Annotated in this window: 110 protein-coding genes, 2 tRNA genes and 1 pseudogene (2 of these 113 running past the window's edge); 57 read left to right on the top strand and 56 right to left on the bottom strand. The window is 33.6% G+C overall.

The annotated features are described in order from the left end of the window. The 4 genes and pseudogenes from P8625_RS13535 to P8625_RS13520 all read left to right on the top strand — a co-directional run. Positions 1–384 carry the 3' portion of a DUF2480 family protein gene (locus P8625_RS13535; RefSeq protein WP_279650976.1) on the top strand. 126 nt of this gene lie to the left of the window's left edge, so only the last 384 of its 510 coding nucleotides appear in the window; its start codon lies beyond the left edge, outside the window; its stop codon occupies positions 382–384. Positions 385–420: 36 nt separating this feature from the next. Continuing rightward, on the top strand, positions 421–1,371 hold the full coding sequence (locus tag P8625_RS13530) for a DUF3078 domain-containing protein (RefSeq protein ID WP_279650975.1): 951 nt from the start codon (positions 421–423) through the stop codon (positions 1,369–1,371). A 77-nt stretch (positions 1,372–1,448) separates the two neighbouring features. Then, positions 1,449–2,287, top strand: a pseudogene (locus P8625_RS13525) (DUF3078 domain-containing protein). Positions 2,288–2,370: 83 nt separating this feature from the next. Next, positions 2,371–3,453 carry a CNNM domain-containing protein gene (locus tag P8625_RS13520; RefSeq protein ID WP_279650974.1) on the top strand — a complete coding sequence of 361 codons (1,083 nt, stop codon included), beginning with the start codon at positions 2,371–2,373 and terminating at the stop codon, positions 3,451–3,453. A 117-nt stretch (positions 3,454–3,570) separates the two neighbouring features. Here P8625_RS13520 and clpX read toward each other — a convergent pair whose 3' ends face one another. The 4 genes from clpX to P8625_RS13500 all read right to left on the bottom strand — a co-directional run bounded on the left by clpX (position 3,571) and on the right by P8625_RS13500 (position 7,495). Continuing rightward, complete coding sequence (clpX, locus tag P8625_RS13515; RefSeq protein ID WP_279650973.1) at positions 3,571–4,809, bottom strand: ATP-dependent Clp protease ATP-binding subunit ClpX; 1,239 nt, start codon at positions 4,807–4,809, stop codon at positions 3,571–3,573. A 90-nt stretch (positions 4,810–4,899) separates the two neighbouring features. Next, the gene (clpP, locus tag P8625_RS13510) at positions 4,900–5,559 is read right to left on the bottom strand and encodes an ATP-dependent Clp endopeptidase proteolytic subunit ClpP (RefSeq protein ID WP_279650972.1); all 660 of its coding nucleotides are present in this window, start codon (positions 5,557–5,559) and stop codon (positions 4,900–4,902) included. A gap of 133 nt (positions 5,560–5,692) precedes the next feature. Beyond that, positions 5,693–7,015: a trigger factor gene (gene tig, locus P8625_RS13505; protein ID WP_279650971.1), complete on the bottom strand. Its 1,323-nt coding sequence runs from the start codon at positions 7,013–7,015 to the stop codon at positions 5,693–5,695. 132 nt (positions 7,016–7,147) lie between these two features. Further along, the gene (locus tag P8625_RS13500; protein WP_279650970.1) at positions 7,148–7,495 is read right to left on the bottom strand and encodes a phage holin family protein; all 348 of its coding nucleotides are present in this window, start codon (positions 7,493–7,495) and stop codon (positions 7,148–7,150) included. A gap of 355 nt (positions 7,496–7,850) precedes the next feature. Between P8625_RS13500 and P8625_RS13495 the strand changes: the two genes are divergently transcribed. Together P8625_RS13495 and P8625_RS13490 are read left to right on the top strand one after the other, a co-directional pair. Beyond that, a complete protein-coding gene (locus tag P8625_RS13495; protein ID WP_279650969.1) occupies positions 7,851–8,258 on the top strand; it encodes a hypothetical protein in 408 nt (135 codons plus the stop codon). 65 nt (positions 8,259–8,323) lie between these two features. After that, entirely contained in the window at positions 8,324–8,770 is a 447-nt protein-coding gene (locus tag P8625_RS13490) for a TlpA family protein disulfide reductase (protein ID WP_279650968.1), read from the top strand. Positions 8,771–8,795: 25 nt separating this feature from the next. Here P8625_RS13490 and P8625_RS13485 read toward each other — a convergent pair whose 3' ends face one another. Next, positions 8,796–9,167 (bottom strand): hypothetical protein, encoded by a 372-nt coding sequence (locus tag P8625_RS13485; protein ID WP_279650967.1) that lies wholly within the window; start codon positions 9,165–9,167, stop codon positions 8,796–8,798. 146 nt (positions 9,168–9,313) lie between these two features. Here P8625_RS13485 and P8625_RS13480 point away from each other — a divergent pair, with 146 nt between their 5' ends. Further along, positions 9,314–9,571 carry a hypothetical protein gene (locus P8625_RS13480; protein WP_279650966.1) on the top strand — a complete coding sequence of 86 codons (258 nt, stop codon included), beginning with the start codon at positions 9,314–9,316 and terminating at the stop codon, positions 9,569–9,571. A 50-nt stretch (positions 9,572–9,621) separates the two neighbouring features. Here the strand turns inward: P8625_RS13480 and P8625_RS13475 are convergent, their stop codons facing one another. Both P8625_RS13475 and P8625_RS13470 read right to left on the bottom strand, forming a co-directional pair. Beyond that, positions 9,622–10,407 carry an alpha/beta fold hydrolase gene (locus P8625_RS13475; RefSeq protein ID WP_279650965.1) on the bottom strand — a complete coding sequence of 262 codons (786 nt, stop codon included), beginning with the start codon at positions 10,405–10,407 and terminating at the stop codon, positions 9,622–9,624. A gap of 2 nt (positions 10,408–10,409) precedes the next feature. After that, positions 10,410–11,123, bottom strand: coding sequence for a pyridoxine 5'-phosphate synthase (locus P8625_RS13470; RefSeq protein ID WP_279650964.1), 714 nt, complete (start codon positions 11,121–11,123; stop codon positions 10,410–10,412). A gap of 59 nt (positions 11,124–11,182) precedes the next feature. On the opposite strand from P8625_RS13470, the gene P8625_RS13465 reads away from it, so the two are divergent. The 8 genes from P8625_RS13465 (at position 11,183) to murI (ending at position 19,124) form a co-directional block, all read left to right on the top strand. After that, positions 11,183–11,842, top strand: coding sequence for a CBS domain-containing protein (locus P8625_RS13465; RefSeq protein ID WP_279650963.1), 660 nt, complete (start codon positions 11,183–11,185; stop codon positions 11,840–11,842). A 31-nt stretch (positions 11,843–11,873) separates the two neighbouring features. Beyond that, the gene (locus P8625_RS13460; RefSeq protein ID WP_279650962.1) at positions 11,874–12,770 is read left to right on the top strand and encodes an NAD kinase; all 897 of its coding nucleotides are present in this window, start codon (positions 11,874–11,876) and stop codon (positions 12,768–12,770) included. 95 nt (positions 12,771–12,865) lie between these two features. Next, a complete protein-coding gene (gene porG / locus P8625_RS13455) occupies positions 12,866–13,555 on the top strand; it encodes a type IX secretion system protein PorG (protein ID WP_279650961.1) in 690 nt (229 codons plus the stop codon). Positions 13,556–13,557: 2 nt separating this feature from the next. Then, positions 13,558–14,310, top strand: coding sequence for an isoprenyl transferase (locus tag P8625_RS13450; RefSeq protein ID WP_279650960.1), 753 nt, complete (start codon positions 13,558–13,560; stop codon positions 14,308–14,310). After that, positions 14,303–16,846 carry an outer membrane protein assembly factor BamA gene (gene bamA / locus P8625_RS13445; RefSeq protein ID WP_279650959.1) on the top strand — a complete coding sequence of 848 codons (2,544 nt, stop codon included), beginning with the start codon at positions 14,303–14,305 and terminating at the stop codon, positions 16,844–16,846. The genes P8625_RS13450 and bamA overlap by 8 nt, the downstream gene beginning before the upstream one ends. A gap of 61 nt (positions 16,847–16,907) precedes the next feature. After that, positions 16,908–17,711 (top strand): OmpH family outer membrane protein, encoded by an 804-nt coding sequence (locus P8625_RS13440; protein WP_279650958.1) that lies wholly within the window; start codon positions 16,908–16,910, stop codon positions 17,709–17,711. 37 nt (positions 17,712–17,748) lie between these two features. Next, a complete protein-coding gene (locus tag P8625_RS13435; protein WP_279650957.1) occupies positions 17,749–18,258 on the top strand; it encodes an OmpH family outer membrane protein in 510 nt (169 codons plus the stop codon). 71 nt (positions 18,259–18,329) lie between these two features. Then, positions 18,330–19,124, top strand: coding sequence for a glutamate racemase (murI, locus tag P8625_RS13430; protein WP_279650956.1), 795 nt, complete (start codon positions 18,330–18,332; stop codon positions 19,122–19,124). Between the two features lie 56 nt (positions 19,125–19,180). On the opposite strand, the gene P8625_RS13425 is transcribed toward murI, so the two are convergent. Together P8625_RS13425 and P8625_RS13420 are read right to left on the bottom strand one after the other, a co-directional pair. Further along, entirely contained in the window at positions 19,181–20,161 is a 981-nt protein-coding gene (locus P8625_RS13425) for a PorP/SprF family type IX secretion system membrane protein (RefSeq protein ID WP_279650955.1), read from the bottom strand. Between the two features lie 100 nt (positions 20,162–20,261). After that, positions 20,262–21,110, bottom strand: coding sequence for an AraC family transcriptional regulator (locus P8625_RS13420; RefSeq protein ID WP_279650954.1), 849 nt, complete (start codon positions 21,108–21,110; stop codon positions 20,262–20,264). Positions 21,111–21,265: 155 nt separating this feature from the next. Here P8625_RS13420 and P8625_RS13415 point away from each other — a divergent pair, with 155 nt between their 5' ends. From P8625_RS13415 to P8625_RS13395, 5 genes are all read left to right on the top strand, one after another. Next, the gene (locus P8625_RS13415; protein WP_279650953.1) at positions 21,266–22,192 is read left to right on the top strand and encodes a dihydrodipicolinate synthase family protein; all 927 of its coding nucleotides are present in this window, start codon (positions 21,266–21,268) and stop codon (positions 22,190–22,192) included. Between the two features lie 144 nt (positions 22,193–22,336). Further along, positions 22,337–23,923 carry an aldehyde dehydrogenase (NADP(+)) gene (locus tag P8625_RS13410; protein ID WP_279650952.1) on the top strand — a complete coding sequence of 529 codons (1,587 nt, stop codon included), beginning with the start codon at positions 22,337–22,339 and terminating at the stop codon, positions 23,921–23,923. A 160-nt stretch (positions 23,924–24,083) separates the two neighbouring features. After that, positions 24,084–25,091 (top strand): 4-hydroxyproline epimerase, encoded by a 1,008-nt coding sequence (locus P8625_RS13405; RefSeq protein ID WP_279650951.1) that lies wholly within the window; start codon positions 24,084–24,086, stop codon positions 25,089–25,091. A 168-nt stretch (positions 25,092–25,259) separates the two neighbouring features. Continuing rightward, complete coding sequence (locus tag P8625_RS13400) at positions 25,260–25,622, top strand: four helix bundle protein (protein WP_279650950.1); 363 nt, start codon at positions 25,260–25,262, stop codon at positions 25,620–25,622. Between the two features lie 199 nt (positions 25,623–25,821). Next, positions 25,822–27,066: an NAD(P)/FAD-dependent oxidoreductase gene (locus P8625_RS13395; RefSeq protein ID WP_279650949.1), complete on the top strand. Its 1,245-nt coding sequence runs from the start codon at positions 25,822–25,824 to the stop codon at positions 27,064–27,066. A gap of 21 nt (positions 27,067–27,087) precedes the next feature. On the opposite strand, the gene P8625_RS13390 is transcribed toward P8625_RS13395, so the two are convergent. The 11 genes from P8625_RS13390 to P8625_RS13340 form a co-directional block, all read right to left on the bottom strand. After that, positions 27,088–28,194 (bottom strand): alanine racemase, encoded by a 1,107-nt coding sequence (locus P8625_RS13390; RefSeq protein ID WP_279650948.1) that lies wholly within the window; start codon positions 28,192–28,194, stop codon positions 27,088–27,090. A gap of 2 nt (positions 28,195–28,196) precedes the next feature. Beyond that, positions 28,197–29,132: an alanine racemase gene (gene alr / locus P8625_RS13385; protein WP_279650947.1), complete on the bottom strand. Its 936-nt coding sequence runs from the start codon at positions 29,130–29,132 to the stop codon at positions 28,197–28,199. Further along, positions 29,114–29,350 (bottom strand): alanine racemase, encoded by a 237-nt coding sequence (locus tag P8625_RS13380; protein ID WP_279650946.1) that lies wholly within the window; start codon positions 29,348–29,350, stop codon positions 29,114–29,116. Before P8625_RS13380 ends, alr begins: the two co-directional genes overlap by 19 nt. Continuing rightward, positions 29,351–30,487, bottom strand: coding sequence for an amidohydrolase (locus P8625_RS13375; protein ID WP_279650945.1), 1,137 nt, complete (start codon positions 30,485–30,487; stop codon positions 29,351–29,353). Then, positions 30,475–31,908, bottom strand: a complete 1,434-nt coding sequence (locus tag P8625_RS13370; protein ID WP_279650944.1) for a sodium:solute symporter family protein — start codon at positions 31,906–31,908, stop codon at positions 30,475–30,477. The genes P8625_RS13375 and P8625_RS13370 overlap by 13 nt, the downstream gene beginning before the upstream one ends. Positions 31,909–31,911: 3 nt before the next feature. Then, positions 31,912–32,106, bottom strand: coding sequence for a 30S ribosomal protein S21 (gene rpsU, locus P8625_RS13365; protein ID WP_279650943.1), 195 nt, complete (start codon positions 32,104–32,106; stop codon positions 31,912–31,914). A gap of 55 nt (positions 32,107–32,161) precedes the next feature. Beyond that, complete coding sequence (locus P8625_RS13360) at positions 32,162–33,025, bottom strand: sigma-70 family RNA polymerase sigma factor (protein WP_279650942.1); 864 nt, start codon at positions 33,023–33,025, stop codon at positions 32,162–32,164. Position 33,026: 1 nt separating this feature from the next. Then, positions 33,027–33,464 carry a GNAT family N-acetyltransferase gene (locus tag P8625_RS13355; RefSeq protein ID WP_279650941.1) on the bottom strand — a complete coding sequence of 146 codons (438 nt, stop codon included), beginning with the start codon at positions 33,462–33,464 and terminating at the stop codon, positions 33,027–33,029. Between the two features lie 581 nt (positions 33,465–34,045). Beyond that, complete coding sequence (locus tag P8625_RS13350; RefSeq protein WP_279650940.1) at positions 34,046–36,043, bottom strand: protein-disulfide reductase DsbD family protein; 1,998 nt, start codon at positions 36,041–36,043, stop codon at positions 34,046–34,048. A gap of 20 nt (positions 36,044–36,063) precedes the next feature. After that, positions 36,064–36,510: a protein-disulfide reductase DsbD domain-containing protein gene (locus P8625_RS13345; protein WP_279650939.1), complete on the bottom strand. Its 447-nt coding sequence runs from the start codon at positions 36,508–36,510 to the stop codon at positions 36,064–36,066. Positions 36,511–36,746: 236 nt separating this feature from the next. Then, positions 36,747–37,538: a patatin-like phospholipase family protein gene (locus tag P8625_RS13340; protein WP_279650938.1), complete on the bottom strand. Its 792-nt coding sequence runs from the start codon at positions 37,536–37,538 to the stop codon at positions 36,747–36,749. Between the two features lie 123 nt (positions 37,539–37,661). On the opposite strand from P8625_RS13340, the gene P8625_RS13335 reads away from it, so the two are divergent. The 3 genes from P8625_RS13335 to cls all read left to right on the top strand — a co-directional run bounded on the left by P8625_RS13335 (position 37,662) and on the right by cls (position 40,059). Then, on the top strand, positions 37,662–38,234 hold the full coding sequence (locus P8625_RS13335; protein ID WP_279650937.1) for an HdeD family acid-resistance protein: 573 nt from the start codon (positions 37,662–37,664) through the stop codon (positions 38,232–38,234). A gap of 383 nt (positions 38,235–38,617) precedes the next feature. Continuing rightward, entirely contained in the window at positions 38,618–38,851 is a 234-nt protein-coding gene (locus P8625_RS13330; protein ID WP_279650936.1) for a PLDc N-terminal domain-containing protein, read from the top strand. Then, on the top strand, positions 38,824–40,059 hold the full coding sequence (gene cls, locus P8625_RS13325; RefSeq protein ID WP_322790523.1) for a cardiolipin synthase: 1,236 nt from the start codon (positions 38,824–38,826) through the stop codon (positions 40,057–40,059). Before P8625_RS13330 ends, cls begins: the two co-directional genes overlap by 28 nt. 713 nt (positions 40,060–40,772) lie before the next feature. Here cls and P8625_RS13320 read toward each other — a convergent pair. Then, positions 40,773–41,693: a TlpA family protein disulfide reductase gene (locus P8625_RS13320; RefSeq protein WP_279650935.1), complete on the bottom strand. Its 921-nt coding sequence runs from the start codon at positions 41,691–41,693 to the stop codon at positions 40,773–40,775. 67 nt (positions 41,694–41,760) lie between these two features. Continuing rightward, positions 41,761–42,810 (bottom strand): branched-chain amino acid aminotransferase, encoded by a 1,050-nt coding sequence (locus P8625_RS13315; RefSeq protein ID WP_279650934.1) that lies wholly within the window; start codon positions 42,808–42,810, stop codon positions 41,761–41,763. Positions 42,811–42,924: 114 nt separating this feature from the next. Between P8625_RS13315 and P8625_RS13310 the strand changes: the two genes are divergently transcribed. Genes P8625_RS13310 through P8625_RS13290 form a run of 5 tightly spaced genes read left to right on the top strand, consistent with a single transcriptional unit; the run spans position 42,925 to position 45,395 of the window. Beyond that, positions 42,925–43,419: a DUF4920 domain-containing protein gene (locus P8625_RS13310; protein WP_279650933.1), complete on the top strand. Its 495-nt coding sequence runs from the start codon at positions 42,925–42,927 to the stop codon at positions 43,417–43,419. Further along, positions 43,419–43,838, top strand: coding sequence for a hypothetical protein (locus tag P8625_RS13305; protein ID WP_279650932.1), 420 nt, complete (start codon positions 43,419–43,421; stop codon positions 43,836–43,838). Before P8625_RS13310 ends, P8625_RS13305 begins: the two co-directional genes overlap by 1 nt. Positions 43,839–43,845: 7 nt before the next feature. Continuing rightward, the gene (gene mnmD, locus P8625_RS13300) at positions 43,846–44,511 is read left to right on the top strand and encodes a tRNA (5-methylaminomethyl-2-thiouridine)(34)-methyltransferase MnmD (protein ID WP_279652964.1); all 666 of its coding nucleotides are present in this window, start codon (positions 43,846–43,848) and stop codon (positions 44,509–44,511) included. Positions 44,512–44,543: 32 nt separating this feature from the next. Beyond that, positions 44,544–44,675: a hypothetical protein gene (locus P8625_RS13295; RefSeq protein ID WP_279650931.1), complete on the top strand. Its 132-nt coding sequence runs from the start codon at positions 44,544–44,546 to the stop codon at positions 44,673–44,675. Then, positions 44,676–45,395 (top strand): tRNA1(Val) (adenine(37)-N6)-methyltransferase, encoded by a 720-nt coding sequence (locus P8625_RS13290; protein WP_279650930.1) that lies wholly within the window; start codon positions 44,676–44,678, stop codon positions 45,393–45,395. Positions 45,396–45,410: 15 nt separating this feature from the next. Here the strand turns inward: P8625_RS13290 and P8625_RS13285 are convergent, their stop codons facing one another. The 3 genes from P8625_RS13285 to P8625_RS13275 form a co-directional block, all read right to left on the bottom strand. Then, positions 45,411–46,259 (bottom strand): alpha/beta fold hydrolase, encoded by an 849-nt coding sequence (locus tag P8625_RS13285; protein WP_279650929.1) that lies wholly within the window; start codon positions 46,257–46,259, stop codon positions 45,411–45,413. 298 nt (positions 46,260–46,557) lie between these two features. Continuing rightward, on the bottom strand, positions 46,558–47,661 hold the full coding sequence (locus P8625_RS13280; RefSeq protein ID WP_279650928.1) for a hypothetical protein: 1,104 nt from the start codon (positions 47,659–47,661) through the stop codon (positions 46,558–46,560). A gap of 102 nt (positions 47,662–47,763) precedes the next feature. After that, positions 47,764–49,134, bottom strand: coding sequence for a saccharopine dehydrogenase family protein (locus P8625_RS13275; RefSeq protein WP_279650927.1), 1,371 nt, complete (start codon positions 49,132–49,134; stop codon positions 47,764–47,766). A gap of 78 nt (positions 49,135–49,212) precedes the next feature. On the opposite strand from P8625_RS13275, the gene P8625_RS13270 reads away from it, so the two are divergent. The 3 genes from P8625_RS13270 to ade all read left to right on the top strand — a co-directional run bounded on the left by P8625_RS13270 (position 49,213) and on the right by ade (position 52,996). Then, the gene (locus P8625_RS13270; protein ID WP_279650926.1) at positions 49,213–49,593 is read left to right on the top strand and encodes a DUF423 domain-containing protein; all 381 of its coding nucleotides are present in this window, start codon (positions 49,213–49,215) and stop codon (positions 49,591–49,593) included. An 86-nt stretch (positions 49,594–49,679) separates the two neighbouring features. Continuing rightward, on the top strand, positions 49,680–51,293 hold the full coding sequence (gene pckA / locus P8625_RS13265) for a phosphoenolpyruvate carboxykinase (ATP) (protein ID WP_279650925.1): 1,614 nt from the start codon (positions 49,680–49,682) through the stop codon (positions 51,291–51,293). Positions 51,294–51,373: 80 nt separating this feature from the next. Then, positions 51,374–52,996 carry an adenine deaminase gene (gene ade, locus P8625_RS13260; protein ID WP_279650924.1) on the top strand — a complete coding sequence of 541 codons (1,623 nt, stop codon included), beginning with the start codon at positions 51,374–51,376 and terminating at the stop codon, positions 52,994–52,996. Between the two features lie 238 nt (positions 52,997–53,234). On the opposite strand, the gene P8625_RS13255 is transcribed toward ade, so the two are convergent. Next, the gene (locus P8625_RS13255; RefSeq protein WP_279650923.1) at positions 53,235–53,978 is read right to left on the bottom strand and encodes a Bax inhibitor-1/YccA family protein; all 744 of its coding nucleotides are present in this window, start codon (positions 53,976–53,978) and stop codon (positions 53,235–53,237) included. Positions 53,979–54,024: 46 nt separating this feature from the next. Between P8625_RS13255 and ruvC the strand changes: the two genes are divergently transcribed. The 5 genes from ruvC (at position 54,025) to P8625_RS13230 (ending at position 60,378) form a co-directional block, all read left to right on the top strand. Then, a complete protein-coding gene (gene ruvC / locus P8625_RS13250) occupies positions 54,025–54,579 on the top strand; it encodes a crossover junction endodeoxyribonuclease RuvC (protein WP_279650922.1) in 555 nt (184 codons plus the stop codon). 1,398 nt (positions 54,580–55,977) lie between these two features. After that, entirely contained in the window at positions 55,978–58,176 is a 2,199-nt protein-coding gene (locus P8625_RS13245; RefSeq protein ID WP_279650921.1) for an AAA family ATPase, read from the top strand. 170 nt (positions 58,177–58,346) lie between these two features. Then, on the top strand, positions 58,347–58,745 hold the full coding sequence (locus tag P8625_RS13240) for a cytidine deaminase family protein (protein WP_279650920.1): 399 nt from the start codon (positions 58,347–58,349) through the stop codon (positions 58,743–58,745). 10 nt (positions 58,746–58,755) lie between these two features. Further along, entirely contained in the window at positions 58,756–59,238 is a 483-nt protein-coding gene (locus P8625_RS13235) for a hypothetical protein (protein ID WP_279650919.1), read from the top strand. A 207-nt stretch (positions 59,239–59,445) separates the two neighbouring features. Then, on the top strand, positions 59,446–60,378 hold the full coding sequence (locus P8625_RS13230; protein WP_279650918.1) for a hypothetical protein: 933 nt from the start codon (positions 59,446–59,448) through the stop codon (positions 60,376–60,378). Between the two features lie 71 nt (positions 60,379–60,449). On the opposite strand, the gene P8625_RS13225 is transcribed toward P8625_RS13230, so the two are convergent. The 4 genes from P8625_RS13225 to P8625_RS13210 form a co-directional block, all read right to left on the bottom strand. After that, positions 60,450–60,815: a hypothetical protein gene (locus P8625_RS13225; RefSeq protein ID WP_279650917.1), complete on the bottom strand. Its 366-nt coding sequence runs from the start codon at positions 60,813–60,815 to the stop codon at positions 60,450–60,452. A 146-nt stretch (positions 60,816–60,961) separates the two neighbouring features. Then, positions 60,962–61,846 (bottom strand): IS982 family transposase, encoded by an 885-nt coding sequence (locus P8625_RS13220; RefSeq protein WP_279650916.1) that lies wholly within the window; start codon positions 61,844–61,846, stop codon positions 60,962–60,964. A gap of 167 nt (positions 61,847–62,013) precedes the next feature. Next, positions 62,014–62,868, bottom strand: a complete 855-nt coding sequence (locus P8625_RS13215; protein WP_322790515.1) for an IS3 family transposase — start codon at positions 62,866–62,868, stop codon at positions 62,014–62,016. A 41-nt stretch (positions 62,869–62,909) separates the two neighbouring features. Further along, a complete protein-coding gene (locus P8625_RS13210) occupies positions 62,910–63,221 on the bottom strand; it encodes a transposase (RefSeq protein ID WP_279650915.1) in 312 nt (103 codons plus the stop codon). 123 nt (positions 63,222–63,344) lie between these two features. Here P8625_RS13210 and P8625_RS13205 point away from each other — a divergent pair, with 123 nt between their 5' ends. The 4 genes from P8625_RS13205 to P8625_RS13190 all read left to right on the top strand — a co-directional run bounded on the left by P8625_RS13205 (position 63,345) and on the right by P8625_RS13190 (position 67,230). Beyond that, positions 63,345–64,046, top strand: a complete 702-nt coding sequence (locus tag P8625_RS13205) for a hypothetical protein (protein WP_279650914.1) — start codon at positions 63,345–63,347, stop codon at positions 64,044–64,046. A gap of 149 nt (positions 64,047–64,195) precedes the next feature. Then, a complete protein-coding gene (locus P8625_RS13200) occupies positions 64,196–64,981 on the top strand; it encodes a hypothetical protein (RefSeq protein WP_279650913.1) in 786 nt (261 codons plus the stop codon). 694 nt (positions 64,982–65,675) lie between these two features. Next, positions 65,676–66,809, top strand: a complete 1,134-nt coding sequence (locus P8625_RS13195; protein ID WP_279650912.1) for an FAD-dependent monooxygenase — start codon at positions 65,676–65,678, stop codon at positions 66,807–66,809. Continuing rightward, a complete protein-coding gene (locus tag P8625_RS13190; RefSeq protein ID WP_279650911.1) occupies positions 66,778–67,230 on the top strand; it encodes a DUF3995 domain-containing protein in 453 nt (150 codons plus the stop codon). Before P8625_RS13195 ends, P8625_RS13190 begins: the two co-directional genes overlap by 32 nt. A 98-nt stretch (positions 67,231–67,328) precedes the next feature. Here P8625_RS13190 and arfB read toward each other — a convergent pair whose 3' ends face one another. The 5 genes from arfB to P8625_RS13165 all read right to left on the bottom strand — a co-directional run bounded on the left by arfB (position 67,329) and on the right by P8625_RS13165 (position 71,100). Beyond that, positions 67,329–67,742 (bottom strand): alternative ribosome rescue aminoacyl-tRNA hydrolase ArfB, encoded by a 414-nt coding sequence (gene arfB / locus P8625_RS13185; protein ID WP_279650910.1) that lies wholly within the window; start codon positions 67,740–67,742, stop codon positions 67,329–67,331. Between the two features lie 1,080 nt (positions 67,743–68,822). Continuing rightward, positions 68,823–69,476 carry an ATP-binding protein gene (locus P8625_RS13180; protein WP_279650909.1) on the bottom strand — a complete coding sequence of 218 codons (654 nt, stop codon included), beginning with the start codon at positions 69,474–69,476 and terminating at the stop codon, positions 68,823–68,825. Continuing rightward, positions 69,437–70,069 (bottom strand): nicotinamide riboside transporter PnuC, encoded by a 633-nt coding sequence (pnuC, locus tag P8625_RS13175; RefSeq protein WP_279650908.1) that lies wholly within the window; start codon positions 70,067–70,069, stop codon positions 69,437–69,439. Before pnuC ends, P8625_RS13180 begins: the two co-directional genes overlap by 40 nt. Further along, entirely contained in the window at positions 70,053–70,313 is a 261-nt protein-coding gene (locus P8625_RS13170; RefSeq protein ID WP_279650907.1) for a hypothetical protein, read from the bottom strand. The genes pnuC and P8625_RS13170 overlap by 17 nt, the downstream gene beginning before the upstream one ends. Positions 70,314–70,473: 160 nt before the next feature. Further along, on the bottom strand, positions 70,474–71,100 hold the full coding sequence (locus P8625_RS13165; RefSeq protein WP_279650906.1) for a 4'-phosphopantetheinyl transferase family protein: 627 nt from the start codon (positions 71,098–71,100) through the stop codon (positions 70,474–70,476). 63 nt (positions 71,101–71,163) lie between these two features. Here P8625_RS13165 and ahcY point away from each other — a divergent pair, with 63 nt between their 5' ends. Beyond that, positions 71,164–72,480 (top strand): adenosylhomocysteinase, encoded by a 1,317-nt coding sequence (gene ahcY / locus P8625_RS13160; RefSeq protein ID WP_279650905.1) that lies wholly within the window; start codon positions 71,164–71,166, stop codon positions 72,478–72,480. Positions 72,481–72,612: 132 nt separating this feature from the next. Here ahcY and gldC read toward each other — a convergent pair whose 3' ends face one another. Continuing rightward, positions 72,613–72,951: a gliding motility protein GldC gene (gene gldC, locus P8625_RS13155; RefSeq protein WP_279650904.1), complete on the bottom strand. Its 339-nt coding sequence runs from the start codon at positions 72,949–72,951 to the stop codon at positions 72,613–72,615. After that, positions 72,951–73,910, bottom strand: a complete 960-nt coding sequence (gldB, locus tag P8625_RS13150; RefSeq protein ID WP_279650903.1) for a gliding motility lipoprotein GldB — start codon at positions 73,908–73,910, stop codon at positions 72,951–72,953. The genes gldC and gldB overlap by 1 nt, the downstream gene beginning before the upstream one ends. A gap of 92 nt (positions 73,911–74,002) precedes the next feature. Between gldB and nadE the strand changes: the two genes are divergently transcribed. Beyond that, a complete protein-coding gene (nadE, locus tag P8625_RS13145; protein WP_279650902.1) occupies positions 74,003–74,791 on the top strand; it encodes an NAD(+) synthase in 789 nt (262 codons plus the stop codon). A gap of 216 nt (positions 74,792–75,007) precedes the next feature. On the opposite strand, the gene dnaG is transcribed toward nadE, so the two are convergent. After that, a complete protein-coding gene (dnaG, locus tag P8625_RS13140; RefSeq protein ID WP_279650901.1) occupies positions 75,008–77,014 on the bottom strand; it encodes a DNA primase in 2,007 nt (668 codons plus the stop codon). Positions 77,015–77,145: 131 nt separating this feature from the next. Between dnaG and P8625_RS13135 the strand changes: the two genes are divergently transcribed. Continuing rightward, positions 77,146–78,042, top strand: coding sequence for a leucine-rich repeat domain-containing protein (locus tag P8625_RS13135; RefSeq protein ID WP_279650900.1), 897 nt, complete (start codon positions 77,146–77,148; stop codon positions 78,040–78,042). Positions 78,043–78,167: 125 nt separating this feature from the next. Here the strand turns inward: P8625_RS13135 and P8625_RS13130 are convergent, their stop codons facing one another. The 5 genes from P8625_RS13130 to P8625_RS13110 all read right to left on the bottom strand — a co-directional run bounded on the left by P8625_RS13130 (position 78,168) and on the right by P8625_RS13110 (position 82,537). After that, the gene (locus tag P8625_RS13130) at positions 78,168–78,866 is read right to left on the bottom strand and encodes an energy transducer TonB (RefSeq protein ID WP_279650899.1); all 699 of its coding nucleotides are present in this window, start codon (positions 78,864–78,866) and stop codon (positions 78,168–78,170) included. Between the two features lie 378 nt (positions 78,867–79,244). Beyond that, on the bottom strand, positions 79,245–80,444 hold the full coding sequence (gene hflX, locus P8625_RS13125) for a GTPase HflX (protein WP_279650898.1): 1,200 nt from the start codon (positions 80,442–80,444) through the stop codon (positions 79,245–79,247). A 283-nt stretch (positions 80,445–80,727) separates the two neighbouring features. After that, complete coding sequence (locus P8625_RS13120; RefSeq protein ID WP_279650897.1) at positions 80,728–81,114, bottom strand: nucleoside triphosphate pyrophosphohydrolase family protein; 387 nt, start codon at positions 81,112–81,114, stop codon at positions 80,728–80,730. A gap of 11 nt (positions 81,115–81,125) precedes the next feature. Then, entirely contained in the window at positions 81,126–81,806 is a 681-nt protein-coding gene (locus P8625_RS13115; protein ID WP_279650896.1) for an HAD family hydrolase, read from the bottom strand. Continuing rightward, a complete protein-coding gene (locus P8625_RS13110) occupies positions 81,806–82,537 on the bottom strand; it encodes an SDR family NAD(P)-dependent oxidoreductase (RefSeq protein WP_279650895.1) in 732 nt (243 codons plus the stop codon). Before P8625_RS13110 ends, P8625_RS13115 begins: the two co-directional genes overlap by 1 nt. 39 nt (positions 82,538–82,576) lie before the next feature. Here P8625_RS13110 and P8625_RS13105 point away from each other — a divergent pair, with 39 nt between their 5' ends. Further along, positions 82,577–82,789 carry a hypothetical protein gene (locus P8625_RS13105; protein WP_279650894.1) on the top strand — a complete coding sequence of 71 codons (213 nt, stop codon included), beginning with the start codon at positions 82,577–82,579 and terminating at the stop codon, positions 82,787–82,789. A gap of 168 nt (positions 82,790–82,957) precedes the next feature. Here the strand turns inward: P8625_RS13105 and P8625_RS13100 are convergent, their stop codons facing one another. From P8625_RS13100 to P8625_RS13090, 3 genes are read right to left on the bottom strand one after another with little or no spacing between them, the layout of a single operon-like run. Next, a complete protein-coding gene (locus tag P8625_RS13100; protein WP_279650893.1) occupies positions 82,958–84,991 on the bottom strand; it encodes a dipeptidyl-peptidase 3 family protein in 2,034 nt (677 codons plus the stop codon). A gap of 47 nt (positions 84,992–85,038) precedes the next feature. Further along, positions 85,039–85,599, bottom strand: a complete 561-nt coding sequence (locus P8625_RS13095; protein ID WP_279650892.1) for a DNA-3-methyladenine glycosylase I — start codon at positions 85,597–85,599, stop codon at positions 85,039–85,041. Between the two features lie 2 nt (positions 85,600–85,601). Further along, a complete protein-coding gene (locus tag P8625_RS13090; RefSeq protein WP_279650891.1) occupies positions 85,602–86,945 on the bottom strand; it encodes a M24 family metallopeptidase in 1,344 nt (447 codons plus the stop codon). A gap of 100 nt (positions 86,946–87,045) precedes the next feature. Here P8625_RS13090 and P8625_RS13085 point away from each other — a divergent pair, with 100 nt between their 5' ends. From P8625_RS13085 to P8625_RS13075, 3 genes are all read left to right on the top strand, one after another. Continuing rightward, positions 87,046–87,477 carry a DUF6146 family protein gene (locus P8625_RS13085; protein WP_279650890.1) on the top strand — a complete coding sequence of 144 codons (432 nt, stop codon included), beginning with the start codon at positions 87,046–87,048 and terminating at the stop codon, positions 87,475–87,477. Between the two features lie 64 nt (positions 87,478–87,541). Then, on the top strand, positions 87,542–89,287 hold the full coding sequence (gene sppA, locus P8625_RS13080; protein WP_279650889.1) for a signal peptide peptidase SppA: 1,746 nt from the start codon (positions 87,542–87,544) through the stop codon (positions 89,285–89,287). 31 nt (positions 89,288–89,318) lie between these two features. Continuing rightward, entirely contained in the window at positions 89,319–90,851 is a 1,533-nt protein-coding gene (locus P8625_RS13075) for a hypothetical protein (protein WP_279650888.1), read from the top strand. 106 nt (positions 90,852–90,957) lie between these two features. Here P8625_RS13075 and P8625_RS13070 read toward each other — a convergent pair whose 3' ends face one another. Together P8625_RS13070 and metK are read right to left on the bottom strand one after the other, a co-directional pair. Next, positions 90,958–91,722, bottom strand: a complete 765-nt coding sequence (locus P8625_RS13070; RefSeq protein WP_279650887.1) for a hypothetical protein — start codon at positions 91,720–91,722, stop codon at positions 90,958–90,960. Between the two features lie 255 nt (positions 91,723–91,977). Next, the gene (metK, locus tag P8625_RS13065; RefSeq protein ID WP_279650886.1) at positions 91,978–93,231 is read right to left on the bottom strand and encodes a methionine adenosyltransferase; all 1,254 of its coding nucleotides are present in this window, start codon (positions 93,229–93,231) and stop codon (positions 91,978–91,980) included. A 318-nt stretch (positions 93,232–93,549) separates the two neighbouring features. Here metK and trxA point away from each other — a divergent pair, with 318 nt between their 5' ends. The 10 genes from trxA (at position 93,550) to dtd (ending at position 101,248) form a co-directional block, all read left to right on the top strand. Further along, complete coding sequence (gene trxA, locus P8625_RS13060) at positions 93,550–93,867, top strand: thioredoxin (RefSeq protein WP_028892415.1); 318 nt, start codon at positions 93,550–93,552, stop codon at positions 93,865–93,867. Between the two features lie 72 nt (positions 93,868–93,939). After that, positions 93,940–94,860, top strand: coding sequence for a DUF58 domain-containing protein (locus P8625_RS13055; protein ID WP_279650885.1), 921 nt, complete (start codon positions 93,940–93,942; stop codon positions 94,858–94,860). Positions 94,861–94,915: 55 nt separating this feature from the next. Further along, positions 94,916–94,989, top strand: a tRNA-Asp gene (locus P8625_RS13050). A gap of 42 nt (positions 94,990–95,031) precedes the next feature. Continuing rightward, a tRNA-Asp gene (locus P8625_RS13045) sits at positions 95,032–95,105 on the top strand. 557 nt (positions 95,106–95,662) lie between these two features. Continuing rightward, positions 95,663–96,487: a prephenate dehydratase gene (locus tag P8625_RS13040; protein WP_279650884.1), complete on the top strand. Its 825-nt coding sequence runs from the start codon at positions 95,663–95,665 to the stop codon at positions 96,485–96,487. Next, positions 96,484–97,626 carry a pyridoxal phosphate-dependent aminotransferase gene (locus P8625_RS13035; protein WP_279650883.1) on the top strand — a complete coding sequence of 381 codons (1,143 nt, stop codon included), beginning with the start codon at positions 96,484–96,486 and terminating at the stop codon, positions 97,624–97,626. Before P8625_RS13040 ends, P8625_RS13035 begins: the two co-directional genes overlap by 4 nt. Positions 97,627–97,766: 140 nt before the next feature. Further along, complete coding sequence (locus P8625_RS13030; RefSeq protein WP_279650882.1) at positions 97,767–98,630, top strand: prephenate dehydrogenase; 864 nt, start codon at positions 97,767–97,769, stop codon at positions 98,628–98,630. Between the two features lie 11 nt (positions 98,631–98,641). Further along, the gene (locus P8625_RS13025) at positions 98,642–99,724 is read left to right on the top strand and encodes a bifunctional 3-deoxy-7-phosphoheptulonate synthase/chorismate mutase type II (protein WP_279650881.1); all 1,083 of its coding nucleotides are present in this window, start codon (positions 98,642–98,644) and stop codon (positions 99,722–99,724) included. A gap of 65 nt (positions 99,725–99,789) precedes the next feature. After that, the gene (gene rsgA / locus P8625_RS13020; protein WP_279650880.1) at positions 99,790–100,731 is read left to right on the top strand and encodes a ribosome small subunit-dependent GTPase A; all 942 of its coding nucleotides are present in this window, start codon (positions 99,790–99,792) and stop codon (positions 100,729–100,731) included. Between the two features lie 64 nt (positions 100,732–100,795). Next, positions 100,796–101,248: a D-aminoacyl-tRNA deacylase gene (gene dtd / locus P8625_RS13015; protein WP_279650879.1), complete on the top strand. Its 453-nt coding sequence runs from the start codon at positions 100,796–100,798 to the stop codon at positions 101,246–101,248. A 155-nt stretch (positions 101,249–101,403) separates the two neighbouring features. Here the strand turns inward: dtd and P8625_RS13010 are convergent, their stop codons facing one another. The 8 genes from P8625_RS13010 to P8625_RS12975 all read right to left on the bottom strand — a co-directional run. Then, positions 101,404–101,574, bottom strand: a complete 171-nt coding sequence (locus tag P8625_RS13010; protein ID WP_279650878.1) for a hypothetical protein — start codon at positions 101,572–101,574, stop codon at positions 101,404–101,406. Between the two features lie 271 nt (positions 101,575–101,845). Next, a complete protein-coding gene (locus P8625_RS13005; RefSeq protein WP_279650877.1) occupies positions 101,846–104,437 on the bottom strand; it encodes a T9SS type A sorting domain-containing protein in 2,592 nt (863 codons plus the stop codon). A gap of 2 nt (positions 104,438–104,439) precedes the next feature. After that, a complete protein-coding gene (locus P8625_RS13000) occupies positions 104,440–104,790 on the bottom strand; it encodes a hypothetical protein (protein ID WP_279650876.1) in 351 nt (116 codons plus the stop codon). A gap of 371 nt (positions 104,791–105,161) precedes the next feature. Further along, positions 105,162–106,979, bottom strand: a complete 1,818-nt coding sequence (locus tag P8625_RS12995; RefSeq protein ID WP_279650875.1) for a sulfatase family protein — start codon at positions 106,977–106,979, stop codon at positions 105,162–105,164. Between the two features lie 106 nt (positions 106,980–107,085). Then, positions 107,086–108,675: a RagB/SusD family nutrient uptake outer membrane protein gene (locus tag P8625_RS12990; RefSeq protein WP_279650874.1), complete on the bottom strand. Its 1,590-nt coding sequence runs from the start codon at positions 108,673–108,675 to the stop codon at positions 107,086–107,088. Between the two features lie 10 nt (positions 108,676–108,685). Beyond that, positions 108,686–111,895: a SusC/RagA family TonB-linked outer membrane protein gene (locus P8625_RS12985; RefSeq protein ID WP_279650873.1), complete on the bottom strand. Its 3,210-nt coding sequence runs from the start codon at positions 111,893–111,895 to the stop codon at positions 108,686–108,688. A gap of 11 nt (positions 111,896–111,906) precedes the next feature. Beyond that, the gene (locus tag P8625_RS12980) at positions 111,907–114,393 is read right to left on the bottom strand and encodes a T9SS type A sorting domain-containing protein (protein ID WP_279650872.1); all 2,487 of its coding nucleotides are present in this window, start codon (positions 114,391–114,393) and stop codon (positions 111,907–111,909) included. 32 nt (positions 114,394–114,425) lie between these two features. Next, a protein-coding gene (locus tag P8625_RS12975; RefSeq protein WP_279650871.1) for a hypothetical protein crosses the window boundary here: on the bottom strand, positions 114,426–115,343 show its 3' portion. The gene runs 279 nt beyond the window's last position; 918 of the gene's 1,197 nt are visible here — the last part of the coding sequence; its start codon lies off the right edge, out of view; it ends in the stop codon at positions 114,426–114,428.

The following is a 115,343-nucleotide window of genomic DNA, read 5'->3' as shown; positions in this document are numbered from 1 at the left end:
CTTCGTGAAAAAGACTTTAGAGCATCTGCTGAAGAACACGACTGGTCGCAATATCAAAACTGTTATGTTTCTTTAACTTGTTCTGCTGATGCTATTATACCTTCTTGGGCGTATCTTTTATTGGCTACGAAACTCACTCCCTTCGCAAAAAAGGTGATGGTTGGTGATTTGGTGTTGTTAGAGACCTTAGTATATCAAGAGGTTATCAAACAACTTGACCTTACTGAGTATGAAGATAAACCCGTAATTATCAAAGGGTGTAGTAATAAACCCATTCCCCCATCTGCATATACCCTATTAATAGAAAAAATTAAACCTATCGCTAAAACCATTATGTTTGGTGAGGCTTGTTCAACCGTACCTCTTTATAAGAGAAAGAAATAACTAAATTCATAGAAATTACCCAATTTATAATTCCCCATGAAAAGGCTATTTTCAATCCTGCTCTTACTTTGTTCTTTTACGATATCTTCTCAAAAACCTCAAAAGGAAAGAGTATATAAAACGACCTTAACCAATGCCCCCTTAGATAAAAATTTTACGACTCCCGTATTCAGAGGTGTGGTATCTGCCGAAATTTTGATTAAAAAGAATCCTCCAAAAAAATGGACGGTTATTGGTAAATACACCTTTCTTTTTAATCAGTCAACATTTTCTAATTGGTCTGCCGGTGGAAACAACACCGTTGCAGGCAACATGACACTCGATTATGATTTTAACTACAAAAAGAAGAGATGGAACTGGGATAACAAAATTATTTCTGCCTATGGCTTGAGTTATGTTGACGAGCAAGGGATACGAAAAACAGAAGACCGTTTTGAATTTAACTCTTTATTGGGGTTAAAAACATCTAAACTGTGGTTTTTTTCCTTTTTTAGCAACTTTAAAACACAGTATTCAAGAGGATATGACTACAAAAAAGAGCCCAAATTGGCAGTCTCTGATTTCTTTTCTCCTGCCTATTGGAGTTTCGGACCAGGGATGCTATGGAAACGAAATGATAATGCCAGAATAAATATAGCTCCTGCCACCGCTCGTTACACTTTTGTTTCTGATGAGTTTTCAGGAAAATATGGGGTAGCAGAAGGTAAGAACTCCATCTTTGCTTTAGGTTTTAATCTCTCTGCTTATTTTAAAAGCGAAATAATGGAAGATGTAACCATGGAAAGTATTGTAGCGATATACTCTGATTACTTTAACAAACCACAAAATATTGATATTGATTATCAGCTAAACTTCTTTGTTAGAATCAATAAAAACTTATCTACCAACCTTAGTTTGCATACTATTATTGACGATGATGCTTCAAGTAAAATTCAGTTTAAAGAAGTGTTTGGTTTGGGCTTAAATTATATTTTTCATAAAACGTGACTTTTGCGCAATAAAATTGTCTAAACCCTACATAAAGCGTACTTTCGCTGCCCTAAAATTAATTTAAAATTATTACAATGAAAAAATTATTAGCACTTGCTGTTTTATTTGGAACTTTGACAGCCAATGCACAAGAAGAAAAAAAGAGGAAGTTAAAGAAGGTTGGAAAAAAAGTGGTACTGTTTCTTTTTTATTCAACCAATCTGCTTTTAACAATTGGTTAGCTGGTGGTACAAACAATATTTCTGGTACTCTTGGCTTAAATTATGATTTTAATTATGCTAAAGGGGATTGGAATTGGGATAATAAATTAATTGCTTCTTATGGTTTAACTAAATTAAGAGGACAAGAATTACAAAAAACAGACGATCGTTTAGAACTGAATTCTTTAGCAGGTAAAAAAGCAAGTGGATACTGGTATTATTCAGCATTTTTCAACTTTAAAACGCAACTATCTTCAACCTATGTTCAAGATGTGCAAACTTCTCACTTCTTTTCTCCAGCCTATTTCCAATTAGGTCCTGGTATGTTATGGAAGAAGAGTGATAATTTAAAAGTAAATATTGCTCCTGCAACTTCTAAATTAATATATGTAGATAAAGATTTAACAACTTTTGGTCCAGCTTTTGGCGTGCAGCAAGGCGAAACGACTCGTTATGAATTAGGGGCTGCTGTGAATGCCTACTACAAATTGAATGTAATGAAAAATGTATCTGTAGAAAACATTTTAAATCTTTACAGTAATTATTTAGAAGACTTTCAAAATGTAGATATTGATTATACCGTTAATGTGGTTATGAAAGTGAACGAATACTTATCTGCCAACCTTTCTATGCAAGCAATTTACGACGACAATGCTTTTGAAGGTTTTCAAACAAGAGAAGTATTTGGTTTGGGTATAAACTATGGATTGTAAAAAACTCAATATTGTGATAAAACCTCAAGAACATATCTTGGGGTTTTCTTTTTTATGTATTTTAGCCTAAAATTTTTAACCAAATGACATTATTAATTGTTTACGCCGCCTTATCTATCTTTTTTTCTTTTTTATGCTCTATTCTAGAAGCTGTTTTGTTAAGTGTTACGCCTACTTTTATAAATGTAAAAAAGAAAGAAGAGAAAGCTTATGCTAACGATCTTGAAACCTTAAAAAAAGATGTAGACAAACCTTTAATTGCAATTTTAACTGTAAATACTATTGCACATACGGTTGGTGCCATCTTGGTTGGTGCGCAAGCAAAAAAAATATTTAATGATGAAGGAAATGGTGTTTTTATCGTTTCTGCTGTCATGACAATTTTGATTTTAGTTGCTTCTGAAATCATCCCTAAAACCATTGGAGCTACCTATTGGAGATCTCTAGCAGCTTTTACCACCAAAGCTTTAAATGTACTGATATTCATTTGTAAATACACAGGTATTATTTGGGTGCTTCAGTTATTTACAAAATTATTTGGCAAAGGGGCACATGGTGAAAGTGTTTTAAGTAGAGAAGATTTTTCTGCCATGACAGATATTGCAGAGCAAGAAGGTGTTTTTCAAGAAAGCGAAGGTACGGTAATTCGAAATATGCTTAATTTTAAAGAAGTTCAAGCCAAGCATATTATGACACCGCGTACGGTTCTTACTACTGCTGATGAAAACCAAAGCATTGAATCTTTCTTTAACGAAAACAGACCTTTACGCTTTTCAAGAATTCCTGTATATTCTGAAAACCCCGATAATATTACGGGCTATGTTTTAAAAGACCAACTTTTGCTTTCTTTGGTAGATAACAAAGGAAACGAGCCTTTAAAAACCATTAAAAGAGATATTATCATCGCCAATAGAGAATTATCGATTCCTAATTTATTTGAAAAATTAATAGAGCAAAGAGAGCATTTAGCCTTAGTTGTTGATGAGTACGGAGCCGTAAGTGGCTTGGTTACTCAAGAAGATGTTATAGAAACGCTTTTGGGATATGAAATTATGGACGAAAGCGACAACGTTGCCAACCTACAAAGTTTAGCAAGAAAAAGCTGGGAACAGCGTGCTAAAAGGCTAGGGATTATTAATGATTCTGAAACGGAAACAACCGAATAAAACTTTTATAACGCTAACGAGTACATAAAAAATATCGAGGATTTTAACTTTATAAAGTTAAAATCCTCGATATTTTTTTGTGCCTTACTTTGTAAGCAACAAACTACTTTACATTTGCTAAGAAGCTGCTTTTAATTTTTTTAAGGCTGATTTTGTTAGTTTTGCTTCTGCGTATTCTTTTGTTACTTTAAACTCTTTTTCTTCTGAGCTTGGCATTTCAAACATGGCATCTGTTAAAATAGCTTCACACAAAGAACGCAATCCACGAGCTCCTAATTTATATTCTACCGCTTTACTCACAATAAACTGCAAAGCCTCCTCTGTCATCGAAAACTCAACATCATCCATCGCAAAGAGTTTGGTGTATTGCTTTATTATAGAATTTTTAGGCTCCGTTAAAATAGCTCTCAACGTTTTTTCATCTAACGGATTCATATAACTCAACACAGGCAAGCGACCTATAATTTCTGGAATTAAACCAAAAGATTTTAAATCTAACGGAGTAATGTACTGCAATAAATTATCGTGATCGACTTTATCTTCTTCTACCGAAGCACTATACCCAACTGCTTGCATATTTAAACGCTTGCTTATAATTCTATCGATACCAGAAAATGCCCCTCCTGCTATAAATAAAATATCTTTGGTATTTACCTCAATAAACTTTTGTTCTGGATGCTTCCTTCCTCCTTTTGGAGCCACGTTTACCACAGCTCCTTCCAACAGCTTTAACAATGCTTGTTGCACTCCTTCTCCAGAAACATCTCGAGTAATTGACGGATTATCTCCTTTGCGTGCTATCTTGTCTATTTCATCAATAAATACAATACCTCTTTCTGCTTTTTCAACATCATAATCGGCTGCTTGCAACAAACGGCTTAAAATACTTTCTACGTCTTCTCCAACATAACCTGCTTGGGTTAATACAGTAGCATCTACAATAGAAAATGGTACGTTTAACATTTTGGCGATGGTACGAGCAACCAAGGTTTTTCCGGTTCCTGTTTCTCCAACTAAAATAATGTTTGATTTTTCAATCTCTACCTCATCTTCATCATCTCTGGTTTGCAACAATCTTTTATAGTGATTGTATACTGCTACAGACATGGCTCTTTTGGTTTGATCTTGCCCGATGATGTATTCATCTAAAAAATCTTTAATTTCTTTCGGCTTCTTTAACGTAAGATCTTTTGATAAATCACTTGTTCTAGCTTCAGCTATTTCCTCTTCTACAATTCCATGAGCTTGCTCAATACATTTATCGCATATATGTGCATCTAAACCTGCGATTAACAAATCGGTTTCTGGTTTTTTACGCCCACAAAAGGAACATTGTAAATTTTCTTCTTTCGACATTATCTTAGGCTTTGGGCTTTAAGCTTTAGGCATTATGCAAGCACTTTAATGTAGGGCTTATAGCATGTGGCTTGTTGCTTAACGCAAAAATTATTTTCTAATTAAAATTTCGTCTACCATTCCGTAAGCTTTTGCTTCTTCGGCTTTCATCCAGTAATCTCTATCAGAATCTTTGTTTACTTTTTCTATGGTTTGACCTGAATGCTTGGCGATAATTTCGTACAACTCATCTTTCAATTTTAAGATTTCACGAGCTGTAATTTCAATATCCGATGCTTGTCCTTGTGCTCCACCTAATGGTTGGTGAATCATAATGCGAGAGTGTGGCAATGCTGAACGCTTTCCTTTTTCTCCTGCACACATTAATACGGCTCCCATAGAAGCTGCCATACCTGTACAAATGGTAGCTACATCTGGTTTAATAAATTGCATGGTATCGTAAATACCTAAACCTGCATACACTCCACCTCCTGGTGAGTTGATATAGATTGAAATATCTTTAGTAGCATCTACACTTTCTAAGAATAACAATTGCGCTTGAATTACATTCGCAACTTGGTCGTTAATTCCTGTACCTAAAAAAATGATTCTATCCATCATTAAACGAGAGAAAACATCCATTTGAGTAATGTTCATTTGGCGTTCTTCCATAATGTATGGAGTTAAGCTACTGGTTATTTTTCCTAGGTAGTTGCTATTTATTCCGTGGTGTTTTGTTGCGTATTTTTCGAACTCTTTTCCGTAATCCATTTTTAAAATGTTTTTTGGTTTATAAAAGATGTAAATATAAGAACTATTTCGTTAGTATGTTTGTTAGAATTCATGGCTAAAAAAACCTGAATGTACATTCAGGTTTTTTGGTATAAATTTTAGCAATTGCTTATTACTTGTATACTTCTTTGATAAAATCTTCGTAAGAAACTTCTTTTGTATCAAAACTCATGTTCTCTTTATAAAAAGCTAATAATTTTTGAGAAATTAGTTGCTCTTGTAAACGACGTGCTTCGTCTTGATTTTGTAAGATTCTTCCTGCGATATCATCTAATTCTTTTTCTTCTGGATTCATATTACCAAATTGTGCCATTTGCGCTCTAATAAATCCTTTAGCATAATCTACTAACTCTGCATAGTCTAATTTAATATCGTTATCCTTCATAATCTTTCCTTCGATTAATTGGTAACGTAATCCTTTTTCAGACTTGTTGTATTCTTCGATTGCTTCTTCAGTAGATAATTCTTTTTCTCCTGCAGTTTGCAACCACTTTTGTAAGAATTCAGCTGGTAAATCGAACTTCGTATTATCTACTAAGTTTTCGGTAATTGCGTTTAGCAATTGTTGGTCTGCTTGTTGTTGGAATTGTCTTTCTGCGTCTTCTTTAATTTTGTCTTTTAATTCAGTCACAGTTTTTACACTTCCGTCAGCAAATAACTTATCGAATAATTCTTGATCTAACTCTGCTGGTTCTATTTCAGTAATTTCTTCAATGGTAAATGTTACAGGAATGTCTAGGTCGTGAACTTCGTCGTGAGACACGCCTAAAGCTCCTTGTAACTTGTGCTCGTCTTCGAATAAGTCTTTAGTTTCTAATTCTAAAACGTCTCCTACTTTGGCTCCTACAAACATTTCTACATTTGCTTTTCCTTTGATATCTTTTACAGAAATAGTAGATTTTTTGTTGATTTCTTTCTCTTCGTTTACAAAAGTACCTGTTACATTCGTTTCTTCTGTAACTTCGTCTTTGGCAGACATTTTACCGTAACGAGATTGAATGTTTTCAATTTCTTTTTCGATTAACTCGTCGGTAGCAACAATGTTATATTGTGTTACTTTGTTCTCTGGTTGTAAGTTTACCTCAAATTCAGGAGCTAATCCTAATTCAAATTCAAAAGAGAACTTGTCAGCATCCCAATTGAAATCTTCTTGAACTCTTGGTAATGGATTACCTAAGATATCTAACTTTTCTTCAACTAAGAATTTATTTAACGATTCTTGTAAAAGCTTGTTTACTTCATCGATCATTACTGATTTTCCGTATTGCTTTTTTACCATTCCCATTGGTACATGACCTTTTCTAAATCCAGGAATGTTAGCCGTTTTACGGTAATCGTTTAATACTTTTGTTACTTTATCTTGATAATCTTCTGCAACAATATCAACTTTTACAACTGCATTTAATGCATCTACGTTTTCTTTTGTTATATTCATCTTAAAAATCTGTTTCTTAAAAAAATCGGGTGCAAAATTACTACTTTATTTATTGATAACCAAGACTTTTAGCAATAAGAATAGCATCTTTTTCACCTTCATTACTTTCTAGTTTTTAATGTTTTAGGGCGCTTATTCGTCTCCTTCTTTTAATAGTGAAAAGAGTAGCGATCTGAAAACTGACAGCAATACACTAAATAAAAGTGCTGTAAAAAAACCGCTTACCGCAAATCCTGACACCAATTTATCTGCCAGTAATATGATAACTGCATTAATTACAAAAAGGAACAACCCTAGCGTAATAATGGTGGCTGGTAGTGTAAAAAACACTAATAACGGACGCACAATTAGGTTTAACAACGCAATAACTACTGCTACAATTACTGCAGTAGTATAGCCAGACACGGTTACTCCTGGTAAAATTTTTGCCAATACAATTACTGCCAATGCTGTTAATAATATCTTTAAAAATGTTCTCATTTTTCTTTCTTTTATTTGGTTGGTTACGAATTATAAAATTACTCTTTTTTTCGCTAAAACTATGAATTCGTAACACTACGTAGACATTACCACAACCATACCAAAAACGGCAACCTGCTGTTTTGGCAGGTTTAAAAACGTTGTTTTAGTTTTGAATAAATATATTATAGATTTGGTAATCGTAAATTGTCATGTATTATAACAGAAAACTATATTTAAAAACCAAAAATAAGTACCCGCCGCATTGCAACCTTTATAAAAGTTTCCCGTTTCATCAAAATGGAGTTGATGTATTTACAAAGCATACTAACAAAAATCTATTACTTTTGTGGTAGTGATGCGCATTTAGGAATTTATGGAAAAATTAACAAGTATTGAAACAAAAAGAGACTATCTATTCGCAATAATTGCATGTGCATTGTTATTTATTACCACCAAAGAAGCAATTCCTGTATTCGTATATTCTTTTTTTGCACTTTTGTTTGCTTTTTATTTTTTACCTATTCGGCTGGCTTTCAATCTCAAAAAAGATATACCAACCAACGAGATGGTAATCTTAATTATAAATAGTGTACTTTTTTCTACTGTATTGGCTTTTTCGATACTTCAACTATATATTCCTGAAAGTAGTTTTGTAAAAATTGCTATTTTAGTTATTGGAATCATCAACTTTTTCATCATAGTTTATGGTTATTTTAAATTCAATAGACTTTTATTTTTAAACTTTATCTTTGAGTTCATTATAGCGCTAATGCATTTATAAAAACAAAAACCAAGGATTATTCATTCTAACCATTTCTATTTTCTTCAATCAACAAAATTCAATACGTGATAAACAACATTATAACCTCTATAAAAGTCACCGATTTTCATCAAAATGAAGTGGATATTCTTACAAAGTATGCTAACAAGATTCTATTATTATTGTTTTACAACAATGCTTGCTTGGGCTGTACTGGTAGAGCTATTCCGCTAGCGTATCAATTCAAGCAAACTTATCAAGACATTGAGGTTATTGGTATTCATAGTAACTTTAACAGCAACACTGTTTCTAAAGAGGATATTCTAAGTATTTTTACTGTTAACGAGCTTCCGTTTCCTATTTATATAGACAACGACCACAAAATGTATGATTTTTTTCAGTCGGAAGGAACGCCGCAATGGGTATTGCTTACCCCCAAAGGCGAAGTGTATCGCTCAATCTTCGGCTCGCAAGAGAATGCCCAAAACAGATTGTACTATGCTTTGGAAAGTTTAACTCAAAATAATGGTTAAATTTTTAAAGTAAATTATTGAATACTTATTTTTTTAAGACTTCTGATACTTTAACGGCTATTACTTCTTGCACTTCCTCGTCTTCTTGTAACAGGTGTAGCAAATTGTCTTTTATACGACTGTCGATATCTGATATATCGTACACCAACGGTGGTTCACCACTTATAGCCAACGACATTTCTCCTTTACCAGTGAGTAGCCATGTTGGATTTATTTCTGGAAAGGAATTTAGAATTTTGTTTAATACATTACTTTTAAAAGACGATTTTCTTCTAATTGCTGTACCGATAGAATTGTTAGACACCTGAATAATCTCTTCAAAAGACCTGATATTAAGTCTTTTGTAGTTAATTATCTCTTCTACCCTTTTATATGTTTCATCTACAAAATCGCCCATTCAAAAATAACTTTTTTCTAAAATTTATTAAATTTTGTTTTCTTTTTTAGTTTTTTGTTTGTATCTTTACTTCGTAATAAGTACAGGATACGTACAAATATAAATTAAAAAGCGCTATTAATTCCTAAAAAACAATTTGAGTTTTTATGATAACTGCTATACAACGAGAAGAATTAGAAAAAATCAAACCTCCAAAGTACCGTGAGAAGGTAAAAAAACACCTATTACAAAATGGCCATCATTTTTCTTTAGAAACCATACAAAAAGTATATTCTGGCAAGAGAAATAACTTAGCTATTGAAAAAGCTATTGTAGAGGTATTTCATAGTTACATGAAAAACCAACAGGCTCTTTGCGAGAATATTAACAATTTAATGAACGAAATTAACGATAACATCTCTTAACACATGTTGTTTTTCGCCGGGGGGCGACTATACTAAACGAGGGTAAGGAATTAACATCCTCCCTCGTTTATTGTTAAAAAAAAAACCGCTTCTTTGTAAAAATCTTTTGGGTTTTCAGCATGCAACCAATGCCCTGCTCTAATTATCGTTTTGATTTCGGCATTCGGAAAATGTGCTTGAATTAAGGGTTCATCTTCTTCAGAAATATATCTTGAATTGGCTCCGCGCAAAAACAAGGTGTCTCCTTCAAAAACGGTAAAAGGTGGTAGTGCAACACCTACTTCACTATTATTTTCTGTTAACGATGGTAAGTTGAAACGAAATGCCAATTCATCCTTTGTTTTTCTGTATACGTTTTTTGCTAAAAATTGACGTATTCCTTTTTCTGGAATTAGCTCTGCTAGTTTTTTATCGATTAACGTACGTGAGGTTTGTACCGAAAAATCTACAGCGTTTAAGGCCGCTAGAATTTCGTGGTGATGCGGTGGGTACTCTCTTGGTGATATATCGGCTACCAATAGTTTACGGACCAATTCAGAATGTTTAGTAGCAAACAACATGGCTGTTTTACCTCCCATGGAGTGCCCTAGCAAATCAACTTTGGTTAAATTGTGGTGTTGTATATAATTGTGCAAATCGCTAACCAACAACTCATAATCAAAGGCATCTGCATGAAAGCTTCTTCCATGGTTTCGCTGGTCTATTAAATGCACTTCAAAACCGTCTTCAGCAAATTTGTTTGCATGCGACTTCCAATTATCACCCATGCCAAAGTATCCATGCAAAATAAGCAACGGTTGTCCTTCACCCACTATTTTTGAATGTAATACCTCCATAATTATTGCAAACGGTGTAAATACATATTTATCACATTTTCTAAGCCTAAATACAAACTTTCAGAAATTAATGCATGCCCGATAGACACCTCGGCTAAATGAGGAACCTGTTGTTTAAAAAATTGAATATTATCTAAACTTAAATCATGCCCTGCGTTTACTCCCAATCCTAATTCATTTGCCAAAATAGCAGCTTCGGCATACGGTTTTACCGCCTCTTTGTTTCCTTTTTCGTATTGTGTAGCAAATTCTTCGGTATACAATTCAATTCTATCCGTTCCTGTTTTTGTAGCAGCTTCAATCAGTTTTAAATCAGCATCAATAAAAATAGAAGTTCGAATTCCTGCGTTTTTAAATTCGGCAATTACTTCTTGCAAATACGATTGGTGTGTTAGCGTATCCCAACCAGCATTTGAGGTAATTTGATCAACACTATCAGGCACCAAGGTTACTTGCGTTGGTTTAATTTCTAATACCATTTGCTTGAATTTAGCTATCGGATTTCCTTCGATATTGTACTCGGTATTTACAATGGACTTTAAATCATAGGCGTCTTGATACCGAATATGACGTTCATCGGGTCTTGGGTGAATGGTAATTCCTTCTGCACCGAATTCTTGTATATCGGTTGCTACTTGCAGTAAATTAGGCACATTTCCTCCTCTAGAATTACGAAGTGTTGCTATTTTATTAATATTAACGCTTAACTTTGTCATATTGTAAAATTAGACCGCAAAGGTAACGCATTCCAACATTTTAAACTATATTCGTACTGATGAAAATCAATGATTTTATATTAAAAGAAATAAAAGCGTTAACGCTAAACAGCACGGTTAGAAGCGCTCAGAATCTGTGCAAAGACTTACCTATAACTCATATACCTGTTGTAGAAAACAATAAATTAATAGGCTGTTTGCCAGAAAGTGATATTCAAACAATTGAAAATAAAAATCGTACACTTAGTGAGTACTCTTACTTGTTAGACCACTTTTACACAGATGAGAACGCTACATTGCTTGATTTAATAGCATTATTTGCCGATAATGACTCAAACTTAATTCCTGTTCTTAACAAAGAAATGCAGTACGTTGGGTATTATGAATTGTGTGATATTTTAGATGCCTTTGCCAACAGTCCTTTTTTACATAACGAAAGTGATACGTTGATTATTGATAGGAATAAAACCGATTATTCTATGAGCCAAGTAGCACAAATAGTTGAAACCAATAACGGTAAATTATTAGGCGCTTACATTTCTTCTGAAAATATGAATAGCGTTGAAGTGACACTTAAAATTGTTTCTGAAGAAGTTAATGAAATTATTCAAACATTTCGCAGGTATGGTTACAATGTGATTACGCAACACGAAGATGATTTTTATTTAGAAGAATTAAAAGATAGAGCTGCTTATTTAAGAAGGTACTTAGATATGTAATTTTTTCAACAACTAAAACCAGTATTTACACGTGAAAAAAGTCGCTATTTACGGACAAGCTTATACGATGCGAGCAGAAAAAGAAGTAAAAATTCTTTTAACTGTATTAGAAAAGCACAATATTGTTGTTTTCTTCGAACAGCAATTTTACAATTTATTTGTAGAAAACAATTCGCTTCATAAAAAATACCCCACCTTTTCGCATTACAACGATTTATCAGATACGTTTGATTTACTATTTACCATAGGTGGAGATGGCACCATTTTAAGAGCTGTTACTTACATTCGCAACTTAAATATTCCTATTATGGGAATAAACACAGGGCGTTTGGGTTTCTTAGCTACCATTCAAAAAGATCAAATTAAAGAGGCAGTTAATTTAATGCTTGAAAAAGAATACACTATTCAAGAGCGTTCTTTGTTGCAAATAGAAACATCACCTGCTACCAAAGATTTTTCTGAATTAAATTTCGCTCTTAACGAGGTAACCATAGCCAGAAGAAATACCACCTCGATGATAGGTATTAAAACTTATTTAAACAACGAATATTTGACCAACTATTGGGCTGACGGACTGATAATAGCTACTCCAACGGGCTCTACAGGATATTCACTTAGTTGTGATGGCCCTGTAATTTTACCCGATTCGAAGAGTTTTGTAATCACTCCTATAGCACCACATAACTTAAATGCCAGACCGATGGTGATACCTGATAATACAGACATTCACCTTGAAGTGAGTGCTCGTGAGAAAGACTTTTTAATTTCTTTAGATTCTCGTATCGCCACAGTTTCTTTAGAAACGAAAATAAAAATTCAAAAAGCACCATTTAGTATAAAAACTATTGTTCCAAAAAATCAATCTTACTTAAATACTTTACGAGGAAAACTTTTATGGGGAGAAGATACACGAAACGAATCGTTATAATTACAATAAATCTCTAAAAAAAAAGTTAATCAAAAAGACAGATTATTAACTTTTTAAAGCAAATTCAATTCCCTATATTTGCACGCTATTTCACAATGAGAGAATTTATTTTATTAATATTAGTAACTTGTGCTGTAATACCTTTACAATCACAAACACACGAAGTCGGTTTTTTTGCTGGAGGATCGAATTATGTAGGAGATATAGGTAGCACCAATTACATCTATCCAAATAAGATAGCTGGAGGTTTAGTGTATAAATACAACTTAAACCCTCGAATTGCTTTACGAGGCACCTATACATTCATCCCTGTTTCTGGTAATGATAAAAATGCCGACAACCCTTATCGTAAAAATAGGCCTGGCGGACAATTTAGCTTTTCTAATACTATACACGAATTTGCCGCCGGTGTCGAATTTAATTTCTTTCATTATAACATTAACGATTACACGAGTACATTTACCCCCTATATCTTAGCTGAATTTGCAGCTTTTAATTACAGAAGTCCAGAACCTTCTGCCTCTAGCAACAACATACTGTTAAAAAGTACATTTTCGTACACTTTACCTGTAGGAGTAGGAATTAAAGGAAGATTAGCTGATAATTTCGCAATAGCTTTTGAAACAGGTGTACGATTTACATTGGTAGACGATATTGACTTTACAACAGACAAAATAGACTCATTAAACTTTGGAGGTAATGGAAATGATTGGTATGTATTTACTGGTATTTCTTTGGTGTACACCTTTGGAAGACCTCCTTGTTTTGGTGGTATAGCAGAATAAATATGAACGAAAAACTACAACGCATTAACTTACAAAATATACCAAACCATATAGCCATTATTATGGATGGTAATGGTAGGTGGGCAAAGAGTAAAGGGATGCAACGTGTTTTTGGTCATCGAAATGCATTAACAGCCATTAGAGAAACTGCCGATACAGCCTCAGAATTGGGTGTGAAATTTTTAACACTTTATGCATTTTCTACTGAGAATTGGAGTCGCCCAAAACTTGAAGTAGACGCTTTAATGAGTTTATTAGTAACTAGCTTAAAAAAAGAACTCCCAGAATTTCAACGCAAAAATGTAAAAATAAATGCTATTGGTAGTATAGATAGTTTGCCTAACAATGCCCAAAAAGTATTAAATAGTGTTATCGACGCAACTAAAAACAACACCAATTTCACATTAACCTTTGCTTTAAGTTACGGTTCTAGAGAAGAAATTGTTAACGCAATCAAAAACATATCAAAAAAAGTTGTTAATAAAGAAATAGAAATTGAAAAAATCAACGATAAAATTATAAATAATCATTTATATACGTTTAATTTGCCCGATGTTGATTTATTAATACGCACAAGTGGAGAACAAAGAATAAGCAATTATCTACTTTGGCAAATAGCATACGCTGAATTATATTTTGATGATGTATTGTGGCCAGATTTTAGAAAACAACATCTTTACGATGCAATAATCGATTATCAAAACAGAGAGAGAAGATTTGGAAAAACCAGTGAACAGATTGAGACCAATGAATAAATATTCGTATTTACTAGTATATTTTATCGCCGTTTTTTCGGTGAGTACGCAAGCACAAAACACAATTCCTAAAGACAGTACTACCACTAATATTATTTCTTATGAAAAAGGAAAAGAATATATTTTAGGAGGTATAACAATAACTGGTTTACAAAAATTTAGTGAACAAACAGTAAGAGTATATACTGGCTTGGCACAAGGACAACCTGTAAAACTACCAGGAGACAAACTTACAAGTGCTATTAAAAAACTATACGAAAGCAAACAGTTTAGTGAAGTAGACGTATACTTATCTAAACGCGATGGAGAAACAGTATATCTACAGTTCGATGTTACCGAATTACCGCAGTTAACTGATGTTACTATCTCGGGGGTAAAAAAATCTCAAGTCAAAGAAATTAAAAAAGAAACCGAATTAAAAAAAGGTGTAATGGTTACCGACAACCTTATCGTAACTACACGTAACTATATTCAGAAAAAATATACTGATAAAGGTTTCTTAAAAACAAAAGTTTCATTAGATACCAAAAAAGACACTTCTGATGTAAACACAGTTAGCATGTCTATTTTTATAGATAGAGGTGAACGTATAAAAATTAAAGAAATTAACTTTACTGGAAACGAAGCAATGTCTGACGCTACCTTAAGAGGCGCCATGAAAAATACCAAACGTAAGGTTTTTGGTCGTTTCTGGAAAACTTCAAAATACATTTTAAACGATTATAAAGAAGACTTAAATAGTATTCTTGAAAAATATAGCGAGAACGGATACCGAGATGCCAGAATTTTATCTGACAAGGTAGTTTGGAACGATGACAATACAATTAATCTTGAAATCAAAGTAGAAGAAGGTCGCCAATACCGTTTCGATGAAATTCTTTTTATTGGAAACAAAAGGTATACAGACGAACAGTTAAGCAACATGTTGCGAATTGAGAAAGGTGATATTTACAACGGAAAAGTTTTAAAAGAACGAATTTCTGGTGATGGAACCCCATCTTCACAAGATATCCAAACATTATATCACAACAATGGGTACCTATTTTCTCAAATAAACGCTGTAGAAACTAAAGTAGAAAATGACTCTATTACCGTTGAAGTTCGTATTAGAGAAGATGATCCTGCTACGATTAAAAAAGTATCTGTCGCTGGAAACGATAAAACAAACGATCATGTAATTTACAGAGAGTTACGCGTAAAACCTGGCGACTTGTTTAGTCGTGAAAATATTATACGATCGATTCGTGAAATCGGACAGTTAGGTTTCTTCGATGCGAATGTAACTCCTGATGTTAAACCTAATTATCAAGATAAAACAGCAGATATTGAATTTTCTGTGGTTGAAAAGGGCGGAAGCCAAATTGAATTACAAGGTGGTTATGGTGGTGGATCTTTTATTGGTACCTTAGGACTTTCTTTTAATAATTTTTCTATCAGAAACCTCTTTAATAAAGAAGCCTACAAACCATTGCCAATGGGAGATGGACAAAGTTTATCTCTACGACTTCAAGCAAGTAGAACATTCAACACCTATAGCTTTTCGTTTAGCGAGCCATGGCTAGGAGGTAAAACACCACAATCATTGTCTTTTTCTGTATACCTATCAAATCAATACCGTTTTGATTTTACAACCAATGAGGTAAATAAAAACGAAAGTTTGGGTATTATTGGAGCTACAATCGGTCTAGGAAAGCGTTTAAAATGGCCTGATGACTATTTTACCCTTGCACAAAGCATTAGTTTTCAAAGAATTGAATTACAAAATTATGGGTATCGTGTAGGTTCATCTAATGACATTCTTAGTGAAGGAGATTTGAACAACTTAGCTTACACCGTATCATTTAGTCGTAACTCTGCAGGTCCTAGTTTAATTTTTCCAACCTATGGTTCTGAATTTACCTTAAGAGCAAAAGCTACTTTTCCGTACTCGTTAGTAAACGGAAAAGACTACACTGAACCTGACAACCTAACTCCAGACGAAAGACAAGATTATTTAGCCGAAAAATACAAATGGTTAGAATACTACAAAATCGCGGCAAAAGGAAAGTGGTATACCTCACTCGCTAATAAATTAGTTTTAATGTCTAATTTTGAAATGGGTTATTTAGGAAAATATAATGACAAACTTGGATTAACCCCTGTAGAAAGGTATTTTGTTGGGGGTGATGGTATCGCACAAGGACAATTAGACGGACGAGAAATTGTTGGTTTAAGAGGATATGAAAACAACCGAATATCATCAATCGATGGAGGGGCTATCTATAACAAGTTCCAGTTAGAGTTACGCTATTCTATTACCGATAAACCTTCTGCTTCTATTTATACATTAGGATTTTTAGAAGCGGGTAATTCTTATGACAATTTTAGCGATTTTAATCCGTTTAAATTAAAACGTTCTGCTGGGTTAGGTGTTCGCATATTTATGCCTGCATTTGGATTGCTAGGTATTGATTTCGCACATGGTTTCGATCCGTTACCAGGATTCACCGAAAAATCTGGTTGGCAAACGCATTTTATAATTGGAAGACAGTTCTAAAATCATTCATTTATCATAGGTTTCGGTTTTGGCACGGTTTTTTCTAAATACATTATACAAGATGAAAAAAAATATTTTATCGATCGTTCTTTTACTTTTAGCCAGTATCGCTGTTGCCCAAAAAAACCAACGTATTGCATACATTGACATGGAGTATATTCTTCAGAATATTCCCGCATATATGGATGCACAAAATTCTCTAGATTCAAAAGTTGAAAGATGGAAAACGAAACTAGATAAGGAAGCTCGTGCAATAGAAGTTTTAAAAACAGATTTAGCTAATGAAAAAGCTATTTTAACAAAAGAACTCATAGAAGAGCGCGAAGAAGATATTAATATAAAGCAAGAATCTCTTAGAAGATTAGAGTCTCTATATTTTGGTCCGAATGGCGATATGTACAATCTGAGAAAGCAGTTAGTAAAACCTGTACAAGATCAAGTTTACAACGCTGTACAAACTATTGCTTCTAGAAAAAAATATGATTTCGTTTTCGATAAATCGAGCGACTTGGTTATGTTGTATTCCAACAAAAAACACGATATTAGCGACCTCGTTGTACAAATGATTAATATCGACCAAAAGAAGCAAGCTAAAAAGGATAAAATTAATGCTAAAAAAGAATTACTTAAAGACGACAATTTAAGTGAAGCTCGAAAAGAAAAAATTGCCAAGAAAAATGAATTGAAGGATAAGAAAGAGGCAGATAGGCTTGCTAAAATTAAACAAATTGAAGAAAAAAGAAAACAACGTTTAAAAGAAAGAGCCGAAAAAAGAAAACTGTTGCAAGAGAAAAGAGAAGCACTGTTAAAGGCGCAACAAGAAGCTAGAAAGAAAAAAGAAGAAGACACAAGTAAGGACAAATAAATCAAGAATAAAGAACATTAAATTAAATTAAACAAAGATGAAACATTTAAAAACGTTATTATTAGTTGCAATTTTTACGATTGGATTAGGTGGTGTGGCAAATGCACAAAAAACTGCACATATTAACACTGATAAATTATTAGCTGAAATGCCTGCTACAAAAGCTATGAAAGCAGAATTAGAAAAGCTTAATAAAACCTACCGTGACGATATTGAGACTATGTACAAAAAACTAGAGGCTAAAATGAAAAAATATGAAGCTGAAGGTAAAAGTCAAACACAAGAAGTAAACCAAAAAAGAGCTATCGAAGTTCAACAAGACAGACAAAAGATAGCGCAAGCTGAGCAAACTGCTGGTCAAGAAATGCAAAAGAAGTATCAAGAAAAAACCATTCCTATTTTGCAAAAAGCAGAAGAAGCTATTAAAGCTGTAGCTGCTGAAAAAGGAATTATTTATGTACTTGATGCTGCTCCTGGTAAAGGTCTAATCGTTTACGACAAAGGAGAAGATATTTACGATGCAGTAAGAGCTAAATTAGGCTTCTAAGAATAATATTAATATATTTTATATCGAAATCCTGCTGTTTAAACAGCAGGATTTTTATTTTTGTTTTCTGTATGAAAATTAACCTAAAACAACCTATTGGTATTTTTGACTCTGGAATTGGAGGCACTTCTATTTGGAAAGAAATTCACCATCTACTACCCAATGAAAATACTATTTATTTATCTGATAGTAAAAATGCGCCCTACGGTCAAAAAACAACACAAGAAATAGTTAATTTATCTATTAAAAATACTGAGCTACTGATTAAAAAAGGAGCTAAAATCATTGTTGTTGCTTGTAATACAGCAACGACAAATGCTATTCAATATCTAAGAAATGAATACACGATTCCTTTTATAGGAATTGAACCAGCTATTAAACCTGCTTCTTTAAACACTAAAACAGGAAAAGTTGGTATACTTGCCACAAAAGGCACTTTAAATAGCGCATTATTTGAAAAAACAGCCTCTAGTTTAAGTGATGAGATTACGATTATAGAACAAGTTGGAGAAGGTCTGGTTGAATTAATAGAAGATGGAAAAATGTATTCTGATGAAATGACTTCTCTCTTACATAAATACCTAACTCCTATGCTAGAGAAAAAATGCGACTATATTGTTTTAGGCTGTACACACTATCCTTACTTACTTCCTCAAATACAGAAAATAGCAGGAAAAAATATAACAATTATCGATTCTGGTGAAGCTGTAGCCAGACAGGTGAAAAATGTTTTATCAAATCAAAACCTACTTAATAATAGTTCTGAAAGAGCTAACACTACCTTCTATATAAATAAAGAAACCACTGTTTTAAAAGCTATGCTGAAAGAGTATGAGAACAGCAAGATTAGCTTCTTAGATTTTTAATAATAAATTCATTCTCATTATCTGTGTAATACGTTTACAAAGGCAATGCCATCGTATTAATAGGTAAAACTTCCGTTGATATTAGGACAAGCAGCCGCTCTTCTTTTTGTACAAAACAAATTTATTCCTAAAGATAATTGATGAAAACCTCCGTTTGAAAAAACAATATCGCCAGTTTGCTGTGTATAGGTATAAGCAAACATCCAGTTTTTATAATTAACCCCAACTATGGGTGTTATATATTGAGCTTCTCCAAATACATTTCCATCAAAACTTCTTCTATACGATAATGCTGCCCATAATTGCGTTTCACTCAAGGTTTTGTACACTTTAAAGTTCACATCTGCAATCTTTTCTGCCGTTTGTTCCTTGTACTGAAACATAAATGAGGGCTCAAACTGTAGTTTTTCTCTGTCTCCAAAAAAATAACCTCCTCCCAATATATAATTTCTTAGATTGAAAGATTCAAAATTTTGATTTAAGTTATTTTTTGCTGACAAGAATACGTTTTTCACGGTAAAGTATGAAGACAATCCATTTTTATGATACGCCATACCAAAATCGGCATTGAAATAAAAATCACTTTCAATAACCTGACTTACGGCAGGATCGTTTACAAATGTTCTTTGATCTCTTTCATTCTGAACAACAGAAAAAGACAATCCAAAAGATAATTGATTAAAAAGGTTTTCGTTCCCCATATCAATATGGTATGCATAGGTACCCTGAATACCTTTTTGAGAATGATACCCGTTTTTATCGTTAAAAAGTATAACACCAAGCCCTGTATTACTGTACTCATCTAATTTTGCATGAAAACTTGCTGTTTGTAAAGCAGGGGCATCATCGACCCCTAACCATTGTTGGCGAGCTGTTAACCGTATTTTTCCACAATCGCCAATACCAGCCGCTGCAGGGTGTAACAAATATACATTGTCAGACAAATAATCGGCATAAATTGGTAATGTTTCTTGTGCAATACTCTTAGTACTGATTAACAATACTAAAAGTAACGAATATGTAATTCTTTTTCTCATTAAAGCTCATTGGATAATAATAGCTGTCAAATATAATCAACTGTTTTTAAAAAAATACGACAATCTTTTGTTTTCTTACAATACTAAAACAAGTTAAGTGCTAAAAACCCGAATTTATTCTGTATTCTGATGGTTTTATCAATTTATTTTTTTTAAAACTTCTATTGAAATTAGACAAGTTATTGAATCCGCATTTATATGCTATTTCACTGATTGTAAGAGAATTATTTGAAACTAATAATTTACAGGCGTTTTCGATTCGTAATTCATTTAAAAAAGTAAAATAGGTTTTATTGGTTCGTTGTTTAAAATACCTGCAAAAGGCATTAGGAGTCATGTTTGCCTTTTCAGCAATTTCATGTAAATTGATATTTTTATCAAAATTATTCATTGTAAAATCCATGATAGTACGCATTCTATCCCCCTCATTATCTGTATATCTTTTTGGGTAAACAAAACTCGCAAGTGCTTCTGTTTTTGAGTTTATTACAATCTTTAAAACTTGAAGTAAGCCTATAAATCGGTTCAGGTTGGTAGATTTTTGCAATCCTAAAAAAATCTTCATTACTTCTCTTCTATTTTCAACAAGTTTAAATCCTGATACTGACTTTTCAAAAAAAGGAAGCAATTCTTTAAAATCATCTAACAAAAAAAAATCTTTTCCAAAAGAATGCTTCGTAAAAAATAATGAAATCATAAACGATTCTTTAATAATAGAAGCATCACTTTTAAAAACATGTGGCAAGTAACTTCCTATTACCAAAACATCACCGGATGCATACTTGGTAATCGTATCACCAACAATCAGTGTACCTTCTCCTTTAACGATTACACACACCTGTATTTCTTCATGCTGATGAAATTTATCGTAAAAATAATCTTCTTTATCTTCTTGATAAATCAATCCAATATTTTGGGTTTTAGGTATTTTAAACGGTAAAACTTTCATTCAAAAAACTACTGTTAGTATTCAAAAGTATGCAAATACTACTAATTCAATGCATTAAAAACACAATTTAAGATAATATAGTATTAGCATAGGGTAATTTGAAATAAAACTCAATACTTCCTTCATGATAACTTTGTAACAAAAAAAAGAGTACGATGCGTATAAATTGGAAAGGCGTAATGCCAGCAGTAACAACAAAGTTTACAAATAATGATACTTTAGACTTGAATATGTTTGAAGTAAATATAAAAGCACAGCTCGATGCTGGTGTTCATGGAATTGTACTAGGCGGTACTTTAGGGGAAGCCAGTACCTTGTCTGATGAAGAAAAAAGAATATTGACAAGAACTGCTGTCGACCTTGTAGAGAATCAAGTTCCCGTATTAATTAACATTGCTGAACAAACGACTAAAGGTGCTATTGAAGCAGCCCAAAAAGCCGAAGAAGACGGAGCGAAAGGGTTGATGATGCTTCCTCCTATGCGCTATAAATCTTGTGATAGAGAAACTGTTGAATACTTCAAAGCAGTAGCAAATAATACCTCACTTCCGATTATGGTATACAACAATCCTGTTGATTATAAAATTGAGGTTACGTTAGATATGTTTGAAGAATTGTTAACCTGTGATAATATCGAAGCTGTTAAAGAATCAACTCGAGACATTTCTAACGTAACGCGGATTAAAAACCGTTTCGGAAATCGTTTAAAAATAATGACGGGTGTCGATACCTTAGCCTTAGAAAGCTTGTTAATGGGAGCAGATGGTTGGATAGCTGGTTTAGTTTGTGCTTTTCCGAAAGAAACAGTAGCCATTTATGAATTGCAAAAAGCAGGACGTATACAGGAAGCCTTAGAAATTTATCGTTGGTTTTTACCGTTGCTTGAATTAGATATAAACCCTAAATTAGTACAAAACATTAAACTAGCCGAAGTCGCTACAGGTATTGGTACCGAAAATGTTCGAGCACCAAGGCTACCCTTAGTTGGTGAAGAGCGCAAACAGGTTTTAAACATAATAGAAATAGGTTTAAAAAACAGACCGATACTACCCGATTATAAATCGCTATCATTAACCCATTGAAATAATGAAACAGTAACAAAGTAAAGTTTTTGACTAAACAATTAACCCATTAACTCATTTTCTCATTAACTCATTAACCCATTAACTCATTACACCATTAACTCATTTTCTCATTAACCAATTAACTCATTTAGCCATTCAAATATGATTACAGGAAAAAACTATATAGGAAATCAATTAATCGCATCAGGAAATACAAGGTATACCACCTTCAACCCTCAATCACATCAGGAAAATGAGCATGTGTTTACCGAGGCAACTCCAGAAGAAATAAATAAAGCCGTCGATTTAGCTTCAAAAGCTTTTAAAGAATACAGAACCATTTCTGGCAAAAGAAAAGCTGCGTTTTTAAATACCATTGCTGATGAAATTTTAGCCTTAGATGATGAATTGATACAAATCTATTGTACAGAATCTGGATTACCTGAAGGTCGTGCAAAAGGAGAACGAGGAAGAACCGTATTTCAACTACGCTCTTTCGCTGATTTAGTTGAAGAAGGCTCTTGGGTAGAAGCTATGATTGACACTGCAATTCCCGATAGAGAACCAAACCCAAAATCAGACCTACGCAAAATGAATATACCATTAGGTCCTGTAGTTGTTTTTGGGGCGAGTAACTTCCCTCTTGCCTATTCAACCGCAGGCGGAGATACGGCTGCTGCTTTCGCCGCTGGTTGCCCTGTAATCGTAAAATCGCACCCCATGCATGCGGGCACAGGTGAACTCATTGCTTCGGCAATTATAAAAGCCGCAGAAAAAACAGGCATGCCCAACGGTGTTTTTTCTAACTTAAATTCTGGTGGTATTGAAGTCGGACAACAATTGGTGGCACATCCAAAAGTAAAAGCAGTTGGTTTTACAGGTAGCATTCGTGGTGGTAGAGCTTTGTTAGATTTGGCTGCTAAACGCGAAGAGCCCATTCCTGTATTTGCAGAAATGGGAAGCATCAACCCAGTGATTATGCTTCCAAAAGCATTAGAAAACAGGGCAGAAAGTTTGGCTGCTACCTATGCCAACTCCATCACCTTAGGTACGGGACAATTTTGCACCAATCCTGGGCTAATTTTAGGACTGAAAGGAGAAAGCTTAACAAATTTTATCAATTCATTAGCTCATAAAATCGTAGAAATCAATCCTACTTGTATGCTGCACCCAAACATTATAGGAGCTTATGAGCGTAATAAAAACAAAGCTATTGCTCAAGAAGGATTAACGGTAGTTGCTAGCTATAAAGAAAACACACCACCTAATTATGCTTCACAAATAGTTACAACGGTTGAAGGAAAAACATTTTTAGAGAATCCAACCTTACATCAAGAAGTTTTTGGCCCCTACTCTATCGTAGTTCAATGCGAAAACGAACAACAATTAGAAAAAATTGTTTTAAATTTAGAGGGTCAACTAACTGGAACAGTGATTTCTGATGCTAATGAAGTAGCAAACTACTCAAATATTGTTGCTGCTTTACAAAATAGAGTAGGAAGAATTATTTTCAACGGAGTACCTACTGGGGTAGAAGTTTGCCCATCAATGGTACATGGAGGGCCTTATCCTGCCTCAACAGATAGTAGGTTTACAGCTGTTGGAATTAATTCTATTCAACGTTGGGTACGTCCTTTTTGTTATCAAGATTGGCCAAACCATATATTACCAGATGAACTAAAAAACGAAAACCCATCAGAAATTTTACGTTCTATTAACGGTGTATTAACAAAAAAACAGATTAAATAATAAAATTTAATGTTTTCTTTAGAAACTCTGAAATCAAAAACTTACTTTTGGGGCATCTAAAGAAATTGAAATAAAGCCAGCTTTGTTTTTGATTAATAGAAAATTTTTTGAAGGGTTTTTTCTACTAAATAATTCAAGCTGGCGATTCAATTTGGTTAAGATGAAAAAAACTTTTTTTTGCATTGATGCACATACTTGTGGTAACCCTGTAAGAGTTGTTGCAGGCGGAGGTCCGAATTTATCAGGAGCGAGTATGAGTGAAAAACGCCAGCATTTTTTAAAAGAATACGATTGGATTCGCAAAGGACTCATGTTTGAACCTCGTGGACACGATATGATGAGTGGCTCTATCTTATTTCCTCCTCACAACCCTGAAAATGATGTTGCTGTTTTATTTATTGAAACTTCTGGATGTTTACCCATGTGTGGTCATGGAACCATCGGAACAATAACCATCGCCATTGAAGAAGGATTGGTAAGTCCTAAATTTCCGGGAAAAATTAAAATGGAAACACCTGCAGGATTGGTTGAAATTGAATACCAACAAACTGGTAAAAAAGTAGATTGGGTTCGACTAACGAATGTAAAAAGTTATCTAGCTGCCGAAGATTTAACAATAGAATGCCCCGAATTAGGTGAAATTACTTTTGATGTTGCCTACGGCGGAAACTATTATGCTATTGTTGACCCTCAAAAAAACTTTTCGGGAATCCATAATTTTACCGCTTCTAAAATTATTCAATACTCTCAAATTGTTCGAAATCGAATCAATGAAAAATATCCAAATATGTTTATTCATCCCGAAAACGATACGATTAGAGATGTAACGCATATCTTATGGACAGGCAACCCTATCGACCCAACTTCCTCAGGAAGAAATGCTGTTTTTTATGGTAATAAAGCGATTGATAGAAGTCCGTGCGGCACAGGAACCTCAGCGCGTTTAGCGCAATTATATGCCAAAGGAAAACTACAACTTGGTGAAGAATTTATTCATGAAAGTTTTATTGGAAGTAAGTTTATAGGTCGAGTAGTGAAAGAAACTACTTTAAACGGAAAACAAGCCATTATTCCGAGCATAGAAGGTTGGGCTAAAGTATACGGATATAACACCATTATAATTGATGATGAAGATGACCCGTATGCACATGGTTTTCAAGTTATTTAAGGCTAGCAATGAAATGGATTAATGAGATAATGGGGAATGTTTCAATGAATTAATGATTCAATGAGGAAATGATTCAATGAGGGAGTTGATGAAGTGATTTTTTATAAGCGAATGAATTAATTTATTCCATTATATCCTTAAATTAGGGAAAAATTAATTAAAACTGTTGTGAATAAATCGGAATTTATAGAAAGTGTTAAAAGTAGAACAAAACAATTAGCTGTGAATATTATTTTACTTTACAATCAAATTCAAAAAACTGATGCTACAAGAATAATAGGAAAGCAATTAATTCGCTCAGTAACTTCTACTGCTGCAAACTATAGGGCTGCATGTATTGCTCGCTCTCAAAGAGAGTTCTTTGCAAAAATGTCTATCGTATTAGAAGAAGCAGATGAAACATTATTTTGGCTAGAATTACTAAAAGACACAAAACTAGCTTCTGATGAACAATTAAAACCTTTGATGAAAGAATCCTTAGAAATTGTTAAGATTGTTTCTAAAGCACGGAAAAATTCAGGAAGTAGTTAATCTACTAGTAAGTAAATCACTTATTAACACATTAAATCATTGAAGAATTAAAACATTAAAAAAATGAAACAGCAAATAGTTAACTCATTATCTCATTAACCCATTAAAACATTAAATCAGTAAGTCATTGAAAAATTAAAACATTAAAACATTGAATCAGTAAATCATTAATCCATTATCTCATTAACCCATTAACTCATTGAAAAACTGTATTATCATTGGCGGTGGAATCATAGGTTTATCTACTGCATATTATCTTCAAAAAGAAGGACACCAAGTAACGGTAGTTGAAAAATCAGATTTTTCATCGGGAGCTTCGTATGTCAATGCGGGAATTATTACTCCTAGTCATATTATTTCCTTAGCTGCTCCTGGAATGATTAGCAAAGGGCTCAAATGGATGCTCAGTTCTACCAGTCCGTTAGCTATCAAACCTCGTTTAGATTATGATTTCTTTCAATGGGCTTGGTTATTTAAAAAATCAGCAACCCACCAAAAAGTGGCAGCGGCTATTCCTGTTATTAAAAACTTTAATGTGTTCAGTAAAGAACTATACGAAGAGATCAAAGCTTCAAAAGATTTTGATTTTCATTACCAGCATAAAGGATTGATGATGTATTATAAAACTGATAAAATGGGGGAAGAGGAATGGAATATCGGAAAACTTGGTATACAAGAAGGATTGAAGGTTGAACTTTTAACTGCCCAAGAAACTCAAAAACTAGAACCCCATATTTCATTGAATATCAAAGGAGCTGTATATTACCATTCTGATGCGCACATGACTCCGAACGAATATATGCAACAATTGAAGTTGTATTTAGAAGAACACAACGTTACATTTTTATCTGATGAAGAAGTGTTAGACTTTCATATTTCTACCAATAAAGTGGTATCAATTACAACTAAAAACAGCACGATTATTGGTGATGAGTTTATTTTAACTACTGGATCTTGGACACAAAAACTAGCTAAAAAATTAGGAATTACGATTCCTGTTCAGGCAGGTAAAGGATATCGAATGAACGTAAAAAGTAAAACGGGTATTAGCATACCAGCTATTTTAACCGAGGCGAAGGTTGCCGTTACTCCGATGAATGGATTTACACGTTTTGGTGGTATGATGGAAATTGCTGGTATCAATCAAAAAATCAATAAAAAAAGAGTAGATGCCATTGTAAATGCTAGTAAAAGTTATTACAACGGATTAAGCATCAATGAAAACGAAATAAACAATGTTGAAACTGGCTTACGCCCATGCTCTCCTGATGGATTACCATACATTGGCAGACTATCAAAGATTAAAAATGTAACCGTAGCAACTGGACATGCTATGATGGGATGGAGTTTAGGCCCTGCTACGGGTAAATTGGTTTCTGAAATTATTTCTGATAAAAAAACGAGTTTACCTATGACTCCTTTTAATGTAGAACGTTTTAATTAGTGTTTGAAATTTTAAGAAGTTCTACTCTTTTTCTACGTAAATTTTGTCAATAAACTTAGAACTTAACAGTCTGGCAACACCCATATAACTCAGTCTGAATTTCACCTTATCTCCTACTTTGTATTTCGTTTCTCCCAACTCATTTTTATTAAGTCCCACATCAATTACTAACATATCTGAAGTTATCCCGACAAAAGATATTTCTTTATCTTCTACATCAATATCGTTCTTATCTACATCGAGTAAACCAAAGTCTAAAATCGCTTTATAAGAGGTTTCTTGTATATCGCTTTCGTCATAGTTAGAGGTATGTCCTATACTCGCTTCACTAATAATACCATCGGGCACTACTTTTTTCTTTTCTAGCTCTATTACATTTGCATAAAACTCAAAGGTTTCGGTATGTAAATCTTGAAATTGTTTGTTTTCAAGAGGACTGATTCCAAAAAAAGCCGCCTCTCCAATTCTAAAATGATTGATATCTTTAGGAGCAACACCATTTTCTACCAGCGGAAGTGTAATCGATGTACCTCCTGAAACATATTTTAAATCCTTATTAAATTTTGCTGATATCAGTTCTTTGTACAACGATAATTGCAACAACTTATCGTACGTAGGCTCTACCCCATACATACAGCCTAAGTTTGAACCAATACCTATTACTTCGATATTCGATAAATTGAATACTTTTTCATAAAAACCTAAAATATCATCTCTTTTTATCCCTTCTCTTAACTCCCCCATTTCAATCATAATAATGATTTCATGAACTTTTCCTATCTTCTTTGCTGCTTCATTTAACGATTCTATGGTAGTCAAAGAGCTGTTTAAAGAAATATCAGCATATTCTACCACATCATCGGCATACATCTTGGCAGGAGGTTTTATATAAATAGTTCGTAAATCTGGATTTACTTCTCTTAAATTGCGTAAGCTTGTTAAGCGAGAATCTCCTATGGAGTTTATTTTTTGGGTTACATCTGGAGTTAAAATTGTTTTTAAAAATGTTTTATCTCCTGAAAAAACCTTTGTTACCAAACTCCACTCTATGTGGTTCTTTTCAAAAAAAGCGCTTAACTTTTTTATGTTATTCTTTATCCTTTCAGAATAGATGATTAATTCTGCCATAGTTATTTTGTTATAATTCTTGGTAAATTTTCGGGAAGTCGTGTTAATAATTCGTAGTTGATAATTTGTATCGAATCGTTGAATGAAGAAACTGTAATTTCTACATCTCCTTGGCGTCCTATTAACACCACCTCATCTCCTTTTTCAACAGTATTGGCATGGGTAATATCTACCGCCATCATGTTCATATTAATAGTTCCTATTATTTTATGTCGTTGCCCTCTTATTAAAACCTTTCCTGTATTGCTTAATGAACGACTGTACCCTGAGGAATACCCAACAGGAATAATGGCTATTTTGGTTTCTTGATTGGTAAAGTACGAGGTACCATAACCAATAAATTGCCCCGCTTTTACAGTTTTAACATCCATTATTTGTGTTTTCCAAGAAATAATTCTTTCTAATGGACTTTCTACTATTTTTTCTTTCGTTAAATAGTGCACTAGTATTTCTTTTGTTGGAAAAAAGCCAAATTGTAAAATACCTACACGCACGAGATCTAACCTTGTTTTTGGGTATCGAATAGTCGCTGCTGAACTTGCTAAATGATAGATGGGTTGAAACAAATCGAGTGCTGTTACTTCTTTTCTTATGCTTTTAAATTTTTTCTTCTGATTCGTTATTCTCTTATAGTTTGAAATACTTTCTGCTCCTGCTAAATGAGAACAAACTCCTTTTATGTTAATAAACTCTTTATATTTTTCTACAGATTTAAAAACCTTTAGTGCTTCTTTAGGAACAAATCCTGTTCTATTCATTCCTGTTTCAACTTCTATATGAATTTTTGCCTTCTTTTTTACTTTTTGTGCTGCTTTAATGGTTTTTTGCAGTCTGTTTTCTTCAAAAACATAAAACTCTATTTCATTTTCTATTGCCCACGGCAATTGGCTGTTTTCTATCATCCCCATAATCATAATCGTTACATCATGGTAAGGCAAGATTTTTTTACCTCAAAAGCCTCATTGGCATCAGAAACACTAAAATGCCTTACCCCGTATTTATAGGCTAATGCACAGTACGTTTTAATTCCATGCCCATACGCATTCCCTTTTACTACAGATGAAAAAATGGTGTTCTCTCCAATTACATCTCGTATAAAGCGAATGTTGTTTTTTATAGCCGATTCAGATAATTCTATGTATGAAGTATGCGTCATTTATTCTTGAACTTCTTTTAAAATGTTGTAAAATAGTTGTGCTCCTGTTAGGGTTATGTCATCAGGAAAATCATAATCTGGATTGTGCAATGCGGGGGTGTTTTTTCCTGCTCCTAGCCCAAACATGGCTCCTTTGTATTTTTGCGTGAACAATCCAAAATCTTCTCCCCATTTAAAAGGAATGTTTATTTTATTGATTGATAATTTTAGTTGTGTCGCTGCAGCTTCTATGTATTCAACAGCTTTGGTATTGTTTTTATTGGCATAAAACTCTTCAAACCAAGAAGCGGTAACACGCAGCTTTTCTTTTGTTTCGAGTGACTGTAGTAAACTTTTTAGTGTTGCTTGCTTTTCTTCCATTAAACGGGTACTCCAACTTCTTAAAGTAAGATGTACTTCTCCATATCCAGCGGAAACTCCATAGGCTTTTTCTCCCATGGTAATATGTATCGGGGTCGCCAAGAAAAAATCAGCACTTTCTGGTATATTGTTAGTTTCTTGTTTTATAAAGTAAAGAATTTCGGCAATTGCATTGGCTGGGTTGTATCCTTTTTCTGGTTCTGCCGCATGTGCCGTTTTTCCTTCTAAAATAATAGCTACGCTTTTTACATTGCTTGTAAATTCATTTTCTTTTACAACGATTTCTCGTTTGGTAAACCCTGGTAAATTGTGCAAGGCGAAAACATAATCTATGTGCAGTTTTTTAAAATAAGGGTCTTTTAAAACTGATTGGGCACCGCTTCCGTTTTCTTCTGAAGGTTGAAAAAGCAATACTACTTTTCCGTTAGGCAAAGGGTTTTCTGTGAGTAGTTTTGCCACTCCGAGTAAAATAGTTGTATGCCCGTCGTGTCCGCATTTATGAGAGACACCTTCGTTTACAGATGCATGCTCAAAAGTATTCACTTCTTGAATAGGCAGAGCATCAATATCTGCTCGTAACATAACCGTTTTCCCCTTTTTATTTCCATTAAAGATTGCTAATAGTCCTGTTTTAGCCACAGTTACTAGCTCACAAGTAGTATGTTTCTCTAAAAAAGCTTGTATTCTTTTTTGGGTTTCATATTCTTCTTCAGAAACTTCAGGATACTTGTGTAGTTCTTTTCGAATATGCTCTAAAATACCTGCTAGGTTTTCCATACTTTGGGGGAATTTGTTGCTTGAATTATAGCGAAAACAGTGGCTGACACAGTAATTCCGAAGAAGTTCGCATCCAGTCCATAAGGCAGTTTAACTTCAAAGATGATTAATAGTAAGGTGGTAAGTCCTCCGAAAATCATCGCATTAAAAGCGGCGATTGGCGATGGTTTTCTCAGTAATAATGTTCCTAAAACAGGAACTAATAATCCTGATACCATAAACGCATACGAATACAACATTAATTCTAATACATTGTGCATTTTAGTAGCCAATACAATTGCTAAACCTCCTATGATAAAAGTGATGAATTGTGATTTTTTTATACTGATACTCTTTTTAAAATATCCGAAAATATCGGTTGTTAAATTGCCTGATGCTGCCATTAAACAACTATCTGCGGTTGACATAATTGCTGAAAAATAAGCCGACATCATTAATCCCATAAGACCTACTGGCAAAATACTTCTTAACAACAACGGAAGTCCTAATTCAGCATCTAAATTGGTACCTGGGGCATATCCTATACTGGTGAACATTCCTTGTTCGTAAGCCACCCTAGAAAAGAGTCCTAACGCAACGCCCATAAACGCCATGATAGGATACTCAAACAACCCAGCTATTTTCCATGCTTTTTGAGCTGTTTTTTCGTCTTTACAAGCATAAATTCGTTGGTATAGTGTCATTCCTACAAACCAAATGGGCACAATGGTAATTATCCAGTTAAACATATCAATAAATGAAATATTTGTTAGGGATAAAAAACTGGACGGTACCATTTCTTTAATGCCACTCCAGCCTCCAACTTCTATATAACCTATAGGAATTCCGATACCTATGAGCCCTACCATGAGGATAATCCATTGAATAGTATCGGTATAAATTACGGCTTTGATGCCGCCAATAACAGTATATACTACGGCAATAACTCCCATAATGAGTACTGCATTTGTGATGGATATGGATGGAAATGTAGCCGAGGCTAATTTGGCACCTGCTAAAATTTGTGAACTGGTAAAGCCTATGTAACCTATGAGCGAGATGATTCCTGCCATTAGCGCTACTTTCGCATTGTAGTGAAAAGCTAGCGACTCTGGAAAGGTTAAAAAGTGATGTTTTTTTGCAATAGGATAGACTTTTGGGATTAAAAAAACGGCGCTTATCCAAGCACCTAACAATCCTGTAAAAAGCATCCAACTTCCAGAAAGCCCCATTAAAAAACCGAGTCCTCCTAAACCGATGGAGAAACCTCCTCCGACATCTGTTGCAACAACCGACAGCCCTATATGTCCGGCAGACATATTTCTTCCTCCTACATAATAGTCGTCTTTTGATTTATTTTTATTCATGAAGTACACTCCTACTCCAAGCATAAAAACTAGATACAGTATAAAAATTAGTAGATCTACAAAGTGTATATCCATGTTTTATTTTTCCTGCTCCAATAAAAACTGCTGTTTGTACTGGGCTTTTTTTAACTGTTCTCTTCTGCTAACAGAGGGTTTTTTATATTCTTTTCTCTCTCTTATTTCTTGTAATACTTTGGTGTTTCTATATTTTCTTTTATATCGTTTTAATGCTCTGTCGATATTTTCACCTTCTTTTACTTGAATGATTAACATGATTATATCTTTTTAATATTATTATTGCTATGCTGAATCTAGAACAACGTAGAAATTATCCTAAATAGGTTTTCAATACTTTTGTTCTTGATTTTTGTTTTAATCTTCGTATTCCTTTTTCTTTTATTTGACGTACGCGCTCTCTTGTTAAATCGAAAGCCTCACCAATTTCTGTTAGACTCATAGGACGGTAGTTTTCTAGACCATAAAATAATTTTATGATGTCTGATTCTCTCGGAGATAGTGTTTCTAAACTTCTGCTAATTTCTAATTGTAAAGATTCTTGCATTAAGTCTTTATCTGGTTTTGGTGCTTCTGAAGCTCTCATAACATCGTATAAGTTTGATGTTTCTCCTTCTTTTAAAGGGGCATCCATAGAAACGTGTCTTCCTGAGTTCTTCATGGATTGTTTTACATCTGAAACTGTCATATCTAACACCTTGGCAATTTCTTCTGGTGTAGGCATGCGCTCGTTACTCTGTTCGAGTTTAGAAACTGCTTTCTTTATCTTACTAATGCTTCCTATTTTGTTAAGTGGCAAGCGAACTACACGAGATTGTTCTGCCAATGCTTGTAAAATAGACTGGCGTATCCACCAAACAGCGTACGATATAAACTTGAATCCACGTGTTTCATCAAAACGTCTTGCCGCTTTTACTAAACCTATGTTTCCTTCATTAATTAAATCAGATAATCGCAATCCTTGGTTCTGATATTGTTTTGCAACAGAAACCACAAATCGTAAATTGGCATTTACCAAAGTTTCTAGCGCTCTTTGATCTCCTGCTTTGATTTTTTGAGCTAATTCTACCTCTTCATCTGCAGTAATTAAGTCAATTTTACCTATTTCTTGTAAGTATTTTTCAATAGATTTTGATTCTCTATTGGTAACTTGTTTTGTAATTTTTAACTGTCTCATATTATCTCTTTAATCTCATTTCTAAATACGGCGTGGTAAATCCTAGTTTTTCATAAAGAAACCTAGCTGGATTGTCTTTTTCTACGTGCAAAGCAATATCTCCTTTACAGTTTTCAATAGCATGTGTCATTATTTTCCTTCCAATTCCTTTTCCTCTGTAATCGCTGTGAGTGGCTATGTACACTAAAATATTTTCTGGTATGTACTCATCCATACCTGTTTTATTTATGACTACTGCTCCTACAATTTCATTTTTATCTTCAATCGTAAAAACATAACCTCCTAATCCTGTTCGCTCTTTCGCTGCATAGTTTAGTGCTTTGCGAATTGCTGTTTTTTCATCTCCATACTTTTCAAGATGTGTATATAAAAAATTAGTTACTCTTTCTATTTCTAGAGGTGTTATACGATTAAATGCATCGTAAGTGTTTATGGTCATAATTTTTATTTTAAAGGGAAATAGGTCTATACTTTATTCATTTAATAATGAGAAAATCAACACGCATACATACAAAACCTATTCTTTAGTATTTGTTTTTTAATAAAGTCAACTACCGTGACTTTAAGATTGAACCTGTAAGCAGAAAAACAATTTAAGAGCTACTTTGAAAACAAATAGCGTTTATATATGTTTTAAAACATAAGGGGGTAGATTCTCAAAAAAAGAGAAATCTTCATAAATTAGAATCCTGGAGGGATAAATTTGTCCGATTGGTTACGGAACACAAGGTAGTTGAATGTAAAAACTCGTTGATTTTTTTTCTCGTGTGTAGTATCTACCATATCGTGCAAAGGTACGCATTTTAAAAATAATTTCAAAATCTCCTTGTAAAAGAACCCTTTATACAATTTGTGGTTTATTATTTCGCATTTTTGTCTGTTATTTCGAACTGACAGTACACGTAAAAATTATTCGTAAATTTTATTACACTATTTTTTTGAATTTTAGTACGATATAATTCAAAAAAAAGCACCTCAGTTTTTTTTCTGAAGTGCTTTTTCTGCGTATTATAATTTTGATTACTTTTTAAAATCAGTGATTCCTTTTTCAAGCCAGTTGTAGTATTCATCTACATTGGGTGTGTACGCTATAGGGTCTATTATATTCGATTCATCATGATTCATTAACACATAAAATGGTTGTGAATTGGCTTTATATTTAATGGTTTGTAATTCACTCCATTTTTGACCGATATATTTTAGTTTTTTTCCTGGGTTTAATTTAGACTCAACCACCTCATCTTCTTTCAACGGGCGTTTATCATCTACATATAAAGAAATTAAGACCACTTTGTTTTTTAACACGTCTAAAACTTTTGGTTGTACCCAAACGTTTTGCTCCATTTTTCTACAGTTTACACAAGCGTGTCCTGTAAAATCTAATAGCACTGGCTTTCCTACTTTTTTAGCATAGGCCAATCCTTTCTCATAATCATGAAACGACATAATATCGTGCGGAGGCATTAGATGTGCTCCTTCTGGCAAGCTCTGATGTGCATTCTCTTGGCTCCCTGAACTTATGACTGCTTGTTTTGTAAACCCTACTCCATAAGGCGATTCACTGTAATGTTGTGGTGGTGGAAATGCACTGATAAGATTTAACGGTGCTCCCCAGAGTCCTGGAACCATATAAATAGTGAACGACAGTACGATTAATCCTAAGCTCAATCTTCCTACAGATATATGACTCATTGGGCTATCGTGTGGTAATTGTATTTTTCCGAAGAGATAAAATGCCAAAGCCCCGAAAATAGCAATCCAGATGGCGATAAACACTTCTCTTTCTAACAAGTGTAGTTGTAATACTAAATCGGCATTTGATAAAAACTTAAAGGCTAAGGCCAGCTCTAAAAATCCTAATACCACTTTTACAGTATTTAACCATCCTCCTGATTTTGGTAATGAATTTAACCATCCGGGGAAGGCTGCAAACAGTGCAAATGGCAACGCAATTGCTAACGAGAATCCTAACATTCCTACAATGGGTGCGATTCCTCCTTTTGAAGCTGCTTCAACTAATAAAGTTCCCACAATAGGACCTGTACATGAAAAGGATACTATTGCCAATGCCAATGCCATAAAAAAGATTCCTATTAATCCTCCTCTATCTGCTTGTGAATCTACTTTAGTTGCCCATGAACTTGGCAATGTTATTTCGAACGCCCCTAAAAAAGATACGGCAAAAATTACTAAGATTAAAAAGAATGCTATATTAAACCATACGTTGGTTGACAATGCATTCAAAGCATCGGCTCCGAATACTGCGGTTACCAAAGATCCTAGTAATACGTAGATTATTACAATGCAAAGTCCGTAAATTATGGCATTTCTTATTCCTTGTGATTTACTTTTACTCTGCTTGGTGAAAAAACTTACCGTCATTGGTATCATCGGGAATACACAGGGTGTTAACAAAGCTGCAAACCCTGATAAGAAAGCGATGAAGAAAATTCCAAAAAGACCTTTCTTTTCTTCTTTCTTAGGATCTTTTGAAGTAGCTGTATCGGCTATTGTTGTTTCTTTTGTTTTATCAGTAGCAACAGTAGTTTTTACGGCTTTCGATATGTCGAAGATTAAGTCTACCTCTTTGGGTGGCAAGCACATTTCATCGGTACAAGCAATAAACTCTACAAATGCATTGAGTTGCGTTATGTTGGCATCAATGAGTTCTATTTCTTGTTTGAAAACTGCTTTTTGGGAAAAGGATTTAATATTCATTCCGTTTTCACCAAAGAGGGTCGTGAATTTTACTTTTCCTTTAGGCTCTGTAGTATTTCCTATAATTTTAATTTTACCTCCTTCATCATCATAAGTAAAAGTGGTGGGTATGGGGCCCCCTTTAGGAACTTCTTGCGCATACAAATGCCAACTATCCTGAATAGTTGCCGTACTGACTAAATAGTAATTCGTTTCAGAAATTTTCTCTACACTTGTGTGCCACATTATAGGGTTATGAATCTGACCAACAGCTTTAAACCCAAGAATAAAAGAGAATAAAAATAATAGTAGTTTTTTCATTATGTTTAGAAAAAATAGGATTAGTTTACGTTAAAGGTCAACGCTACTTCTTTGGGTGGCAAACAATTTTCTCCTGTACACACCATGTATTCTACACTTCCGTTTACTGTAAACTTTTCTGTAGTTTTTAAGCGTATTCTTTGGGTAAAAGAGGCTTTGGTGTCAAAGTATTTAATTTTCATTTCAAACACGGGGTCATCTACAACATGACCTTCTTCTTCTTTGGTGTTTCCTTTTTTTAAGTATCTTGAATCTCCTTCAAAAGTAAATAGCGTTGGAATTGGTCCTCCTTCTGGAATTTCTTGAGAATATAAATGCCAGTCGTTTTGTAAGGTTGCAGTCGCTATTAACTCTGCTTCATTATCAGATATTTTTTTTACTGAGGTACTCCATTTTACGGGGTTGTGTACTTGGGCAAATGAAGCACTTCCAACAGCTAAAAATAAAAGTAAAAATATATTTTTCATTTTTATTTGGTTACATTATTATTAAATCCGTAAATGTAATGCCTTTATTAGCTAAAAAACAAAAATTCAAAAAAGTTTAACAAAAAAACCACAGAAGTTTATATGTTTCTATGGTTTTATTACAATGTGTTATCTTTTTGTAGTTGGTAATAACAGCTTAAATTATTTGACTATTCAAAAATTGAAAATCAATCTAAAATAAAGGGCATCCTTTTATTTACTCACTTTTACAGATTCTATTCATTCTTTTCTAACCCTTTTTTAATTTCAGGTGCCAAACGCAAACCGTATTCATAACCAAGATGGTATATCTCTTCCATTTTACTTACGGTAAAAGTACCATAATTTTGCAGTTCAGGTGGGTTAATCATCCATGTACATTGATCAAGTTTTCTTATAGAGTCGTATCTATTGGAAATTCTATAGGCTCTATCTGCCACATCTAAAGAGGTAGTAAACCTGTCTTTAGTGATGTTTTTTAATGGACTTAAGTACACCCCTATAATTTTTTCAGCTTTTCCTGAAAGTGTTTCTACAGGGAAATTATTAATAATTCCACCATCTGAATAAAGAGAATCATTTACCTCAACAGGAGCAAACATAAAAGGGAAAGCACAAGATGCTAGGATAGGTCGAAACATAGGTCCTGAATTAAAAACTTCAGAAAATCCAGTAACAAGATTGGTAGCTACTATTTGTAAATCGACTTCTAAGTCTTCAAAATTCTTATCTTTAAAATAAGGTTCAAACCCACTTAATAATCTTTCAATATCCATCATCCCTGCTTTTGACCAAGAAAAAGCACCTATTTTAAAAAAACGATACGACTTAACTAAATCGATAATTTCATCGCAAGAATAGCCACATGCATAAAAAGCAGCAGCTAACGCACCTGCACTTGTTCCTGCAATACAACTGGGTTTAATTTCATATTCTTCCATAGCTTTTAAAACCCCTATGTGTGCCGCCCCTTTTACCCCTCCACCAGCGAGAACCATTCCTAACGTATGTTTTTTTTTAGTTTCCATTAATTTTTATCTAATTAGTTGTGTATGAATATATTTTTGAAATACGGGTAGAAATTTACAAAAAATTATAATTCTATTTTTTTTAGTACTTTTAGCATAATTAACACTAAACTTTTAAAAATTATGGAATCAAATTTCTTAAAATCAGTAAGAAAGAGTATTAAATATTGGTATTTACCTTTGATTATTGGTATTCTATTCATTTTGACTGGATTTTATACTTTCGTAGCACCACAAGATTCATACTTAGCTTTGGCAATTATTTTTAGTGCCTCTTTTTTAGCTTCTGGAATTTTAGAAATCATCTTTGCTGTTTCCAATCGTGATGAGTTGGATCATTGGGGGTGGAATTTATTTGCAGGAATAGTAACTGCAATTATTGGTTTTTTATTACTAGTTAATCCTCAGGTTACCATGATTACATTGCCCTTGTACGTAGGATTTACGATTCTGATTGCTTCATTTACAGCCGTAGGTGCTGCCATGAACTTAAAAAATTACGGTGTATTAGACTGGGGAAACCTAATGGTTATTGGTGTACTGGGAATTTTATTCTCTTTCTTCCTAATTTTTAATCCTCTCTTTGCTGGGATGACAATCGTAGTATGGACTGGATTGGCTTTTTTAGCTATTGGAGGTTTTTATGTTTATGTATCAATAAGACTAAAAAAATTAAAAAACAACTTAACTGAATAAGAATATAGCATCTTTTAAAAAGTGGACTAGTACTTCAAAGAAAAATAACTACTTAAGTATTAGTTTACTTTTTTTAAACTACACCAGATTTCTGTGTTATTAAAATCGAGTAAAACAGAAAAGAAACAAGACTAGGTATTCTTGTAATTTAATTTCAAGTATCTTGTTTGTTTGAATGGTTTCACTCATAGCGCCTTTTGATTTGGTCATTGCCTTATCATTTTTATGCTTTTTATACAATTACGAATTACCTATTTTTAGGTTGTTACAAGTAAGTCGTATTTTGTATGTGCAATAGTTGGTCGTAAATGGGCTATTACTTGAAAAAAGCAATAGCATAATACGTTTTTTTAAATGCAAATTAACCTTTTAATAATTATACATTGATCCTACTCACTATTCTTTATTCCATTTTTATTTTACTAGTATGTATTAAAATTTTATACGATACCGATACTCCTAGTAAAGTTGTCGCTTATTTGTTTTTAATCATTTTCTTTCCTGTAATTGGGGTTATTTTCTACTTAACATTAGGTGTAAATTATAGAAAACAAAAACTGTACAAAAAAAGCTTTCTAGTAATTCTGAAATCTTTCATGAAATTGAAGAAAAAGTAGCTGCAATTTCTAATGAAACGTTGCTACAGAAAAAAGACGATTTAAAGCATTTTATGCCCTTAGCTAAAATGATTAGCTGGAACAACACCTTAAATACCTATAACAATACAACGAGTTTATTTATAAACGGAGAAGAAAAGTTTCCTGAAGTACTTAAAAGTATTTCTAAAGCAAAGCATCATATACATTTGCAATATTACATTTATGAAAATGATACCATCGGTACGCAAATTGGCGATCTTTTAATACAAAAAGCACAAGAAGGAGTTGAAGTAAGGGTAATTTATGACGATTTAGGAAGTAAAAAACTCCAATCTAAATTTTTAAAACGTCTGAAAGATGCTGGTGTTAAAGTTGCTCCGTTTTTTAAAATAAAATTTCTAGTTCTGGCAAATAGGGTAAATTACCGAAATCATAGAAAAATTATTGTTATTGACGGACTTGAAGGGTATGTGGGAGGTATTAATGTGTCTGACAAATACATTAACAATGGCAAACACAGTCTTTACTGGAGAGATACTCATGTTAAAATTGTAGGAGCTGCCGTAATGAACTTACAATATATCTTTTTAACAGATTGGAACTTCTGTGCTAAAAAATCTGTTCCACTCTCTGATGTTTATTTTCCAATACAACAGGCTGCTAGCAAGAATTTTGGCTCTCACCTTGTACAAATAACAGCTAGCGGACCCGACTCAGATTACCAAGACATTATGTACTCTTTAATAAGTGCTATTACCCTTTCTAAAAAAGAAATTTGTTTAACAACCCCTTATTTTATTCCTGAGAAGTCATTTACAGATGCTCTTAAAATTGCTAAAATGAGCGGTGTTGACGTCAAAATATTAGTTCCGGGAATTTCCGATTCAGTTTTGGTAAACATCACCTCTAACTCATATTACGAAGACCTTTTAAAGGCTGGAATCAAAATTTACAAATATCAAAAAGGTTTTGTGCATGCTAAAACCATGGTATGTGATGACTTGATTGCCATGGTTGGAACCGCAAATTTAGATCAGAGGAGTTTTGACTTGAATTTTGAAGTAAATGCTTTAATTTACGATGCTGAGTTTGCTAAAAAACTACGAATAGAATTTTATAAAGACCTAGAACATGCCGATGAGTTGGATTTAGAAACATGGTTAAAAAGACCTTTTTACACTACGTTCGCAGAACGTATTATGCGACTTGTTTCTCCTTTAATGTAACTCAACTCGCTAATAAATTATCCTACAAAAGAGTATTGAATGAACTTTGTTGAGTAAACCCTGATAAACAAAATATAGTTGGGTTACTGAAAAACTTATACGATTTACGAATAATTTTTTAGTGCACTGTCAGTTCTAGACAACAGACAAAAAAATTGTCAAGCAAATGTAATGACAGCTATAGAATTATTTTTTTAAAGGCAAATTACTTTAATTAACGAGAATACAATAAAGCACCTCGTCCTAAGCAGACAAGCCAAAAACAACACCACAAGAACCGTTAAAAATTAAAATCTGTTTGAGTGATAACGAATTATTTTGATTTAGGTTCGAGGATGATTATTATTGAGTGCAGACTGGTTAGGGCTAGATTTTTTGTCTTTTTTATACTGAGCGTAGCCGAAGGAGTTTCATCAATGGAAAAAGAAAAACATCTTAGAAAAAGAGTATGCTATGTAAAATCTAAGTCGTTAAAAAAAGAGGTCAATGGTAGTGGTTTTTAAGAATGATAATGAATTAAAAATTGTACTTCGGCAGCACTGAGAGATATCATATCACTTCTCGATACAAAATTATTTCCATTTCATTCAACTCATTTTACTCGAAGAGACATAGGCGAAAATGCGAAATAATAAACCATAAATCGTATTACCCCTTAAACAAATAAAAAGCTCCTCAATGAGGAGCCTAGAGTACATTTTGTTTTACATATTTTATTTACCCATTATTCTTTCAAGTTCAGATGTTAGTGTTTTAACATTACTAACCATTTTCATGATAACACCATTAGCATCAACGATTAAATGCGTGGGATATTGTTTTACTTTTAATTTTTTAGCCATATAATCCTTTTGTTCAGGAATGGTGGGGTATTTAAATTCTTTGGTTTTTAAGAAGTTAACCAATTCATCTTTTTTATCAAAAGCCAAACTAACAAATTCAATTTTATCGTCTTTGTACTTATCTACCAACTCATTTAACTCAGGAAACTCTTCAACACATACTTTACAAGTAATAAACCAACATTTAATAACTAACAATTTTCCTTTTGTATCCTCTTTATTGTGTGCCTTGCCCTGTAAGTCGACAAAATCATAATCAGGAAGCCTTTTACCCTCCATTTTAAAATATTGATGAGCTATTGCAGCTTTGCTAACAATGGACTTTTTAATTTTCTCATCGGTAGAGTCGTCAATACTCATTAGTTGATAGTGTATTTTTCCTTTTTTTTCAGACTTAACAGGAATATAAGCACCAGTGCGAAGCAAGGTTAAAAAGATACCTTTGTCCATTGAAGAGCCTTTGTCATCTATAGGAACAAAAGTTGACATTAAATCAATATTTTCTTTTGTGTAAGTATTCCAAGTGTCAAAATCTTCTTGAAGATCTTCTATGTTAACAGAATTTAAACTCATTGACACTTTTTCAGTAGACACCTCTTCCTCTTCACTTACGTTTTCTTTAGAAGATGCTTCATCTGACGGAGTTGTTTTTACCACTTTTTCAGGAGTAGTTACTTCACTACTTTCTGTAGTATCTTCAGCCGAAATAGAATTGTAATAACTATTTAGACCAAAAAACGAAATAGCAAATCCAATTGCTATTGATACTAAAGCTAGTAAAATATTTCTCATTTTTGCTTTGATTTTATTGTTAACATACCGTAACTCTGTACTAAGATAGCTCTTTTTTACGAAATGATTAAATCTTTATTCTCCAGTTATGTTTGTCTTCTATTTTGTTGTATTGAATGTTAAGTAGTTTTTCTTTAAAAAATGAAGCGTAAGGGTTATCTATTTCTGGTAATTCAAAAGCCTCATTTTGATGCTTAAAACCTTTTATAGGGTTGATAGTAGCAGCAGTACCTGAACCAAAAATTTCTTTTAATTCTCCTTGCTTTGCAGCTTCTTTTATTTCGGCAACAGATACTTTTTTTACTTCAATCTCTATATTGTAATCTTTAGCAAGCTGAATTATAGATTTACGAGTAACACCATCTAAAATACGATCATTGGTTGGTGCCGTTACAAGTTTATCTCCTATTCTAAAAAAGATGTTCATGGTACCTGCTTCTTCAAGATATTCATGCGTATTTGCGTCTGTCCAAATAATTTGCTGATACCCTTCTTTATGCGCTAAACTAGTAGGATAAAATTGTGCAGCGTAGTTACCTGCTGCTTTCGCAAAACCTACGCCTCCATCGGCAGAACGACTATACTTTTCAGCAAAAATAACTCTAACTTCATCAGCGTAATATGATTGAGCAGGCGAACAAATAATAATAAACTTATATTCTTCGGCAGGAGAAGCGGCAATTGCGGCTTCAGAGGCAATAATAAACGGACGAATGTATAATGAATTTCCTATTCCTTTTTTAATCCAAGTCTTATCTATTTCAAGAAGCTTTTTTAAGCCTTCAAAAAACACATTTTCGGGTACTGCGGGCATTGCTAAACGAGCACCAGATTTGTTAATTCTGTGAAAATTTTCATCTGGACGAAATAAAAAAACATCGCCATCATCGTCTTTATAAGCTTTCATTCCTTCAAAAACAGCTTGTCCATAGTGAAAAACTCTAGCCGACGGCTCAAAAGATAAAGGCCCATAAGGCATAATTTTAGGTGTTTGCCATTTACCATTTGCAAAATCACAAACCAACATATGGTCAGTAAAAGTGCGACCAAAGGCTAAATTGTTAAAATCTACGGTGTCTATTTTCGACTTCTGTATAGGTTCAATATCAATATTCATTGTGTTGTTGTTTAATGCCACGAAGATACAAAAACTGTATGTTATAATTAAGTTGAAAGGCTTAGCCTGAACAAATATGATTATCTTTGTTTTTTATAATTTAATTTTTTTAAAATGCATAAATTAGTAATAGCGCTGTTGTTAACAAGTATGGTTTTTATTTCTTGTAAAAAAGGAGAGCAAACAACTAGTGAAGCAACCAAAACAGCATATCAAACATTCGGAGCATCGATAAGTGCTAACGAAGCATTAACAGCAAATGAAATGCTTGCCAAATTTCAAAATTTATCTTTAGGAGACACCATAAATGTAAAATTTGCTTCAACAATAAATGAAGTATGTAAGAAAAAGGGATGTTGGATGAAGTTAGATTTAGGAGAAGAACAAGAATCAATGGTGCGTTTTAAAGATTATGGTTTTTTTATGCCTTTAAATGCAGACAGTAAGGAAGTAATTGTAAATGGTAAAGCGTATGTAACAGAAATTTCTGTAGATGAACTACAACATTATGCTAAAGATGCAGGTAAATCAGAAGCGGAAATAGCAAAAATTACAGAACCTAAATATACCTATGCCTTTGAAGCAGATGGCGTATTAATGAAGAAATAATGAAACCATTTATTGTTGTATTGTTAATGTGTTTGGTACTTTTTTCTTGTAAAGAAGAACAAAAAGAACCCAAACAAGAACTTGTAATGTATCAATCTTCAGAAATGGCAGCTTTAATGAATGCCATGTACGAAGGGAACATGACAATTAAAAATAAGATTTTAGAAGGAGAATCAATAGGAAACTTTCCTGAAACCTATCTGAATATTCACAATGCGGTTTTAACCGACCCGGCTGATAGAAATGCAAGCTTTGACGCTTTTTCAAAACTGTATATTCAAAATATGCAACAAGTATATTCTGGTTCAAAAGATTCTTTAAAACAAAATTTTAATCAAGCAATAAATAGTTGTATTGCCTGTCATAAAACTACTTGTACTGGATCCATACCGAGAATTAAAAAATTATTGATTAAATAATTGAATTATAAAACGAGAAATTATCATAACGTCCGATGGCTCTACCACCATTCATTTACCAGAATGGAATGAACAATACCATTCTAAGCATGGTGCCATACAAGAAGCCTATCATGTATTTATTAAGAATGGACTAAAACATACAGATGCTAAAAAGGTATCGATTTTAGAAATTGGTTTCGGTACAGGGCTCAATTGCTTTATTACCTTGTTAGAAGCAAACAAAGAAATTGATTATGTTGGAATAGAGGCATACCCCGTAGCAAAAGAAGAAGTTGAAAAGTTAAATTATGTTGCTGAATTAGAGGCAGAAGATAAACGGACACTATTTGAAAAAATTCACGAAATTTCTTGGGAAGAGAAACATAAAATCACTTCTAATTTTTCATTGACTAAAAGAAAACAATTTTTTAACGAAATTACCGATAAAAATTGTTTTGACTTACTTTACTTTGATGCCTTTGGAGCAAGGGTGCAACCTGATTTGTGGACAGAAGAGATTTTTAAAATCATGTTTACCGCATTAAAACCAGAAGGAATTTTGGTAACCTATTCAGCAAAAGGCAGCGTTCGACGCGCCATGCAAAAAGTAGGCTTTGAAGTAGAACGTTTACCCGGACCGCCAGGGAAACGAGAAATGTTACGAGGAACCAAGTTAGAATGTAATATTTAAGACAATTAGTATAGCAATTAGAAAATAAATAAATGGAGTTTAAAAGACGTTTTGGTAACCGAAAAAAAGGAAATCCTAAAAGAGGGTTGTTTTTGGTAATCTTGTTAATTATTGTATTGTATTTGTTTTTCAATGCAGAAAATATTTTGGGAAGATTTTTATAAATGAAACCATTTCAATTCAAAGAATTTTCTGTATACCAAGATAAAACAGCGATGAAGGTGGGCACTGACGGGGTGCTGTTGGGGGCATGGTGTAATTTAGGAGAGTTTCCAGATACCATCTTAGATGTCGGTTCGGGTACAGGAGTTATTTCATTAATGCTAGCACAACGTAGTGATGCCATGACTATCGATGCCGTAGAAATTGATGAAAATGCCTACGAGCAAACCGTTGAAAACTTTGAACAATCCGATTGGGGAGACCGACTTTTTTGTTACCATATTTCTTTTGCGGAATTTGCTGAAGAAATCGCTGAAGAAGAAGAAAAATACGACGTTATAGTGTCAAACCCTCCATTTTATACCGACAACTATGAAACAGAAGACGAAGCCCGAAATAAAGCACGATTTACGAGTTCATTGTCTTTTGAAGAATTAGTGAATGGTGTGAATAAAATATTGTCTGATACCGGGAAATTTTCAACCATACTCCCTTTTAAAGAGGAGGAGAATTTTGTGAAATTGGCTAAAAATTACAATTTACACCTAAACAGAGTTTGCCGAGTAAAAGGAACTTCAACCTCAGAAACTAAACGCAGTTTATTAGAGTTTTCATTCACAGAAACCACCATTCAAGAAGAAGAATTGGTTATAGAAACAAAAAGACACCAGTATACTGATGCCTATATAAATTTAACGAAAGGTTTTTATTTGAAAATGTAGCCTAAAAAAACGTGTTTACTCTGAATAGTCAAAATCTTCAGATAAAAACTTATCAGCCATTTGATTAAAAAATACTGAATTATTACGAGGAGCCCCATGATCGCCTCCAGGCATAATGCATAATTGTGCTTTAGGTATATTGTTAAAAATTTCTACGGCATGTTCATTTTTAATAATATCTCTATCTCCAATTATTAGTAGCACAGAAGCGGTAATTTTCTTTAATTCAGCATGACTAATATTTGGCTGGTTCATTAAAAGATTATCGAATAAAAGTTCTTTTTTCCAGTTTTTACTAGTGTCGCCTTTTATTATCATATTCAATGTTTTCCCATTCATTTCTCTAACTTTATCATAAGCCCATGTATTAATGGCAGTGGTGTCAGGTCTTAAGTTAGCCCCCATGGTAACTATTTTTTTAATAGGTACCTTATTGTTAATTCCCATTTTTAAGGCAATGATGCCACCATCACTCCAACCAAGAATATTTATAGAGTCAAGTTGCAAGCGAGTTACCAATTTTTCCATGTCTTTAGCCATTTTATCGTAGGTTAAAGAGATTGCCTTTAATTCAGACTTCCCTTGTCCTCTACTGTCAACAGCTATTACTCGGTATTTATTTTTAAAATAATCAATTTGATATTCCATTGCTTTAATATCGGCACCACAGCTATGAATTAATACCAAAGGTTCTCCTTTTCCATACTCTTCGTAGTATATTTTAGTACCGTTCACTTTTACATATTTACCTACAGCATCATTATTTCCGTAAGGAGTTGTGAATTTACTTTGGGCATTGGCAGTGCCAAATTGAAAGAGTAAAAGGAAAAAACATACTTTATAAAAAGGTAGTTTACTTATCATATAGTTCATATTTAGAATTAATTGTTTGTGCTTTAAAAGTAATTAAATTAAGATAGAAATCAACATGAATATACTGTTGTTCTTATATAAGGGGGGATTTATCTAACCCTAAATATAGTTTTTTTCTTTTGAAAGTAGAAAAGTATTTTAATCGAAGGACGATAGCCAAGGGTTTAATTTCCTGAGGCTTGCCTCGGTATAGTTTATTTAAGGTCGCTTTTAAGAATAAGAATTATGTATACACACGAAAAACATTGGTATACCTCAAGGTGTTGTGCATAGGTGTTATTGGCAATCGTTATTTTTTTGATTCGTTATGTAATTCGATGCGCATATACTCGTTTAATTCTGATTTATGAACTCCAAGATACTTCTTAATTGCATTATAATAATCTTCGTCAGTTGTACCACTCGACATAAATTCTTTCAGTAAACCCCAACCACCTTTGTCCATTATTTTCTTAGCTATTAGTCCACCCAAGGCGTAGTGATAAGAAGTTTCACTATCCAAATTAATTAGCTTTAACATATTACTTAAGTCTATTTCGCGATGTTCTTGTAAATAATTAGTTACTCTTTTTATGTGCCAGTCTAAACTTTTTCCACGGCTTCCGCCCAATAATGTTGCTATTCCTTCGGAAACCCAGAAGTGCTTGTTTGGAAAATTTTCGTCTAGTTGAACATGAAAAACTTCGTGCGGATAATATTCTCCCAAACCGCCACAGTAAACTTTATCATCTGATGCTTTACCAGTGGGTATTGATTGCCCGCCCATTCCTATATAATAATCAATACCTTTTAATTTTTGAATTTCATCGTAGTCTCTAGCAAGATAATACTCAAAAGGCTTTGGTTGCACACCAAAATTATCACATATCTCGTTTATAAAATTATTAAGTTTCTGAGCCTTCTGATAGTCAAATGTATGGTATTTAGGATAATAAAAATCGACAATACCTACTGTTGTGCAGTTCCAACTTTTTTTATTAATAGTTAACGAATTGTATAATTTGAACACGCCATTTTTCTTTTTAGCAATATAATTTACTATTGCTAAAACGTACGGACTTCCATCTTCTTTGCAATAAGAATACTGTACTTTGATCTGGCAAATTCCATTGTTGAATTTTATGCTCAAAACATGAGCTGGAAACCCCATATAAAGCGAAGGCTGAAATTCGCTTTCTAAAAAATCATAACTCTTGTGTTGCTGTTGTTCTTTACTATTCCAAAATGAATTTGTTGCTTTTTTTTGAGGGTTTGAAGCCAAGTAGCTTTCAAAAAGCATCATTACTTCTTTTGTTTCTACATCTGTTGAATCAATACCATGGTTATAGGTTACTTTTTGTCCAAAAGCACTTAAACTTATAAAAACTATAAGTATGGTTTGAAGTAGTTTCATTCTAATAGTTACTAACGAGATTTAAAGATATGATTCCGTAAATGAATCATATCTCATCAATAGCTAAAGTTAGTCGTTTAAACATTAAGAATCAAACTAAAATTACCCTTTCACACTCTCAGGATTATAGCCTAAATACGGTACTTCTTTTTCAACAAAATTAATTCCGTAATCTTCCAACTCCTTTAAAATAGGCTCATACACTTCTTTACGAATCGGCAATTGTACGCCAGGAGTAGTAATATCGCCATTTAAAATACGTAGCGTTGCCATAGCTACAGGCAATCCAACTGTTTTTGCCATGGCAGTATAGGTTTGGTCATCTCCTGTAATAACCATACTACTTTCTATTTGGTACTTTTCTTCTTTGTATCGATATCCAAAAATATGATGCATTACAATCATGTCTTTATCTTCAGCCTCAAGAGTCCAAGAATCCATCAATATTTTCTGTAGAATTTCTGCTGGTGTAGCATTTTTCAATCCCACTTTTTTATTCGGATTAAAAATATCTAACTCAACAAACTTGTCCCACATAATATCATCTTGGTCAATTTTTAAATACGAACGGAATTTCAATTCAACAGAATCAGACGGAGAATAGGCTAAGAAAAGATTGGTAAAATCGCGATAACTCATATTTTCAGAATCTTCAATAGTATACGTATCATCTGTCATTCCTAACTGCACAAACACGTTCCAAGCACGAGAAAAACCAACTTTACGAATGGTACCACGATACATGGTTTTAATATCTTCCAAGCCATAAATACTTCTATACTTCAAAGAATCGCGATTGGCATAGGCTTCAAATTTTCCACTACCGTTAATGGTTAAAAATTCTGTTCTACGAAATAATTTATGATACGGAATGTATTTATAGGTGCCTTCTTGAATAAACATCGAAGCCCCGCCTTGACCCGCCAAGACTACATTTCTAGGATTCCAAGTAAACTTATAGTTCCATAAATTGGTATCACTTTCGGGTGCTATCAATCCGCCACAAAAAGACTCAAACAATAACATTTTTGCCCCTTGTTCTTTTATACGGTCAATAACCTGCATCGCACTCATGTGGTCGATACCCGGATCTAAACCAATTTCATTCATAAAAACCAATCCTTTTGCTTTTGCTTCTTCATCTAAAGCTTTCATTTCATTAGAAATATATGAGGCGGTAACCATGTGTTTTCCATAGGTAATACAATCTTTAGCAACTTCAATATGAAAACGGGTAGGTAACATAGAAATAACAATAGCTGCTTTTTGAATTGCTTCTGAGCGTTCTTTGGCATTAAAAACATCTAACTGAATTGCCGTAGCATTTGAATGATTGTTTACTTTAGATTGCGCATTTTCTAAAGATACATCTCCAATAGTAATATGTAGGTTTTCTTCCGAAGATTTATCTAATAAATATTTTATAAGTGAAGCGCTTGATCTACCAGCACCAATTATCAATATATTTCTCATTAAAATGTATTTTTGTTGTAAAAAATTTGAGGCGACAATATCGTTAAAAAAGTTTAATTTCAAACAAAAATAGATATAATGTATAAAAATTTAACAACAACAGCAGTTTTAGGAGTAATTGCTGTGATTTTAGGTGCTTTTGGTGCCCATGCTTTAAAAACAAAACTCGCACCAGAAGCTTTAGATAGTTTTGAAACTGCTGTACGCTATCAGTTTTTTCATGTATTGCTTTTGCTCTTTGTAAATAGTTTTACTGGGTTTACAAATAAAGAAAAGAACAAGATAAGTTACTTTATGATAGCAGGAATTGTATTGTTTTCAGGGTCGATATACCTCATTCACTTGGCAAATGTTCCTGCAAAAGCTATTTGGTTTGTAACACCGCTAGGAGGAATATTGTTAGCAGTTAGTTGGAGTTTGCTCGCTTTCAGCTTCTTAAAAAGAGTTAGGAAGAATTAAAGTTCATAAAATTTTTGCAGGATCTATCTTTTTAAACAAAAAGAACTATTTTTGCCCCAAATTAAACACAACTAAAATCTTTTAAGATGACAAATCTTGATACGAAAACGATATCGTTAGATAATTTAGGCATAAAAAACGCTACGGTTCGTTATCAATTAACTTCAGACGAGTTACACAACACCACTATTGAAAAAGAACAAGGAGTAGAAACTAGTTTTGGAGCATTGGCAGTTAAAACAGGTGAGTTTACAGGTCGTTCTCCTAAAGACCGTTTTATCGTTAAAGACGATATAACGAAAGACCAAGTTTGGTGGGGAGATATTAATATCCCTTTCGATTCAGAAAAATTTGACAAGCTATACGATAAAGTAACCAACTATTTATCAAACAAAGAAGTGTTTGTACGCGATAGTTATGCATGTGCAGATGAAGCTTACAAATTAAATATTCGTGTGGTAAACGAATATCCTTGGAGCAATATGTTTGCATACAACATGTTTTTACGTCCTACAGAGGAAGAATTGAAGAATTTTTCTCCAGAATGGACCGTAATAAATGCTCCTGGTTTTATGGCAGATCCAGCAGTAGACGGAACGCGCCAACACAACTTTGCGATTTTAAACTTTACCAAAAAAATAGCACTAGTTGGTGGTACAGGATATACAGGAGAAATTAAAAAAGGAATTTTCTCTGCCTTAAACTTTATTTTACCCGTATTTAAAAACACCTTACCAATGCACTGTTCTGCAAACGTTGGTAAAGATGGTGATACAGCTATTTTCTTCGGATTATCGGGTACAGGTAAAACGACCCTATCTACCGATCCGACACGTAGTTTAATTGGCGATGATGAGCACGGTTGGACTGCTGAAAATTCCATCTTTAATTTTGAAGGAGGATGTTATGCAAAGGTAATCGACTTATCTAAAGACAAAGAACCAGAGATATACGGAGCCATTAAAAGAGGCGCCATTCTTGAAAATGTGGTGATGGACGATGAAGGGAATGTAGATTTTCATGATACTTCAATTACGCAAAACACACGTGTAAGTTACCCTATTTATCACATCGAAAATATTCAAACACCATCTAAAGGTGAAAACCCAAAGAACATCTTCTTCTTAACCGCAGATGCTTTTGGAGTATTGCCTCCGATTTCTAAATTGACACCAGGGCAAGCGGCGTATCACTTTATTTCTGGATACACGGCTAAAGTGGCAGGAACCGAAGCTGGGGTAACAGAGCCACAACCTAGTTTCTCAGCATGTTTTGGAGCGCCTTTTATGCCATTACATCCAACGCGTTATGCAGAGATGTTAAGTAAGAAAATGAAAGAAACAGGAGTTAATGTGTGGTTGGTAAATACAGGATGGTTTGCAGGACCTTATGGTGTGGGTAACCGTATGAAATTAAAATACACCCGTGCAATGATTAATGCGGCATTAACTGGTGGGTTACCAGAAGGCATTACAAGAGAACATTACCATATTCATTCCGTATTTGGTTTGGCCCAGCCAAGAACTTGTCCAGGAGTGCCTGACGAGTTATTAAGCCAACGTAAGGCTTGGAACAATGATGAAGCCTACTACAAAACAGCCCACAAATTAGCAGATTCGTTTAGAAACAACTTTAAAAAGTTTGAAGATTATGCGAATGATGAGATTTTAGCTGGAGGACCTCCAGTGGCTGAAAAATAAAAACACAGAAAAGCATCCAATAAAGGATGCTTTTTTTATGTGTGAATACTACGTATTTTAGCACTAAATTATTTTTTAGCATGATTGTTCAAGGAAATATAGTCGACATACCTAACAAACGAATCTTTAGAGGAGAAGTTGAGGTTAACGAAGGAAAGATTACAGAAATTAGAGAAGTAGCACACACTGTAGAAAACTATATTTTACCAGGCTTTGTAGATGCGCATATTCATATTGAAAGCTCGATGTTGGTACCCTCAGAATTTGCGAAAATAGCCGTTACACATGGTACTGTATCTACAGTTTCTGACCCGCATGAAATCGCCAATGTATTAGGAGTAAAAGGAGTTGATTTTATGATTGAAAACGGAAAAAAAGTTCCGTTAAAATTTAATTTCGGAGCACCGTCGTGTGTGCCAGCAACCTCTTTTGAAAGTGCAGGAGCTGTAATTGATGCAGAGGATATTAACAAGATGCTACAAAACCCCGATATTAAATATTTAGCAGAGATGATGAATTATCCGGGTGTTATTTATCAAGATAAAGAGGTGTTGAAAAAAATCGCTTGGGCAAAACACTATAACAAACCCGTAGATGGGCACGCACCAGGATTGAGAGGAGAAGAGTTAGATGCCTACATAGCAGCAGGTATATACACCGACCATGAATGTTTTACCTATGAAGAGGCATTAGAAAAACTACAAAAAGGAATGAAAGTAATTATTCGAGAAGGAAGCGCTGCAAAAAATTTTGAAGCGCTGATTGATTTACTTCCTGAGTATTACGAAAATATGATGTTTTGCTCTGATGATAAACATCCCGACGATTTATTATTAGGGCATATCAACCAGCTATGCGAGCGTGCAGTAGCCAAAGGAATAGATGTATTCAAAGTATTGCAAGTGGCTTGTCTCAATCCTGTAAAGCATTACAATTTAGAGGTAGGGACTTTAAACGAAGGTGATGCTGCTGATTTTATTGTGGTAAAAGATGTACAAAAGTTTAAAGTACTACAAACCTATATTAATGGTGAATTAGTAGCTGAAAACGGAAAATCATTTGTAGAACATGTGGCTTTTGATGTGTTGAATAATTTTGATACTGATGTAAAAAATGTAGCCGATTTTGAGTTTCCTTCAGCATCTGAAAAAATCCGAGTTATTGAAGCGTTAGATGGCGAATTAGTAACGAATGAAATTGAAGCAAACTCGTTACTAAAAGACGGAAATTTAGTTTCAGACGTAAAGAACGACGTACTAAAAATGACGGTAGTAAACCGTTATCAGAATGCCGAACCTTCGATAGCTTTTATTAAAAATTTCGGATTAAAAGAGGGTGCTATCGCAAGTTCAGTAGGGCACGATTCTCATAATATCATCGCTGTAGGTGTATCAGATGAACTCATTTGTAAGGCAGTAAATGTACTCATTGAAAATAAAGGAGGAGTGTGTGCAGTAACCCCTACTGAAGAAAAAGTAGTTCCACTTCCCGTAGCAGGAATTATGTCTGACAAATCTGCCCAAGAAATAGGAAAGGCTTATGCTGAATTAGATACCATGGCAAAAGAACTAGGCAGTACATTGCGAGCTCCGTACATGACCTTGTCGTTTATGGCACTGTTGGTAATTCCGTCTTTAAAACTATCGGATAAAGGATTGTTTGATGGAAATACCTTTAAATTTACTTCTTTGGAAATAAAGTAATGGGTTCATTAAATATACATGGTGTGAATAAGCGCTTCAAAAGCTAGTTTTCTTTTTCTATTGATAAAAACCCTTCGGCTACGCTCAGGATAAAACAAGACAAAAAATCTAGTCTTAACCAGACTGCATTCAAAATAATTGTATAGATATCATTACATGTGCTTGACATTTTTTTTGTCTGTTGTCTTGAAGAGAAAGTATACGAAATAATAAACCATAAATCGTATAAGAACACAAACTAAAATCGAATAGCTAGTTTTTTCAATAATCGCAATACCTCTACATACAACCAAACTAAGGTAATGAGCAAGCCCCAAGTAGCCAGCCATTCACGTTCTTTAGGGTAACGCCCTACTTGTCGGTCGATATAGTAAAAATCAAGCAACAAGCTAAAAGAAGCCACCATCGCTGCTACCACATTAAAACCGATGGCAAACCACGACGTTCCCCATAAGTAAGGAATGTCAATTTTTAAAAACCAAAAAACCCATCCGATAAAATAAAACATAAAAATACTTACCGTGGCGCTAATTACCATAGCTCTAAATTTTCTTGTTACTCTAATAAGCTTCCATCGGTACAACAAAAACATCACAAAAAAAGTAATCAAGGTAACCCCAATGGCTTGAAAAGGTACATTAGGAAATCGTTGATGAGCAATGGCACTTATGCCTCCGAGAAAAAAGCCCTTAGCTAAGGCATAAATAGGTAGCAAATATTTTGCAGCATTATGTTTAAAAGAGATATATAGGCTACAAACAATAGCGACAAACATTCCGATGGCAGTGTGCCATTTCGTAGCTACTCCGTTAAAATACAAGTGCCAGGTATAGGCGGCAGTGACCGTGACCAAGCATAGCATGGAGATAGCTTTTAAAATAATTCCACTCACAGACATTCTTGCCTTGGTATACGATTTTGGTTGCTTCCAAAAGTATCGGTTAAAGGCAGGGTTAGAGGTTCGTAAAGCAAATACACGCATAAAGAATTTAATTGATTAGTTTTGTGCTTGTACAAAGTACGAAAATTTGAAGACAGAAAAAATCATATTAGGCATCGACCCAGGAACTAGTATTATGGGGTTTGGAATTATAAGAGTGGTTGGAAAAAAAATGGAATTTATTCAAATGAACGAATTGCTCTTAAAAAAATACGAAGACCCTTACTTAAAGCTCAAAATTATTTTTGAGCGTACTATTGAGCTGATTGACACCTACAATCCCGATGAAATAGCCCTAGAAGCACCTTTTTACGGAAAGAATGTACAGTCGATGTTAAAATTAGGACGCGCACAAGGAGTTGCCATGGCAGCAGGATTGTCACGTCAAATTCCTGTAACCGAGTATGCGCCCAAAAAAATAAAAATGGCAATTACAGGTAAAGGAACGTCTAGTAAAGAACAAGTTGCCTTAATGCTAAAATCGCTATTAAACCTAAAAGAGTTGCCTAAAAATTTAGATGCCACCGACGGATTGGCTGCTGCTGTATGTCATTATTACAACTCAGGAACTAAAGTAGGCGGTAAAAATTACACAGGTTGGGCTGCCTTTGTAAAACAAAACCCGAAAAAAATCAAAAGCTGATTTTTTCAATGAAAAATAAACAGATTACTTCACCCCAAAGTATCGGGATTTGTAATAACGGTATGTTTCTAGGTTTGTCATTACGAGTGATAACGAAGTAATCTGTATGTCTCTAGTTCAAAATAAACAGATTACTTCACCCCGAAGTATCGGAATTCGTAATGACGGTATGTTTTTAGGTTTGTCATTGCAAGTGATAACGAAGTAATCTGTATGTTTCTAGTTCAAAATAAACAGATTACTTTACCCCGAAGTATCGGGATTCGGAATGACGGTATGTTTTTAGATTTGTCATTGCAAGTGATAACGAAGTAATCTGTATGTCTCTAGTTCAAAATAAACAGATTACTTCACCCCAAAGTATCGGGATTCGTAATGACGGTATGTTTTTAGATTTGTCATTGCAAGTGATAACGAAGTAATCTGTATGTTTCTAGTTCAAAATCGTGTGCTTTCTACTAAAAAAGCATCAAATCCTTTGAATTTTCTTTTGGTTTCCATATTAATATTTAATTTAAGTTACAGGTGTATTTTTAGGGATGAGTAAACACGCTACCCTTAGGTAATTGATAGAAACAACAAGATGCTAACAGCAGGAGCATCCCTTGCTGCTAGTTAAAATTCCATAAAAATTTAGATGAATTTAGCAATACAATCATAGCATTTTATTCGTTTCTTTTTCTTAACCAGCTCTAAAATATCGTGTTGTGGCATAAAAAATAAATGCGATGGTCAGTTTTTGCTTTTTTTAACAGACAGATTATCAGAAGTATATGTTTCATACTAGTTGCGAATACTTTTTTCATGTACTGTCAGTTCGAGTGATTTTTAAGAATGATAATGAGTTAAAAATTGTATCGAGAACTAGGCTATTACCTCTCGATATAAAATTATTTTCATTTCAAATAACTTTACACGAAGTGACAATCCGTTAATATGTAGACTGAGAGCGTTGGATTGAATCCATACAGATTTGAGAGTGGGAGGATAGCCGTAGTATCAGCGACCAATGCCGTGGTATTAGCGGAGTGTGCCGTGGTGTTAACGGAGCGTGCCGCGATATCAGCGACCCATTTTTGTGATATAAAAACCGTTGCTACTCTAAAAAACAACTTTTATAACCTAAATAGCTGAGCTTATGGGATTCCGTAAGAATGTATGGGGTCAATGTTTTAGATTCGCAAGAATTGTAAGAACAACTCGATTTTTATAATTAATTAACAAATAGCAATAACTCGTTAATAACTTTACTTTTGATAAAGCATTGGTTTTGATATATTTGATAGTGTATAATAATTATTAAATTTTAGTTTATCCCATGTTTTTATCGGGATAACAAAACTAAAGTTTGGTACAAAACGAGTTAGCCACAAGCTGAAAAAAAAATCGAACTAGCCAATGATAAGAACCATTTCCATAAAAAATACTGCAACTTTTGATGAAACAGGAATTGAAGTTTCTGAATTTAAAAAAGTGAATTTCTTTTATGGAGCTAATGGTAGTGGAAAAACAACAATTTCCAACTTTATTTACGAACCCTCAAACCCTCGATTTCCTGAATGTCAATTAAAATGGGAAAATGACATCGAATTAAAATCTCTCGTTTATAATAAAGAATTTCGAGATAGAAATTTTGGAAAAGGAACTATCGATGGTGTATTTACTTTAGGACAAGCGACTAAAGAAGAAGCTGAATTAATCGAAGAAAAACGGAAAGAGTTAAAGGAGCTAAAAGAAAAAGGAATCCAGCAGAAATCTGTTCTCGACAAACAAGTCGAAAAGCGAGATAGTTTAGAAGATGATTTCAGAGAAGAAGTATGGACTTCAATCTATAAAAAACACGAAATAAGCTTTAAAGAAGCTTTCAAAGGTGTAATGCAGAAAAAGCCTTTTTTGGCCAGATTACTTGACGAGTTTGAAAACAATACTTCTGATTTAAAAACAATAGAAGAATTAAAGGAACGAGCTGAAACGATTTTAGGAGAAACACCTATAAAAATTCCAGAAATACCAACAATCGATTTCGAAAGACTTTCGGAAATTGAACAAGAAGATATTTGGTCTAAAAAAATAATTGGTAAATCCGATGTTGAGATTGCCAAACTAATTCAACGACTAAATATTAATGATTGGGTCAATGAAGGTAAAAAACACTTACAAGAAAATGAAACTTGTCCTTTTTGTCAAGAAGAAACAATTACACAAAGTTTTAGAAACCAGTTAGAAAGCTATTTTGACGAAACATTTACAAGTGACACAAAGAAAACCAAAGATTTAAACGATGATTATGTTAGAATTTTTGAAAATATAATCAACGAACTTCTGCAAATTGAGAGCACAGAAAAAATCAATAAGAAAACAAAACTTGATTTAGATAAATTCTCTTCCCTTTTAAAAACATTAAATAGTCAATTCTTAACAAATAAAGAATTGCTAAACAGTAAATTAAGAGAACCAAGTAGAATTATTGAACTTATATCCACAAAAGAGCAACTCGAAGAAATTGAACAGCTAATAACTACAGCAAATGCTTTAATCAAAAAGCATAATGATATTGTAGATAATTACGCAACTGAAAGAAACAAGTTGGTAAATGAAATTTGGAAATTTATCATTGAAGATAATCGCACTCGAATTGAGTATTTCGTCAAACACAAAAATGGTTTACAAAAAGGAATTGACAATATTGCAAAGAAAGTAACTGAACTTCGTGAAGAATATAAAAAACTTGACAAGGAAATTAAAGAGTTAACGAAAAATGTAACGAGCATACAACCTTCCGTAGATGAAATAAACCAAACTTTAAAATCATTTGGATTTCAGAACTTTGAGATTGTACCTTCTCAAATAGGCGCAAATCAATACCAAATCCAAAGAACAGATGGAGAATTAGCAGAATCCACTTTAAGCGAAGGAGAAATAACGTTTATCACTTTTTTATACTTTTTACAATTAGTAAAAGGAAGTACCAACGAAGCAGAAATAACTGATGAAAGAATATTGGTAATTGATGACCCAATTTCGAGTTTAGATAGCAATGTTTTATTTGTTGTAAGTTCTTTACTTAAAGAAATAACCAAAAAAATTAGAAACAACGAAGGCAATATAAAACAACTGATACTATTAACTCATAATGTATACTTTCATAAAGAAGTTTCGTTCATAAATGGCAGAACAAAAGAGTGCAATGAAACCAATTTTTGGATTTTAAGAAAAATAGATAATATTTCCTATTTGCAGGATTTTGAATTAGTAAACCCAATCCAAAATTCATACGAGTTATTATGGCGTGAATTAAAAAACAAAGACAATAATTCGGGAATTGCTATCCAAAATACAATGAGACGAATTATTGAAAATTACTTTAAGATATTAGGAAAGTACGGAGATGATGATTTGATAGATAAATTCAATAATCCTCAAGAAAAGGAAATTTGCAGGTCTTTAATTTGTTGGATAAACGAAGGTTCTCACACAATTCCAGACGATTTGTTTGTTGAATTACAGGACAATACGATTGAAAATTATTTTAAAGTATTTAAGTCAATATTTAAAGAAACAGGACATATTGAACATTATAATATGATGATGAACTGAAAAAAAGCCAGTGGCTAACAATGTATAAAAATAATAGCGGTTTAATGGCTAAAACGAAAATAAGTAAATATAAAAAAGGTCTGTGTTTTATCGAAAAGGTAGTGCGTGAAAATCCGCTACTATTCTTATACTAGACCGTTGGTGGTAATATGATGAAAGAATCGAATATCATGAAAAAGAATCAAGCTGAAATATGGCAAAAAATGAGTGTCGTTGCTTGGGAAGTGAGCAACAACGCATATACAAAATCGAATACATTAGTTGGTGCATGCGTTTTAGGGATAAATGGTAAAATGTATGCAGGTTGCAATATTCAGCAGGAATTACGGAGTCATGATATACATGCAGAAACAAACGCCATTGGAAATATGGTCTCTGATGGTTGCGAACAGATAGTAAAAATTTTAGTTGTTGCCGACAAGGAACTTTTTACACCTTGTGGAAGTTGTATGGATTGGATTGTTCAATTTTCATCTGAAAAAACTTTAGTTGGTTTCCAAGGTAAAACGAATAGAGAAATCCAAATCTTTACTACAAAAGAACTGATGCCTTTTTATCCAAAAAAGTAAAACTATAGTTATGAAAGTAAAGAATGTAGAGTCATATTTAACTGAATTAAAAAAACTGGATGAAAATTTTAATTCAACTGCTGAAACTTTAAACGAAATAACTAACAAGTTTTGCGTATCTTCTTTGTTTGATGAAATCATTGATGATGAAACCTGGATTTCACAAATCGCAAGTAAATCGTATCACCATAACAATGGATTTGAAAAATTAACGGTATTTAGTGGGTCAAATTATAACCTTCGAATTCATATCTATTGGAATAATATTAAACAGTCCAAACCCAACATTCATGACCACAGATGGAATTTCTCTTCAAAGATTTTAAGCGGTGGATATATAAGTGAACTCTATGAAATAGTTGATAAAGGAATTGAGAAACAGATGTACCTTTATTACTCTCAAGAAAAGTTAGATGGTAAATATTCACTATACAATAAGGGAAAAGTTTTTTTAAAAAAACTGAAACTAGGGAATACAATAAATCCAATGTAAATCATAGTAAAGCAACGGAAATTCACTCAATTCTTTACACAAAAAAAGAACCAACTATAACTCTATTTGTTACAAGCAAATACAAAACTGAATATGCAAGAGTTTTTGTGGATGGTGATTTGGAAAATAATAAGATAAAAGCAGAAACAATGACTATCGATGAGATTGTTGCAACTTTGAATAAAGTATCAAAAATTATTATTTGAAATGGAGAATATTCTTAAAAACAAGGATAAAAGAAGTAATTATTTTTTAACTCTATCCTTAATCTCAGTGTTACTGATTCTTATAAGATTAGTAGCTCTCTATACATTAGATGAAAATAATGAAATTGTAAAGGTTTTATTTCTGTTTATTGATTCTATGTTCATATCCTTACTTACAACAATTTTATTGTCATGGTTATATTATAAAATTGGAAGAATTAATAACAAAGAATCCTTTAAATTAATCAAAGGGGAAAAGGAAATTGGTAAAAAATTTCATAAGGAAAGAAAAGAAACAAGATTTTGGGGATTTAATGGAGGAATTGGTCGTTATTCTAGATTTAAAACTTTACCTCTTTTACACTATATATCAAAAAAGAAAAATAAGACAATCAATGTTGAATTAGTAATAATAAATCCAAATAACCCAGATTTGTGTCAAAAATATGCTGATTACAAAAACAAGTTTAAACCTGACGGAGATAAAAATTGGAATAAAGAGTTAGTTCGTAAAAATATTTTTGCAACAATTTTAAAATCAGTCTTCTATGAAAACCCAATTGACAACTTTAAAGTGAATATCTTTGTAAAAGATTACTTCTCAGTGTCAAGGTATGATATCAACTATGACATGTTAATAATTTCAAATATAAATCAATCGATACCAATTATTGAAATCACAAAAGAGTCTCATTTATATATGCCCTATTTCGAAGATTTCGTACAAACTAAAAACCAAGCTACTCAAATTATCTTTTCAAAGGATATAAGTTTACCGTGTATTCTTAAATATGTAACTAAAAATGAGGCTATTAGGTTTTTTGACAACATTGCTAATTTAAAATCACCACTCGAAAGTGAGATAGATGAAATATTAAAAATTATTGAAAATGACTATGATATCCATCCAACAACATACAAACCCAAGAATTGACGCAAAACTTAAAAGTACTACCACCAACAAAGAACTGAGGATAAAACCAAATAAAATTTAATAAATTTTGGCTAAAGTACTTTTGTAATTTTCGTTATAGGGTAATCCATTTTTAACCAAAATACACAAGCAACCGCTTTGGCCTCAGTTTTAGTAGGTTTACCCAAGAATTTTAATAGTTTTTTAATGTTGTATGCAGCCCCCGCCATGAGCATGCACGTATTCGCCCCATCAATAACCCTAACATTAACTTTGCGCAAGCCCATATACTGTGTGAGAGTTCCAAAAACAGGCTCCCAATTTAATCTGCGATAAAAGTTTTCTTGGGGTACATGCGCACTCAACTGAAAGGAAGTGAACAGTTTTTCTTGATACGTTTTTTGCCTTGCATGATTAAATACATAATTGATATACAGTAGCTTAATATAAAATATCATCTCTATGATTGCAAAAAATAAATCGTATATTGGGGTTGTGCAACAGGCACAACGTGTATAATTAATTGCTTTGGTGGTTGTCTATTTGGAAAATTCCTTCGGAATTTTCTTGGGTTCGTATTTGTTTAACGTGAGTTCGGGATAGTTTATCCTATTCTTTGTAAGTTATCGATATTGATATTAGGTTTAGTTGGATAAAACGAATAAGCGATTAACCCTGCGACTAAATTTAAGATAAAGTTATCGAAGCTTCTGTGTCTTGTATGCTCTATTTGACATACGTTTTTCAAAATATCATTCACACTTTTAACAACAGCCCTTTTTCTAAGCATAATTTTATCATAGATATGCATAAGAGTATTTTTCATATTCTTTCTAATTTTTGTAACCAAATGTATTCCATCTACAAAAAGCTGTTCAAACAGTTCTTTACCTACATACCCTCTGTCGGCAAATATTTTTCCAAACACACGATTATGAAAGGCTTTATCTTTAAGTGGTTGTCTGTCATCTATATTACCTTGCGTAATTAAAAAGTCAACGATATCGCCCTTTTCATTGATAATAATATGAAGTTTAAAACCAAAGAACCACCCCATGGTTCCTTTCCCTTTTTTTGCGGTGTTTTTAAAAACTTTGTTCTGCTTTTCTCTTTTATAATGACATACTTTAATAGTGGTAGAATCTAAAAAGGAGATCCCTGTACATTGACCTAAACAGTGCATTTGAAGAAACAGTATCATAGGCACTGAACAACGCTTTTTCAATTCAACAAATCGGTTATAGGAAACTAAATCTGGAAATTCTTTTGACAAGTGTTTGCTAACATATTCGATATAAAAGTGTTTAAAACCACTAAAATGGAAAAGCACCATAATTGTGATTATTTCACTTTGGGTGAGTTTAGGCTTTCTTCGTCTAACTATCTTTGAACAGGTTTCTAAAGCATTTTTATCAATAACTTGATTAATTTCGGTACAAAAATCATCAATTAAACAGAAAAATTCAGTAATTTTAAAATCAGAAATCATAGTGGAAAATTTAGTTACACAATTAAAAATCAGTACTTTAATTTACTAAATTTTTCGCTTTTTTTCGTGTAATTAAAAAACTTTTTTATCCCGAACTCACGTTGTTTACTAAATTAGTGTTTTGACCCCTATAAAACAAGAGTAATCTTTCAAATTTCGATTATTAGTTAAGCTGTTAATTTTTTCATAGTAATTAGATGTTCATCTGCATTCCATTTTTCCATTGGAGTTATGCGTCCCAATAGGCCGTGAAGTCTTCTATTGTTATAAAATTTCAGGTAACGCTTTAGTATCTGTTCTATTTCACCAAAGTATTGATAATCGAACCTTTTAAAAACTTCTTTTTTTAATATGCCGTGATAGGCTTCAATATGTGCGTTCTCTTCTGGTGTGGCAATATGTGTAAACTCTTGTTGGACTCCGATTAAACCTAAATATTCACGTACTTTTTTTGCTATAAATTGACTGCCATTATCACTTCTAATGACCACGTTATTAGGATATTCATAATCTTCAAATAACTCTGATAGCAGTGCTATTACATTGTTTTGTTTAATAGTAAATGAAAAATAATCCTTTAATATTCTGCGTGTGTGAACGTCAATTACAGAGAGTAAGTAAGCGTTTTTGCCTTCACTAGGTATCCAAACCATCTTTATATCCATTTCTAAGCATTCTAATGGTCTATTGGTTTGAACCTTTCTGAATTTTACAAATTTACGTCCAGAACCACTTCTATCTATTCTGTTGCAAAGCTTTAACAATCCTTCTTCTTTCATAATTCTGTATAGCTTTTTATGGTTGATAGTGTAACCATCTCTATTCAAATAGCTAGTCATTAATCGATATCCACAATCTATAAACTCGTGCTGTAAGATCTCCTTTATAGAAGTTACTAGGACATCTTGTGACACAAAACCTTTTGTATTGTGAAAGGTTTTTCTAGATGGCTTATTTCCTTTTTTGCCACCGCTAGGAACTCTATAATAACTACTCTCAACAATACCCACCATTTTTATAATTTTTGTCTTGCTACACTTGTGCTTTTCATAGGTTACATCTACTAAATCTTTCTTGGATCTGATGTCCCAAACTTTTTTTTTAAGAGTTCTCGCTGTACCTCTAGTTCTATTTCTTTATCACTAAGTAACTTTCGCAATACACGATTTTCTTCCTCTGCAGCTTTAAGCTCTTTACTTTTGGTATCGTAGGTAACCTTCAATCCAGCTTCTCCTTTATACTCAAACTTCTTTTTCCAACTATAGAAAGTGCCAGTACTAACACTATATTTACGACAGGCTTCTACTATACCTATCTCTTCAGAACTAGCTAATATTTCTAACTTCTGTTCTAAGGTCCATTTCTTATATCTCATAATTTCAAATGTATTAATTTGAAATTTAAAATAGTACTCCGAACTTATTGGGGGCTAAAATAATTAGTTGCTTAAACATGCAACTAACCATAAACAAAACGTTGGCTAACATTAATAATAATCGTGAAAAAATTAAACTTTAGAAATTGGAAAAAATTCGGATTTGAATTTTTATCAATATTTATTGCTGTTGTGGCTGCCTTTACTTTAAATAATTGGAATGAAAACAGAAAAGCAGACAATTCTGAAAATAAAATTCTTATTGAAATTGTTAATGGTCTAGAAAAAGACCTTGAAGATTTAAAGGAAAATAAACTTGGTCATAAATACGGAATTTTAGCTTGTAACTACTTTAGAAAAGCTTTATCCGATAAAAATTTAAGTCCAGATTCTTTAGGAATTTATTATAGTAGTTTAACAAGAGATTTTATCTCAATACAAAATACTGCAGGATATGAAACTCTCAAATCAAGAGGCTTGGAATTAATAAAAAATGATAGTTTAAGACTACATATAATTTCTCTTTATGAGTTCGATTATCAAATATTGAGAAAATTAGAAGAAGAGTATTCAGAAATGCAATTTCAAGAAAATTATTTTAAAGAGATAAATAAAAGTTTAGCTCCTAATTTTAATTTCAATGATAAAAATATGATTTCTGGAATTAAATTACCTATAAAAATTCCAAATGATGAAAAAAAAATATTTCTTCTATATTTAATGAAAATTCAAGGAAACAGAAGTTATATTATAAACTATTATAATCAAATAGAAAAAAAAGTTGTTGATGTGAAAAATGAGATAAAAAAAGAAATAAAACGTTAGCTAACACCCTATAAAATTAATTGCTAGTGCAAGCTATCTACAAAAGTCCTTGCGGACTTTCTATCTGTGATTTATTTGCTAACTTTAGTGCTTAAACCACACAACGAAATCATACACAAACACGTTGTAAGCCATTTGATAAAAACGTTATGAATAGAATTTTAACAATATTATTTTTTGGAATTTTAATCGTTAGTTGCTCTGACAACAAGATTGAGAAAAAAGGATTCCAAGTAAGCGAAATATCAGAAGACGAAGATGGACAAAGAATTATCGGACTTCAAATCGACTCGCTAAAACTCGAAACTCGACCGAGAAATGTACTTCTGACTTTTAATCCGGAACATAGATTAACACCAATCTACAAAGTAAATTACGATAAGAAAACCAAAAAGTCATTTATTGGCTCGAATGCATATCACACAAATTGGGATGATTATTACGAAGATGGGAATAATTGGAATCGGAACTTTATGCCTGGATTCGAAGCAATTTATGGATACAACTTTGTGAATGTTTCTCATTACAACAATGAAACGAAAACCGAAAATAAACTATTTGAAAAGCCTGTTTTAATCAAAACGCTTTATTATCCTGCTTTTTCAAAGGACACTTTGAATTACGAGCCAGTAAAAAGAGATTTTTATATGGTTTCAGTTTATGACGAAGATTCAAACAAAGACGGATTTATAAATGTAAAAGACTTGAGGAAATTCTATCATTTCGACATCAACGGACTGAATAAAAAAGCTCTAATTCCAAAAGAATATTCTGTTATGAGTTCGGAATATGATTCGGCAAATGACTTTATGTACATATTTGCGAGAAAAGACACGAACAAAAATGGACAAATGGAATCAAATGAACCAATTGACATTTTTTGGATTGATTTAAAGAATCCTGAAAATGTTGGAAAACAGTATAAAACTGAATAAAAAAACGACACCACAACAACGGTAGCTGATGCACAACCCTAAAATTTTAAAAAAATAGAACTCATTTTAAAGCTATGTAAGGGTTGTATTTAGAACGAAGCCAAAATTTTAACTCTTGATTTTCTTCTTTTAGAAAGCTTACAACAAAAAATGTTAAGTAATAGGGGGACATTTTTTAACCAAAACACACAAGCAGCCGCTTTGGCATCAGTTTTAGTAGACTTACCCAAGAGTTTTAATAGTTTTTTATGTTGTATGCAGCCCCCGCCATGAGCATGCACTTATTCGCCCCATCAATACCCCTAACATTAACTTTGCGCAAGCCCATATACTGCGTGAGAGTTCCAAAAACAGGCTCCACAATTTAATCTGCGATAAAAGTTTTCTTTGGGTACATGCGCACTCAACTGAAAGAAAGTGAACAGTTTTTTTGATACTTTTTTTGCCTTGCATGATTAAATAAATACTTGATATACAACAACTTAATGTGAAATATCATCTCTATAATTGCAAAAAAATAAATCGTATATTAGGGTTGTGCAACAGGCACAATGGCTATAAGTAATTGCTTGTTTTCGCCTACTTACGAAAGCCCTTGCGGACTTTCTTTGTCTGTAATTATTTACTAAATTGGTTGCTTGTAATACGCAACAAACCATATACTAACCGTTACCGCCAATTAGAACGAACAACTATGAACATTGATATTATTGGAGCAGGAATAGGAGGATTAACTACTGCAATTGCACTTGAACAAAAAGGAATTAAGGCAAGAATTTTTGAACAAACCGAACAAATAAAACCAGTTGGAGCAGGAATAATTCTAGCCAATAATGCTATGCAAGTCTATGAAAAGTTAGGTTTGCGAAAAGTAATCGAAGATAATGGAAATCCAATATCTTCAATGAATATTACCAAATCAAATCTAAAACAACTTTCAAAAATTGACTTGTCATATTTTGAGCAAAAATATAACTCAAAAAATATTGCAATACATAGAGGTAAATTACAACAGATATTGATAGATAAATTAAAATCAACCGATATTATCCTCGACCATAAACTTACTTCGATTGCTAAAAGTGAAAATGGATACGATTTAAACTTTGAAAATAGAAATCAAATTCAATCTTCAACGGTTTTAGGAGCTGATGGACTAAATTCAGTAGTTAGACAAAATTTATTCCAGAATAATAGCATACGAAATGCGAATCAAATATGTTGGAGAGGAATTACGGAATACGAATTACCGATAAAATTCAGAAACGAACTGAACGAGGCTTGGGGAAAATCAGAGCGTTTTGGATTTGTTCAAATTGCACAAAATAAAGTTTATTGGTATGCTTTAAAATCGTTCAAAAAAAATAAAAAAGAGTTTTCTATCCACGATTTAGAACAGTATTTCAGCGATTACAATTCAGTAATTAAAGGCATTATAAAATCAACCAAAAAAGAACAAATAAATACTGCCGAAATTTCTGATTTAAAACCAACAAATATTTGGTATAAAGAAAATGTCTGCTTAATCGGAGATTCTGCACACGCAACAACCCCAAATATGGGGCAAGGTGCTTGTCAAGCCATAGAAGATGCTTATGTACTTTCAGAATGTTTAAGCAAATATAGAACTACCAAAGCATTTTCCGAATATCAAAATTTAAGATTACCTAAAGCACATCAAGTAGTAAAAGCGAGTTGGCTTGTTGGAAAAATGGCACATCTTTCAAACCCAATATTAATTGGTTTGCGTAATCAAATGTTGAGATTAACACCTTCGTCTGTTAACAGAAAACAGAATGAACAAATTTTTCAATTGGCAAAAGTATGATAACAATATTATCCATATTTTTATTTGTTATTTTTTCTTCACTAGGTTTTATCCATTTTTATTGGCTTTTGTGGGAAAATGGGGACTTGAAAGAGTTTTACATACAAAAGAAGCTGGACAAAAAGCAATGGAACCACCAAAAATTGCTACTATAATTGTTGGTATAGGCTTCATTTCATTTGGTTTAATCTATTTGATAAAAACAGGTCTAATCAATTTTCAAATTCCGAATTGGATAATTACCTATGGAAGTTGGATAATTCCTTCCATTTTTAGTTTAAGAGCAATTGGTGATTTTAATTATGTTAGGTTATTTAAAAAAATAAAGAATACTGAATTTGCGAAAGCTGATTCAAAATGGTTTATTCCATTGTGTTTGACAATCGGGACATTAGGCATATTGATACAAATTATGAATTGAAAAAGGTGGTAACAATGTATATGAAATCATAACTACCTATTGGCAGGCTGCGCTTTATATACTAATCGTTCGGTAATAATAAACACGAACATTATAAATTATTTTATAAAACTAAAATCGAAACTTTTTTCGGTTTTCTTTTTTTCAGCTTGTTGTTTTTTAGCATCTAACCGTTTGACAATCGCTGCTTTTTTAGGTTTGGTAGCTTTACGAACTTTGGGTACTACCAAGGCTTGTGCTAAAAGGTTAAAAAAACGTTCGGTAACCAATTCTTTGTTACGGTGTTGAGAACGGCTTTCTTGTGAGCTTAGTATGAGTGTGTTTTCTTTAGAAAGTCTATTAGCTACATTTTTAAGGAGTAATGCTTTTTCTTTGTCCGAGAGACCTAACGAGTCTTCAATCGTAAAACTTAATTCTACTTTAGAGGCTACTTTGTTTACATGCTGTCCTCCCGCACCCGAACTTCGAACGGCTTTAAATTGGAGTTCTTTTAAAAGTTGTTCTTTGTTCATAGTGTTTGTGAATGCTTCAAATATAGGGAATCTATTGTTGTTTGTAAAGGGGGCTTGTCTTTGTGAATAGTTAAAGATAAAAAGGAAAAGATTACTTCACGATCGCTTCGACTACACTCAGTGCCCGTTCGTAATGACGGTATGTTTTTTTGGTTCGTCATAACGAGGAGTGTTAACGACGTGGTTATCTTTTTGTCGATAAACAGATTGCTTCTCCCGAGGTATCGGGATCGCAATGACGAATAAAATGGATGTCATTACAAGGAGCATACGACGAAGTAATCTGTATGTAGAGAACTCATAATTTAAAGAGTACTTCGCCTTTAGCCTGTCTTGAGCCTTTCGACTTTAGTTTCTCTTTTTGTCGACAAGCAGATTACTTCGTTTCACTCGCAATGACCGAACTTGTCATTTCGAAGGAGTGTGCGACTGAGAAATCTTTTAGTTGGTGTTAGGAGTTTTAAAGGGTGTTTGTAACTAGAATTGAACAGATTGCTTCTCCCGAGGTATCGGGATCGCAATGACGAATAAAATGAACGTCATTACGAGGAGCATACGACGAAGTGATCTGTATATAGATAACTTATAATTTAAAGAGTACTTCGCCTTTAGCCTGTCTTGAGCCTTTTGACTTTAGTTTCTCTTTTTGTCGACAAGCAGATTGCTTCGTTTCACTCACAATGACGGAACTTGTCATTTCGAAGGAGTGTGCGACTGAGAAATCTTTTAGTTGGTGTTAGGAGTTTTAAAGGGTAGTAGTTACTCCTATTAGTGAGATTCCTCCTCCTTCGTCGTTCGTAATGACGGTATGTTTTTTTTGGTCCGTCATAACGAGGAGTGCTAACGACGTGGTTATCTTTTTGTCGACAAACAGATTGCTTCTCCCGAGGTATCGGGATCGCAATGACGAATAAAATGAACGTGATTACGAGGAGCATACGACGAAGTAATCTGTATATAGAGAACTCATAATTTAAAGAGTACTTCGCCTTTATCCTGTCTTGAGCCTTTCGACTTTAGTTTATCTCTTTGTCGACAAGCAGATTGCTTTGTTTCACTCGCAATGACGGAACTTGTACCTTACAAATCGTAATCAGGAATGTCGGGAGATTGGTGCATAAAATGCATGTCAAAGTCGGTAAGCGTGTCGGAAAAAGAGTATAAGTTTTCTTTTTTAGAGAGTAACGTATCAATCACCGCTACTGCTTTTTTTAAACGTGTTTCTTTATCCCCTTTTAATAATACATACGGACGGTTGTACTTTTTCAAGGCGTTTTCAAAAGCATTGAACATTTCTAAACGTTGCTCGGGTCGGTCGCGTAAATCATCGGCTTCCCAAGGCGTATCGATATAGGTTAAAAAATACATATCGTAGGTATTAGCAATAGCAGCCTCGTCTAATTTCGGATCTACGAATCCGCCATAATACTCTTCAGAATATACTTTGGTTTCTAACAAATCGGTATCACAGATAAGGAGTTTATCCGCTTTTCTAGCCAATTCATTTTCCAAGTCTATTTGCCCTTCAGCAATCGGAATTAAATCGTGTTGCTCGCAAGTTTTACGTTCGTTGTTCCATTTGTCTTGCAAGTATTCACGTGCATATTCTGGTGCCCAAACGGTGTTGTAATGACGAGCTAATTGTCTCGAAAGGGTAGTTTTTCCTGTGCTCTCAGGTCCGAATAACACCACCTTTACAAGGTTGATGGGGCGTTGTGTAAGTGCTTTTTCCATGCTAAATATCCTGCAACTGCTATAAAGGTAAATAATAAATATTGAAAACTCGTAAAGGTAAATCCTTTATAAAAGTAGAGTGGAACGGAGATAATATCGCCAATAATCCAATAAATCCAGTTCTCTATTTTTCGTTTTGCCATAAGCCACATTCCTACAAAGAAAATGGCGGTAGTAACAGTATCTACATAGGCTGTCCAGTTCGTCCATTTATCAAAAACGGTATACACAGTGTAAACAAAAACCAAGGTGGCTACAAATATGGCTATACTTTGTTTTTTCTCTTTAGGCGTCGTTCTAGAAATGGGAGTTACATGAGTCGCATCTACTTTACGCGTCCAGATATACCAACCGTACACACTCATGATAAAGTAATAACCGTTAATCATCATATCGCCTAACAATTCCCATTTTAACAAGAGGTATACAAAAATTGCGGTACTAATCATCCCCGTTGGGAATACCCAAATTTTATTCTGCTTCGAATACCAAACAGATAAAAACCCAAAGACGACAGCGATAATTTCTAGCCAAACGTCGATAGGATTGTAAGTAGCATATTGCCCAAAAAGGAAATCAAAAAGTTGGCTCATAATCGCTACGGTCGGTTTTTACAATTTTCATGAATAACAATCCGTTGTCAATCAATTCAAAAGTATTTTTCAATTCAGAAGTTACTAAATTCATCACGGTATCATACTCACCATACACCTGCGTACTTAACGGATTTTCTAACACGGTTAATCCCGAAGCTCTTAGTTTTTTAATGAAATTGATAATGGGTTCTTCAAATTCGTTTTGAAGCGGACTTAAGGTTAGTTCTACGGATATTTTCATTAGTGGTGAGTTGAATAGTATATAAAGTTTGTAAAGTTACAAAGTTACTAAAGTAGTTGATGATTTTTGTAGTTAGAGAGTTAGAAAATTGTACAGTTGAGAGGGATTGAAGTTTGAAAAGAAAAATAGTTCACTCCCTTTGGGAGGGTTAGGATAGGCTTTAATACGCATACACACAAGTAAACCCTTCCATTTCTAAAAATTGGATGCCGTATTCAGAAGTTTCCCCTTCATACAAAATTTTCCCTGTTGTTTCATTAGTATCAAAAGAGAAATCTTCAACATACATGTGCTCTAAAAAATGCAATTTTTTCTTTCCGTAGATTTTATACAAACTTTCTTTGGCTCCCCAAACAATGGTCAGCTTACTTACCAAAGCGTCGTGGTTGGCGATGGATTTGTATTCTTCAATAGGAGTAAATTTGTGTGCGATTTTTACAATTTTGTCGCGCTGCATTTCAATATCGATTCCCACAGGATGCTTGTCAGATATAATAATACCTGAAAAGGTAAACGAATGGGTAATAGAAATAAATTTTCCGTCTTTTAAGTGTGGTTTTCCGTAGCCATCGTATAATAAATCATTATCGCTATAGCCAACTTCTTGTAGTAAATGACGTACGCTTAGAAAACCTCTTTGGTGTAAATCAGATTTCATACTAGCAACCCGTTGTTGACTTCCTTTGGTTAAAGAAATACCGTTAGAAAGTTGTTCAAAAGACTCTTCAATCTTCCAAATCAACACTTTAGCATGGTCGTTTACCGTTAATGTTTTGTAAAGAGGCATATTTTAGAAAGTTATTTCGTAATTTTGCAGCTCAAAATTTTAGATATATAAAGATACAAAAATATGAGTACTAAAACCGCAACCTATGTTCCTTACAAAGTTAAAGATATTTCTTTAGCCGATTGGGGAAGAAAAGAGATTGAATTGGCAGAAGCTGAAATGCCAGGGTTAATGAGTTTACGAGAAGAGTATAAAGAGGAGCAACCGTTGAAGGGAGCAAGAATTGCAGGATGTTTACACATGACGATTCAAACTGCGGTTTTAATTGAAACCCTACAAGCTTTAGGTGCTGAGGTTACGTGGAGTTCGTGTAATATTTTCTCTACACAAGACCAGGCTGCCGCGGCTATTGCTGCTGCTGGAACTCCTGTGTATGCCTGGAAAGGTATGAACGAGGAAGAGTTTGATTGGTGTATTGAGCAAACGTTATTCTTTGGTGAAGATCGCAAGCCTTTAAATATGATTTTAGATGATGGGGGAGATTTAACCAATATGGTATTAGATAAATACCCTGAGTTAGCTAAAGGAATTAAAGGATTATCAGAAGAAACCACAACTGGGGTGCACCGTTTGTACGAGCGTGTTAAAAACGGAACGTTACCTATGCCTGCTATTAATGTGAATGACTCGGTTACCAAATCGAAGTTTGATAATAAGTACGGATGTAAAGAATCGGCAGTTGATGCCATTCGTCGTGCTACCGATGTAATGTTAGCGGGTAAAAGAGTAGTGGTTTGTGGTTATGGTGATGTGGGTAAAGGTACGGCAGCTTCTTTCCGTGGAGCGGGTTCTATAGTTACGGTTACTGAGATTGACCCTATTTGTGCCTTGCAAGCAGCAATGGACGGTTTTGAAGTAAAGAAATTAGAAACGGTTGTAGGCAATGCAGATATCGTAATTACCACTACTGGAAACAAAGATATCGTTCGTGCAGAGCACTTTAAAGCGATGAAAGACAAAACCATCGTTTGTAATATCGGTCACTTTGACAATGAAATTCAAATGGCTTGGTTAAATGATACCTATGGAGATACCAAGGTTGAAATTAAACCGCAAGTTGATAAATATACGATCGAAGGAAAAGATATCATCATACTAGCAGAAGGACGCTTGGTAAACTTAGGGTGTGCTACAGGACATCCAAGTTTTGTAATGTCAAACTCTTTTACCAACCAAACCTTAGCGCAAATCGAATTGTGGAACAATGCGGATGCCTATAAAAACGAGGTATATATGCTACCAAAGCATTTAGATGAAAAAGTAGCTAAATTACACTTAGCCAAGATTGGTGTAGAGTTAACAGAGTTACGTAAAGACCAAGCGGAGTATATTGGTGTAACTGTTGATGGACCCTACAAACCAGAACATTATAGATACTAGTTGTATATAAATTTTAAGATTTTTAGAATCAAGAATCAAGAATCAAGATGTAAAAAATCCCGCAACTAGGTTGCGGGATTTTTTTGAGGTAGTATCTCACTAAGTGTCGTAAAGTTTAAAATTCTACTACTTTTATTTTTGAATTAGCTCTAGCTTTTCTGCAAAGTAATCACAAAAATCGCGCATGGTAGCACTCATTTTTTCGTCGTTTGTAGCTCTTTCAAAAGAGTTTGCCATAGACACCAAGGTTTGATGAAAAAATTGCTTCATTTCGTCTACAGGCATGTCTTTGGTCCATAAATCCATACGCAAGGTATCTTTTTGTTTATGGTCCCAAACAGATAGCATAATTGCTTTTGATGCTTCATCCTTGACACCTCCGTCTTCTGCATTCCAAGTAATTTGTTCTGGAATTCTATTTTCGTCTAATCCTACTTTAAATGTTATTGTTGATGTGTGCTCTATTGCCATTATCTTTTCGGTTTATATCCTGATTTTTTGAAGATATCTTCTTCACTCGTTTGTAATAATTGCTGCAAAGATACATCATTCTTTTGCATGTATGAACGAACAATTTGCCAACCAATCCACTCTCCAATTCTTCCTGGTGACTGGGCATCTTCTTCCATATAAAATTTAGAAAAAGGGGCGATATCTAAAAAACGTTTATCGATATCTTTACTAGTGCTGTATAATACATCTTTCTCTATAAAATACATCCATATTTGTTCTTCATTATTTTTTGCCCAATCTAATTTTTTTTGTGAATACCCTATCTTAAGAACATCAGGAACATGAGGTAAATACGCATCAAGCAAGTACATTCTTTTTCCTCTATAAATCATTTTATCTATAAAACTTCTTGCCCTACTCGGTAGCATTTGCTTGCCAATAATAGCTTTCGCAACATCTACAATAATATGTGCTTTCGTATTATTTTGTTTTATATAAGCTGGATAATCGTTATAAAATTCATGCTCTTTACCTAAATAAGCATCTAAAGAAATGAATAATAAACTATCTGTGTAAACAATTCTATTCGCATAATCGATATTCGTTAGCATCGTAATTACTTTCGGACTCACAAATTTTGGATTGTAATATTTTACATGTTTGAATAATGATGTTAGCTGCTCTTTTTCATCTTTAAAATCAGGAAAAACTTTCTGTGACTCTGCAAACAACTCTTGTTCGTCTTTGTTATTGATTTTATTTACCCAAACACTGTCAGGTTCTGAAGGGAATAGCATCGGATACTTTTCTTTTGTCTTCGCAAGTTCATTCGGGTTCGTGTTGTAAAAATCAATATCAAAACGTTCTAGGTTTACCTGTTCTTTGATATTAGATACATCAATATGCAACTTATTACCTTCTTTTTTACATGAAAGGCTTATTAAAACTAAGCTAACTAATGCTAAAACTTTTTTCATGAACTTTAGTATATTTACATTCTAAATTACAACGTCGAAATTACTAAATTAGTTTTTACCACTTAACTGTAAATTCTTAAAATATTATAAAAATGAATACTCCTAAAGTTGCTGAACATATTGTAAATTGGTTAAAAGATTATGCTACGAATGCTAACGTAAATGGTTTTGTTGTAGGAATTTCAGGAGGTATTGATAGCGCAGTTACTTCAACCTTATGTGCTAAAACCGGATTGCCTACTTTGTGTGTTGAATTGCCTATTCATCAGGCAAAGAGTCAAGTTAACAGGGCTAACGAACATATTAAGCAATTAAAAGAGCGTTTTGATAATGTGAGTGAAGCGGAAGTAAACTTAACCTCTACTTTTGAAGATTTTAAAAAGGTGGTACCCGAAGTTGAACCCTCTGCAAAAGTCGATTTAGCACTAGCGAATACCAGAGCTCGGTTACGTATGACCACCTTATACTATTTTGCTGGTTTACATGGTTTGTTGGTTGCAGGAACGGGAAATAAAGTAGAAGATTTTGGTGTTGGTTTTTATACTAAATATGGTGATGGTGGTGTGGATTTAAGTCCGATTGCCGACCTTGTAAAATCAGAAGTATATGAATTAGCAGCTTATTTAGAAGTTCCTGACTCTATACAAAAAGCTCAACCTACTGATGGTTTGTTTGGTGATAGTAGAACAGACGAAGACCAAATTGGTGCTTCTTATGATGAGTTAGAATGGGCTATGGAAATGCAAGATGCTGGTAAAACTGTAGATGATTTTTCTGGTAGAGAATTAGAGGTATATAAAATATACACACGCCTTAACCGAATTAATCAGCATAAAATGATTCCCATTCCTATTTGTGAAATCCCTAAAGAATTAAAGTAAATTGACAGACATCATTTGTCGTTTGATCTTCTGATAGGCCCTCTTTTTTTGCCCGTTTGAAATATTAAAAGGCAATAATATTAACAACCTCAATAACTCTAGAATTTGTAGCAACTTTATCATTTTATTTATGTTTCTTATTCCTTAATGAGGGCAAATTTACAAAAAAAATGTTAAAAGCTTATTAATTAATAGCGAATATATGTTTTTTTAACCCTAAACGACACGATTTAATTTTTCGAAAAGACGTTTTTTTAACCCTGTATAATTCGTTATTTCCTCTAAATCTGGGGTTGTTTTTTGTTCTTGACTTTCTTGCATAATTTCTTTAATCTTTTCTTCAATTAAAACTCTACGCAAATTTAAAACAGCGTCCGTTACTAGTTTTGGAAGAATTTTAACGGTTTCTGTTACAAAAACCTCTTTTCGTTCCCAGTCGCTTAAATTATATTTCTCTTCATCCATTAAAATATTAGTTACTAAGCTAGCTATATCGGGGTTTTTATGCATTACCAAGTGATCTACTTTTATGGTTTCATCTTGGTTTAATTGATGAATTATTTCATAGTAAGTAAGCCTAAATATTTCATTGGTAAACTCTATTTCGTCTTCTTGTAGGTTTAAATACAATTCATTTGAAACGGTATTTTGATAGTGTTCTTTTTCTAAGAAAGGACGCCCTCTTTCATCAACTGCATCTACCCAATTTACAAAATCAACCACTTCGTTACCATACAACAATAATATTCTAATAACTTCTTTTTCTAGAATATTTAATTGGTTTACACTTTGCTGTAATTTTCCTTTACCTCCCTTTATAGCCTCCATCGAGGCTTGCTCTTGAGCCTGAAAATATTCTGGTGGTGGTTGATTGGGGTCTTGACCCACACTACTTTTTCTAGTTGTAGTTCCTTTTTTTAGTAGTTGCGCAAGTTCACTAAACAAAACACGTTCAGAAATATCCATGATTCGCGCACACTCTTGCACATATACTTCTCGTTGTATACCATCTGGAATTTTAGAAATACTCGTAACAATATCTCGAATTAAACCTGCTTTTTTTACAGGGTCATTCGCCGCTTCTTTCATTAATAAAGAAACTTTGAACTCAATAAAATCTTGTGACTTTTCTTCTAAATATTGTTTTAACTCTTTGCTAGAATGGGCTTTGGCAAAGCTATCAGGATCTTCTCCTTCTGGAAAAGTTACGACCCGTACGTTCATTCCTTGTTCAAGAATTAAATCGATACCCCGAAGTGATGCTCTAATACCTGCTGCGTCTCCATCGAAAAGTACGGTAATATTTTGAGTTAACCGATTTATCAAACGAATTTGATCGGGTGTTAATGCGGTACCTGAAGAGGCTACCACATTTTCTATACCCGATTGGTGAAATGAAATAACGTCGGTATACCCTTCTACTAAAAAGCAATTATCTTCTTTCGCTATTTCTTTTTTTGCTTGGTATAGCCCGTAAAGAATTTTACTCTTATGATAAATATCGCTCTCAGGTGAATTTAAGTATTTTGCAGCTTTTTTATCGTTGGTAAGTATTCTACCTCCAAAACCTAAAATACGCCCAGACATACTGTGAATAGGAAACATTACCCGCCCTTTGAATCGGTCGAACTTTCGGTCTTCTGCCCCTCCTTCTTTTACAATGGTTAAACCTGTAGACTTTAGGTATTTTAAATCGAATCCTTTAGCTAGTGCTGCATTGGTAAAATTATCCCATTCGTCTTTACAGTATCCTAAATCGAATTTTTCAATAGTGTCTTCTCTAAATCCTCTTTCTTTAAAATAAGATAATCCAATGGCTCTTCCTTTTTGTGTATTCATTAATACATCGTGAAAGTAATCTTTAGCAAATTTTGAAACTAAGAACATACTTTCTCGCTCATTCATCTGCTGCTTTTGTTCATCAGACTGCTCGGTTTCTTCAATTTCAATATTGTATTTCTTTGCTAACCAACGTATCGCTTCTGGATAGGTGTAATGCTCATGTTCCATTAAGAAAGATACGGCATTTCCACCCTTTCCGGTACTAAAATCTTTCCAGATTTGTTTTACAGGCGACACCATAAATGAAGGGGTGCGTTCGTCGGTAAACGGACTTAACCCTTTAAAGTTACTTCCAGACTTTTTTAATTGTACGAACTCTCCTATCACTTCCTCTACTCGAGCACTCTCAAAAACGCTATCTATAGTTTGTTGGGTTATCATATATTATGCAAATACAGTAGCACAAATATACTACTAGTTTTAAAAGTTTGTCTTGCTGTAACTAAACTAAAGAGAAATTAAATTTGCTAAGAACATATAAATATATAATTTTGACAAAAATTCCCCACGAAATGAAAACAATTACATTTTTTTGTTCTTTAATACTTTTAACATCTGCTATTTTTTCTCAAGAAACGATTAGAATTCCTGATATAGGCTTAGAAGAGTGTTTGGTTAATTTGAAAATTGATTCAAACGGTTTAAATGGAAATATTACTATTAGTGATGCAGAATATGTTACTAATTTGAATGTTGACAATCCCATAACAAATAAAGACTTGCCTAATGTATACTCAAAAATTAAAGATTTAACTGGTTTAGAAAGTTTTCCTAATTTGAGACGTTTAGACTGTTATGCTAATGAGATTAAAAAGCTTGATTTATCACAAAGCTCTTCTATTAGCTTTTTAAATTGTAGTGAAAACAAGATTGAGCGTTTAGATGTGAGTAATAATCCTAAACTAACTTATGTTAGTTGCGACTCTAATAGGTTAACTTCATTAATTCTTGGCGAAAATACCAATCTTGAGAGTTTGTATGCCAGTTATAATAAACTTACTTTTTTAGATGTTTCTGGATGTCCGAATTTGAAAAGTATGGACGTTACGGGAAATAACATTAAAACTATTGTAGTAAGCGAAGAACAGTTAGCCAACATTCCTGAAGGGTGGTATAAGGACGAAAAAACTATATATGCCACTAGTGATGGTACTATTGTCAAAGAAAAGAAAGTTGAACAGCAACAAACTACTACCCAAACTAATAGTACTAATGTGGTTGCTGAAAAACCAATAGAAAAATATACGGAAAGTTTTAAACAGTTGGTTATTTCTGAATATGAAAAAAATGTATTAAACGAAGCATATCTTCAAAAAATTCAAAAAGAACTTGCGCAAAAGTACAAATTGGAAAGTACTGAACTTACTGAATGGATACAACAATACAGTAAACTTCATAAAGTTAAATAATGTACATTTACTTTTATAAACAGTAAAAAGCTATCAATATTCTTTGATAGTTTTTTTGCTTTGTAAGAGCTATAAAATAAATAGCTTTTTCAGTGCCCAAGAAGTGATGTAATAAAAAGTATTGCTTAATCTACAGAGCTATCTAAACTAAAAATCATAGGGAAACTGTATTTTACACTCGTATACTTACCTTGCTGTTTACCAGGTATAAAAACAGGTAGCAACGATACGATTCTTTTTGCCTCTTCTTTTAGTATCTCATCTACGTTACCTTCCATTTCAATATTTATTACTTTACCATTTACATCTATAACAAAGCTTACTTTTACTGCTCCTTCCATTCCTTTTTCTAGAGCTTCATCAGGGTATACCAATGTACGAAGTATGTGTTTTTGCATTTCGTAATTAAAACATTCTGCTTTGCTCATAAAAGACCCTTTACATGATAAAAATTCTGGAATTTCATCTACTACATGAAAAGAAACAGTGTTATTACTTGCTATTTTCGATACTGGGCTTATATTTTTTAAGCTACACAATTCTAATTCACTAGTTTTATGAACTTCTTTTAAATGGTTCGCTTTTAAATAATCTGCAATACTTTGTACTTCCTTAAAATAAGTCCGCTTTTTTAGGTATCGTTTGCTTGTAACTTTAGCTATCATAGCAGGAGTTTCTTTAGTAGTTTCAACTACTTTCTCTGCTGAACACTTATCAATCACATTCAAATCTACCAGTTCGTGGCTGTTAGATGTACATTTTTCTTGAGCAATCAAAAAATGAATGCTACAACTTATAAACAAGAGGGTTATTGCTTTTTTCATTACGATTTATTTAGATTAACATAACAACTCAAAAGGAAGTAGCTACTTCTAAAGCATTAAGCTTTTACGTTTAATACTTGTTTGAGTTTATTAATTGAGGGAAACTGTTAAATTAAATAAGAATCGATTGTTAATTAATGTAATTACGATCGAATTTCCTTATTAATTTCAGGTTCTAAAAAAAATCGCTTAGATTTTACTTGCGGAAGTTTGTTGTTTTTCATTTTTCGGGGGTAAAATGGTTAAAATTATTAATTTACAATGTTTCACAAAACATTTAAAAACTATGTTAGTGAGGTATAAATATACTAAAAAAGAACGTAAAAGTGTAATTATTTTACATTCTTTTTTTTGTTCTTTTACTTTATTTTATAAAAACTAGTATTCTTGGTATAGGAAGTCATTATACGGAAAACGTTGAACGTGTATCTTTTTTACTTCTTCGTATACTTTTTCTTTAAAATTTTCTAAATTATCTTTATTAAGTGCTGAAATAAAAATACTTTCTGTTTCTAAATCATTCATCCATGTTCTTTTCCAGTCTTCTAAAGTGTAGTGCTCTTTTGTTTTTTCTGTAATTAAATCATCTTCATCAATATTTTCGTGGCTATAGGCATCTATTTTATTAAACACCATAACAGTAGGTTTGTCTTTACTGTCAATTTCGTCTAAAATTTTATTTACCGAAGCAATATGATCTTCAAAATTTGGGTGCGATATATCTACGACGTGTAATAACAAATCGGCTTCTCGAACTTCATCTAGAGTAGATTTAAACGACTCGACCAATTGTGTTGGTAGTTTTCTAATAAATCCAACTGTATCGGTCATTAAAAAAGGAATGTTTTTAATAACTACTTTTCTAACCGTAGTATCGAGTGTAGCAAACAACTTGTTTTCTGCAAAAACCTCACTTTTACTCACTACATTCATTAAAGTAGATTTACCAACATTGGTATACCCTACCAAAGCGACACGCACCATTTTTCCACGATTTTTACGCTGTACTGACATTTGCTTATCTATGGTTAGTAATTTCTTTTTTAGCAATGATATCTTATCACGTATAATACGGCGGTCTGTTTCAATTTCTGTTTCTCCAGGACCACGCATACCAATTCCCCCTTTTTGTTTATCTAAGTGTGTCCACATTCGGGTTAATCGGGGTAATAAGTATTGATATTGAGCTAACTCTACTTGTGCCTTTGCTGAACTTGTTTGTGCCCTACTTGCAAAAATATCTAAGATTAAGTTGGTTCGATCTAAAATCTTACAATCTAAAAAACGTTCTATATTTCTAAGCTGAGCGGGCGATAATTCATCATCAAAAATCGCTGTTCCGATATCGTTAGATTCTATATATGCTTTTACATCTTCTAACTTTCCTGCTCCTATAAATGTTTTTGGGTGAGGTTTGTCTAATTTTTGAACAAATCTTTTTACTGCAACTCCTCCTGCTGTTAAAGTTAAAAACTCTAGTTCATCAAGGTATTCTTGCGATTGTTTTTCGTCTTGATGCTGCGTTATAATACCTATTAAAACCGCTTTTTCTGATGTGGCTTCTCGTGTTTCAATCATAGGTTACAAAAATACAAATTTATAAATGCATACAAGCTGAGATTTTAAGATATTAAATAACACTATGGCATCGCGAAATAACGTTCGTAATAAGTGCTTACATCAAGAATCTGTGATCTCTAACGTAAAGTTTGGTGTCTGTAAAGCGTTTTTCACCACATTTAAAATGGTAAGATTAAAATCTTTTAAGCGAAGCTAAGAAAGAAATCAAATACAAAAAGTGCCCATTTTTACTGTTTTTAAGACCTAAAATGTTCTCTAAGTTCCTCATTGAGGAGCTTTTTTATTTCTCTAAAATTTCTTTGATGTTGGGTGTAAAGTAATTGGGACCTTTGAGCACCTTACCGTCTTCACGGTAAATTGGTTTACCATCTTCTCCTAATTTACTCATATTACTGCGCTGTATTTCGTCAAATACCTCCTCTATTTTATGTTGCATTCCGTGTTCTATAATGGTTCCGCATAAAATGTACAACATATCCCCTAATGCATCTGCCACCTCAACCAAATCATTATTTTGAGCAGCCTCTAAATATTCTTCATTTTCTTCTTTCATCAAGTTGTAACGAAGTAAATTTCGTTCTTCACCAATGTTGCCTGTGGGTTCGTTTTTAATCCCTAATCCAAATGCGGTATGAAATTCGTGTACTGCTTTAATCTTTTTTTTCATTTTATACTAACTTATGTAATTTCTAACTCTTTTTTGACCTTTTCAAAATTGAATTTTGTCCAGTCTTCTATGTGACTTTGTATGCCTTCTTCTTTAAAATCGGACACATTTTTATTTCCAATCCCTAAAAAATGTACTCCCAAGTTTTTAGCAGTTCTTGCATCCCAAATTCCGTCTCCTACTGAAATAATGTTTTTAAATTCTTTTACTTGAAAATAGCTTTTTGCTTTTTGAATGGCAGCATGTACAATTTCTTCTCTTGTAAATAAATTATTTGAGGTTTCTACTAAATTTGGAACAAAGTTAATGCCTGCTTGTTCTAATTTAAGCAATGCCGGCTGCAACAAAGAACCTGTTGCAAAACAAATAGCATAATCGGTCTCTTTCATAAAAAAATCAACACTATTTCTCGCTCCATTTATTTCTTTTGTTTTTGGCATTTCTCTTAAAAAAGTTGTCATTTTTTCTTCAAATGCTGGAATGAAAGAAAAACTAAATTTCTTTTTAAAATTGGTTTCGTAATTTTTTTTCAAAATATAACTGTCGGTCATATTCTTGTAGCTTTTCCAGTCTTGATTAATCTTGGTTATACCAAAACTCTTCATTGCCTGTACATAAGCTTTTTGATGTTGGTGTTCACTTTTAGTTAAGGTATCATCAATATCAAACACGATTAGGTTTTCTTTTTTCATCAGGTTGCCATTTTTAAAATTTTAGTAGATACCACTTTTAGCACCCAAGCAATAAGCCTCCATCGTTTTGAGATATAGGCAACTCGTTTTTTACGTTTGATCGCCGCATATATTTGTCGAGTCGCTTTTTCTAAAGAAACCATCCAAAAAATGCCATCGCCTAATGCCATCGCGGTATCAACAAACCCAGGGCGGATATCTGTGACGAATACTTTTTTTGAAGGTACCGTTTTTGTTTTGATATATAATCCTTCTAAATATGATTTTTGAAAGGCTTTTGATGCAAAGTAAGCGGGTGCGTCTTTACTTCCTCTAAAAGAGGCTATTGATGAAATTCCTACTAAATGTCCGAATTGTTGTTTTTCAAATAAGTTATAGGCCAAATCATAGAGTTTGGTTACCCCAACAACATTGGTTTGTACCGTTTCATTTTCCTTGTTCCAATCTAGTTCTGTATTCACAAAACCAACTCCTGATGACTGAATTACTATGTCAACATCTCCTAATTCATTAACCAATTCATTAAAAACTTTTTCAACTTCTTCTACTTGTTGTATATCGTTCTGTTTGACTATAATTTGATTTGGATAATCGTTTTGTAGCGCTTGTAATTTTTCTAATCTTCTACCCGTAACTCCTACGATATAATTATCTTTTACGAGTGTTTCGGCTAAGCTTTTTCCGATGCCTGAAGTGGCGCCAAAAATAATTGCTGTTTTAGCTCTTTCCATTCTAAAATCATTCTTTAACTTTGCTAAAAATACAATTTTATGTTCATACTTATTGCTGCTAAAATGTTTACTACGGGAAGAATCATTTTTGCGAGTTTTTTTGTGATTGCTTTTACTATATTAATGATTTTTAGTTATAAAAAAGATGCTAAGAACAATAAAAAGTATTATCAAAATGCAGCTATTTATGTTGCTATAGGAATTGTAGTAGTCATAGCCTTACTGTTTTTATCAAAATTATTGACAAAGTAACTACAAATACCATTTATAATTTGAAATGACCGTAATAAAACGTTCCTTTATTCTTTTACAGTAATTTCAAACAAAAAAAGGTGTAAACAAGGTATTTTTTTTATAGAAAAAACCGATTCTGAGATAGAATCGGTTTTGTATTTTTAATTATGGTAAAAACTGAATTTCTTAGTTTTTAATTGGTAAGAAACTATAGTTTTTAGCATAGAAGTTCATTTGCTCTTCAAAAGTTTCTGGTTGTGTTATTTTAATATCTGTAATATTTCCATCAGCATCAGTTACAGGTTCTAACACTGGGTTAACAAATCCGCTATAAGGAGCAGCTGTAAACTGTGCATTACGGTCTAAAACTTCTTTGTGAATGTCTTGGTCTACTTTTACTCCATATCCTTCTACCAAGGCTTTTGCTGCTTCAAAGTCTCCTTCAGATTTGATTCTTTGTGTTTCTTTTAACAAACGTCCGAAGATTTCACGAAGCTTTTCATAATCATTAATATTATAAAAAGTTTTTCCATCTCTGGTAACTTTTTCAATCACATTATCTTTTGCTCCTTGTTCAAAAGCCCAAGCAGATACCCATTGACGGTTTACCATGTGGTCTTCTTCAATATCATCTCCTAAGTTAATTCTAATTAACTGTGTCATTAATCCGTTTCTGATGTACCCATCGTACGCAGCCTTCCCTATTTTCTGCCAGTCATCAACCAAACCTAATTCTTGTAATTTTGGATCCATTAAGTAGTACAACCCAACTAAGTCCGCTCTCCCTTCTTCCATGGTAGACGCATAGTTTTTCAAGGTTTCTTTTGGTTGCCCAATGCCATCGTTAATTACTCCTGAAGCATGTCCGATTACCTCGTGTAGTGCTGTATGTAATTTGTCTGCTAACTTTCCGTATTGAATTTCTAAATCTATTTCTTCTTGATCGTTGGCAAATTCTTTTAAGCGACCTGTTCCTCCAGCATTGTTATAAGAGCCTATAATATTTCCTAACGATACCGATTTTGAACCGTGTTGTTGACGAATCCAGTTGTTATTCGGTAAATTCACTCCGATTGGTGTACTAGGAGAGGCGTCTCCAGCTTCACCAGCAACGTTTACTGTTTTATACGACACTCCTACAACATCTTTCTTTTTGTGAGTTGGATCTAATGGAGCGTTGTCTTCAAACCACTGCGCGTTGTCTGATAATACTTTCATCTTTTTAGACATGTCGAAGTCTTTGATTTGTACGATTGTTTCGTACGAACCTCTGTATCCTTTAGGATCATTGTAAACCTCTACAAAACCATTAATCCAATCAATGTTTCCTTCTGTAGATTCTACCCAAGCAATGGCATATTCATCCCACGTATGTAAATCTCCTGTTTTATAGTAGTCGATTAATAAGGCTAAGGTTTTTGCTTGTTTATCGTTTTCTGCTACTTCTTTCGCTTTTTCTAACCATTTGATCATTTCGTCAATGGCTTGCCCGTACATTCCTCCAGATTTCCATACTTTCTCTACTAGTTTTCCGTCTTCACGAACTAACTTCGAGTTTAATCCAGCCTCAATAGGTTGTCCTTTTGGTCCTTTATCAGCTTTCGCATAAAAATCTTCTACATCTTTACTGGTAATATCTTCTCCGTAAAAGTTTACTGCAGATGCTAATACGTTATCTACTCCTGCTTTTTTGTTTACTTTTTTAGCATCTTTATCGTTAAAAATAACTTCTAATGCTTCGGCAGACAACTGAGTATTGGTTTCTTTTAATAAGGTTTCAAAATACTCTTTAGAAAATGCAGGTTTCAACTTATCGTTCGAGTAATGGTGGTGGATTCCGTTTGAAAACCATACTCTTTTTAAATAGGTAGTAAAGGCTTTAAAATCTTCGGTTTCTTTGTCTCCTTTAAAGTTGTTGTTAATGTTTTCTAAGGCTGCTCTAATTTCGAGATTATGACGGTAGTTTTGATCCCACATAATATCGCGTCCAGATAAGCCTGCTTGTGTTAAATAGTACACTAATTTTTTTTCTTTCAGTGTTAATTCATCAAATCCTGGAATTTGGTAACGTAATACTTTTATATCTGCAAATTGCTCAACAACATACTCAAACTCTTTTACTTTTTTTTCTGCTGCTTTTGGCTCTTTTTTTGCGTCTACACCACAAGAAGTTAACACTCCTGCCGCTGCAAACACACAAAGCATTTGTTTTAGTTTCATTTATATAATTTTTAATTTATTTCTTTTGAACGCTAAAATTACGAAATTTAAACTTCATGATATCGAAAACAATCGGTTGTATGGTCGTTTACCATTCCTGTGGCTTGCATGTGTGCATATATTACAGTGGAACCCACAAACTTGAATCCTCGTTTTTTTAAATCTTTTGAAATTGCGTCAGATAGCGCTGTGGTTGCTGGTACTTCTTCTCGTTTTTCAAATTTATTTGTTATCGGTTTACCGTTCGTAAAACTCCAAATATAGGTTGAAAACGACCCAAACTCTTCTTGTACTTTTATAAATGCTTGTGCATTGGTTATGGTCGCTTTTATTTTCAGTTTATTTCGTATAATCCCGGCATCTTGAAGCAATTCTTCGTATTTATTTTCAGTGTATTTCGCTATTTTTTTATAATCGAAATTATCAAATGCCTTTCTAAAGTTTTCTCTTTTCTTTAAAACGGTTATCCAACTTAAACCTGCTTGAAAGGTTTCCAATACTAAAAACTCAAATAACCTATCATCATCGTACACGGGTACTCCCCATTCGGTATCATGATATTCAATATATAAAGGGTCATCACTCACCCAAAAGCATCTTTTTTTCATTTTTAAAATTTTATCGGTTTAATCGCTGTTTGTCTTTCGTTTACGTATTCAAAGGTGTTATCGCCAAAAAAACCAGCTTCTTCTAGCATTATTCGAATGTCTTTATTCCATTCTTTAATAGCAACAGTTGTGTTCAATTCAATTGCATAGGCGGTATTTTTTTGTAAAGGATAATCGCCGTTAAAAGGAACTCCTCCTTGAGCATCCCACATACCAATGGTAGTGCCTGCACTATGTCCGTAAGTACCTAAAGGATGCGTGTAAATCGAAGGCCTCAAACCTTCTTTTTTTCCTTGTAATAAAGACTTGGCTAAAATTTCATTTCCTGTGCTTCCTGCTTTCATATTACTGGTAAGAATATCTTGAACTCTATTTCCTTTTTTAAAGGCTTCGGTTAAAAATGTAGGCACTTCCTGTTCGTCTTCTTTTAACACATAAGCATGTTGTTGGCAATCGGTATTTAAGCCTATATAGCTAATTCCAAAATCACAGTGTAGTAAATCTCCTTTTCTAATTATTTCTTTTTCTTTTGCTTTGGAAAAAGATGCGATGTGCGATTTCAATGCTTCTTTGTTTCTCTGTACATCAATAGTAGGATGAAACCATGTACTAAGCCCCAAATCGGTTACTTTTTGTCGCATAAACCACACCAAATCTTCTGTAGTTGTTTTTCCAGGGATGATATTTTGTACCGAAAAGGTTTCGTCAATAATATCGTGTGTAATTTTTACCAACTTCTTAAACAACGCCATTTCTTTGGGAGTTCTCGTTTCTATCCAGCTAACTGCTAGTTTTTCGGCAGATACGACTCTTTCTTTAAACTCTTCGGGTAAATTTTCAGTAAACTCATCGTAATCCGTTTTTACTAAACCGTCTGCCAAAGCAAAATGTTTCGATATATTTACTCCTATTTTTTGAGGATTTCTGGCTTTGATAATGTCTCGTAATGCTTTCCATTGATTGGGTTCTTTTTCTTTGTTCCAAGCAGATTTTATACTATTACCTATATCATATCTTGCTACTGCCATTCTTTCTACCGTGTTTTCTTCTTTATTCCTGTAAAAAACAAGAATAGTTCTTCTTCGTGCATTTAACCATGTAGCCGGCAACATTGTTTTTAAAACAGGGTCTTCGTTATACTCTCTAGAAATAAGAACCCACATATCAATCTCCGTCTTATCCATTAATTCAGGTAGTAAGTTTTGAAACCTATCTTCTAGTAATTCATCTTTTAGCAGTGCTCTTTCTTTTTCATTAAGAATCTCATAGGAGGTTGTTTTCAGTGTCTCTTGCTTACAAGAAAAATGAAGTATCAATATAAAGATTAGTATTATTTTTTTTAACATACCTAATTATTTTAATGCTGAAAATTACTGTTAAACAAGTTAAAAACCAATGAAAATTGAACTATTTTTTGCACCTTTATATGATTAAATTTCATTTCTTATGAAAAAGTTACTTCCTGTTTTGTCAGTATTGTTAGTCGTTATTTTTTTATCGCGCTGTAATTCTTCGCCTATAAAAGAAATATCAAACTCTAAAGAGCCTCCTGTTGTAATTGCTAACGACAGTTTAGAGTACGAAATCATTATTATTGACCCTGGATTTACAATGTATTTAAACAGTATTGCAAGACCTGAAGGATTTTACTCACAACAATATTTAGAAAATAGAAATCGTTTGTATGTAACCACTTGGAATTACCGTGCACAAAACCCTTTGCAGTTTAATGCTAACATTTATGAAAATGTGATTGATTACAATCCAAACATCGATTATGGTTATGAGGTGAATTATAAGCTTTTTAATTATTTTGAGTTTGCGCAACGAAAATATCGCATGAATTTAGACATAAGCTCAAATCGTTGGAATCGATAAGATATTCTTATAAAAGTATCTCTCTAAAAACTGTATATTTGCTTAAAAAAATCAATCATATAATATGAATTTTTTAAGAAATTTATTAGCCTCTATTTTGGGCTTTTTTATCGCCCTTTTTTTGATTTTTGCGTGCTTTTTTATCGCCGCTGCCGTTATTGGATCTAGCGAAAAAATCGTAGTCAAACCAAATTCAGTTTTAGAATTAGACTTATCTACTTCAATTAGAGATTATGCTCCGAAAGAAGACAACCCTATTGCCGAGGCTTTAGAGCTTACAGAAGACAAACTTGCTTTAAACAAAATTATCAATGCAATTGAAAATGCAAAGACAGATGATAACATCAAAGGCATAAGTATTAAAACCACTTCTGTAAGTGCAGGTATGGCGCAAACACAAGCCATTCGAAATAAACTAGAAGAATTTAAAGAGAGTGGTAAATTTATTTATGCATATAATGATGTATATACTCAAAAAAATTACTACCTGAGTTCTGTAGCAGACAGTCTATTCTTAAATCCAATAGGAGCTATCGATTTTGGAGGTTTATCTACTGAAATTTTGTATTTCAAAGATTTTGAAGATAAATACGGTATTAAAATGGAAGTAATTCGCCACGGAAAATACAAAAGTGCGGTGGAACCATTTTTAGAAAATGAAATGAGTGAAGCTAATCGTGAGCAAACCACTTCATTTTTAAAATCTATTTGGTCAGAAATGACTGATGACATTAGCAAGAGTAGAAATATTTCTGTTGAAAAACTAAATCTTATTGCCGATAATTCTTACGGAAGAAATGTTACTCTAGCAAAAGAAAATAATTTAATAGACGCTTCTATTTATGAAGATGAATACCAAGAAAAGTTAGCGATGGGATCTGAAGAGAAAGTGAATACTATTTCTATAAGCGACTATATTAATTCTGGAAAAGGAAGAATTTCTTCAACCGAAAAAAACAAAATTGCAGTCATCTATGCCCAAGGAGAAATTACGTATGGAGAAGGCAATATAGATTACATCGGACAAGGAATTATGAACAAAGCCATTAAAAAGGCTAGAAAAGACGACAATGTAAAAGCGATTGTACTTCGTGTAAACTCTCCTGGAGGTAGTGCTTTGGCTTCTGAGTTAATTTGGCGTGAATTAGAGCTTACTAAAAAAGAAAAACCTTTAGTAGTTTCTATGGGAAATTTAGCAGCCTCTGGCGGTTATTACATTGCTTGTAATGCTGATAAAATTATTGCAGAACCAACTACAATTACTGGGTCTATTGGAGTTTTTGGGGCTATTCCTAACTTTAGTCAGTTTACCGATAAAATAGGTGTGAATGCCGAACAAGTTTCAACAAACAATAGTGCTTCGTACAGTGTCTTTGAACCAATGAATCAAAAATTTTATGCCGTTACCAAAGAAGGAGTTGAACAAACGTATACCACCTTCGTTAACCGTGTTTCAGCTGGACGTAATATGACTTTTGAGCAAGTAAACGAGGTTGCACAGGGTAGGGTTTGGACAGGTAAAGAGGCAATTGAAAAAGGGTTGGTTGACCAATTAGGAAGTTTAGACGATGCTATAAAAGTTGCGGCTGAATTAGCTGAAGTTGAAAACTACAAGATTCGTAATTATCCTAACTACAAAACTAATTTTAAAGATGCTTTACCCGTTTCTCCTTTTGCTAAGTCTTCAAAAGAAGGACTTTTAAAGGAAACACTAGGTAATGACAGCTATCAGTTGTACTACAACATTCAAAAAATGAAAAATCTTAAAGGAATTCAAGCTAGACTTCCGTTTTTACTAGAAGTAAAATAAATTAATATATAACCCCCAAAAAAACAAAAAGATGAACAAATGTATTGCACAATTAATTTCAATACTGCTTGTAAGTTGTTTTATTATAAGCTGTAGTAGTGACTCGTCAACTGAAACACTTCCAGAAGAAGTAATTAAAGATTCTCCAGATATTAACAAAGATGGTAAGCTCAATATTTTAGTCATAGGAACAAGTAAATCTATTACCTATAAAGCAAGTGGTTTTTCTCCTAATGAAATAGCAACGCAGTTAAGCAATATCTTATCACAAGATACAGCATTAGACCTAGAAGTAAACATTTCTTTTGAAGACATTTACAAATCGAAACAAACTACCTATCTACTAGGTCAGGATGCTCTTGAAATAACTACCAATCATTACATACATTCTTTGATGCAATATTATTACTGGCCTGAAGGACAATCGGAAAGACTGGATAACATTGCTGGAAAAAAAGGCACTACATGGGATTATGTAGTTATTGCTTCAGACCCTTTTTTAGTTTCTCAACTTCCTGGCTATAACGCCTTAGGCGTAAACAAGATTGCTTCAAAGGTAGCAGAAGGAGGGGCAAAACCACTACTTTTAATGGTATGGCCTAAAGATGAAACTGTTACAGGAAAACTAAATCTTTTTGAAGAATTTACCTATCGTATAGCAGATCATGCAAAAGTTTATATAGATGTTATTCCTGCTGGATTGGCATGGAACGAGTTGCCAGCCTCAAAAAAAGATACAGCTTCTGAACACCCTACACCTAATGGAGCCTATGTAACAGCGGCATCAATTTATGCACAAATAGTAAACAAAAGTGCTGCTAGCTCTGATTACACCTACGATGACGAAATAGCAGATTTAGCTTTAAAAGTTAAAACTAGCGAAGAAAACGCTACTCATTATACAGGAGAACGTACATTCGTTTCACCCTTCAAAGGTTGTTTTATCGATGATAGTACACTCAACTACAATCATACAGGTACCAGTACAGAAAATGGCATCTTAAATGGCTTAAAATGGATAATTCAAAAATCTGACAGAACACTTGTAAGTGGTGGTACTGCTCCCATAAATTTTAACTATGGTAGAGCAAATACCAATTTTGAAGCACATAAACGCTATAAAATAGACCCTACTAAATTCGACTATTCTTTTGGCTTTCCAATGCAAGACCACGGCTTAGGTGTTGCGGAAACTACCATGCTCTACGGAATAGACAAGCGCAGTAACGAGTCTCATAACGGTACAGATATCGGAACAGCTTTGTATATGATTAGAAATTCAGAGTTACCGCATGCACGTGCTATCCCTGTGCGCAGTTTATATGCACAGATTAAAGAAATTATCCCTTCTCAAACTGCCTTGAGAGATGAAGGACATTTACATACCAATATAGATAAAGCAATAGGTGCTTTTATGTATACTTTACTTACTGGAGATTGTGTATTGGGAGAAGAACCCGCAGATAAAAATTCTACGCAATGGAAAGAATGGGTAAGCCACAAAGTAGGATATGAAACTGCTTATACGCTTATGACCCTAAAAGCTGCTCCAAACTGTAACTAGAGAAGCGATTTAGCCGTTAATAAAAAGGCAATAAACCAACATAATACACTAACAAAAGGGAGGTGGACTGTACAGTCCACCTCCCTTTTGTTTTTACTTTGATTTGTTACTCATAAGTATACGCTACATTAATACTTATTGATTCTTCACCTCCTATGGCTAAGCCTGAACCTTTTATAGGATACCCATCTTCGTCATACGTATAATCAATGGTTAGCGTTCCAATAATAGCATTATCTGTATTTTTATAAATTACTTTAATTAAGTTATTTAAAGGTAGTAATTTTCTTGCTTTAATTATTTCACTTGCTTGAGGATTGACTCCAAAACTTATATCAACTCCATCTAAAACATCTATAATACCTGCTGCTTCTAGTGTAGAAAAATACAAATTTGGTTTGTTGTCATAAAACATCTCTGCGGTATAAACTTCTGTAATATAACTATCAGTATCCCAATCATAAACTACTTCTTCAAATGAAACTTTACTCGGGTTTTTGTTAGAGTCATATTCTACAACCTCTCCAGTTTCATAAACATTATAAGGAGCTTTATACAATTCTTCTATAGAAAGACTCTGAGAAGGATTGCTAGTTTGTGCTACTTTAATAGTGCTTCCGTCATTATTGTAGTTTATTAATGTTGCATCTGTTCCATCAGTCCCTGAAATTCCCACTAATTTTTTTTCAGAATCATAGGTAAATTGTGAGGTAGCTGTTTGATTTTGTTGATTGGAGACTACAATCGTTTTCAATCTTTTTTTTGTAGCTCCTTCATTAATTTCTTCAAAATCTTCTGATGCAGAATTGTTACATGCGGTTAACATGGTTATGCCTAACCCAATTGCAAAAACATACTTTAATTGTTTCATTTTTTGTTTTTAAGGAAACTTATTTTTCATTCAAGCGAAACTACATGTCTGTATCCTTTTTAATGTTTTAAACTATATAGCGCAACGCCACTAAAGAATAAAAAGATAAGTAGATTGAAACAGCAATTTTTTAGCAATCTTGAAATTTAAAAATAAGTTATTGTTAATAATTATTTTAAATTCAGAAACAAAAATAGCAGTATAAAAAAATACCTGCAATAAAAATTACAGGTATTTTTCAAATTCTTATTTTTCTTACAAACCGAAACTCTCTTTTACTTTAGAAACATAATCTAGTTTTTCCCAAGTAAACAATTCTACCTCTATCGTTTTACTTTCGCCATTTGGTTGCGTAAAGGTTTTAGAAACCACTTCATTTTTACGCCCCATGTGCCCATAAGCAGCTGTTTCACTATATATTGGGTTACGTAATTTCAAACGAGTTTCAATGGCATGTGGTCGCATATCGAATATTTTAGAAACTTTTTGAGCAATCTCTCCGTCGGTTAAATCAACTTTTGAAGTTCCGTAAGTATCTACAAAAATTCCCATTGGCTCTACCACTCCAATCGCATACGATACTTGTACCAACACCTCATCAGCAACACCAGCAGCTACCAAGTTCTTAGCGATATGACGTGTTGCATACGCAGCAGAGCGGTCTACCTTACTAGGATCTTTTCCTGAAAATGCTCCACCACCGTGTGCTCCTTTTCCTCCATAAGTATCTACAATAATTTTGCGCCCTGTTAATCCAGTATCTCCATGCGGCCCTCCAATTACAAACTTGCCTGTTGGATTGATATGGTATTTAATATCGTCGTTAAACAACGCTTGAATTTCAGGAGTTAACTGTGCTTTTACTCTAGGAATTAAAACCTCAACAATATCTTTTCTAATTTTTGTCAACATCGTTTCGTCATCGGCAAAATCATCGTGTTGGGTAGAAACTACAATGGCTTCGATACGTTGCGGTACGTTAGTATCAGAGTATTCAATAGTTACCTGGCTCTTAGCATCTGGGCGTAAATAGGTAATCTCTTTGTTTTCTCTGCGTATCGCAGCTAATTCTTTTAAAATTGTATGCGATAAATCTAATGCCAAGGGCATATAGTGTTCTGTTTCGTTAGTAGCATATCCAAACATCATTCCTTGGTCTCCTGCTCCTTGTTCTTCTTTAGAAGCTCTATCTACTCCACGGTTAATATCGTCTGATTGTTCATGAATAGCTGATAAAACTCCACAAGAATTTCCATCAAACATGTATTCCCCTTTCGTGTAACCAATTTTATTAATTACCTCACGAGCAATTTTTTGAACATCTAAATAGGTAGATGATTTTACTTCTCCTGCTAACACTACCTGACCTGTTGTAACTAAAGTCTCACAGGCTACCTTAGATTCGGGGTCAAAAGCCAAAAAATTATCTATTAAAGCATCAGAAATTTGATCTGCAACTTTATCTGGGTGTCCTTCAGAAACGCTTTCTGAAGTAAAAAAATATGACATAAAACTTCTTTTAAAATTTAACCAAAAGAAAAACTTGGATTGCTAGGTCGCTAAAAGGAGTAGAAAATTACTGCTTTAGCATTTTTATTCTGAACTATTGTTCGATGAGGTTGCAATCAGTCAAATTTTTCCTCAAAATGTGAGGCAAAGTTATCAATTATTTTACACACACAAAAACAAACTGACACCTAACTGAATAGAAAGTATTGATATGATGATAACAAAAAGTAATTTTCGTGAAATTGTATTGGTAAAATATTTGTTTACATTTGCATTGTATAAAGTAAGATAATAACCTAATATAAAAAGATAAACAAAATGGCTTTAGAAATAACAGATGCTTCTTTTGAAGAAGTAGTATTAAAATCTGACAAACCCGTATTAGTAGATTTTTGGGCTGCTTGGTGTGGACCTTGTAGAATGGTTTCTCCTATTGTTGATGAAATTAGTAATGAATATGATGGAAAAGCAGTAGTTGGTAAGGTCGATGTTGATGCGAATCAAGAATTTGCTGCTAAGTACGGAGTAAGAAACATTCCTACCGTATTAATTTTTAAGAACGGAGAAGTTGTTGATAAGCAAGTAGGTGCTGCTCCTAAAAAAGCATATACCGATAAAATTGACGCAGCTTTATAGTATATAAAGTATTCATTTGATATTATAGAAAAGGTTTGGTTGTTGCCAAGCCTTTTGTTATTTTCGGAAAATATGATTCAACTTAAAAATACTTCTTCTGAAATTAAGAACCTCGAACTACTCGCCAAACAAGTTGTAGAAGGGTTTATTACAGGAATGCACAAAAGTCCATTTCATGGATTCTCTGTAGAGTTCTCTGAACACAAATTATACAATAAAGGAGAAAGCACACGTCATATAGACTGGAAGTTATTTGCTAAAACTGAAAAATTATACACCAAAAAATTCGAAGAAGAAACCAACCTACGATGTCATATAATTATTGACAATTCTGCTTCCATGCACTACCCCATGAATAAAAACAATACAATCGACGCGTTAAATAAGATTGGTTTTTCAGCGGTAGCTTCAGCTTCTTTAATGGATATTTTAAGACGACAACGAGATGCAGTAGGCCTAAGTATTTACTCAGACATTTACGAATATTACGCTCCTGAAAAAGGAAGTGATCGCCACCGTAAAATGCTACTCCATCAATTAGAACAACTCTTATCCTCGAAGTCAAAAGCCAGTACAAAAACCTACCAGTATTTGCATGAAATAGCCGAAAAAATTCATAGAAGATCCTTAATTTTTTTATTTACTGATATGTTTCAAACCACTAAAAACGAAGAGGAGCTTTTTAATGCTTTGCGACATTTAAAATTCAACAAACACGAAGTCGTTTTGTTTCATACGTATGATGAAAAAACGGAGCTTTTGCTTGATTTTGATAATACTCCTAAAAAATTTGTAGATGTAGAAACAGGAGAAGAGATTAATTTATATGCCGAAAACGTACAACAGAAATACCAAGAATTAAGCACTGCTTTTTTCAATAACTTAAAAAACAAATGCTTACAATATAAAATAGATTATGTTCCAGTAAACATAAACGAGGGCTACGATAAAGTACTTACCTCTTATCTTATTAATAGACAGAATTTTTTGTAAGATAACTCTTTTTTATTTAAAAAAAGGTTATATATTTGCATCCGCTTAGAGCAACGGTCTGGTAGTTCAGCTGGTTAGAATACATGCCTGTCACGCATGGGGTCGCGGGTTCGAGTCCCGTCCAGACCGCAAAAGTTTCTCTAAAACATACAATATATTGCTTCAAGCAACGGTCTGGTAGTTCAGCTGGTTAGAATACATGCCTGTCACGCATGGGGTCGCGGGTTCGAGTCCCGTCCAGACCGCAAAAAGAAGTCGTTTAAAAATTAATTTTTAAACGACTTCTTTTTTCTATATAAAGAAAAAAAGCATCACCCTCTTTTATAGTAACCTCTATAAATAGCTGATATAAAATAATTTATATTTTGTTATTTGCTATGTACACCCATTGTGTTTTCGAGTAAAATTATTTGAAATGGAAATAATTCGATAACTCTGCTGAACGTAACCGAAGTACAATTTATAATTCATTATCATTTTTAAAAATCACTCGAACCGACAGTACACGAAAAAAATTATTCTTAAACTTTATACGTACAACCAATAAGAAAAGTTTAAACGGCGAAATCGTTTCCTTAAAAAAAAGTAAAAAAAAGTTTGGTTTCTTTAAATTTATTTGCAAGATTTGTTCCGTACTTAAGAATACAAATACAATGATGTTACAAAACGTATGGCAAGGTTTTTATTTTTACTTTTACTATTTTAGTAAGAGGCGAGACTTTGTATCATATTGTTAACTGTAAAATAAAACAACATATCCCATCAAAGTCTCGAATATATCGAGGCTTTTTTTTGATTTAAAATGAAGAAAATAGCCATTCAAGGAATACAAGGAAGCAACCATCATATTGTTGCAAAGAACTACTACAGAGAAAACATCGACCTAGACGAGTGTTTGTCCTTTGATGTATTAGTTGACAGCATTCTAAACTCAAAAAGCGAACAAGCCATTATGGCGCTTGAAAATACCATCGCAGGCTCTATCATACCTAATTATGCATTGATTGACAAGCATAATTTGCATATTTCTGGTGAGTATTACCTATCAATACACCATCACTTAATGGCACTACCAAACCAACAAATTGAAGATATTACAGAGGTTTGTTCACATCCAATGGCTTTGTTACAGTGTAAAGAGTTTTTTAAACAACACCAACATATTAAACTAATTGAAGATGTAGACACCTCGGCAGTTGCAAAAAGAATTGCAGCACAGCAATTGAAAGGAGTGGCTGCAATTGCACCAAAAATGGCAGCCGATATTTTTGGATTATCAATTATTGAAGATGAAATTCAAACCATTAAGAATAATGCCACTCGCTTTGTGATTTTGCAAACACAACCGCCAAAAAATGGAAAAAATGAAATTAATAAAGCTTCTTTAAAATTTGAATTAGACCATAAAAGAGGAAGTTTAGCTACGGTATTAAATGTAATGAGTGATTGTAAACTAAACCTCACCAAAATACAATCATTACCCAAAATTGAAACCCCATGGAAATACGCCTTTTTCGTAGATGTAACTTTTGATACTTACGAAGATTATGAAAAAGCAAAAGCAATTATTCAAATTATGGCAGAAGAATTTAAAATATTAGGCGAATATAAAAACGGAAGATTATGATACAGTTTGCTAACAGACTACAAACCGTACAAGAGTACTACTTCTCTAGAAAATTAAAAGAAGTACGCAACTTAATTTCTGAAGGCAACCCAATTATAAATATGGGAATTGGCAGTCCTGATTTACAACCTCCTGCATCAGTGTTAAAAGCTATCCAAGATAGTTTACAAGATACGGGAGCACACAGCTATCAGAGTTACCAAGGCTTACCAGAATTTAGACAGGCTGTCTCTAATTTTTATCAAAACAATTACCAGGTAACCATAAATTCTACCAACGAAGTACTGCCTTTAATGGGAAGTAAAGAAGGAATTATGCATATATCTTTAGCTTTTTTAAACGAAGGAGATCAGGTACTCATTCCTAATCCAGGCTATCCCACCTATAGCTCTGTAACCAACTTGTTGGGAGGAAAACCTATTTTTTACAATTTAGAAGAAGCTACTAACTGGCAACCTAATTTTGAAGCTTTGGAAAAATTAGACACTTCAAAAATAAAGTTGATGTGGGTAAATTACCCACACATGCCAACAGGTGCCGATGCTTCCAAAGAAACTTTTCAAAAGCTGATTGACTTCGGAAAGAAGCACCATATTGTTATTGTAAACGACAATCCGTATAGCTTTATATTAAACGAACAGCCGCTAAGTATTTTACAAATTGAAGGCGCAAAAGATATTGCACTCGAATTAAATTCGGTAAGTAAATCTTTTAATATGGCCGGTTGGCGTGTTGGAATGCTATTAGGAAAACCCGAGTTCTTAACAGAAGTTTTAAAAGTAAAAACCCAAATGGATTCTGGTATGTTTTACGGAATTCAAAAAGGAGCTGCTAGAGCTTTAGAGCTTGACAAAAATTGGTTTACCCAACTAAACAACACGTACAAAAAGAGACAAGAGTTAATTTTTAAACTGGCAGAAAAATTAGGTTGCTCTTACGATAAACACACATCAGGAATGTTTGTTTGGTGTAAACTTCCCGACGGAAAAACATCAGAAGAAATGATTGACGATTTGTTATATAACAAACATATTTTCGCTGCTCCTGGAACCATTTTTGGCAGCCAAGGAGAAGGTTATATCCGATTTTCATTATGCGTACCAGAAGAAAAAATTAACGAAGCAATCAGTAGAATTTAAAAATTGTCAGTTCGAGTGGTTTTTAGAAATGAAATGACTAAAAATAGTATCGAGAACCAATTTTCACAAAACATCTCGACACAAATTTTTAATCAAAAAAGATTAAAAATTCACTCGATGTGACAAACAAGACAAAAAGAATGAATGTATTTATTATAGGATTAGGATTAATTGGCGGGAGTTTTGCCCTAGATATTCAGCAAGCATTTAAAAATGCTACCATCTACGGAATTGACGCTAACGAAGAGCATGGAAATCTTGCTTTAGAAAGAGGAATCATCCATCAAAAAGCAACATTTTCAGAATTAAAGAAAGCAGATATAGTTATTGTTGCCATTCCTGTAGATGTTTCGCAAGAGATACTTGTAAAAACTCTAGATACTATTTCAGACAAGTGTTTGGTTTTTGACGTAGGGTCGACGAAAGAACTGATTTGTAACATCGTTAAAAATCATCCGAAGAGAAGAAATTTTTTAGCAACACACCCCATTGCTGGAACTGAGTTTTCAGGACCTAACGCTGCGTTAACAAACTTATTCAGAAATAAGACCAATATAATTTGCGAGGTTGAAAAAACAGCTTTCAAATTACAGGAAAAAGCATTAGACATTTTTTCAAAATTAGGCATGCGTATTCGATATATGGACCCAAAATCGCACGATAAGCATATTGCTTATGTATCGCATTTATCGCACATAAGCTCGTTTATGTTGGGTAAAACCGTAATTGAAAAAGAAAAAAACGAACGTGATATTTTTGATATGGCAGGGAGTGGATTTGCTTCTACGGTACGTTTGGCAAAAAGTTCTCCTGCAATGTGGACCCCTATTTTTGAACAAAATAAAGAGAATGTGATTGAATCGCTAAACGAGTATATTCATAACCTACAACATTTCAAATCTTTACTAGAAAAAGACGATTTTCCGAAAATCTATACAGAGATGGAAAACACAAATTATATAAAACAAATTTTAAATGGAATTCTAGAGGTTACACCTCAATAACAACAACAAAAATGGAAAATACTAAAGAGTTAAGAACATGGTTAGATGCTTTTCAACTAGAGCATCCGTTAGTAATTGCAGGTCCTTGCAGTGCTGAAACAGAAGAACAAGTGTTGCAAATTGCACACGAATTAAAAGACACCGATGCTACAGTATTAAGAGCAGGTATTTGGAAACCTCGTACCAGACCTGGTAATTTTGAAGGGGTAGGTGCCTTAGGTTTAAAATGGTTGCAAAAAGCCAAGCAAGAAACAGGTATGTTGATTGCTACAGAAGTTGCTAATAAAGACCATGTACAACTGGCCTTAGAGCATGACGTAGACATTTTATGGATTGGTGCACGTACTACAGTAAGTCCTTTTATTGTTCAAGAAATTGCAGACGCCTTAGAGGGAACCGATAAAATCGTATTGGTAAAAAACCCTGTAAATCCAGATTTACCCTTATGGCTAGGAGCTATAGAGCGTTTATATGCCAAAAACATTAAAAAATTGGGTGTAATCCACAGAGGGTTTTCTACCTACGAAAAAACCAGATATCGTAACAATCCTGAATGGCAAATTGCTGTCGAGTTGCAAAATCGTTTCCCCGATTTACCACTTATTTGCGACCCATCGCACATTGCTGGTCGTCGTGATATTATTTTTGATATTTGCCAAACAGCATTAGATTTAAACTTTGATGGTTTAATGGTAGAAACTCATTACGACCCAGATAATGCGTGGAGTGATGCTGCTCAGCAAATAACTCCGAAGACATTGGTTCAAATGATGATTGATTTAAAGGTAAGAAAAGCTACCGATACAGAAGCTGAATATCGAAATGCGTTGAATACCTTACGTACTCAAATTGATGTAGTCGACCACCAACTCATTGAAATGTTAGGAAAGCGTATGAAAATTGCAGACGCTATTGGTGAGTTGAAAAAAGAGAAAAACGTGGCTATTTTACAAACCAGACGTTGGAATGAAATCTTGGGTAAAATGATTTTAGAAGGAAATGAACGTGGCTTGAGTGAAGAATTTGTTCTTAAAATGTTTAAGGCAATACACCAAGAAAGTATCAATCATCAAGAAAAAATCATGAGTAGTTAAATAGAAATCCCGCAAAAGCGGGATTTTTTATGTTAAGTTTTCTAATTTATTCCCATCTTTGTTATATGACAGGAACGGTTTATAAATCTACAGGAAGTTGGTATTGGGTAAAGTCGAAAGGCGAGCTATATAAGTGTCGCATTAAAGGAAAATTCCGAATTAAAGGAATTAAAAGTACCAATCCTATATCGGTGGGTGACCTAGTTGATTTTTCACTAGAAGCAAAAAATGATGAAGAAACGGGGGTAATAACCAATATTCATGAACGAAAAAACTTTATCGTTCGTAAATCGGTAAATTTATCAAAGCAAACGCATGTGATTGCCGCTAACATCGACCTTGTTTTTTTGCTAATTACGATAGACAACCCTCCTACGTTTACTACATTTATCGATCGTTTTTTAGTTACCGCTGAAGCCTACTCAATAAAAGCTGTATTGGTTTTTAATAAAATTGATTCTTACGAAATTGAACAACGTGCCGAAATTTTATACTTAAAAGATATTTACGAGGCTATCGGATACGAATGTATCGAAGTTTCTGCCACTCAAAACATTAACATTGATAAAATTAAACAGTTAATGACTGGAAAAGTAAGCATGTTTGCAGGTCATTCTGGTGTTGGAAAAACCACCCTAGTCAATGCCATTGAACCTTCTTTAGATTTAAAAACGAAAGAAATTTCTGAGCAGCACAAACAAGGGCAACACACCACTACTTTTGCCGAAATGTTCGATTTAAGTTTTGATGCTCGCATTATCGATACTCCTGGAATTAAAGGTTTTGGGGTAGTTGATATGGATAAAGATGAATTGGGTGATTATTTTCCTGAGTTTTTTGCTTTAAAACAACATTGTAAATTCAATAATTGTATTCATATCAATGAGCCGCAGTGTGCTGTTAAAGAAGCGTTAGAAAACGAAGAAATTGCTTGGTCTCGTTACAAAAGTTATTTACAAATTTTAGAAGGAGAAGAGGAACACTACAGAACCGATATTTGGGAGTAGTTCTGTTGGCTGTTGGCTAAAAATAATACAAAACCCTAACAACCCTTACCTAAAATTCTAACGAATGAAAATAGTCATTCAACGTGTTTCAGAAGCTAGTGTTACTATCGAAGATAAAATAGTTGCTCAAATACAACATGGTCTGTTAGTTTTACTCGGAATAGTTGAAGAAGACACTCAAGAAGATATTAACTGGCTATCTAATAAAATAGCAAATCTTCGTGTTTTTAATGACGAAAAAGGTGTAATGAATAAATCGTTGTTAGATAGTAATGGAGACGTAATTGTAGTAAGTCAATTTACCCTACATGCGTCTACAAAAAAAGGAAATCGACCGAGCTATATCAAAGCTGCAAAACCCGACGTTGCCATTCCTTTGTATGAAGGTTTTGTTAAACAGCTTGAAACTGATATTGGAAAAAAGGTTCAAACAGGTCAATTTGGAGCCGATATGAAAGTAGCATTAGTAAATGACGGACCTGTTACTATTATTATTGATTCAAAAGATAAAAAATAGTAGAAACTAGAGTTGGCTAAGTGATACTATCTCGTATAGTGTGCAAGTTTATCTATCACGGGGGGGTGGTTTTTAAACTTTACACACTTTTTGAGATACTACTTTAGAACCAGTTACATTCTTAACTATGGCTCTTAAAATTGTGTTTTAAGGTGCTATTCAAATCCTTCTCCTGGTGCTTCGGGGCTTTGTGCTTGCGCTTTTTTAGGATTTAAAATCATATAGGTTCCTAGAGCTGTTAACGCGGCATATTTACCGTAGTTACCTATCTTTTTTAAAGCTTCCTTTCTTGTAATTTGTTCTTTATTTTGTCTAGCTGATTTCATAAATTCATGTTTTAATTTTGTGAAAACTCAGTTATCATTCTATTATAAATCTGTTTAAAATTTCAATCGGTTCTGTTTAAATCTAGAGAGTAAGATTCATTCCATCCATCCTTTTAAGCGAACTCAATTGTTGGGGTACTTTTGTATACAGATTACCTTTGTGTAAATTTCCTCCAATAATTATAGCTCTCTTAATTACAAATTCTTAAAGACCGTAGTTTAACTGTAATTTCATTGTGTTCTAATTAATTTAATCGAGTCTATTGTTATACTACTCAATGATGATTTTCTTACTCAATTTACCTTTTAAAGTTTCTAACTGTAGAATGTAAATTCCTGAAGCTAATTTTGGTAAAGAAACCTCTTTAACACCACTTGTATTAAAAGATGTTTGCATCATTTGTTTTCCGAGTATATTGAACAGTTTTACAGATGATTTTCCATTAGCTAAACCAACAATTCTTACGGTAGTATTATTTATCTTATACATATTAAGATTTTCAGAATTGATATTTTCTGTATTTATATCACTACTGCTAGATTTGGCATGTAGGTAAAAACGACCTACTCCATTTAAACTTTCTGTTAGTATAACTTTATATTCACTATTCGCTTCGTCTAAACGTTCGAATGTATTATTTACTCTATCTTCTAAAAACACTTTTACATCAGTTGGTAAGTTTAAAGTTTCAACAGAGAACGCAATCTCTTTTCCTGAAGCCGCTCTTACACCTAAAGGAACTGTTATCGATTCTATTTCTGAAAGAGGTAGCGATTGTACTTGATAGTTCTTACTTTGGTTGTCATCTACTAATTGCGAGAACACCTCTAAACTATTTACTATCCCTCCAAAAACTTCTCCTTCCCAACCTGCATCGTATCCTTTAGTCGCATTATCGGTATAATATAATTTTGCGAAACGATTGCTTTCGCCATCACTTATTGAAAGTTTTATTTCTGTTCTTGAAGATTTTTGAAAAGTATCTCCGTTTGCTGTTTGATTAGATTTTGCAAAGTTAACAGAAGTTCCTGATGTTGCCTTTACAAAGAAACCTTGACCTGGTGCTAAGATAAAATTATCTCCTTTGGCAGTCATCGCAATAAAATTACCCCCCGAAGAATTGTCTTGCTTCCAAACCCATATTTGAGCTTGATCTAAATTTGGGTTATTGTCTAAAAAAGTTTGACTACTCATATAAGAGGTATAAGGCACTCCCAATAAATTAAATCCATTTCCTCCAGTAGAAATGCTAACTCCGTTAACATCTGCTGTATTTATAGTCCCTGTAAAAGCAACGATACCTGTACTTGCTCTTTTTGCAGCATACCCTACTCCAGAACCAGCATAAATACCAGAGTTAAAGCTACCAGCATTACTGTCATCGCTTAACAAATAGGTATACTTTGAACCAGTGCTATTTGCGTCATTATAAGTCGCTAAACCTCTTTTTGCACCACTTGTTGCTAAACTGTTAGCGGTAGCATACGCATTATTGTATGTTTGACCCGCTACTGGTGAAGAAATTAAATGCCATCCGTTTGCATTGCCAGCAACTGCGGTGAGCTCTCTGTTGTAGGTTACGTTTCCTGATGAAGTACCGCTAACAATTAAAGAACCTCCTGAATTGATTGTTAAACTAGACCCTGCATCTACTGATAAATTGTTTGATACAGCACCCGTGGTTGCACCCACAATTACACCAGGAGAGTCTGCCAACAAGGTAACATTTTCTAATGATGTGGGCATAGCTGTTGAAGACCAATTCGCGCCAGTTGCCCAATCTGAATTAGTAGTTCCTTTAAATAAATTGATGTTAGAATTCCAAGCTCCAATATCTTGGTTATCATTTCCGTAGTCTATTGGAGTACTATCTGTAATACTTGAAGGAGCACCATAAGTAACGCTGTTTAAACTGCTACTCCAAGTTAAATTCGATCCTGATAAGTAATCTGAATTTATTACCGTATTGTTGGTATCTGTATCTAAATTGTTTACAAATTGTGCAAGAGAGTTTGTCAAGTTTATGGTTGCGTCTGGAGGTCCTGTTAAATCGGAACTTACACCTGCACCACTTGACAACTTATTATTGTAAAACAAGCAATTTGTCGCAGTTACTGATGCTGTAATGGTATTAACACGTATAGCGGCTCCTTCAAAATCAGATGTTTTTGCAGAAGTATTTTCAAAAAACGTACAGTTTGTAATGGTTGTGTTAGAGTTTCCAACAGCGAGAATTGCTCCAGCTCTTGCTGTTGCTGAATTGTTATAAAAAGTAGTGCCTGATATATTGGCATTTGTATCACCTGTAACCAATAGAGCTCCACCACCTCCATTTGTATTCGAGTTTCCAGAAAAAGTAGACGATGTAATGGTAAGTGCTGCATTACTAATATGTAATGCACCTCCACCATTGGAATTGGCAATTGTATTGTTTAAAAACACGCAATTGGTAAATGTAATGTCTGCGCCTGCATTGCTAGCAAACAGTACTGAACCCTTTTCGGTTGACCCAAAATTTTGAAATGTAATGTTTTCAAAGCTTAACGATAGTACTCCCGCAAGGCTGAACATTCTATTCATTCCATCTCCGTTAATCACTGCATTTGATTGTCCTTGAAAAGTGAAACTCTTGCCACCTGTATTGATATTTGCTTCTGTAGGCGTTTGATTAATCGTACCTACAATAACAATAGTTCCACCAGATAATGTTTCTGTCATTGCCTTCGCAATAGTTGCATAGGGGTTTCCTTCACTTCCATCTCCAGTAGTATCATTCCCTGTTGATTTAATATAGGTTTGAGAAAACATACTCCCTACAATAAATAAGCTTAAAAATGCAAAAATGTAATTTATTCTAGTCATAATTATTTCTTTTTAGATTGTTTATATTTTTTCCATTTGGCTAACCGTTCCTTTCCTTTTTGCTTTCCGCCTAAAGCATTTTTTAATTGATTGTACACTTTGTTTCCTAACTCTTTTAGCTTTTGCTTTTTCTCCTCTGGCTGATTTTCATATTGTTTTTTAATAGCTGCGTTTTGTTCAAACCTGTTAAGCTGTATGTTATAAATAGCTTCTGACTCATTTTTAGTTAGATCTAAAACTTGTGTCATTTCTTTAGTTATTTTTTTTGCCTTTTTTTCTGACTTTTTTTGCGCATGAACCCCTAATGTGACAAATAACATTAGCGTGATTACTATTGCTTCTAAATTTTTCATCCGATACTCTTTTAGAATTTTATAAATTGAATTATGCAATTTATTTTTATCGATTGTTAAAGGGGTGGTATAACAATTCATTTAGGTTTAAATACTGGTCAGCATCTAAAAAAATAAGAACTCTTGCCATTTTATACCATCACCAGCTTAAAATTGCTTACTGAAATTTGCTTTTTTCGCTGATGCAAGAAATATTATTACAATGGATTTCTGAACCTATATATTTAGCTTCAGAGGACTTATATAAGTTTAATAATTAGTTATGATACGAGTAAAATGCGACTATTTGTGAGTTAACAACTAAAAAATACTGTTAAAGAATACGTATTAAAATAACGTGTTTTTTGTTGAAAAGTTTCTACATTATGAGGTTAATTTTTAACATATATCGCATTAGAAACTGGTAAATTAAATGAATAAGTACCTACTGCCACGGGTATATTTTCTCCATAAAATTTAGATGTTTTAGAAAGTTTAGGTGTAGCTAATAGCCAATAGTATCCTTCTTTTTTTACTTTAAAATAATCGTCATTAATATTCGCAGCAAGTAAGGTTGCTTCTTTAGCATCGTTTGTTAGTGAATAATAAATAGCATAGCTTGTAAATTCTTCTGTTTGATTCCATTTTAATTTATTGTTTTTTAAGGAAACAGGTATGGGTGCATACTCTTGAAAACGCCATTTTGCTAACGTTTGAAAATACATGTCTTGATATATCTTCTGATATTTTTCATCAAAAATTAAGTTGTTCAACTCATCCGGATCTTCTTTAAGGTTGTACAATTGGTTTATAATACCATGCGTATAAATAAACTTATAATCGCCTTTACGCATCATTCTAGACGGAACATTTTTAGCCCCAGCTAACAATTCATAGTTACCTCCTCTAAATTCTGAATACACCACCCTGCTTTTTAACTCTTTTCCTTGTGTTAGTACCTCTACTAAAGAAACTCCTTGAGCGGTTTCTGGAGTGCTGCCATTAATTAATTCTGCCAATGTAGGCATTAAATCGATAAAACTGATTAAGGAGTTGTTGCGGGTATTTTGCTTAAATAATTTGGGGTATGATATAATAAACGGAATATTTACGGCTGCTTCATACATGTTGTGTTTTCCTCTTAAGCCGTGTTCAAACAAATGCTCGCCATGATCTGTGGTATAAATGATAATGGTATTTTCGTACAGTCCGTTTTCTTTTAGTGCATTGACCACTCTTCCTACCATATCATCCATTTCTGTGATACAAGCATTGTAAGCTGCCATTACGTTTTGTGCTTTTTGAAGATCTTTAGGTATTGCTGAATGTATCCAATTAGGTACCCACGGATATTTTCCCTTCACATGCCAATCGTTAAACGTTTTTGGTAATGGAAAGTTTGCAGGTGTGTGCATATCTAAATACCGCTGGGTTGTGGTAAAAGGCGCATGCGGTTTTTCAAAACCAATATGTAAGAAGAAGTTTTTACCATCTTCTGCTCTCTTATTGATAAACTCAACAGATTTTTTTGCCACCACCATATCAAAATTATCTTCTTCATTTTTAACAAGCGTTGGTTCGTAGTTTTCATTTAAATGCATCGACCCTTTATGGTATACTTTGCTGTACTTTTTAAATTGTCTGTAGCGCATGTAGGTATCTTCTCCAACTTCATCTTGATAATGACCTCCAGGGAAATAGGTGTAATATCGAAGACTCACCTCATCAAAACCCATATTGTTTCCTTCTTTGTGATCTTCATCTACATCTTTTTGCAACTCTCCGTGCACGTGCATTTTACCTGGCGACGCTGTTACATAATCTTGTTGTTTAAAAATAGCAGCTAAGGTAACGATATCTTCATGGTAACCCGTTTCTCTTAAATACCCACTACCTATGTTTTTAATTTTTCCATTGGGCATTTTTACTGGAGCCTTGTGATAAATAGCTCCATTTGCATACGGATACATTCCTGTAATTAACGATGCTCTGGCAGGCGCACAAACGGGTGCAGGTGTGTATGCATTGTTAAAAACAACTCCAGTTTTAGCTAAGGCATCAATATTAGGTGTTATCGATAATTTATTTCCATACGCACCTGTTTCCTTCAATTTATGCTGATCGGAAATAATAAAAACTACATTGGGTTTTTGTTGGGCTCTTGAAAAGAGCCCAATGAATAAAAGTATGTAAAAAATGGATTTTCTCATTGTAATGCCTGACACGAAAAAATACCATCTTCAACTTAAAATTACCCGTTAACATTTGTTATTTTTTATCTGGATATTCTTTCAATCAAAGATGGTATGCGCGTTCTTAATTTATATTTTCGTTTGAAGACGATTCAATCAAAGGTATTGGCCATGTGTAGTCTTCGGGTTGTCTTGCTCCAATAGTGTTTCCATAACTAACTCTACAATATTCATCGTATACACCCATTCGTGTTAAATCAAAAAATCGATGTCCTTCCATAGAAAGCTCTGCTCCTCGTTCTCTTAACAATGCGGTTCTAAAATCTTCCATAGACATTCCAGCCCCCTCAAAATTTTTCATATCAACACGATTTCTCAGTATGCTTAAATCAGCATTTGCCTGCGTTGGGTCTTGACTGATTTCTGCCAAGGCCTCTGCTCTCATTAAATACACATCTGCAAGTCTTATCACGTGCCAGTTTTGTTGGCTTGTATATTCTGTCGTTGCATCGGTATCTATATATTTAGAAGTATATACCACATCTATTCCCCCATCAGCAGCCCCTGTTGCGGTAACGGTTCTAAAGTAACCCGAGCTATTCGGTTTTATGACAAAGGTTTTAGTTTCATTTTGAAACTCTTTGATAATAGAGTTTTGGAATCTTTTATCGTACTTGTTTATATTTTTATTTATAAATTTAGGTTGGAACCTATTGGTTCCTCCCCAGCCACCTCCACTTAGACCGGCATTTCTGGGTGAAAACAAGTTCGAAACTGCGGTTCCTTGCCCTGTAATAGAAGACCCTTGAATCTCAAAAAGCATTTCTGCATTGTTACCATTGGTAGACTCAAAAATTTTCTTCCATCCATCTAAATCAGCAACTAATTGATAACCACTTTCTCCTAGCACTAAATCGCATTGTTCTTTAGCTAATTGATAGTATGAGGTTGCTGAATCTGTAAACCCTAAATATCGCTCATTTCCCATTACTCCAGCTTCAGCGGTTCTCTTAGAGGATGCTATTTGTATATATACTTTTGCTAGCATGGCATGGGCAGAAGCTTTGGTTACTCTTCCAATATTATTTTTATAGCCGTTTCTTGTTTCATTAAACCCCCAACAGTTTTCTGCAGCATGTTGAAAGTCGCTAATAATCACGTCATAAATATCTTGAATTGGTGAAACTGGCAATCCTGCTTCTCCTGGTTGAACTGGTTCGGTTCTTAGGGGTACCTCGCCAAAACATCTTACTAAGTTAAAATAATTTAGCCCTCTTAAAAATCGTGCTTCTCCAACAACTCTTGCTTTCAACTCTTCATTCATTCCTTCTATTTGAGGAACTCTTGCTATGACATTGTTGGCATCTTTTATTCCAATATAAATTTGTTCCCAGGTATTGGGCAAGTTTTGGTCTGTCGATGTAATGGTTCCTTTTCTAAAATTTCCATGATTGTCACTAGATCTCCCTTGATCTGATGCTGCAAATAGATTCGAAAGGTATTGTTGTCTATAATACCCAACTCCTTCCTTTAATTGTGCATAAACAGCATTTAAGGCAGCTAAAGCGTCTTTTTCATCTTGATAAAAAAACTCAGTTCCTATTTCTGTGAATGGTTCTTCTTCAAGAATGTCTTCACAACTTATAAAAAGTATTACACATAAAAATGTTACTACTTGTATAAATCTTGTCTTATGTAAAAAAAATGATTTCATACTACCTTTTTTAATAATTAAACTTTACTCCTAATGTATATGTTTTTGTACCTGGATATCCACCAAAATCGACACCTCTTCTTTGAGGGTCTTTGTTGTAGGTTTGTACTTCTGGGTCGTACCCTGGGTATTTTGTCCAAGTTACTAGATTCTGACCTGTAGCATACACTCTAAGGCTCGTCTTCTTTTTAAGTTTAAGTGTGTAGCCAATATTGAGGTTCTTTAATCGTACGTAAGATCCATCGAATATTTGCCTATCCGATACCAAAGCTCGCTGTCCTGGATCGATAAGAGGTGCTGGATTGCCTACGTTGGTAAGTTGTCCAACTGAAGGGTCGTACACAACATCTCCTGCAGCAGTAACACTCAAAGGCGCCTTCCAAGAATCTTTAAAGGATGTTACTAAACCATTTGTACTTTTTTGATTTCCTGTTAAGCCCCATGAATCTACCCAAAAAATGTCTCCTCCTTTTTGACCTGTAAACAACACCGACAAATCCCAGTTTCCAAAGGTAAAGTTATTGGTAATTGCCACGTTAAAATCAGGATTTGGATCGCCTATTTTTACATAGTCATCAAAATTAATTATTTGTCTGTCTAAAGGTTGTCCATTGGCATCTGTATCTACAGAATTGTTCCTATATTTTATTTCTCCAGGAGTAGCTCCATCAATACCACTGGCAATAGCCTCATCCCAGTCTTGATAAATTCCTTCGGTTTGCGCACCCCAGAAAATACCTAAAGGTTGCCCTTCCATAAACATGATTGGGTTTGCTTTACTAAATCCTACTGAGGGTCCTAGTTGAAATTCGAGGTTTGAATTTAATTTTACCAATTTGTTTCTATTCATAGAGAAGTTGGCAGAAACATTCCAATTAAATTCTTCGGTTTCGAAAAGAGTAGCACCAAGACCTAACTCTATTCCTTTGTTCTCAACTTCACCAAAATTATCTACGATGGTTTTAAAACCATTTGAGGGAGGTAATATTACATTTTGTAACAAATCATGGGTTCGTTTGTGATACACATCTACGGTTAGATTCAATTTAGAATCAAAAAGCCCTAAATCCATTCCTGCATTAAACTGATCGGTAGTTTCCCAAGTTAAATCATCATTTGCTAAATTCGATTCATAAAACCCTGTAACTAATTGATTATCAAAATTATACCTGATAGGCGTTAACAATGCTAATGACTGATAGGGTGCAATTGGATTACTTCCTGTTTTACCATACGATGTTCTTAACTTTAAGTTAGAGATTGTTTTTGAATTTCTTAAAAACTTTTCTTTTGAAATTGTCCAAGCTAAAGCAATTGATGGAAACCAAGCGCTTTTATTATTTTTGGCAAATTTAGATGACGCATCTATACGTGTGTTTACATCTAGGTAATATTTACCTTTGTAATTGTATCCAACTCTAAACAGACCAGAAAGCAGACCAAACTCTCTGAATTGAGAAATTGGCACTAACACATCTGTTGCCGATTGAAATGTGTAGTATTTGGTTACATCACTACCAAAACCGAAGGCTTTGTTATACATCGATCGGATATTATTTTTCTCAATCGTACCAACAAGACTCGCATCTATTCTATGTCCGTTAAAATTATTTCGGTAACGTAAATTTGCTTCTCCATAAATTTTTCTATTCTCTAGAAAAGCTTGTGTTGCTTCTCCATTATTTCTTCTTCCTCTAGTGGTATTTACTGGATAATAACTATCTCTGTTACTTTTTTGATAGTTGAAAGCTCCTTTTAAAATACCTGTTAAATTTGGTGCAATTTTAGCAGTAACAGATAGGTTTTGAATAAAGTTAAAAGATTCTTTCTTATCGGTTAAAAATTTTGCCAATGTATACGGATTAGACACCACATTATCTTCATTCAAATCTGCATAGATATCATCGTCTTGACCCGGTTCTAGAGTGCTAAAAATTGGTTGAAATTGTAAGGCTTGAGACACCACACCTCGTTGTAGAAATATTTGACCGTTTCCAACAGAGGAGGCGTTTCCAGTATTGTACGCAACATTAGTTCTTGAAATCAAGTCTATGTTGTCATTAAAAATTTTCTTTCTTCCATTAGCATTGAAAATTACCCTTTTATTACCTGTATTTACAATAACACCATCGATATCTTGCATTGCTAAACTCATGGAGAAATTTTTCTTCGCGTCTCCACCTCTATACGATATATTATAGGCACTAGAAGCTGCTATTCTATACACTAAGTCTTGCCAGTTATTATTAATTCCTGTGGAAGTAGCAAATGGTAAACTGAATGTTGCTAATTCTGGATAATTTACATCTGTAAATTCTTGAGAACCATCAAAATAGCCACCTACTCTTTGAGGATCGGTAAGATTAACATACAGTTGATTGAGGGCTCTTTGATTCATATACTCTTCGAATTGAGGACCATTCATAACATCTAATTTTTTATTTACCTCGGTTATAAAAGTATCTACTGTTATAGATAAGTTGTCTTCCCCACTTCTTCCTCCACTCTTTGTTGTAATAATGATAACTCCATTAGCTCCTCTTGCTCCGTACACAGCAGTAGCAGCAGCATCTTTAAGCACCTCCATCTTTTCTATATCATTAGGATTGAGGAAGCTAAGTGCACTTTGCGATTGTCCTGACGCTCCATTTCCTTGCGCATCCGTTAATGGATCAATAGGAATACCGTCAACTACATACAACGGTTGCGTTCCTCCTAGCATCGAATTCGTTCCCCTAATAGAAATACCGATTCCTCCACCTGGCTCAGAACTTTCACTTACAACCACCCCTGCCACTTGACCTTGCAGTAATTGCTCTACTTTAATAGATCTATTTTTTTCTAATTCTTGTGTTTTTACTTGACTAATGGAACCTGAAAGGTCTTTCTTAGTCACATCAAAGTAACCGACACTTACTACAACTTCATCTAACTGTGTTGTATCAGGTTGTAAAGAAACTTGTAATGTGGGTGAATTAACTACCACCTCTTGGGATTTCATTCCTAGATATAGAAATACAATTGTGTCTCCCTTTGTAGCCTTTAATTCGAACTTTCCATTAAAATCTGTTTCGGTTCCCTTAACTGTTCCTTTAATAAGAACCGAAACACCTGGTAGGGGTTCTTTTGTTTCTCCATCTATCACAGTTCCTTTTACCATCATTTCTTGTCCCATTAAGGTCAGGGGCAACAATAAAAGAAGTAGAATTAGTTTTTTCATGAGTTTATTATTTATTTTAAAATTAGTTTTTTGATCTCAATTGCTGTATTTGGTTTCTGAATGGCTACTATATACATTCCAGCCCTTAATTTTGAAACATTTATTTCTCCATCTTCTTCATATATAAAATCGTGCACCTTTCTTCCTCCTAAATCAAAAATTGAAATTTTGGTATCGTTCGTAAGCCCTGTAAATTTTATAATTGCTGAAGTCGGGTTTGGGTATATGAGAACCTTATCTTCTTCTTCACCTTCTTCACTTACTTCTCCTTCTTCTGGAGTTTCTTCTGTAGCGTTATCTTGCCATTGTTTCATTAAAAAACTAGCGGCATACCCCCAAGTACCATCTGGTTCGATCATCCATTTTCCGTCCATCCATTCGTACAGAAAATCAGCTTCGTACTGCTTACCTTTTTCCCAAGTGAATCCATCAGGAGCTCCTTGTTGTCCAGAACAATAAAAATTCCATAGATAAAAATTCGGAATTCCCAACCCAAGTGCAACACCTATGTATCTTCCGTACCTATTTTCGATTACAGATTGGTCGTTATTTTGATTGTAAGGTGGGTTCTCATTTATAGCAAACTCTCCAATTTGCACAGGAAAATTAGAGGCTAGTTCTCCTGTTGCTGTAGTAAAATATTTTGCTATTTCTAAACCTTTCCACATAGCATGACCATGTGGATTCTCGTCGTTGGTCCAACCACCATCGTAAGCAGACCAAGAAGTTAAATCGACTCTTGTTTTAGAAACTACATCTGATATCACAGACGGAATATCATCGTCCATCATGGTTTTTCGTGTACCATTGTCATTCCACCATAATTTATTAAACTCAATGGCATGGTATACTTTTGCTGTTGCACTTTGATATTCGTTTCTAGCACGTTCTATACCTCGTTGTCTTGCTCTAAACATTCTAGCCATCCCTTCAACACTCCATGCTATATCATTAGGAATGAGTGATGGATTTTTTTCCCACAGTACACCTTGACCACCACGCAGCATCCAATCACCTTCCCAATTTTGATATACGAAGGTTTTGTTCATAGAACCGTATGTGCTTAGTAGGTGTTTGGTTAAATCGTAAAATTGTTGTTCTTCATTCAAATAACTGGTATGGTCAACATCAGGTCCTTTTTTCCAATCTCCTTTGTTTTTTGTAGTTGTCCAGAATGTATGTGTTTTTATATGCTCTCTTTTGAATAAGGAATCTATGTATTGGTGTTGGGCGACATCTTTTAATGTTTTAAAATTTGGCCAGGTATGGTTGAAAGGATAGGCACTAAACATTTTGCCATTAATAGCGCTTAGTGTTGTTTTAACAGAGGTAGCCCCAAAAGACTTATAATTATCTAAGCCTTCTAATAAATAGGGTCTGTCGGTAAAATTATACCAACCTCCGATATGAGTTGAACCAAAAATATCTTTTATATGGCTTACGTCTATACCTTTATTTGGGTCATTTGCGTCAATAGCAGAGGTAATTTGTGCTTTGGTAGCAAGCGTACTTGAATAATGTTTCCTTAACTCCCCATTATTGGTAAAGTTAAAATTCTCTTTTAGTACACTATCAAAATCAACTCCTTTTCCTAACTTAAAAAGCCCGCCCTGTTCGATATTGAAATGAAACCCAGCTGCCTCACTTACAACACTTGAATCGCCTTCATTGATTGACTGCACGTAAAGGCTACCATTATTTGCTATGGTTAGTGAAGAGGAATCACCAGCAGTCGGGTTTTTTGTAAACAGACTTACGTTGTTGGCAATTACAACACCTTCGATAATTACATCTGATTTGGCAGTTTTAGAACTCCATTGATAGGTGCTTCCAGTAAAACCTAAATTTCCTTTAATATGTACATACGAGTATTGCTTTATCGTGGCATTTATTCTGTAATTCGACTTTATTGCCAAACTCTCATCTATTACTAGGTTGTAATGATCTATAATTAGGTTCTTTCCTCCTGAGGCACTTACTACATTCAACGATTTTGGATTGAAAAAACCCGACCCTGATATATAAGTGTTTTCTTGATTTAGTTTTAAGAATATACGACTATTGTATTCATAAATTTGACCGTCTCCAGTTTCTGATGCTTCATTTCTACCAGAAGAAAAAGTTCCTAAACAATAAATACTACCATTAATGCGCAAATCTTTGGCAAAATTTTCTGTATTGTGTCCCATTTGCAACACGGCTCCTTGTTGTACTCTTAAGTTCTTACATAAGTCTACAATCTTGCCCGAAGTAGCTCCCTGCACATCTATATAAACTACATGATTTCCTTCTACACTCACATCATCATTACCTGTTGGCACAACACCAGTACTCCATATTGCTGGATTACTCCAATTACCACTAGCAACGGTAGTAATAGCACCTGAAAAATCTGTGTTTTGATCGCTTATGAGTGACAATTGTGCGTATGTAGTTGACAGTGTTAAGCAAAAGCAAAGCACTATGAATATAGATTTATGAAGCGTAGTTTTTTTCATGGTTCTACTTTTTAATTTAAGTTTTGATTACATTACAGTACTTCTAAAACTTCCAGCGCCTTTTTTCTAAATTCTTCTGACGATGGATATACGTTATTTTCTTTTTTAAAGCTCTTTAGGTAGGAATTCATTTTCTTATAAAAATTTTGGTGTAAGTAATACAGCGGTCTTTTCTTACCTTGCTCATCAATCAAAGACATTTCTTTAGAAATACCATTTTTTTGATACTCATTATTGTACATCTGCCAATGAAGTGCAAACGGAATATTTAATTCTAAAGAAATCTTCATGATTTCTTTTGTTTCATCAAATTGTTTTTGAAAAGATTGTGGTTTTCGAATGTTTGCATGGTATCCGTACTCTCCCAAATACACTCTACGGCTAAAGGGTAAATTCTTTTTAGGCTTTAATTGTTTTTCTATAAAATTAAAGGCTTGTTCTAACGCTATTTTTTTCTCTTCATAGGTTTTATTCTTAATCAATTCATAACTTGAATATGAAACAAAGTCTACGTCGACTTTTGGTAAAATATCTTTCGTAATACAAGCTTTTCCTAGCATCCCTTTTTTGACTAAATTCACTTCGATGTAATGATACAAACAAACGTTGGTATGCTTCGTTTTTCTTTTAGCATCATCGATAGCTTTTTGTCTTATTTGAAACCATTTTAACATGTTATTAATATGATCTTTTGAAGGTGTCATATTTCTGTTAAAACCCTTGTGTAACAACCAATCTCCCTCCCAGTTTCCGATCATGAAAGTTTTACCAGAATTGTTGTATTCTTTCAAAAGGTAGGTCGCAAACTCAAACATTTCGTTGTACAGTTGTTTCTCTTCATGCTTGTTAATTCGTTGTTTCCATTTTACATCTGTTAGGGTGTGTACCCATGCAAAGATGTATTTGAAATCCATATCGAAAACTTCTTTGTAATCTGGAACGGCTTGAAA

The sequence above is a fragment of the Tenacibaculum tangerinum genome (assembly GCF_029853675.1).
GTDB lineage: Bacteria > Bacteroidota > Bacteroidia > Flavobacteriales > Flavobacteriaceae > Polaribacter > Polaribacter tangerinum_A.
Note: the sequence above shows the minus strand (reverse complement) of the source record. Positions and strands in the feature narration are given on the sequence as shown.

What these genes read in the sequence shown, in the direction of transcription:
- P8625_RS13380 (WP_279650946.1), bottom strand. Translation starts at nt 29,350, where the DNA reads ATGACGCATACTTCATACATAGAATTATCTGAATCGGCTATAAAAAAC.
- P8625_RS13280 (WP_279650928.1), bottom strand. Translation starts at nt 47,661, where the DNA reads ATGAAACTACTTCAAACCATACTTATAGTTTTTATAAGTTTAAGTGCT.
- murI (WP_279650956.1), top strand. Translation starts at nt 18,330, where the DNA reads ATGAAAATTAACCTAAAACAACCTATTGGTATTTTTGACTCTGGAATT.
- porG (WP_279650961.1), top strand. Translation starts at nt 12,866, where the DNA reads ATGAGAGAATTTATTTTATTAATATTAGTAACTTGTGCTGTAATACCT.
- rsgA (WP_279650880.1), top strand. Translation starts at nt 99,790, where the DNA reads ATGACAGGAACGGTTTATAAATCTACAGGAAGTTGGTATTGGGTAAAG.
- P8625_RS13425 (WP_279650955.1), bottom strand. Translation starts at nt 20,161, where the DNA reads ATGAGAAAAAGAATTACATATTCGTTACTTTTAGTATTGTTAATCAGT.
- rpsU (WP_279650943.1), bottom strand. Translation starts at nt 32,106, where the DNA reads ATGTTAATCATTCAAGTAAAAGAAGGTGAAAATATCGACAGAGCATTA.
- P8625_RS13480 (WP_279650966.1), top strand. Translation starts at nt 9,314, where the DNA reads ATGATAACTGCTATACAACGAGAAGAATTAGAAAAAATCAAACCTCCA.
- P8625_RS13410 (WP_279650952.1), top strand. Translation starts at nt 22,337, where the DNA reads ATGATTACAGGAAAAAACTATATAGGAAATCAATTAATCGCATCAGGA.
- P8625_RS13390 (WP_279650948.1), bottom strand. Translation starts at nt 28,194, where the DNA reads ATGGCAGAATTAATCATCTATTCTGAAAGGATAAAGAATAACATAAAA.
- P8625_RS13130 (WP_279650899.1), bottom strand. Translation starts at nt 78,866, where the DNA reads ATGAAAAAAGCAATAACCCTCTTGTTTATAAGTTGTAGCATTCATTTT.
- P8625_RS13000 (WP_279650876.1), bottom strand. Translation starts at nt 104,790, where the DNA reads ATGAAAAATTTAGAAGCAATAGTAATCACGCTAATGTTATTTGTCACA.
- P8625_RS13220 (WP_279650916.1), bottom strand. Translation starts at nt 61,846, where the DNA reads ATGATTTCTGATTTTAAAATTACTGAATTTTTCTGTTTAATTGATGAT.
- P8625_RS13110 (WP_279650895.1), bottom strand. Translation starts at nt 82,537, where the DNA reads ATGGAAAGAGCTAAAACAGCAATTATTTTTGGCGCCACTTCAGGCATC.
- P8625_RS13275 (WP_279650927.1), bottom strand. Translation starts at nt 49,134, where the DNA reads ATGAGAAATATATTGATAATTGGTGCTGGTAGATCAAGCGCTTCACTT.
- P8625_RS13465 (WP_279650963.1), top strand. Translation starts at nt 11,183, where the DNA reads ATGAAAATCAATGATTTTATATTAAAAGAAATAAAAGCGTTAACGCTA.
- P8625_RS13375 (WP_279650945.1), bottom strand. Translation starts at nt 30,487, where the DNA reads ATGGAAAACCTAGCAGGTATTTTAGAGCATATTCGAAAAGAACTACAC.
- P8625_RS13370 (WP_279650944.1), bottom strand. Translation starts at nt 31,908, where the DNA reads ATGGATATACACTTTGTAGATCTACTAATTTTTATACTGTATCTAGTT.
- P8625_RS13420 (WP_279650954.1), bottom strand. Translation starts at nt 21,110, where the DNA reads ATGAAAGTTTTACCGTTTAAAATACCTAAAACCCAAAATATTGGATTG.
- P8625_RS13355 (WP_279650941.1), bottom strand. Translation starts at nt 33,464, where the DNA reads ATGACCATAAACACTTACGATGCATTTAATCGTATAACACCTCTAGAA.
- P8625_RS13210 (WP_279650915.1), bottom strand. Translation starts at nt 63,221, where the DNA reads ATGAGATATAAGAAATGGACCTTAGAACAGAAGTTAGAAATATTAGCT.
- P8625_RS13360 (WP_279650942.1), bottom strand. Translation starts at nt 33,025, where the DNA reads ATGAGACAGTTAAAAATTACAAAACAAGTTACCAATAGAGAATCAAAA.
- P8625_RS13245 (WP_279650921.1), top strand. Translation starts at nt 55,978, where the DNA reads ATGATAAGAACCATTTCCATAAAAAATACTGCAACTTTTGATGAAACA.
- P8625_RS13335 (WP_279650937.1), top strand. Translation starts at nt 37,662, where the DNA reads ATGGAATCAAATTTCTTAAAATCAGTAAGAAAGAGTATTAAATATTGG.
- P8625_RS13090 (WP_279650891.1), bottom strand. Translation starts at nt 86,945, where the DNA reads ATGTTAAAAAAAATAATACTAATCTTTATATTGATACTTCATTTTTCT.
- hflX (WP_279650898.1), bottom strand. Translation starts at nt 80,444, where the DNA reads ATGATTGAAACACGAGAAGCCACATCAGAAAAAGCGGTTTTAATAGGT.
- ahcY (WP_279650905.1), top strand. Translation starts at nt 71,164, where the DNA reads ATGAGTACTAAAACCGCAACCTATGTTCCTTACAAAGTTAAAGATATT.
- trxA (WP_028892415.1), top strand. Translation starts at nt 93,550, where the DNA reads ATGGCTTTAGAAATAACAGATGCTTCTTTTGAAGAAGTAGTATTAAAA.
- tig (WP_279650971.1), bottom strand. Translation starts at nt 7,015, where the DNA reads ATGAATATAACAAAAGAAAACGTAGATGCATTAAATGCAGTTGTAAAA.
- P8625_RS13285 (WP_279650929.1), bottom strand. Translation starts at nt 46,259, where the DNA reads ATGATAAGTAAACTACCTTTTTATAAAGTATGTTTTTTCCTTTTACTC.
- P8625_RS13120 (WP_279650897.1), bottom strand. Translation starts at nt 81,114, where the DNA reads ATGAAAAAAAAGATTAAAGCAGTACACGAATTTCATACCGCATTTGGA.
- P8625_RS13240 (WP_279650920.1), top strand. Translation starts at nt 58,347, where the DNA reads ATGAAAAAGAATCAAGCTGAAATATGGCAAAAAATGAGTGTCGTTGCT.
- P8625_RS13040 (WP_279650884.1), top strand. Translation starts at nt 95,663, where the DNA reads ATGAAGAAAATAGCCATTCAAGGAATACAAGGAAGCAACCATCATATT.
- P8625_RS13035 (WP_279650883.1), top strand. Translation starts at nt 96,484, where the DNA reads ATGATACAGTTTGCTAACAGACTACAAACCGTACAAGAGTACTACTTC.
- pckA (WP_279650925.1), top strand. Translation starts at nt 49,680, where the DNA reads ATGACAAATCTTGATACGAAAACGATATCGTTAGATAATTTAGGCATA.
- P8625_RS13195 (WP_279650912.1), top strand. Translation starts at nt 65,676, where the DNA reads ATGAACATTGATATTATTGGAGCAGGAATAGGAGGATTAACTACTGCA.
- P8625_RS13350 (WP_279650940.1), bottom strand. Translation starts at nt 36,043, where the DNA reads ATGAAAAAACTACTATTATTTTTATTCTCTTTTATTCTTGGGTTTAAA.
- P8625_RS13475 (WP_279650965.1), bottom strand. Translation starts at nt 10,407, where the DNA reads ATGGAGGTATTACATTCAAAAATAGTGGGTGAAGGACAACCGTTGCTT.
- P8625_RS13295 (WP_279650931.1), top strand. Translation starts at nt 44,544, where the DNA reads ATGGAGTTTAAAAGACGTTTTGGTAACCGAAAAAAAGGAAATCCTAAA.
- gldB (WP_279650903.1), bottom strand. Translation starts at nt 73,910, where the DNA reads ATGAAAAAAGTTTTAGCATTAGTTAGCTTAGTTTTAATAAGCCTTTCA.
- P8625_RS13290 (WP_279650930.1), top strand. Translation starts at nt 44,676, where the DNA reads ATGAAACCATTTCAATTCAAAGAATTTTCTGTATACCAAGATAAAACA.
- P8625_RS13180 (WP_279650909.1), bottom strand. Translation starts at nt 69,476, where the DNA reads ATGGAAAAAGCACTTACACAACGCCCCATCAACCTTGTAAAGGTGGTG.
- P8625_RS13170 (WP_279650907.1), bottom strand. Translation starts at nt 70,313, where the DNA reads ATGAAAATATCCGTAGAACTAACCTTAAGTCCGCTTCAAAACGAATTT.
- P8625_RS13415 (WP_279650953.1), top strand. Translation starts at nt 21,266, where the DNA reads ATGCGTATAAATTGGAAAGGCGTAATGCCAGCAGTAACAACAAAGTTT.
- P8625_RS13270 (WP_279650926.1), top strand. Translation starts at nt 49,213, where the DNA reads ATGTATAAAAATTTAACAACAACAGCAGTTTTAGGAGTAATTGCTGTG.
- P8625_RS13165 (WP_279650906.1), bottom strand. Translation starts at nt 71,100, where the DNA reads ATGCCTCTTTACAAAACATTAACGGTAAACGACCATGCTAAAGTGTTG.
- P8625_RS13235 (WP_279650919.1), top strand. Translation starts at nt 58,756, where the DNA reads ATGAAAGTAAAGAATGTAGAGTCATATTTAACTGAATTAAAAAAACTG.
- P8625_RS13495 (WP_279650969.1), top strand. Translation starts at nt 7,851, where the DNA reads ATGGAAAAATTAACAAGTATTGAAACAAAAAGAGACTATCTATTCGCA.
- P8625_RS13100 (WP_279650893.1), bottom strand. Translation starts at nt 84,991, where the DNA reads ATGAAACTAAAACAAATGCTTTGTGTGTTTGCAGCGGCAGGAGTGTTA.
- P8625_RS13075 (WP_279650888.1), top strand. Translation starts at nt 89,319, where the DNA reads ATGAACAAATGTATTGCACAATTAATTTCAATACTGCTTGTAAGTTGT.
- P8625_RS13520 (WP_279650974.1), top strand. Translation starts at nt 2,371, where the DNA reads ATGACATTATTAATTGTTTACGCCGCCTTATCTATCTTTTTTTCTTTT.
- P8625_RS13095 (WP_279650892.1), bottom strand. Translation starts at nt 85,599, where the DNA reads ATGAAAAAAAGATGCTTTTGGGTGAGTGATGACCCTTTATATATTGAA.
- clpP (WP_279650972.1), bottom strand. Translation starts at nt 5,559, where the DNA reads ATGGATTACGGAAAAGAGTTCGAAAAATACGCAACAAAACACCACGGA.
- ade (WP_279650924.1), top strand. Translation starts at nt 51,374, where the DNA reads ATGATTGTTCAAGGAAATATAGTCGACATACCTAACAAACGAATCTTT.
- P8625_RS13440 (WP_279650958.1), top strand. Translation starts at nt 16,908, where the DNA reads ATGAAAAAAAATATTTTATCGATCGTTCTTTTACTTTTAGCCAGTATC.
- P8625_RS13135 (WP_279650900.1), top strand. Translation starts at nt 77,146, where the DNA reads ATGAAAACAATTACATTTTTTTGTTCTTTAATACTTTTAACATCTGCT.
- P8625_RS13435 (WP_279650957.1), top strand. Translation starts at nt 17,749, where the DNA reads ATGAAACATTTAAAAACGTTATTATTAGTTGCAATTTTTACGATTGGA.
- P8625_RS13485 (WP_279650967.1), bottom strand. Translation starts at nt 9,167, where the DNA reads ATGGGCGATTTTGTAGATGAAACATATAAAAGGGTAGAAGAGATAATT.
- P8625_RS13010 (WP_279650878.1), bottom strand. Translation starts at nt 101,574, where the DNA reads ATGAAATCAGCTAGACAAAATAAAGAACAAATTACAAGAAAGGAAGCT.
- dnaG (WP_279650901.1), bottom strand. Translation starts at nt 77,014, where the DNA reads ATGATAACCCAACAAACTATAGATAGCGTTTTTGAGAGTGCTCGAGTA.
- P8625_RS13310 (WP_279650933.1), top strand. Translation starts at nt 42,925, where the DNA reads ATGCATAAATTAGTAATAGCGCTGTTGTTAACAAGTATGGTTTTTATT.
- P8625_RS13340 (WP_279650938.1), bottom strand. Translation starts at nt 37,538, where the DNA reads ATGGAAACTAAAAAAAAACATACGTTAGGAATGGTTCTCGCTGGTGGA.
- P8625_RS13005 (WP_279650877.1), bottom strand. Translation starts at nt 104,437, where the DNA reads ATGACTAGAATAAATTACATTTTTGCATTTTTAAGCTTATTTATTGTA.
- P8625_RS13225 (WP_279650917.1), bottom strand. Translation starts at nt 60,815, where the DNA reads ATGATATTTTATATTAAGCTACTGTATATCAATTATGTATTTAATCAT.
- P8625_RS13500 (WP_279650970.1), bottom strand. Translation starts at nt 7,495, where the DNA reads ATGAGAACATTTTTAAAGATATTATTAACAGCATTGGCAGTAATTGTA.
- P8625_RS13030 (WP_279650882.1), top strand. Translation starts at nt 97,767, where the DNA reads ATGAATGTATTTATTATAGGATTAGGATTAATTGGCGGGAGTTTTGCC.
- pnuC (WP_279650908.1), bottom strand. Translation starts at nt 70,069, where the DNA reads ATGAGCCAACTTTTTGATTTCCTTTTTGGGCAATATGCTACTTACAAT.
- gldC (WP_279650904.1), bottom strand. Translation starts at nt 72,951, where the DNA reads ATGGCAATAGAGCACACATCAACAATAACATTTAAAGTAGGATTAGAC.
- arfB (WP_279650910.1), bottom strand. Translation starts at nt 67,742, where the DNA reads ATGAACAAAGAACAACTTTTAAAAGAACTCCAATTTAAAGCCGTTCGA.
- P8625_RS13105 (WP_279650894.1), top strand. Translation starts at nt 82,577, where the DNA reads ATGTTCATACTTATTGCTGCTAAAATGTTTACTACGGGAAGAATCATT.
- P8625_RS12985 (WP_279650873.1), bottom strand. Translation starts at nt 111,895, where the DNA reads ATGAAAAAACTAATTCTACTTCTTTTATTGTTGCCCCTGACCTTAATG.
- P8625_RS13405 (WP_279650951.1), top strand. Translation starts at nt 24,084, where the DNA reads ATGAAAAAAACTTTTTTTTGCATTGATGCACATACTTGTGGTAACCCT.
- P8625_RS13450 (WP_279650960.1), top strand. Translation starts at nt 13,558, where the DNA reads ATGAACGAAAAACTACAACGCATTAACTTACAAAATATACCAAACCAT.
- P8625_RS13085 (WP_279650890.1), top strand. Translation starts at nt 87,046, where the DNA reads ATGAAAAAGTTACTTCCTGTTTTGTCAGTATTGTTAGTCGTTATTTTT.
- P8625_RS12990 (WP_279650874.1), bottom strand. Translation starts at nt 108,675, where the DNA reads ATGAAATCATTTTTTTTACATAAGACAAGATTTATACAAGTAGTAACA.
- P8625_RS13190 (WP_279650911.1), top strand. Translation starts at nt 66,778, where the DNA reads ATGAACAAATTTTTCAATTGGCAAAAGTATGATAACAATATTATCCAT.
- clpX (WP_279650973.1), bottom strand. Translation starts at nt 4,809, where the DNA reads ATGTCGAAAGAAGAAAATTTACAATGTTCCTTTTGTGGGCGTAAAAAA.
- P8625_RS13530 (WP_279650975.1), top strand. Translation starts at nt 421, where the DNA reads ATGAAAAGGCTATTTTCAATCCTGCTCTTACTTTGTTCTTTTACGATA.
- P8625_RS13320 (WP_279650935.1), bottom strand. Translation starts at nt 41,693, where the DNA reads ATGAGAAATATTTTACTAGCTTTAGTATCAATAGCAATTGGATTTGCT.
- bamA (WP_279650959.1), top strand. Translation starts at nt 14,303, where the DNA reads ATGAATAAATATTCGTATTTACTAGTATATTTTATCGCCGTTTTTTCG.
- P8625_RS13115 (WP_279650896.1), bottom strand. Translation starts at nt 81,806, where the DNA reads ATGAAAAAAGAAAACCTAATCGTGTTTGATATTGATGATACCTTAACT.
- dtd (WP_279650879.1), top strand. Translation starts at nt 100,796, where the DNA reads ATGAAAATAGTCATTCAACGTGTTTCAGAAGCTAGTGTTACTATCGAA.
- P8625_RS13230 (WP_279650918.1), top strand. Translation starts at nt 59,446, where the DNA reads ATGGAGAATATTCTTAAAAACAAGGATAAAAGAAGTAATTATTTTTTA.
- P8625_RS13305 (WP_279650932.1), top strand. Translation starts at nt 43,419, where the DNA reads ATGAAACCATTTATTGTTGTATTGTTAATGTGTTTGGTACTTTTTTCT.
- P8625_RS12995 (WP_279650875.1), bottom strand. Translation starts at nt 106,979, where the DNA reads ATGAGAAAATCCATTTTTTACATACTTTTATTCATTGGGCTCTTTTCA.
- nadE (WP_279650902.1), top strand. Translation starts at nt 74,003, where the DNA reads ATGAATACTCCTAAAGTTGCTGAACATATTGTAAATTGGTTAAAAGAT.
- P8625_RS13470 (WP_279650964.1), bottom strand. Translation starts at nt 11,123, where the DNA reads ATGACAAAGTTAAGCGTTAATATTAATAAAATAGCAACACTTCGTAAT.
- P8625_RS13200 (WP_279650913.1), top strand. Translation starts at nt 64,196, where the DNA reads ATGAATAGAATTTTAACAATATTATTTTTTGGAATTTTAATCGTTAGT.
- P8625_RS13315 (WP_279650934.1), bottom strand. Translation starts at nt 42,810, where the DNA reads ATGAATATTGATATTGAACCTATACAGAAGTCGAAAATAGACACCGTA.
- P8625_RS12980 (WP_279650872.1), bottom strand. Translation starts at nt 114,393, where the DNA reads ATGAAAAAAACTACGCTTCATAAATCTATATTCATAGTGCTTTGCTTT.
- P8625_RS13025 (WP_279650881.1), top strand. Translation starts at nt 98,642, where the DNA reads ATGGAAAATACTAAAGAGTTAAGAACATGGTTAGATGCTTTTCAACTA.
- metK (WP_279650886.1), bottom strand. Translation starts at nt 93,231, where the DNA reads ATGTCATATTTTTTTACTTCAGAAAGCGTTTCTGAAGGACACCCAGAT.
- P8625_RS13070 (WP_279650887.1), bottom strand. Translation starts at nt 91,722, where the DNA reads ATGAAACAATTAAAGTATGTTTTTGCAATTGGGTTAGGCATAACCATG.
- P8625_RS13255 (WP_279650923.1), bottom strand. Translation starts at nt 53,978, where the DNA reads ATGCGTGTATTTGCTTTACGAACCTCTAACCCTGCCTTTAACCGATAC.
- sppA (WP_279650889.1), top strand. Translation starts at nt 87,542, where the DNA reads ATGAATTTTTTAAGAAATTTATTAGCCTCTATTTTGGGCTTTTTTATC.
- P8625_RS13055 (WP_279650885.1), top strand. Translation starts at nt 93,940, where the DNA reads ATGATTCAACTTAAAAATACTTCTTCTGAAATTAAGAACCTCGAACTA.
- P8625_RS13345 (WP_279650939.1), bottom strand. Translation starts at nt 36,510, where the DNA reads ATGAAAAATATATTTTTACTTTTATTTTTAGCTGTTGGAAGTGCTTCA.